The sequence below is a fragment of the Mycoplana azooxidifex genome, from assembly GCF_014196765.1.
In the GTDB taxonomy this organism is placed as follows: domain Bacteria; phylum Pseudomonadota; class Alphaproteobacteria; order Rhizobiales; family Rhizobiaceae; genus Mycoplana; species Mycoplana azooxidifex.
This window is the reverse complement of sequence record NZ_JACIEE010000004.1, coordinates 46,435-157,957: the sequence shown is the minus strand read 5'-3', so window position 1 is coordinate 157,957 and position 111,523 is coordinate 46,435. Positions and strand designations below refer to the sequence as shown.

Annotated in this window: 107 protein-coding genes, 2 tRNA genes and 1 pseudogene (1 of these 110 cut by a window edge); 51 read left to right on the top strand and 59 right to left on the bottom strand. The window is 65.4% G+C overall.

All coding sequences use genetic code 11. From position 1 onward, the window contains the following. From GGQ64_RS10050 to GGQ64_RS10015, 8 genes are all read left to right on the top strand, one after another. Window positions 1-1,062, top strand: the 3' portion of a protein-coding gene (locus GGQ64_RS10050; RefSeq protein ID WP_183803056.1) for a primosomal protein N'. The gene continues 1,143 nt to the left of window position 1, outside the view; the window shows 1,062 of its 2,205 coding nt (coding positions 1,144-2,205); its start codon lies beyond the left edge, outside the window; its stop codon occupies window positions 1,060-1,062. 228 nt (window positions 1,063-1,290) lie between these two features. Further along, entirely contained in the window at window positions 1,291-1,674 is a 384-nt protein-coding gene (locus tag GGQ64_RS10045; protein WP_183803053.1) for an AGROH133_08824 family phage infection protein, read from the top strand. A 261-nt stretch (window positions 1,675-1,935) separates the two neighbouring features. Further along, on the top strand, window positions 1,936-2,502 hold the full coding sequence (locus tag GGQ64_RS10040) for a F0F1 ATP synthase subunit delta (protein ID WP_183803050.1): 567 nt from the start codon (window positions 1,936-1,938) through the stop codon (window positions 2,500-2,502). Then, complete coding sequence (gene atpA, locus GGQ64_RS10035) at window positions 2,502-4,031, top strand: F0F1 ATP synthase subunit alpha (protein WP_183803047.1); 1,530 nt, start codon at window positions 2,502-2,504, stop codon at window positions 4,029-4,031. Before GGQ64_RS10040 ends, atpA begins: the two co-directional genes overlap by 1 nt. Before the next feature lie 28 nt (window positions 4,032-4,059). Continuing rightward, entirely contained in the window at window positions 4,060-4,932 is an 873-nt protein-coding gene (locus GGQ64_RS10030; RefSeq protein ID WP_183803044.1) for a F0F1 ATP synthase subunit gamma, read from the top strand. Window positions 4,933-4,958: 26 nt separating this feature from the next. Beyond that, complete coding sequence (gene atpD / locus GGQ64_RS10025) at window positions 4,959-6,572, top strand: F0F1 ATP synthase subunit beta (protein WP_183803040.1); 1,614 nt, start codon at window positions 4,959-4,961, stop codon at window positions 6,570-6,572. Between the two features lie 73 nt (window positions 6,573-6,645). Beyond that, entirely contained in the window at window positions 6,646-7,053 is a 408-nt protein-coding gene (locus GGQ64_RS10020) for a F0F1 ATP synthase subunit epsilon (RefSeq protein ID WP_183803037.1), read from the top strand. 204 nt (window positions 7,054-7,257) lie between these two features. Beyond that, the gene (locus tag GGQ64_RS10015; protein WP_183803034.1) at window positions 7,258-8,685 is read left to right on the top strand and encodes a mannose-1-phosphate guanylyltransferase/mannose-6-phosphate isomerase; all 1,428 of its coding nucleotides are present in this window, start codon (window positions 7,258-7,260) and stop codon (window positions 8,683-8,685) included. 19 nt (window positions 8,686-8,704) lie between these two features. Here GGQ64_RS10015 and GGQ64_RS10010 read toward each other — a convergent pair whose 3' ends face one another. From GGQ64_RS10010 to GGQ64_RS10000, 3 genes are all read right to left on the bottom strand, one after another. Beyond that, window positions 8,705-9,463, bottom strand: coding sequence for a metallophosphoesterase family protein (locus GGQ64_RS10010; protein WP_183803031.1), 759 nt, complete (start codon window positions 9,461-9,463; stop codon window positions 8,705-8,707). Window positions 9,464-9,526: 63 nt separating this feature from the next. Beyond that, window positions 9,527-10,426: a DUF6030 family protein gene (locus GGQ64_RS10005; protein WP_210300215.1), complete on the bottom strand. Its 900-nt coding sequence runs from the start codon at window positions 10,424-10,426 to the stop codon at window positions 9,527-9,529. A 42-nt stretch (window positions 10,427-10,468) separates the two neighbouring features. Continuing rightward, window positions 10,469-11,383 (bottom strand): LysR substrate-binding domain-containing protein, encoded by a 915-nt coding sequence (locus GGQ64_RS10000; protein WP_183803026.1) that lies wholly within the window; start codon window positions 11,381-11,383, stop codon window positions 10,469-10,471. Window positions 11,384-11,494: 111 nt separating this feature from the next. On the opposite strand from GGQ64_RS10000, the gene GGQ64_RS09995 reads away from it, so the two are divergent. The 3 genes from GGQ64_RS09995 to GGQ64_RS09985 all read left to right on the top strand — a co-directional run bounded on the left by GGQ64_RS09995 (window position 11,495) and on the right by GGQ64_RS09985 (window position 15,469). Beyond that, window positions 11,495-12,637: an iron-containing alcohol dehydrogenase gene (locus GGQ64_RS09995; protein WP_183803023.1), complete on the top strand. Its 1,143-nt coding sequence runs from the start codon at window positions 11,495-11,497 to the stop codon at window positions 12,635-12,637. Between the two features lie 15 nt (window positions 12,638-12,652). Then, the gene (locus tag GGQ64_RS09990; protein WP_183803020.1) at window positions 12,653-14,152 is read left to right on the top strand and encodes an aldehyde dehydrogenase family protein; all 1,500 of its coding nucleotides are present in this window, start codon (window positions 12,653-12,655) and stop codon (window positions 14,150-14,152) included. Window positions 14,153-14,347: 195 nt separating this feature from the next. Further along, window positions 14,348-15,469, top strand: coding sequence for a mandelate racemase/muconate lactonizing enzyme family protein (locus GGQ64_RS09985; protein WP_183803017.1), 1,122 nt, complete (start codon window positions 14,348-14,350; stop codon window positions 15,467-15,469). 153 nt (window positions 15,470-15,622) lie between these two features. On the opposite strand, the gene GGQ64_RS09980 is transcribed toward GGQ64_RS09985, so the two are convergent. The 8 genes from GGQ64_RS09980 to GGQ64_RS09945 all read right to left on the bottom strand — a co-directional run bounded on the left by GGQ64_RS09980 (window position 15,623) and on the right by GGQ64_RS09945 (window position 24,203). Next, window positions 15,623-17,347 (bottom strand): ABC transporter substrate-binding protein, encoded by a 1,725-nt coding sequence (locus GGQ64_RS09980; RefSeq protein ID WP_183803014.1) that lies wholly within the window; start codon window positions 17,345-17,347, stop codon window positions 15,623-15,625. Between the two features lie 71 nt (window positions 17,348-17,418). Continuing rightward, window positions 17,419-17,838, bottom strand: coding sequence for a DUF2160 domain-containing protein (locus GGQ64_RS09975; protein ID WP_183803011.1), 420 nt, complete (start codon window positions 17,836-17,838; stop codon window positions 17,419-17,421). Beyond that, the gene (locus GGQ64_RS09970; protein ID WP_246422562.1) at window positions 17,838-18,734 is read right to left on the bottom strand and encodes a carbohydrate ABC transporter permease; all 897 of its coding nucleotides are present in this window, start codon (window positions 18,732-18,734) and stop codon (window positions 17,838-17,840) included. Before GGQ64_RS09970 ends, GGQ64_RS09975 begins: the two co-directional genes overlap by 1 nt. Window positions 18,735-18,744: 10 nt before the next feature. Beyond that, window positions 18,745-19,611 (bottom strand): carbohydrate ABC transporter permease, encoded by an 867-nt coding sequence (locus GGQ64_RS09965; protein WP_183803008.1) that lies wholly within the window; start codon window positions 19,609-19,611, stop codon window positions 18,745-18,747. A gap of 3 nt (window positions 19,612-19,614) precedes the next feature. Then, a complete protein-coding gene (locus GGQ64_RS09960) occupies window positions 19,615-20,685 on the bottom strand; it encodes an ABC transporter ATP-binding protein (protein WP_183803005.1) in 1,071 nt (356 codons plus the stop codon). A 10-nt stretch (window positions 20,686-20,695) separates the two neighbouring features. Further along, window positions 20,696-21,772 carry an ABC transporter ATP-binding protein gene (locus GGQ64_RS09955; protein WP_183803002.1) on the bottom strand — a complete coding sequence of 359 codons (1,077 nt, stop codon included), beginning with the start codon at window positions 21,770-21,772 and terminating at the stop codon, window positions 20,696-20,698. A 40-nt stretch (window positions 21,773-21,812) separates the two neighbouring features. Further along, window positions 21,813-23,330, bottom strand: coding sequence for a glycerol-3-phosphate dehydrogenase (glpD, locus tag GGQ64_RS09950; RefSeq protein WP_183802999.1), 1,518 nt, complete (start codon window positions 23,328-23,330; stop codon window positions 21,813-21,815). Between the two features lie 105 nt (window positions 23,331-23,435). After that, entirely contained in the window at window positions 23,436-24,203 is a 768-nt protein-coding gene (locus GGQ64_RS09945) for a DeoR/GlpR family DNA-binding transcription regulator (protein ID WP_183802996.1), read from the bottom strand. 140 nt (window positions 24,204-24,343) lie between these two features. On the opposite strand from GGQ64_RS09945, the gene GGQ64_RS09940 reads away from it, so the two are divergent. Together GGQ64_RS09940 and GGQ64_RS09935 are read left to right on the top strand one after the other, a co-directional pair. Continuing rightward, window positions 24,344-25,114, top strand: coding sequence for an SDR family NAD(P)-dependent oxidoreductase (locus GGQ64_RS09940; RefSeq protein ID WP_183802993.1), 771 nt, complete (start codon window positions 24,344-24,346; stop codon window positions 25,112-25,114). Window positions 25,115-25,260: 146 nt separating this feature from the next. After that, window positions 25,261-25,617, top strand: coding sequence for an ArsR/SmtB family transcription factor (locus GGQ64_RS09935; RefSeq protein ID WP_183802990.1), 357 nt, complete (start codon window positions 25,261-25,263; stop codon window positions 25,615-25,617). Window positions 25,618-25,656: 39 nt separating this feature from the next. Here GGQ64_RS09935 and acuI read toward each other — a convergent pair whose 3' ends face one another. After that, window positions 25,657-26,652, bottom strand: coding sequence for an acrylyl-CoA reductase (NADPH) (gene acuI, locus GGQ64_RS09930; protein WP_183802986.1), 996 nt, complete (start codon window positions 26,650-26,652; stop codon window positions 25,657-25,659). Between the two features lie 98 nt (window positions 26,653-26,750). Here acuI and GGQ64_RS09925 point away from each other — a divergent pair, with 98 nt between their 5' ends. The 7 genes from GGQ64_RS09925 (at window position 26,751) to GGQ64_RS09895 (ending at window position 34,141) form a co-directional block, all read left to right on the top strand. Next, window positions 26,751-27,644 carry a LysR family transcriptional regulator gene (locus GGQ64_RS09925; RefSeq protein WP_183802983.1) on the top strand — a complete coding sequence of 298 codons (894 nt, stop codon included), beginning with the start codon at window positions 26,751-26,753 and terminating at the stop codon, window positions 27,642-27,644. A gap of 173 nt (window positions 27,645-27,817) precedes the next feature. Continuing rightward, window positions 27,818-28,294: a formate dehydrogenase subunit gamma gene (locus GGQ64_RS09920; protein ID WP_183802980.1), complete on the top strand. Its 477-nt coding sequence runs from the start codon at window positions 27,818-27,820 to the stop codon at window positions 28,292-28,294. Further along, entirely contained in the window at window positions 28,291-29,847 is a 1,557-nt protein-coding gene (locus GGQ64_RS09915) for a formate dehydrogenase beta subunit (protein WP_183802977.1), read from the top strand. Before GGQ64_RS09920 ends, GGQ64_RS09915 begins: the two co-directional genes overlap by 4 nt. Further along, window positions 29,844-30,107: a hypothetical protein gene (locus GGQ64_RS09910; protein ID WP_183802974.1), complete on the top strand. Its 264-nt coding sequence runs from the start codon at window positions 29,844-29,846 to the stop codon at window positions 30,105-30,107. The genes GGQ64_RS09915 and GGQ64_RS09910 overlap by 4 nt, the downstream gene beginning before the upstream one ends. Further along, the gene (fdhF, locus tag GGQ64_RS09905; RefSeq protein ID WP_183802971.1) at window positions 30,091-32,973 is read left to right on the top strand and encodes a formate dehydrogenase subunit alpha; all 2,883 of its coding nucleotides are present in this window, start codon (window positions 30,091-30,093) and stop codon (window positions 32,971-32,973) included. The genes GGQ64_RS09910 and fdhF overlap by 17 nt, the downstream gene beginning before the upstream one ends. 59 nt (window positions 32,974-33,032) lie before the next feature. Beyond that, window positions 33,033-33,875: a formate dehydrogenase accessory sulfurtransferase FdhD gene (fdhD, locus tag GGQ64_RS09900; protein WP_183802967.1), complete on the top strand. Its 843-nt coding sequence runs from the start codon at window positions 33,033-33,035 to the stop codon at window positions 33,873-33,875. A gap of 11 nt (window positions 33,876-33,886) precedes the next feature. Beyond that, entirely contained in the window at window positions 33,887-34,141 is a 255-nt protein-coding gene (locus GGQ64_RS09895; protein ID WP_183802964.1) for a formate dehydrogenase subunit delta, read from the top strand. A gap of 48 nt (window positions 34,142-34,189) precedes the next feature. Here GGQ64_RS09895 and GGQ64_RS09890 read toward each other — a convergent pair whose 3' ends face one another. Continuing rightward, window positions 34,190-34,744, bottom strand: coding sequence for a methyltransferase family protein (locus tag GGQ64_RS09890; RefSeq protein ID WP_183802961.1), 555 nt, complete (start codon window positions 34,742-34,744; stop codon window positions 34,190-34,192). Between the two features lie 305 nt (window positions 34,745-35,049). Here GGQ64_RS09890 and GGQ64_RS09885 point away from each other — a divergent pair, with 305 nt between their 5' ends. Further along, window positions 35,050-35,925: an alpha/beta fold hydrolase gene (locus GGQ64_RS09885; RefSeq protein WP_183802958.1), complete on the top strand. Its 876-nt coding sequence runs from the start codon at window positions 35,050-35,052 to the stop codon at window positions 35,923-35,925. A 105-nt stretch (window positions 35,926-36,030) separates the two neighbouring features. Here GGQ64_RS09885 and GGQ64_RS09880 read toward each other — a convergent pair whose 3' ends face one another. The 3 genes from GGQ64_RS09880 to rocF form a co-directional block, all read right to left on the bottom strand. Beyond that, complete coding sequence (locus tag GGQ64_RS09880; RefSeq protein ID WP_183802955.1) at window positions 36,031-36,507, bottom strand: chemotaxis protein CheW; 477 nt, start codon at window positions 36,505-36,507, stop codon at window positions 36,031-36,033. 140 nt (window positions 36,508-36,647) lie between these two features. Beyond that, window positions 36,648-37,853, bottom strand: coding sequence for an ornithine--oxo-acid transaminase (gene rocD, locus GGQ64_RS09875; protein WP_183802952.1), 1,206 nt, complete (start codon window positions 37,851-37,853; stop codon window positions 36,648-36,650). Window positions 37,854-37,909: 56 nt separating this feature from the next. Further along, a complete protein-coding gene (gene rocF, locus GGQ64_RS09870) occupies window positions 37,910-38,845 on the bottom strand; it encodes an arginase (protein WP_183802949.1) in 936 nt (311 codons plus the stop codon). Window positions 38,846-38,989: 144 nt separating this feature from the next. Between rocF and GGQ64_RS09865 the strand changes: the two genes are divergently transcribed. Then, window positions 38,990-39,430, top strand: a complete 441-nt coding sequence (locus GGQ64_RS09865) for an Lrp/AsnC family transcriptional regulator (RefSeq protein WP_183802946.1) — start codon at window positions 38,990-38,992, stop codon at window positions 39,428-39,430. Window positions 39,431-39,472: 42 nt separating this feature from the next. On the opposite strand, the gene GGQ64_RS09860 is transcribed toward GGQ64_RS09865, so the two are convergent. The 3 genes from GGQ64_RS09860 to GGQ64_RS09850 all read right to left on the bottom strand — a co-directional run bounded on the left by GGQ64_RS09860 (window position 39,473) and on the right by GGQ64_RS09850 (window position 47,752). Then, window positions 39,473-45,223 carry a translocation/assembly module TamB domain-containing protein gene (locus GGQ64_RS09860; protein WP_183802943.1) on the bottom strand — a complete coding sequence of 1,917 codons (5,751 nt, stop codon included), beginning with the start codon at window positions 45,221-45,223 and terminating at the stop codon, window positions 39,473-39,475. 72 nt (window positions 45,224-45,295) lie between these two features. Beyond that, window positions 45,296-47,218 carry an autotransporter assembly complex protein TamA gene (locus GGQ64_RS09855; RefSeq protein WP_183802941.1) on the bottom strand — a complete coding sequence of 641 codons (1,923 nt, stop codon included), beginning with the start codon at window positions 47,216-47,218 and terminating at the stop codon, window positions 45,296-45,298. A 282-nt stretch (window positions 47,219-47,500) separates the two neighbouring features. Further along, the gene (locus GGQ64_RS09850; RefSeq protein ID WP_183802938.1) at window positions 47,501-47,752 is read right to left on the bottom strand and encodes a glycine zipper domain-containing protein; all 252 of its coding nucleotides are present in this window, start codon (window positions 47,750-47,752) and stop codon (window positions 47,501-47,503) included. Window positions 47,753-48,181: 429 nt separating this feature from the next. Between GGQ64_RS09850 and GGQ64_RS09845 the strand changes: the two genes are divergently transcribed. The 4 genes from GGQ64_RS09845 to hemA all read left to right on the top strand — a co-directional run bounded on the left by GGQ64_RS09845 (window position 48,182) and on the right by hemA (window position 53,413). After that, window positions 48,182-48,670 (top strand): (2Fe-2S)-binding protein, encoded by a 489-nt coding sequence (locus tag GGQ64_RS09845; protein ID WP_183802936.1) that lies wholly within the window; start codon window positions 48,182-48,184, stop codon window positions 48,668-48,670. A gap of 124 nt (window positions 48,671-48,794) precedes the next feature. Beyond that, a complete protein-coding gene (locus GGQ64_RS09840) occupies window positions 48,795-51,146 on the top strand; it encodes a xanthine dehydrogenase family protein molybdopterin-binding subunit (protein WP_183802933.1) in 2,352 nt (783 codons plus the stop codon). A 12-nt stretch (window positions 51,147-51,158) separates the two neighbouring features. Next, complete coding sequence (locus GGQ64_RS09835; RefSeq protein ID WP_183802930.1) at window positions 51,159-51,953, top strand: FAD binding domain-containing protein; 795 nt, start codon at window positions 51,159-51,161, stop codon at window positions 51,951-51,953. A gap of 245 nt (window positions 51,954-52,198) precedes the next feature. Further along, on the top strand, window positions 52,199-53,413 hold the full coding sequence (gene hemA / locus GGQ64_RS09830) for a 5-aminolevulinate synthase (protein ID WP_183802927.1): 1,215 nt from the start codon (window positions 52,199-52,201) through the stop codon (window positions 53,411-53,413). A 40-nt stretch (window positions 53,414-53,453) separates the two neighbouring features. On the opposite strand, the gene dxr is transcribed toward hemA, so the two are convergent. Further along, complete coding sequence (gene dxr / locus GGQ64_RS09825) at window positions 53,454-54,647, bottom strand: 1-deoxy-D-xylulose-5-phosphate reductoisomerase (RefSeq protein ID WP_183802925.1); 1,194 nt, start codon at window positions 54,645-54,647, stop codon at window positions 53,454-53,456. Window positions 54,648-54,830: 183 nt separating this feature from the next. Between dxr and GGQ64_RS09820 the strand changes: the two genes are divergently transcribed. The 3 genes from GGQ64_RS09820 to greA all read left to right on the top strand — a co-directional run bounded on the left by GGQ64_RS09820 (window position 54,831) and on the right by greA (window position 56,564). Beyond that, window positions 54,831-55,547 (top strand): META domain-containing protein, encoded by a 717-nt coding sequence (locus tag GGQ64_RS09820; RefSeq protein ID WP_183802922.1) that lies wholly within the window; start codon window positions 54,831-54,833, stop codon window positions 55,545-55,547. Window positions 55,548-55,600: 53 nt separating this feature from the next. Continuing rightward, entirely contained in the window at window positions 55,601-55,987 is a 387-nt protein-coding gene (locus tag GGQ64_RS09815) for a CAP-Gly domain protein (protein ID WP_183802919.1), read from the top strand. Window positions 55,988-56,078: 91 nt separating this feature from the next. Beyond that, a complete protein-coding gene (gene greA / locus GGQ64_RS09810; RefSeq protein ID WP_183802916.1) occupies window positions 56,079-56,564 on the top strand; it encodes a transcription elongation factor GreA in 486 nt (161 codons plus the stop codon). Between the two features lie 41 nt (window positions 56,565-56,605). Here greA and GGQ64_RS09805 read toward each other — a convergent pair. Further along, window positions 56,606-56,682: transfer RNA gene (locus GGQ64_RS09805), tRNA-Arg, on the bottom strand. Window positions 56,683-56,874: 192 nt separating this feature from the next. Next, window positions 56,875-58,035: a M20 aminoacylase family protein gene (locus GGQ64_RS09800; protein ID WP_183802913.1), complete on the bottom strand. Its 1,161-nt coding sequence runs from the start codon at window positions 58,033-58,035 to the stop codon at window positions 56,875-56,877. A gap of 166 nt (window positions 58,036-58,201) precedes the next feature. On the opposite strand from GGQ64_RS09800, the gene GGQ64_RS09795 reads away from it, so the two are divergent. Both GGQ64_RS09795 and GGQ64_RS09790 read left to right on the top strand, forming a co-directional pair. Further along, the gene (locus GGQ64_RS09795; RefSeq protein ID WP_183804228.1) at window positions 58,202-59,296 is read left to right on the top strand and encodes a D-alanyl-D-alanine carboxypeptidase family protein; all 1,095 of its coding nucleotides are present in this window, start codon (window positions 58,202-58,204) and stop codon (window positions 59,294-59,296) included. A 135-nt stretch (window positions 59,297-59,431) separates the two neighbouring features. Then, window positions 59,432-60,628: a CobW family GTP-binding protein gene (locus GGQ64_RS09790; protein ID WP_183802910.1), complete on the top strand. Its 1,197-nt coding sequence runs from the start codon at window positions 59,432-59,434 to the stop codon at window positions 60,626-60,628. A 41-nt stretch (window positions 60,629-60,669) separates the two neighbouring features. Here the strand turns inward: GGQ64_RS09790 and GGQ64_RS09785 are convergent, their stop codons facing one another. The 8 genes from GGQ64_RS09785 to GGQ64_RS09750 all read right to left on the bottom strand — a co-directional run bounded on the left by GGQ64_RS09785 (window position 60,670) and on the right by GGQ64_RS09750 (window position 67,923). Beyond that, complete coding sequence (locus tag GGQ64_RS09785) at window positions 60,670-61,734, bottom strand: histidine kinase dimerization/phosphoacceptor domain -containing protein (protein WP_183802907.1); 1,065 nt, start codon at window positions 61,732-61,734, stop codon at window positions 60,670-60,672. Further along, on the bottom strand, window positions 61,731-62,168 hold the full coding sequence (locus GGQ64_RS09780; protein ID WP_183802904.1) for a response regulator: 438 nt from the start codon (window positions 62,166-62,168) through the stop codon (window positions 61,731-61,733). The genes GGQ64_RS09785 and GGQ64_RS09780 overlap by 4 nt, the downstream gene beginning before the upstream one ends. Beyond that, on the bottom strand, window positions 62,165-63,661 hold the full coding sequence (locus GGQ64_RS09775; RefSeq protein WP_246422558.1) for a sensor histidine kinase: 1,497 nt from the start codon (window positions 63,659-63,661) through the stop codon (window positions 62,165-62,167). Before GGQ64_RS09775 ends, GGQ64_RS09780 begins: the two co-directional genes overlap by 4 nt. A gap of 108 nt (window positions 63,662-63,769) precedes the next feature. Then, window positions 63,770-64,006, bottom strand: a complete 237-nt coding sequence (locus tag GGQ64_RS09770; protein ID WP_183802901.1) for a sulfurtransferase TusA family protein — start codon at window positions 64,004-64,006, stop codon at window positions 63,770-63,772. Beyond that, a complete protein-coding gene (locus GGQ64_RS27780; protein ID WP_246422556.1) occupies window positions 64,003-65,592 on the bottom strand; it encodes a L,D-transpeptidase family protein in 1,590 nt (529 codons plus the stop codon). Before GGQ64_RS27780 ends, GGQ64_RS09770 begins: the two co-directional genes overlap by 4 nt. Window positions 65,593-65,801: 209 nt before the next feature. After that, the gene (locus GGQ64_RS09760; protein ID WP_183802898.1) at window positions 65,802-66,755 is read right to left on the bottom strand and encodes an acetyl-CoA carboxylase carboxyltransferase subunit alpha; all 954 of its coding nucleotides are present in this window, start codon (window positions 66,753-66,755) and stop codon (window positions 65,802-65,804) included. A 74-nt stretch (window positions 66,756-66,829) separates the two neighbouring features. Continuing rightward, window positions 66,830-67,777: a site-specific tyrosine recombinase XerD gene (gene xerD / locus GGQ64_RS09755; RefSeq protein ID WP_183802895.1), complete on the bottom strand. Its 948-nt coding sequence runs from the start codon at window positions 67,775-67,777 to the stop codon at window positions 66,830-66,832. Beyond that, window positions 67,774-67,923, bottom strand: coding sequence for a hypothetical protein (locus tag GGQ64_RS09750; protein ID WP_183802892.1), 150 nt, complete (start codon window positions 67,921-67,923; stop codon window positions 67,774-67,776). Before GGQ64_RS09750 ends, xerD begins: the two co-directional genes overlap by 4 nt. Window positions 67,924-68,046: 123 nt before the next feature. Here GGQ64_RS09750 and GGQ64_RS09745 point away from each other — a divergent pair, with 123 nt between their 5' ends. The 3 genes and pseudogenes from GGQ64_RS09745 to GGQ64_RS09735 form a co-directional block, all read left to right on the top strand. Continuing rightward, the gene (locus tag GGQ64_RS09745) at window positions 68,047-68,631 is read left to right on the top strand and encodes a shikimate kinase (protein WP_183802889.1); all 585 of its coding nucleotides are present in this window, start codon (window positions 68,047-68,049) and stop codon (window positions 68,629-68,631) included. A gap of 9 nt (window positions 68,632-68,640) precedes the next feature. Continuing rightward, complete coding sequence (gene aroB, locus GGQ64_RS09740) at window positions 68,641-69,771, top strand: 3-dehydroquinate synthase (RefSeq protein ID WP_183802886.1); 1,131 nt, start codon at window positions 68,641-68,643, stop codon at window positions 69,769-69,771. A gap of 167 nt (window positions 69,772-69,938) precedes the next feature. Then, window positions 69,939-70,628 (top strand): annotated as a pseudogene (locus GGQ64_RS09735) (transporter associated domain-containing protein); the annotation flags it as partial. Here GGQ64_RS09735 and GGQ64_RS09730 read toward each other — a convergent pair. Beyond that, the gene (locus tag GGQ64_RS09730) at window positions 70,629-70,910 is read right to left on the bottom strand and encodes a BolA family protein (RefSeq protein ID WP_183802875.1); all 282 of its coding nucleotides are present in this window, start codon (window positions 70,908-70,910) and stop codon (window positions 70,629-70,631) included. It abuts the pseudogene before it with no gap. 135 nt (window positions 70,911-71,045) lie between these two features. On the opposite strand from GGQ64_RS09730, the gene GGQ64_RS09725 reads away from it, so the two are divergent. The 4 genes from GGQ64_RS09725 to GGQ64_RS09710 are packed head-to-tail and all read left to right on the top strand — an operon-like array spanning window position 71,046 to window position 75,701. Beyond that, entirely contained in the window at window positions 71,046-71,669 is a 624-nt protein-coding gene (locus GGQ64_RS09725) for a J domain-containing protein (RefSeq protein ID WP_183802873.1), read from the top strand. Window positions 71,670-71,728: 59 nt separating this feature from the next. After that, window positions 71,729-72,727, top strand: coding sequence for a cobaltochelatase subunit CobS (cobS, locus tag GGQ64_RS09720; RefSeq protein WP_183802869.1), 999 nt, complete (start codon window positions 71,729-71,731; stop codon window positions 72,725-72,727). 18 nt (window positions 72,728-72,745) lie between these two features. Next, window positions 72,746-74,647: a cobaltochelatase subunit CobT gene (gene cobT, locus GGQ64_RS09715; RefSeq protein WP_183802866.1), complete on the top strand. Its 1,902-nt coding sequence runs from the start codon at window positions 72,746-72,748 to the stop codon at window positions 74,645-74,647. A 52-nt stretch (window positions 74,648-74,699) separates the two neighbouring features. After that, a complete protein-coding gene (locus tag GGQ64_RS09710) occupies window positions 74,700-75,701 on the top strand; it encodes an esterase-like activity of phytase family protein (RefSeq protein ID WP_183802863.1) in 1,002 nt (333 codons plus the stop codon). Between the two features lie 138 nt (window positions 75,702-75,839). Here the strand turns inward: GGQ64_RS09710 and GGQ64_RS09705 are convergent, their stop codons facing one another. Beyond that, window positions 75,840-76,481: a VUT family protein gene (locus GGQ64_RS09705; protein WP_183802858.1), complete on the bottom strand. Its 642-nt coding sequence runs from the start codon at window positions 76,479-76,481 to the stop codon at window positions 75,840-75,842. Between the two features lie 115 nt (window positions 76,482-76,596). After that, a complete protein-coding gene (gene rpmB, locus GGQ64_RS09700) occupies window positions 76,597-76,881 on the bottom strand; it encodes a 50S ribosomal protein L28 (RefSeq protein WP_183802855.1) in 285 nt (94 codons plus the stop codon). Between the two features lie 281 nt (window positions 76,882-77,162). Between rpmB and GGQ64_RS09695 the strand changes: the two genes are divergently transcribed. Beyond that, the gene (locus GGQ64_RS09695; RefSeq protein ID WP_183802852.1) at window positions 77,163-77,933 is read left to right on the top strand and encodes a DUF3108 domain-containing protein; all 771 of its coding nucleotides are present in this window, start codon (window positions 77,163-77,165) and stop codon (window positions 77,931-77,933) included. Between the two features lie 31 nt (window positions 77,934-77,964). After that, a complete protein-coding gene (yddG, locus tag GGQ64_RS09690; RefSeq protein WP_183804222.1) occupies window positions 77,965-78,861 on the top strand; it encodes an aromatic amino acid exporter YddG in 897 nt (298 codons plus the stop codon). On the opposite strand, the gene GGQ64_RS09685 is transcribed toward yddG, so the two are convergent. Both GGQ64_RS09685 and gloB read right to left on the bottom strand, forming a co-directional pair. Continuing rightward, window positions 78,858-79,280, bottom strand: a complete 423-nt coding sequence (locus GGQ64_RS09685; RefSeq protein WP_183802849.1) for a cupin domain-containing protein — start codon at window positions 79,278-79,280, stop codon at window positions 78,858-78,860. The genes yddG and GGQ64_RS09685 overlap by 4 nt on opposite strands. Beyond that, window positions 79,280-80,050, bottom strand: coding sequence for a hydroxyacylglutathione hydrolase (gloB, locus tag GGQ64_RS09680; RefSeq protein WP_183802846.1), 771 nt, complete (start codon window positions 80,048-80,050; stop codon window positions 79,280-79,282). Before gloB ends, GGQ64_RS09685 begins: the two co-directional genes overlap by 1 nt. A 94-nt stretch (window positions 80,051-80,144) precedes the next feature. On the opposite strand from gloB, the gene GGQ64_RS09675 reads away from it, so the two are divergent. Together GGQ64_RS09675 and GGQ64_RS09670 are read left to right on the top strand one after the other, a co-directional pair. Next, window positions 80,145-80,924: a class I SAM-dependent methyltransferase gene (locus GGQ64_RS09675; RefSeq protein ID WP_183802843.1), complete on the top strand. Its 780-nt coding sequence runs from the start codon at window positions 80,145-80,147 to the stop codon at window positions 80,922-80,924. Between the two features lie 65 nt (window positions 80,925-80,989). Beyond that, a complete protein-coding gene (locus tag GGQ64_RS09670; RefSeq protein WP_183802840.1) occupies window positions 80,990-81,925 on the top strand; it encodes a prephenate/arogenate dehydrogenase family protein in 936 nt (311 codons plus the stop codon). 6 nt (window positions 81,926-81,931) lie between these two features. On the opposite strand, the gene GGQ64_RS09665 is transcribed toward GGQ64_RS09670, so the two are convergent. After that, window positions 81,932-82,927 (bottom strand): DUF2125 domain-containing protein, encoded by a 996-nt coding sequence (locus GGQ64_RS09665; RefSeq protein WP_183802838.1) that lies wholly within the window; start codon window positions 82,925-82,927, stop codon window positions 81,932-81,934. 112 nt (window positions 82,928-83,039) lie between these two features. Here GGQ64_RS09665 and GGQ64_RS09660 point away from each other — a divergent pair, with 112 nt between their 5' ends. Beyond that, window positions 83,040-83,579 (top strand): gamma-glutamylcyclotransferase, encoded by a 540-nt coding sequence (locus tag GGQ64_RS09660; RefSeq protein WP_343059452.1) that lies wholly within the window; start codon window positions 83,040-83,042, stop codon window positions 83,577-83,579. 37 nt (window positions 83,580-83,616) lie between these two features. On the opposite strand, the gene GGQ64_RS09655 is transcribed toward GGQ64_RS09660, so the two are convergent. The 4 genes from GGQ64_RS09655 to ftsE all read right to left on the bottom strand — a co-directional run bounded on the left by GGQ64_RS09655 (window position 83,617) and on the right by ftsE (window position 87,017). After that, on the bottom strand, window positions 83,617-84,408 hold the full coding sequence (locus tag GGQ64_RS09655) for a lysophospholipid acyltransferase family protein (RefSeq protein ID WP_183802835.1): 792 nt from the start codon (window positions 84,406-84,408) through the stop codon (window positions 83,617-83,619). Window positions 84,409-84,488: 80 nt separating this feature from the next. Beyond that, a complete protein-coding gene (locus GGQ64_RS09650; protein ID WP_183804216.1) occupies window positions 84,489-85,202 on the bottom strand; it encodes a YdcF family protein in 714 nt (237 codons plus the stop codon). 80 nt (window positions 85,203-85,282) lie between these two features. Beyond that, complete coding sequence (locus GGQ64_RS09645; protein WP_183802832.1) at window positions 85,283-86,284, bottom strand: cell division protein FtsX; 1,002 nt, start codon at window positions 86,282-86,284, stop codon at window positions 85,283-85,285. Next, window positions 86,277-87,017, bottom strand: a complete 741-nt coding sequence (gene ftsE, locus GGQ64_RS09640) for a cell division ATP-binding protein FtsE (protein ID WP_425488502.1) — start codon at window positions 87,015-87,017, stop codon at window positions 86,277-86,279. The genes GGQ64_RS09645 and ftsE overlap by 8 nt, the downstream gene beginning before the upstream one ends. Before the next feature lie 117 nt (window positions 87,018-87,134). Between ftsE and GGQ64_RS09635 the strand changes: the two genes are divergently transcribed. The 3 genes from GGQ64_RS09635 (at window position 87,135) to GGQ64_RS09625 (ending at window position 88,951) form a co-directional block, all read left to right on the top strand. Further along, window positions 87,135-87,824, top strand: coding sequence for a hypothetical protein (locus GGQ64_RS09635; RefSeq protein WP_183802828.1), 690 nt, complete (start codon window positions 87,135-87,137; stop codon window positions 87,822-87,824). Window positions 87,825-87,888: 64 nt separating this feature from the next. Then, entirely contained in the window at window positions 87,889-88,434 is a 546-nt protein-coding gene (gene hpt / locus GGQ64_RS09630) for a hypoxanthine phosphoribosyltransferase (protein ID WP_183802825.1), read from the top strand. A gap of 157 nt (window positions 88,435-88,591) precedes the next feature. Then, window positions 88,592-88,951, top strand: a complete 360-nt coding sequence (locus GGQ64_RS09625; protein ID WP_183802823.1) for a response regulator — start codon at window positions 88,592-88,594, stop codon at window positions 88,949-88,951. Between the two features lie 127 nt (window positions 88,952-89,078). Here GGQ64_RS09625 and GGQ64_RS09620 read toward each other — a convergent pair whose 3' ends face one another. The 4 genes from GGQ64_RS09620 to argH all read right to left on the bottom strand — a co-directional run bounded on the left by GGQ64_RS09620 (window position 89,079) and on the right by argH (window position 94,882). Further along, window positions 89,079-91,739: a TIGR02302 family protein gene (locus GGQ64_RS09620; RefSeq protein ID WP_183802820.1), complete on the bottom strand. Its 2,661-nt coding sequence runs from the start codon at window positions 91,737-91,739 to the stop codon at window positions 89,079-89,081. A 144-nt stretch (window positions 91,740-91,883) separates the two neighbouring features. Further along, window positions 91,884-93,152 (bottom strand): diaminopimelate decarboxylase, encoded by a 1,269-nt coding sequence (gene lysA, locus GGQ64_RS09615; protein ID WP_183802817.1) that lies wholly within the window; start codon window positions 93,150-93,152, stop codon window positions 91,884-91,886. A gap of 12 nt (window positions 93,153-93,164) precedes the next feature. Then, window positions 93,165-93,347, bottom strand: a complete 183-nt coding sequence (gene lptM / locus GGQ64_RS09610) for an LPS translocon maturation chaperone LptM (RefSeq protein ID WP_183802814.1) — start codon at window positions 93,345-93,347, stop codon at window positions 93,165-93,167. Window positions 93,348-93,478: 131 nt separating this feature from the next. Then, window positions 93,479-94,882, bottom strand: coding sequence for an argininosuccinate lyase (gene argH, locus GGQ64_RS09605; RefSeq protein ID WP_183802811.1), 1,404 nt, complete (start codon window positions 94,880-94,882; stop codon window positions 93,479-93,481). Window positions 94,883-94,907: 25 nt separating this feature from the next. Here argH and tlpA point away from each other — a divergent pair, with 25 nt between their 5' ends. Further along, the gene (gene tlpA, locus GGQ64_RS09600; RefSeq protein ID WP_183802808.1) at window positions 94,908-95,585 is read left to right on the top strand and encodes a thiol:disulfide interchange protein TlpA; all 678 of its coding nucleotides are present in this window, start codon (window positions 94,908-94,910) and stop codon (window positions 95,583-95,585) included. A gap of 3 nt (window positions 95,586-95,588) precedes the next feature. Here tlpA and GGQ64_RS09595 read toward each other — a convergent pair whose 3' ends face one another. From GGQ64_RS09595 to GGQ64_RS09545, 11 genes are all read right to left on the bottom strand, one after another. Next, window positions 95,589-96,617: a sulfate/molybdate ABC transporter ATP-binding protein gene (locus GGQ64_RS09595; RefSeq protein WP_183802805.1), complete on the bottom strand. Its 1,029-nt coding sequence runs from the start codon at window positions 96,615-96,617 to the stop codon at window positions 95,589-95,591. Then, window positions 96,614-97,510: a sulfate ABC transporter permease subunit CysW gene (gene cysW / locus GGQ64_RS09590; RefSeq protein ID WP_183802802.1), complete on the bottom strand. Its 897-nt coding sequence runs from the start codon at window positions 97,508-97,510 to the stop codon at window positions 96,614-96,616. Before cysW ends, GGQ64_RS09595 begins: the two co-directional genes overlap by 4 nt. Before the next feature lie 4 nt (window positions 97,511-97,514). Next, window positions 97,515-98,336: a sulfate ABC transporter permease subunit CysT gene (gene cysT, locus GGQ64_RS09585; protein WP_183802799.1), complete on the bottom strand. Its 822-nt coding sequence runs from the start codon at window positions 98,334-98,336 to the stop codon at window positions 97,515-97,517. Between the two features lie 72 nt (window positions 98,337-98,408). After that, window positions 98,409-99,392: a thiosulfate ABC transporter substrate-binding protein CysP gene (gene cysP, locus GGQ64_RS09580; RefSeq protein ID WP_183802796.1), complete on the bottom strand. Its 984-nt coding sequence runs from the start codon at window positions 99,390-99,392 to the stop codon at window positions 98,409-98,411. Between the two features lie 165 nt (window positions 99,393-99,557). Continuing rightward, complete coding sequence (locus tag GGQ64_RS09575) at window positions 99,558-100,436, bottom strand: 3-hydroxybutyryl-CoA dehydrogenase (RefSeq protein ID WP_183802793.1); 879 nt, start codon at window positions 100,434-100,436, stop codon at window positions 99,558-99,560. A gap of 158 nt (window positions 100,437-100,594) precedes the next feature. Then, complete coding sequence (locus GGQ64_RS09570; protein ID WP_183802790.1) at window positions 100,595-101,524, bottom strand: electron transfer flavoprotein subunit alpha/FixB family protein; 930 nt, start codon at window positions 101,522-101,524, stop codon at window positions 100,595-100,597. A gap of 23 nt (window positions 101,525-101,547) precedes the next feature. Beyond that, on the bottom strand, window positions 101,548-102,297 hold the full coding sequence (locus GGQ64_RS09565; RefSeq protein WP_183802787.1) for an electron transfer flavoprotein subunit beta/FixA family protein: 750 nt from the start codon (window positions 102,295-102,297) through the stop codon (window positions 101,548-101,550). 188 nt (window positions 102,298-102,485) lie between these two features. Beyond that, a complete protein-coding gene (locus GGQ64_RS09560; protein WP_183802784.1) occupies window positions 102,486-103,271 on the bottom strand; it encodes a rhomboid family intramembrane serine protease in 786 nt (261 codons plus the stop codon). A gap of 31 nt (window positions 103,272-103,302) precedes the next feature. Then, entirely contained in the window at window positions 103,303-103,881 is a 579-nt protein-coding gene (locus GGQ64_RS09555) for a cob(I)yrinic acid a,c-diamide adenosyltransferase (RefSeq protein WP_183802781.1), read from the bottom strand. Between the two features lie 23 nt (window positions 103,882-103,904). Next, window positions 103,905-104,108: a twin transmembrane helix small protein gene (locus GGQ64_RS09550; protein WP_183802778.1), complete on the bottom strand. Its 204-nt coding sequence runs from the start codon at window positions 104,106-104,108 to the stop codon at window positions 103,905-103,907. 56 nt (window positions 104,109-104,164) lie between these two features. Further along, on the bottom strand, window positions 104,165-105,010 hold the full coding sequence (locus GGQ64_RS09545) for an SDR family oxidoreductase (protein WP_183802775.1): 846 nt from the start codon (window positions 105,008-105,010) through the stop codon (window positions 104,165-104,167). Between the two features lie 107 nt (window positions 105,011-105,117). Here GGQ64_RS09545 and GGQ64_RS09540 point away from each other — a divergent pair, with 107 nt between their 5' ends. Next, complete coding sequence (locus GGQ64_RS09540; RefSeq protein WP_183802772.1) at window positions 105,118-106,071, top strand: YihY/virulence factor BrkB family protein; 954 nt, start codon at window positions 105,118-105,120, stop codon at window positions 106,069-106,071. Here GGQ64_RS09540 and gluQRS read toward each other — a convergent pair. Next, window positions 106,003-106,941: a tRNA glutamyl-Q(34) synthetase GluQRS gene (gene gluQRS / locus GGQ64_RS09535; protein ID WP_183802769.1), complete on the bottom strand. Its 939-nt coding sequence runs from the start codon at window positions 106,939-106,941 to the stop codon at window positions 106,003-106,005. The genes GGQ64_RS09540 and gluQRS overlap by 69 nt on opposite strands. A gap of 86 nt (window positions 106,942-107,027) precedes the next feature. On the opposite strand from gluQRS, the gene GGQ64_RS09530 reads away from it, so the two are divergent. Both GGQ64_RS09530 and GGQ64_RS09525 read left to right on the top strand, forming a co-directional pair. Continuing rightward, the gene (locus tag GGQ64_RS09530) at window positions 107,028-107,672 is read left to right on the top strand and encodes a DNA-3-methyladenine glycosylase family protein (RefSeq protein ID WP_183802766.1); all 645 of its coding nucleotides are present in this window, start codon (window positions 107,028-107,030) and stop codon (window positions 107,670-107,672) included. 122 nt (window positions 107,673-107,794) lie between these two features. Further along, entirely contained in the window at window positions 107,795-108,352 is a 558-nt protein-coding gene (locus tag GGQ64_RS09525; RefSeq protein ID WP_183802763.1) for an HNH endonuclease, read from the top strand. Window positions 108,353-108,452: 100 nt separating this feature from the next. On the opposite strand, the gene GGQ64_RS09520 is transcribed toward GGQ64_RS09525, so the two are convergent. Further along, window positions 108,453-108,962 (bottom strand): disulfide bond formation protein B, encoded by a 510-nt coding sequence (locus GGQ64_RS09520; RefSeq protein WP_183802761.1) that lies wholly within the window; start codon window positions 108,960-108,962, stop codon window positions 108,453-108,455. Window positions 108,963-108,978: 16 nt separating this feature from the next. Further along, the gene (locus tag GGQ64_RS09515) at window positions 108,979-109,569 is read right to left on the bottom strand and encodes a YqaA family protein (RefSeq protein ID WP_183802759.1); all 591 of its coding nucleotides are present in this window, start codon (window positions 109,567-109,569) and stop codon (window positions 108,979-108,981) included. Between the two features lie 226 nt (window positions 109,570-109,795). Here GGQ64_RS09515 and GGQ64_RS09510 point away from each other — a divergent pair. After that, window positions 109,796-109,880, top strand: a tRNA-Leu gene (locus tag GGQ64_RS09510). Between the two features lie 151 nt (window positions 109,881-110,031). On the opposite strand, the gene GGQ64_RS09505 is transcribed toward GGQ64_RS09510, so the two are convergent. Then, on the bottom strand, window positions 110,032-111,523 hold a 1,492-nt coding region (locus GGQ64_RS09505), incomplete at its 5' end, for a cadherin-like domain-containing protein (RefSeq protein WP_183802756.1).

Genomic DNA, 111,523 nt, shown 5'->3' with positions numbered 1-111,523 from the left:
CTTCCGACGCGCTTCGGCGAGGCAGCGCTGCCCGACCTGCATCTCGTCGACCTGCGCCGGCATCCGCCCCAGCGCGGCGGCTTCCTGTCGCCGGTGATGATCCGGGCGATCGGCAAGACGGTGGAGCGCGGCGAGCAGGCGCTGCTCTTCCTCAATCGCCGGGGTTACGCACCGCTGACGCTCTGCCGCGTCTGCGGCCACCGGTTCCAGTGCCCGCAATGCGCAAGCTGGCTGGTCGAGCACCGGTTCCGCGGCCAGATCCAGTGCCATCACTGCGGCTATGCCGAGCGCACGCCGGAAGCCTGCCCCGAATGCGGCACCTTCGACCACCTGGCGGCCTGCGGTCCCGGCGTGGAGCGCATCGCCGAGGAAGTCGAGAAGCATTTCCCCGAGGCGCGCACCATCGTGCTTTCCTCCGACCTGATGGGCGTCAAGCGGCTGCGGCTGGAACTCGAGGCGATCGCAAAGGGCGAGGCCGACATCGTGATCGGCACCCAGCTCGTGGCCAAGGGGCACAATTTTCCGTTGATGACGTTGGTCGGGATTGTCGATGCCGACCTCGGCCTTTCCAACGGCGACCCGCGGGCGGCCGAGCGCACCTTCCAGCTCCTGTCGCAGGTAACCGGCCGTGCGGGGCGTACGGGGCTGAAAAGCCATGGCCTGATCCAGACCTACCAGCCGCTTCATCCCGTCATGCAGGCGATCGTTTCGGGCGACGCCCGCGACTTCTACGAGCGCGAGGTCGGCGAACGCGAAAAGGCCATGCTGCCACCCTTCGGCCGGCTTGCCTCGGTGATCGTCTCCGCCGACAGCCGGGCGGAGGCGGAGGGCCATGCCCGCGGCCTGCGGCAGTCCGCACCGGGCATCTCCGGCATCGCGATCCTCGGACCGGCGGAGGCGCCGCTGGCGCTGATTCGCGGGCGCCACCGGTTCCGGCTGCTGGTGCACGGCCAGCGTTCCAGCGACATGCAGGCCTATCTGAGGACCATGCTGGCGAACGGCCCTAAGGAGCGGGGCTCCATCCTCGTGCAGGTCGATATCGATCCGCAGAGCTTCCTCTAGCCCTGGCAAATCGGTCACCGGACGTTCGGCAAGGATCTTCCGGGTGCCTCGGTGTCACTTTGTCGCAGGTGTCGGCAAGGGGCGGCAGCGGCTTCTCGGTCGATCGCCTTCCCACCTCGTCCGTCGGGAGATGCGCCCGGCGCGTGTAAAAACCGCGGCCGACGGATTCCGTGCGGCGTGCGAGTGTGCCATAAGGCAGTCGGATCAGGCAGTGCCGGGGGAGCGTTCATGGAGTTCTACATTCCGACCGATACGGGCGAACTCCTGGCCTTCTGCGCGGCGCTCGCCGCCTGCCTGCTCGGGCTCGTCGGGCTGTTCGCACCGCGGTTTTCGTTGAAGGTGAACGGCCTCCAGTTGCGCGACAGCAGCAACGAAGGCTACGCCGCCGCCCGGTCGCTTGGCGGCTTCCATGCGGGGCTGGCGCTCTGTGCCGTGATGGTCGCGCAGGACTGGGCCTATCTCGCAATCGGATCCGCCTTCGCGCTCGCTTCCTTCGGCCGCATCCTCTCGATGATGTCGGACGCCTCGTTCACGCTCAGGAGCCTGGGGCTTCTCGTGATGCAGCTCGCCCTGTCGCTGCTGCCGCTTGCCTATGTTTTCGGTTTTGTCTGAGGCTTTTTCCGCTTCCGGGGGCAGCTTTCACCGGGACGGATTCATTTTTGCCAAAATTCGGGCCAAGGGTGCCCCACTTATCAAGGATTCCTGTGCCGCCGCGTGTTGCGAGTCCGAAGTTCCTATGCTAGACGAACCGCGAATTTCAGAAAAAGCGGGCGTCCAAGCTTGCGAGCGCTGAAGATAATCGCAACGAATTCAGGGTGTTAGGTTTACGGTCATTCCGCAAGCTGCTGCTCTGGATGAAAATAAGAGAAGCTTGTGCCCGTGGCAGACACATCCCAGCTTATTTCCGGTGTTGCAGAAAGATACGCGTCGTCGCTTTTCGAGCTGGCGCTCGAAGCCAAGAGCGTCGATGCCGTGGGTTCCGATCTCGCCCGCTTCCAGGCGATGATCGACGACAGTGCCGATCTCAAGCGCCTGATCCAGAGCCCCGTCTTCTCCGCCGAAGAGCAGGCGAAGGCCGTTGCCGCGATCGTCGCCAAGGCCGGCTTCTCCGGTCTCGTCACAAACTTCCTCAAGGTCGTGGCATCCAACCGCCGGCTCTTCGCCGTGCCGGGGATGATCAAGGCCTACCGCGTGATCGCCGCCCGCCAGCGTGGCGAGATCACGGCCGAAATAACCTCCGCGCACGCGTTGACCGCCGCGCAGGAGTCCGAATTGAAGGCGGCGCTCAAGGGCGTCACCGGCAAAGACGTGGCGATCGCCGTCACCGTCGACCCGTCCATTCTCGGTGGTCTGATCGTCAAGGTCGGGTCCCGCCAGATCGACACCTCCCTTCGCACCAAACTCTCTACCCTTAAGCTTGCACTGAAAGAGGTCGGCTGATGGATATCCGCGCCGCGGAAATCTCCGCAATTCTTAAAGATCAGATCAAAAACTTCGGCAAAGAGGCGGAAGTCTCGGAAGTCGGCCAGGTGCTTTCCGTCGGTGACGGTATCGCCCGTGTCTACGGCCTCGACAACGTCCAGGCCGGCGAAATGGTCGAGTTCCCGGGCGGAATTCGCGGCATGGCGCTGAACCTGGAAAGCGACAACGTCGGTGTCGTTATCTTCGGTTCGGACCGTGACATCAAGGAAGGCGACACCGTCAAGCGGACCGGCGCCATCGTGGACGTCCCGGTCGGTCCGGAACTGCTCGGCCGCGTCGTCGACGCGCTCGGCAACCCGATCGACGGCAAGGGCCCGATCAATGCCAAGCAGCGTTCGCGCGTCGACATCAAGGCTCCGGGCATCATTCCGCGCAAGTCGGTTCACGAGCCGATGTCGACCGGCCTCAAGGCCATCGATGCGCTGATCCCGGTCGGCCGCGGCCAGCGCGAGCTGGTCATCGGCGACCGCCAGACCGGCAAAACCGCGATCATTCTCGACACGATCCTGAACCAGAAGGCCATTCACGACAACGGTCCGGACAGCGAGAAGCTGTACTGCGTCTACGTCGCCATCGGCCAGAAGCGTTCGACGGTCGCCCAGTTCGTGAAGGTGCTCGAAGAGCGCGGCGCGCTGCAGTACTCGATCATCGTCGCTGCGACCGCTTCCGATCCGGCGCCGATGCAGTACCTCGCTCCGTTCGCCGGTTGCGCGATGGGCGAATACTTCCGCGACAACGGCAAGCATGCCCTGATCGGCTACGACGACCTTTCCAAGCAGGCTGTTGCCTACCGCCAGATGTCGCTGCTGCTGCGCCGCCCGCCGGGCCGCGAAGCCTATCCGGGCGACGTCTTCTACCTGCACTCCCGTCTACTCGAGCGCGCTGCAAAGCTGAACGACGAGATGGGCGCTGGTTCGCTGACGGCGCTGCCGGTCATCGAGACCCAGGGCAACGACGTTTCTGCGTTCATCCCGACCAACGTGATCTCGATCACCGACGGCCAGATCTTCCTTGAAACCGACCTGTTCTACCAGGGCATCCGCCCGGCCGTGAACGTCGGTCTGTCGGTTTCCCGCGTGGGTTCCTCTGCACAGATCAAGGCGATGAAGCAGGTTGCCGGCTCGATCAAGGGCGAACTCGCCCAGTATCGCGAAATGGCCGCCTTCGCCCAGTTCGGTTCGGACCTCGACGCTGCGACGCAGCGCCTGCTGAACCGTGGTGCACGCCTGACCGAACTCCTGAAGCAGCCGCAGTTCTCGCCGCTGAAGACGGAAGAGCAGGTCGCCGTGATTTTCGCCGGCGTCAACGGCTACCTCGACAAGCTGCCGGTCGCACAGGTCGGCAAGTTCGAACAGGGTCTGCTTTCCTACATGCGTACGGAAGGCAAGGGCATCCTCGACACGATCCGCACGGACAAGGCCATCAGCGACGACACCAAGGGCAAGCTCAAGGCTGCTCTTGACGCCTTCGCCAAATCCTTTGCCTGAGCGGGCTCCATTCTAGGACGGAAAACGGATGCCTTCACTTAAGGATCTGAAGAACCGGATCGCCTCCGTCAAGGCGACGCAGAAGATCACCAAGGCGATGAAGATGGTCGCCGCGGCGAAGCTTCGGCGTGCGCAGGAGGCGGCCGAGGCCGCCCGGCCCTACTCGCAGCGCATGGGCGCTGTCCTGGCCAATATCGCCCAGGCGGTTGGTCAGGACGACAGCGCGCCGCGCCTGATGACGGGCACCGGCAAGGATGACGTGCACCTGCTCGTCGTCTGCACGGCGGAACGCGGCCTTTGCGGCGGCTTCAACTCGCAGATCGCCCGCCTTGCTCGCGACCATTCGCGTAAGCTTCTCGCGAACGGCAAGACGGTCAAGATCATCTGCGTCGGCAAGAAGGGCTTCGACATCCTTCGCCGTGAGTTCGCATCGCTGATCATCGACCGTGTCGACCTGCGCGAAGTCAAGAAGCTCGGCTTCGGCAATGCCGACGAGATCGGCCGCAAGGTCATCGCGCTGTTCGACAAGGGCGAGTTCGACGTCTGCACGCTGTTCTATTCTGAGTTCAAGTCGGTCATCGCGCAGATCCCGACAGCCCAGCAGCTGATCCCGGCGTCTGCCGGCGAAGCTGCCGAGCAGTCCGATGCGATCTACGACTATGAGCCCGATGCGGCAGCGATCCTCGGCGATCTCATCCCGCGCAACATCTCCGTCCAGATCTTCCGGGCCCTGCTCGAGAACGTCGCCGGCGAGATGGGTGCCAAGATGAGCGCCATGGACAACGCGACCCGCAATGCCGGTGAAATGATCAACAAGCTGACGCTCAACTACAACCGTCAGCGCCAGGCTCAGATCACCAAGGAACTCATCGAAATCATCTCGGGCGCTGAAGCGCTCTAAGGACCAGGACAAAGAGGGTAAGAGATATGGCTAAGGCAGCTACCCCGAAGGATACCGCAGCGGCGAAAAAGCCGGCTGCGACCAAGACGGCAGCAGCGGCGGCTCCGGCCGCAGCAGCAGCCAAGGCTCCGGCCGCAACGAAGGCTCCGGCCGCTGCCAAGGCGCCGGCTGCGAAGACTGCTGTCGCCAAGGCCGCCACGAAGGCTGCCGCTCCGGCCGCTTTCGTCGCGACCGGTCGCGTGACGCAGGTCATCGGCGCCGTCGTCGACGTCGCCTTCGACGGTGACCTGCCGAAGATCCTGAACGCGCTCGAAACCGACAACAACGGCAACCGCCTTGTTCTCGAAGTCGCCCAGCACCTCGGCGAGAACACCGTTCGCACGATCGCCATGGACGCGACCGAAGGTCTCGTCCGCGGCCAGCCCGTTGCCGACACGGGGGCTCCGATCTCGGTTCCGGTCGGCGATCAGACGCTCGGCCGTATCATGAACGTCATCGGCGAGCCGGTCGACGAAGCCGGTCCGCTGGATCGCAGCACCCTGCGCGCCATCCACCAGGAAGCGCCGGCCTATGTCGAGCAGTCCACGGAAGGCCAGATCCTCGTCACCGGCATCAAGGTCGTCGACCTTCTCGCGCCTTACGCAAAGGGCGGAAAGATCGGCCTGTTCGGCGGCGCCGGCGTCGGCAAGACCGTTCTCATCATGGAACTGATCAACAACGTCGCCAAGGCGCACGGTGGTTACTCGGTGTTCGCAGGCGTGGGTGAACGTACCCGCGAAGGCAACGACCTCTATCACGAAATGATCGAATCGGGCGTCAACAAGCTCGGCGGCGGCGAAGGCTCCAAGGCAGCACTCGTCTACGGCCAGATGAACGAACCGCCGGGCGCCCGCGCCCGCGTCGCCCTGACCGGTCTGACCATCGCCGAGGACTTCCGCGACAAGGGCCAGGACGTTCTGTTCTTCGTCGACAACATCTTCCGCTTCACCCAGGCAGGTTCGGAAGTGTCGGCTCTGCTCGGCCGTATTCCTTCGGCCGTGGGCTATCAGCCGACGCTCGCCACCGACATGGGCCAGATGCAGGAACGCATCACGACCACGACCAAGGGTTCGATCACCTCGGTCCAGGCCATCTACGTTCCCGCCGACGACTTGACCGACCCGGCGCCGGCAACCTCGTTCGCCCACCTGGACGCAACGACGGTTCTGTCGCGCTCGATCGCCGAAAAGGGCATCTACCCGGCCGTCGACCCGCTTGACTCGACCTCGCGCATGCTCGACCCGATGATCGTCGGCGAAGAGCACTACGAGATCTCGCGCAAGGTGCAGACGACCCTGCAGCGCTACAAGTCGCTCCAGGACATCATCGCCATCCTCGGCATGGACGAACTGTCGGAAGACGACAAGCTGGCCGTCGCCCGCGCCCGCAAGATCGAACGCTTCCTGTCGCAGCCGTTCTTCGTGGCCGAAGTCTTCACCGGTTCGCCGGGCAAGCTGGTCGCCCTCGAAGACACGATCAAGGGCTTCAAGGGCCTGGTTAACGGCGAGTACGACCACCTGCCGGAAGCCGCCTTCTACATGGTCGGCTCCATCGAGGAAGCCGTCGAGAAGGCGAAGAAGCTGGCTGCCGAAGCCGCTTGATCCCGACAGTCCCGGACGCCTGCTTGGCGGGCGTCCGTTCCTGACCTGATGAAATCAGTAGAAGTGAATGGTCATGGCCGACAGTTTCAACTTTGAACTCGTTTCCCCCGAGCGGCTGCTGCTTTCCGGCAGCGTGACCGCGGTCGTCATTCCGGCCTCGGAAGGCGAGATGACCGTCATGGCCAACCACGCGCCGACGATGACGACGATCCAGCCCGGCGTCGTGACGGTGACGTTCGCCGACGGCAAGACGGATCGCTATGTGGTGTTCGGCGGTTTTGCCGACATTCTGCCGACCGGTTGCACGCTGCTGGCGGAATCGGCCGTCCATATCGACGAGATCAGCCGCGACGACATCGCCAAGCGGATCGAGGTTGCCCGCGGCGAACTCGAGGCGGCGCCGAACGACGAGCATCGCGCCGGCATCGAGCGCTACATCGCCCAACTCGGCACGGTCCAGGGCACTATCCTGCCCGCCTGAAAGGCTGAGTAGACCGATCAGAACCCCGCTCCGGCGGGGTTTTTTGTTGAAATGGTGGAACTGCCATGGCCGAACCTGCTTTAACTACATGGCTAAGTAGGTCCGCGCGGCGGGACTATTTGCTTTAAAGCGAGGCAGTTTACTGCTTCAATGGCGGCCGGTGCCGTTAATGCCGGCCCTTTATGCGTTATGGAATGAGGATCGATGTCTCAGAAAATCATCCCCGTCATCATGGCGGGCGGAAAGGGTACGCGTCTGTGGCCCCTCTCGCGTTCGACGGCTCCGAAGCAGTTCATGGACCTGATGGGCAAGAAGACGCTGTTCCAGCGCACGCTCGAGCGGGTCGGCAACGAGGAGCTGTATGAGGCTCCGATCATCCTGACCAATGCGGAATTCCGCTTCCTCGTCGCCGAGCAGGCTCGGCTTATCGACCGGCCGCTCGCCAAGATCCTGCTGGAGCCCGTGGCGCGCAACACCGCGCCGGCGCTTGCGGTGGCAGCGCTGATCGTGGCGCGGGACTTCGGCGAGGACGCGATCATGCAGGTGCTGGCCTCCGACCACGAGATCGTCGAGAACGAGGTCTACTTCGGCAGCGTGGCCCGCGCGCGCGACGCCGCGGCGAAGGGGCGGCTCGTGACCTTCGGGATCACGCCGACGGAGCCTGCAACCGGATACGGCTATATCGAGAAGGGCGAGGAACTCGGCGGCGGCGCCTTCACCGTCAAGCGTTTCATCGAAAAGCCGGACCAGGAGAAGGCCGAGCGGCTGATCGCCGAAGGCGGCTATCTCTGGAACTCCGGGATGTTCATGCTCCCGGTCGGGCTCTTCCTGCAGGAGTTGCGGCAGCTTGCGCCCGATGTCATGGACGCAGCGACGCAGGCGGTGTCGGCATCGAAGGACGACCTGGATTTCGTGAGGCTGGACGAGGATGCCTTCTCCAAGGCGCCGGATATTTCGATCGACTACGCGATTTTCGAGAAGACGCCGATGGCCGCCGTTGTACCCTCGCCGATCGAGTGGTCGGACCTCGGCAGCTGGGATTCGGTCTGGAAGCTCGGCGCGCAGGATGACGATGGCAATGTCGCCGACGGTCGCACGACGCTGCTCGACACCCGCAACTCGCTGGTGCTGTCGAAGGACATCCATGTGGCCGTTCAGGGGCTTTCCGACATCGCCGTGATTGCCAGCGAGGACGCGGTCTATGTCGGGCGGATGGAGGACAGCCAGAACGTCGGCAAGCTGGTCAAGTTCCTCGCCTCGAAGAAGGCGACCGCACCGCTGACCGAAACCCATCGCACCTCCTATCGCCCATGGGGCGGCTATACGTCCGTGCTGAACGGCGATCGCTTCCAGGTGAAGCGGCTGTTCGTCAAGCCGGGGCGCAGGCTGTCGCTGCAGAAGCACCACCATCGTTCGGAGCACTGGATCGTCGTGCGCGGCACGGCCGAGGTGACCGTAGGCGAGCGCGTGATCCCGCTGCGCGAGAACGAATCGGTCTATATCCCGCAGGGCGAACTGCATCGGCTGGCCAACCCCGGCAAGATCCTGCTCGAGCTGATCGAGGTGCAGACCGGATCCTACCTGGGCGAGGACGACATCATCCGCATCGAGGACGAATTCGGGCGGGAATAGCCCATCCGGACGGGGGCGTTCAGACGAACCGCGCCCCCGTCGCGTCGACCCGGAGCACGGTCAGGCGGCCGGTGGCGAAGCAGCCGGTGTCGATGCCGATGCGGCCGGGTGCGAGCTCCGGCTCCGCGCACGGCGTGTGCCCATGCACCACGATCAGCGGCAGCCCCGGCCCCTCGGTCAAAAACGGCTCCCGGATCCAGATGAGGTCTTCGTCCTCCTGGTCGTGAAGGGCCACGGCGGGCCTTATGCCGGCATGGACGAAGAGATAGTTCCCGACATGCAGGAAGACCGGAAGGGTGGCCAGGAACGACTGGTGCGCCTGCGGGACCGCGCGCATGAGCCCAGCGCCGTCGCGCCACAGGGCCTCCTCCGGATCGATGCCATAGGATTCAAGCGTCACCGCGCCGCCGAAGTTCGGTCCGAGCCAGTACATCCAGCCGGACGGATCGCGCAGGAAGTTCAGGAACGTATCGTCGTGATTGCCACAAAGGGCAATCCGGGCGAGGCCGTCGTCGTGGGGCTTTGTCAGGTGCTCCAGCACGGCGGCCGATTGCGGGCCGCGATCGACATAGTCGCCGAGATAAACGACCAGCGCCTGTCCGCCCGAGCGCCGGGCCGCGTCCTTGCGGATGCGCTCCTCCGCCTCGATCATCTGGTCGTAGCAGCCGTGGATGTCGCCTACGGCATAGAGGGCAGGCGGCGTTCCCTCAAGGTGCAGCCGGCGCCTGGCGCGATGGCGGACCGGGATTTCGACGATGCGGTATGACGAAGGTTGCATCCTCGCAGCTTAGAGCATGACGCTGCTTCGGAGAACGCGTTTTCGTTCCGGCGTTCGCCGTTCCTACCGTGCGGTCATCGGGTGCTCCGGCATCGGCAGCCACTGGTCACGATTGAAGTAGTCCGGCAGGTATGTGTTCTTCGGCCGGGTGCGGTCCGGTGTGACGGTGAAGTTGTAGCGCGGCGTCTCGCCGAATTCCTTCTTGAGCTGGAAGCGGTTGCCGAACACGACGATATTGAATTCCCTCAGCGCCCGGATGTCGGCGAAAACCTCCGGCACGTCGCTCCAGCGCAGTTTTTCGAGGAAAACGTCGATCGCGGCGATGACGGCGTCGGTCATGGCGGCGCGGCTCTGCTCGTTCTCGAGGTTCAGCTTGATGCGAAACGAGCTGAACCGTTCCTCGTCGTTGCCGCGGATGGAGAGGTAGGCGGAGGTCTTCGGGCCATCGCCGTCGCCGGCGGTTGGAAACTCGCGGAAAGAGGTGCATTCCCACCCGCCGCCGGCCAGTCCCTCCTGCCAGCCGGCACTGGTGAAACCGACGGTCTCGATCGCATCGCACAACTGCTGCGGATCGCGCCGCAGCGGGCGGGTGAACTTCGTCTCCATCGGAACGATGCGCGAGACTAGCCTTTCGGGGATCTCGACGTGCGGCCGAGGGATCCTGTTGCCGCGGATCTCGTAGGAGCGCGGCTCCCTTGCCGCCTGCTGCGACTGGATAGGGGGATAGCCGAAGCGGTGAAGAACCCTGTTCAGGTTGCGGTAGTCGTTGGCGAGCAGCACGGTGGCCGCGATGGCAGAGAGGATGCCCAGCGTCAGCAGCGCAAACAGGATCTTGCCGGATCTGCCCTTCTTCTGGTCCGCCATGCGGTCAATGACGTCGCCCGAGCGCTGCGAGGTCCACCGGACCGGTTCGGGCCGGTCGGCCGGTGGCGCCGGGACTGCCGGCGTCCGGTGATAGGGCACAATGCGGCGCCCGGCAAGCGGAGCGGCCGCACGAGGGTGTGATCAGGCAGCGGCTCCGTCGGGCGCTGCCAGCGCGGCATGCAGGTCGAGCACTTCCTGCGGGGAGGTCCGGAAGCGCGGCAGGCCGAGATAGTAGCCGTAGCCGGTCCTGAGGCTCCTGGTGCCGAGCGTGACCAGCCGGCCGTCGTCCAGCGCTTCCTGCAGGAGGCCGAGGCTGCCGAGCGCCACGCCGTCGCCGCGGATCGCGGCGTCGACCGCCATCAGGTAGGTCGAAAACGTGAAGCGCGGCTGCGCCGCTCTTGCCTCGCTGCGCACGCCGAGCCTGTCGAACCACTGGCGAAAGGAGACCCAGTTGGCATTGAAACGGTCATAGTCGATCAGGTCGAGGCGGGCGAGATCCGCGGGCGTCAACGCTGCGGGATCGTCGATCTGGCGGCTGCGCAGGTAATCGGGGGCAGCGACCGGTGCCAGTTCCTCGGCGAGAAGGGGGGTCAGCGACCAGCGGGGGTGCTCGCCCAGGCAATAGAGGATGACGAGGTCGTTATTTTCCGAGGCGAGGTCGGAGGGGCTGTCGGAGGTGAGCAGGCGGATAGACAGGCCGGCATTCGCCTTGCCGAAGTCGCGCAGCCGCCGGCCGAGCCAGAGATGGGAGACCGAGCCGCTGGCTGCGATCGAAATCGTCTGCCCGGCACCGGTGCGGAACGGCTCGAGGCTTTCCTCCAGATAGTCCAGCGTGGCGCGGACGCGCTGGAACAGCCGCTCTCCGGGCGGCGTTAACTCCAGGTTCTTGCCGCGACGGATGAAAAGGTCGGCGCCGAGGTGCCCTTCCAGCCCCTTGATGCGGCGGCTAACGGCGGCCTGCGTGATGTGCAACTCGCGGCCGGCGCGCGAGAAGTTCATGTGGCGGCAGGCGGCGTCGAAGACGCGGAAGGCTTCGAGGGGAATCTTGTCAAGCATGGGCCCATCATGATCTCAGGTTATCGAAATTCCTGAAATTTCGATGGATTTGAAAATATCAGATCGTGATGCAGGGTAAAGGCTCCGATTTCCGGGCCTCAGGAGCCGCTCGTGCCGTTCACCACCTCTTTCGTTCCGGAAATCCGCTTCGGGAACAATCTCCACGAGACGATCGGCAAGGCCGCCAAGGAGTTCGGCGCGGGGTGTGCGGCGATTGTGATAGACGGTTTCCTGGCGCAGGCGGGGCTCGCCGATGCGATTGCCGCGCAACTTTCCGGGGAGGGCATCGAGAGCCGGACCTTTTCGGGCTTCTCCGGAGAGCCGAAGCTGAAGCATGTCCGCGAGGCGACGGCGGTGGTCGCCGGATGCGACCTCGTGATCGGTGTTGGTGGCGGATCGGCGCTGGACATCGCCAAGATCGCGGCCTGCTGCGCAGCCTCCGGCGAGGACGCGATGCACTATGCGCTCGCCGCCAATCCGCTGCCGGAAAACCCGTTGAAGAAGATCCTGGTGCCGACCACTGCCGGGACCGGCTCGGAGACTTCGGCAACGAACATCTTCGCAAGTGCGGAGGGCAAGAAGCTGTGGATCTGGGGGCGAGAGACGAAGGCGGACCTGGTGCTGCTCGACCCGGTGCTGACGGCGACGCTTTCCGCGACGCTGACTGCCTGGTGCGGGCTCGACGCCTTCATCCATGCCTTCGAGGCGGCCACAAACCGGAACACGCATGCCGGCGGCCAGTTCTATGCGCATGAAGCGCTGCAACTCCTGTCCGGAGCGCTGGAGACCGCGGTCAGGGAGCCGCGCAATCTGGAGGCACGCGGCAAGGTGCTGATCGGGTCCTGCTATGCCGGCATCGCCATCGACAATTGCGGCACGGCGGTCGCGCACAACATCAGCCATGCGCTGGCAGGGCTTGCGACGGTCCATCACGGGCTTGCAACCGCGCTTGCCTTCGAGGCCACGCTCGGTTGGCTGGTCGAGGCGGACACGCCGGACCTGAAGGCCGCGGCCCGGGCCTGCAGGGTGGAATCGGCATCCGATCTGCCTGCCTTCGTCTCGGGCCTGATGGACCGCGCGGGGATCGAACGCGCGCTGCCTGAGGCCTTTTCCGGCTACGATGCCGCAGCACTGGCAGGCGAGATGCGCGCACCCGAGAACCAGCCCATGCGGCGCTCGACCGTCCGCGAGATTTCCGATGCCGATATCGATGCCTTCGCTCGGCGCATGATGGCGCTGCCGAAGACGCTCTGACTTTCGAGGTGAGACATGACCACGCAATTGAGCCGTGACCACTGGGAAAAGGTGCTGGCTGAAGTGAGGCTCGAGGGCCGCCACTTCATCGACGGCGCCTTCCGGCCCTCGCTTTCGGGCGAGACCTTCACCCGCATCCGCCCGATGGACGGCAAGCCGGGTGGCACGCTGGCGCGCGGCAATGCCGCCGATATCGATGCGGCCGTTTCGGCCGCGCGTGCAGCCTTCGATGCCGGGACTTGGCGCCACAAGGAACCGGGCGAGAAAAAGCGGATCATGCTGGCCTGGGCGGAACTGATCCGTGCCCATGGCGAGGAACTCGCCATGCTCGAGACGATCGATGTCGGCAAGCCGGTGATGGCCTCGCTCAATGTCGACGTGCGCCTCTGCGCCGACGGCATCCAGTACTATGGCGAGATGATCGACAAGATGTACGACGAGATCGCGCCGACCGGACCGAAGGCGCGCGCCCTCGTCCGTAAGGTGCCGCTCGGCGTCATCGGCGCGATCACGCCGTGGAACTATCCGTTGATCATCGACGCCTGGAAGCTGGGGCCGGCGATCGCGGCCGGGAACTCCGTGGTGCTGAAGCCTGCGGAGCAATCGTCGCTCTCGGCGCTGCGGCTTGCGGCACTTGCGGTCGAGGCCGGGCTTCCGGCCGGCGTGCTCAACGTCGTCACGGGTTATGGCCAGGACACCGGCAGGCCGCTGGCGCTGCACATGGACGTCGACATGATCGCGTTCACCGGCTCCACCGAGGTCGGCAAGCTGATCATGGGCTATGCTGCGCAATCGAACGTCAAGCGGGTGGCGCTGGAACTCGGCGGCAAGTCGCCGCTGGTCGTGTTCGACGATGCCGACCTCGACGCTGCGGCATCGGCTGTGGCCTGGGGATGCTTCTACAATTCCGGCGAGACCTGCCATGCCTCGACGCGGCTGCTCGTCCAGCGCTCGGTACAGGACAGGCTGATCGAGAAGATCAGGGACGTCGCCGACCGCGAGATCGCGCTGAAGCATCCGCTCGACCCCACAGCGCAGATCGGCGCGCTAATCGAGGAGGCGCATATGCACAAGGTGCTGTCCATGATCGCAGACGGAGAGCAGCAGGGTGCGCGCCGCGCCTTCGGGGCCGAACGGGTGCTTTCGGAGACCGGCGGCTACTATGTCTCGCCGGGGGTCTTCGTCGACGTATCCAACGACATGCGGATCGCGCGGCAGGAAATCTTCGGCCCGGTGCTGGCGGCCATTCCTTTCGATACGGAGGAAGAAGCGCTCGCCATCGCCAACGACACGATCTACGGCCTGGCCGGCGCCGTCTTCACGAAGGACATGGACCGCGCGCACCGCTTCTCCGAGGCGCTGCATGCCGGTACGGTGTGGATCAACACCTACGACATGTCGAGTTTCGCCACACCCTTCGGCGGTTTCAAGCAGTCTGGCTTCGGGCGCGACCGGTCGGTGCATGCGATCGACAAGTATTGCGACTACAAGACCATCTGGCAGCAGTTCGGTTGACGGCGATTGGGCTAAGCCGCCCCTCACCCTAGCCCTCTCCCCGTCCCGACGGGGAGAGGGGACGTGGCTCGCACAACGCCGGCGAGAAACGGAGAGGGCACGGCATATCCCTTCTCCCCGTCAGAACGGGGAGAAGGTGGCGGCAGCCGGATGAGGGGCGGGTGCCGCGCAAGAACACGAGAGGGAGCAGTACCCATGAGCAAGATCACATCCATCGAGATCTCCCACCACCGGCTGCCGCTCGATCCGCCATTCAAGGCGAGCTGGGACGGCAGGCCGCGGCATCACTTCGATGCGACGATCGTCCGGGTGCGCGACGACGAGGGCCGGGAGGGCATCGGTTCGGGCGACCTGATGAAGGGGTTCGAGGGGCACGAGGACCTGTTTATCGGCCAGGATCCGCGCCATCTGGAGCGGCACTACGAGGTGCTGTCGCACATCAATTTTCACTATGGCCGCTGCTGGCCGCTGGACCTGGCGCTGTGGGACCTGTCCGGCAAGATCATCGGCGAGCCGGTCTGGCGCATGCTTGGTGGACGCGCCGATCGGGTCCGGCTCTACGCTTCCTCCGGCGTTCTGCGGGAGCCGTCCGCCATGGCCGAGCAGGCCGAGCGCTATATCTCGGAGGGGTTTCCGGCGATGAAGGTGCGCTTCTCGTCGTCTGCCGGCGGTCGCAACGGATGGCGCGACGACGTCCGCGCGTTGGAGGCGATCCGCGCGCGGGTCGGCGATCGGCTGGAGCTGATGGTCGACTGCAACCAGGGTTGGCGGATGCCATGGGATACGACGCTGCCCTGGACCTTCAAGGATGCGCTGGCAGTTGCCAGGGAGCTTGAGCGGCTCGGGATATACTGGATGGAGGAGCCGCTGCATCGCTCCGACCGAAAGGGCATGAAGGCACTGAAGGAGGCGACCTCGGTGCGGATCGCCGGCGGCGAGATGACGCGCGAGCTCTACGAATTCCGCGATATCATCGAGGAACGGGCCTTCGACGTGATCCAGCCGGACGTGGCCCTGGTCGGCGGCATCACCGGCTGCCGCAGGCTTGCCTACCAGGCGCGCGAGGCGGGTGTGACCTTTACGCCGCACAGCTGGACCAACGGTATCGGCGTTCTGGCCAACGCTCACCTGACGGCCGGCTGTGGCGATGCGCCCTTCCTGGAATATCCCTACGACAACCCCGAGTGGAGCGAGGCCCGCCGCGACTATCCGCTAGTGATGCCGCTGCAACACAAGGGTGGTTGGCTGGAGCTCGGCGAGGCGCCCGGGCTTGGCATTGTACTGGATGAGAACCGGTTGAAGGCGACGCGGATCTGAACGGATCGGCCGAGGAAGTCTAGCGACTGCCAGCGCCCGCGCTGCATGGCGCAATGCGCCTGTTCCTTGCCGAAAACAGAACCGCCCGGAAGTCTCCCTCCGGGCGGCGCTTTGGTCAGGGTCCAGGTCCGCTTGGACCCTGTTTTCGTGCGATCACTTCGCCTGCCAGCTCTTGACGAGTTCGTCGTAGTTGACGGTGAGGGGCTTTTCTTTCTCGTCTGCAATCTTCAACTGCGGAGCCAGGTTGCCCTTGGAAACGGCGTCCTTGTTCCAGTAGTCGATGTCATGCTCTTCGGCGAGCTTCGGGCCCATGTCGCCCATGACGCCGGCGCGTTCCAGGCGGCTCAGGACCTGCTCCTGCTCGGCGCAAAGCGAGTCCATGGCTTCCTGGGCGGTCTTGGCGCCGGAAGACGCATCACCGATCGCCTGCCACCACAGCTGGGCGAGCTTCGGATAGTCTGGGATGTTCGTGCCGGTCGGCGACCACTGAACGCGGGCCGGCGAACGGTAGAACTCGATGAGACCACCGAGCTTCGGTGCACGTTCCGTGAAGGACTTGTGGGCGATCGAGGATTCGCGGATGAGCGTCAGGCCGACATGGCTCTTCTTCACGTCCACGGTCTTCGAGGTCACGAACTGCGCATAGAGCCAGGCCGCCTTGGCGCGGTCGTCAGGCGTGGACTTCAGCAGCGTCCAGGAACCCACGTCCTGGTAGCCGAGCTTCATGCCGTCCTTCCAGTAGACGCCGTGCGGCGACGGGGCGAAACGCCACTTCGGCGTGCCGTCCTCGTTGACGACCGGCAGGCCCGGCTTCACGAAGTCGGCGGTGAACGCCGTATAGGTGAACATCTGCTGGGCGACTTCGCCCTGCGAAGGAACCGGGCCGGATTCCGAGAAGGTCATGCCCTGCGCGGCCGCCGGCGCGTAGGCCTTCAGCCACTGCAAATACTTCTCGATCGAATAGACCGCAGCTGGGCCGTTGGTGTCGCCACCGCGGGCAACGCAAGACCCGACCGGCTGTGACTTCTCGTTGACCTTGATGCCCCACTCGTCGACAGGAAGGCCGTTCGGAATGCCCTTGTCGCCGTTGCCGGCCATCGACAGCCAGGCATCGGTGAAGCGCCAGCCGAGCGAGGGGTCCTTCTTGCCGTAGTCCATGTGGCCATAGACCTTCTTGCCGTCGATTTCGCGACCGGTGAAGAACTCGGCGATGTCCTCGTAAGCAGACCAGTTGACCGGAACGCCGAGGTCGTAGCCATACTTGGCCTTGAAGTCCGCCTTGTTCTTCTCGTCGTTGAACCAGTCGTAGCGGAACCAGTAGAGGTTCGCGAACTGCTGGTCCGGCAACTGGTAGAGCTTGCCATCAGGAGCTGTCGTGAACGAGGTGCCGATGAAGTCGGCGAGGTCGAGGCCCGGGTTGGTGACGTCCTTGCCCTCGTTGGCCATGAAGTCGGTCAGCGAGCGGGCCTGCTGGTAGCGCCAGTGCGTGCCGATCAGGTCCGAATCGTTGACATAGGCGTCGTAGATGTTTTCGCCCGACTGCATCTGCGTCTGGAGCTTCTCGATAACATCGCCTTCACCGATCAGGTCGTGGGTGATCTTGATTCCAGTGATGTCCGAGAATGCCTTTGCCAGAACCTTGGACTCATATTCATGCGTGGTGATCGTCTCCGACACGACCTTGATGTCCATGCCGGCAAAGGGCTTGGCGGCGTCGATGAACCATTGCATTTCCGCTTCCTGTGCGGCGCGGTCGAGGCTCGACATGTCGCCGATCTCGGCGTCGAGGAATTTCTTCGCGGCCTCCATGTCCGCGAATGCCGTGCCGGTAAAGGCCAGCAGCATGGCTGCAGTCGTTGTCATCAGATGCTTTCGCATAGTTTTCCTCCCTCAGGGTTTGCGAATGCGGGTTGAAGGACCGGAGCTCCGGTCCTTCGAGCTTGGATGCGTCAGACGTAGCGGAACACGCCGATGGCGTAGACCACGCTCAAGGCGAGTGCCCACCACAGGTTGGGGCCGATGAGCCCCAGCCATGCGAGATTGATGAATGCCGAGCCGAGCAGCGAGATGAACAGCCGGTCGCCGCGTGTCGTCTCGAAGCGCAGGATGCCGATGCGCGGATTTCCTCCCGGCCGCGCGTATTCCCAGACCGCCATCAGCGCCAGCAGCGTGAAGATGGTGAGGAAGAACATGGCCGTCGGAAACGACCATGCCATCCAGCCGCCGGGCACGAGCGGCGCGAACCAGTCGCGCCCGCCGTCCTTGACCGGCAGCGACATGACCAGCACCGCGGCTGCGAGCGCATAGATGACCAGCACGGCCAGGAGCGCCAGCGGCCAGCGGCTGTTGTTGTTCGTGGTTGCGGCCATCAGACCCTCCCGAGCGCGAAGCCCTTGGCGATGTAGTTGCGGACGAAATAGATGACGAGTGCGCCGGGGATGATGGTGAGCACGCCGGCTGCCGCCAGCACGCCCCAGTCCATGCCCGAGGCCGAGACCGTGCGGGTCATCGTGGCGGCGATCGGCTTGGCGTCCGTCGTCGTCAGCGTGCGGGCGATCAGGAGCTCGACCCAGGAGAACATGAAGCAGAAGAAGGCGGCGACGCCGATGCCGGATGCGATCAGCGGCACGAAGATCTTGCCGAAGAACTTCGGAAACGAGTAGCCGTCGATATAGGCGGTCTCGTCGATTTCCTTCGGCACGCCCGACATGAAGCCCTCCAGGATCCAGACGGCGAGCGGCACGTTGAACAGGCAATGGGCGAGTGCGACGGCGATGTGCGTGTCGATCAGGCCGAAGGCCGAATAGAGCTGGAAGAAGGGCAGGGCGAAGACCGCCGGCGGCGCCATGCGGTTCGTCAGCAGCCAGAAGAACAGGTGCTTGTCGCCGAGGAAACGGTAGCGCGAGAAGGCATAGGCCGCCGGCAGGGCGACTGCGACCGAGATCGCCGTGTTCATCACCACGTAGAGGATCGAGTTGATGTAGCCCGAATACCAGGCGGGATCGGTAAAGATCACTGCATAGTTCCTGAGCGTCGGATTCTGCGGCCAGAGCGAGAAGGTGCCGGTGATCTCGCTGTTCGTCTTGAAGCTCATGTTGACGAGCCAGTAGATCGGCAGCATCAGGAAGACGATATAGAGGGTCGGCACCAGCCAGCCAAAGCTGCGGCGCGGTGCCCCTTCGGCCGTCAGCGTTTGCGGGCGCGCCTGGGCTGTTGCGGTCGCAGCGGCCGATGCGGTGGTTTCTGTTTGAACGCGGGCGATCATCTCGTCCTCCTCAGGCCTGTTCGTCGCTGCTGGTCATGACCGTGTAGAAGATCCACGACAGAAGCAGGATGATGAGGAAGTAGATGAGCGACATGGCTGCGGCCGGCCCGAGGTCGAACTGGCCGATCGCCATCTTGACGAGGTCGATCGACAGGAAGGTGGTCGAGTTACCGGGGCCGCCGCCGGTGACGACGAAGGGTTCGGTATAGATCATGAAACTGTCCATGAAGCGCAGAAGGAAGGCGATCAGCAGCACGCGCTTCATCTTCGGCAGCTGGATGTAGCGGAAGACGGCCCAGCGCGAGGCGCCGTCGATCTTGGCGGCCTGGTAGTAGGCTTCGGGGATCGAGACGAGGCCGGCATAGCAGAGCAGCACGACGAGGCTCGTCCAGTGCCAGACGTCCATGACGATCAGCGTCAGCCAGGCGTCGAAGACGTCGTTGACGTAGTTGTAGTCGAAGCCGAGTGCCTTCAGCGTGAAGCCGAGCAGGCCAATGTCGACGCGACCGAAGACCTGCCAGATCGTGCCGACCACGTTCCAGGGGATGAGCAAGGGCAGCGCCATCAGCACGAGGCAGACCGGCACGCCGATGCCCTTCTTGGGCATGTTCAGCGCGATCAGGATGCCGAGCGGGATCTCGATCGAAAGAATGATCGCCGAGAACAGGAGATTGCGGCCGAGCGCCTGCCAGAAGCGGTCCGAATGTAGGATCTTCACGAACCAGTCGGTGCCGGCCCAGAAGAACTGGTTGTTGCCGAACGTGTCTTGCACTGAATAGTTCACCACTGTCATCAGCGGGATGACGGCCGAGAAGGCCACCAGCAGCAGCACCGGCAGGACCATGAACCAGGCCTTGTTGTTCCAGGTTCTATCCATGGCTCAGGCCTCCCTGCCGACGCGCCAGCTGTCGGCGTAGATGTTGATGGCGGACGGGTCGAAGGTGACACGCGGATCGGCGGGGATCTCGCCGTCCTCGGACAGGACGATCGCGATCGGCTTGCCGGCGAATTCGGCGCGGACGATCTTCTGCCGGCCGATGTCCTCGACCTTGTTGACGCGGACGTGCATGCCTTCGCGGCCGAGGCGAACGAACTCCGGACGGATGCCGAGTTCGGTCTTCGCGCCGGACGCGACCTTCGGGCTATAGTCCAGCGCGATGGTGTCGGTGCCGAGCGCCACCGTGTTGCCGTCGATCGTGGCCGGCAGCAGGTTCATGCCCGGCGAGCCGATGAAGTAGCCGACGAAGGTGTGGCTCGGGCGCTCGAACAGTTCCGCGGGCGTGCCGATCTGGACGATCTGGCCGTCATACATGACGACGACCTTGTCGGCGAATGTCAGCGCCTCGGTCTGGTCGTGGGTGACGTAGACCATGGTGAAGCCGAACTGCCGGTGCAGCTTCTTCAACTGCGAACGCAGGATCCACTTCATGTGCGGATCGATGACCGTCAGCGGTTCGTCGAACAGGATGGCGTTGACGTCGTTGCGCACGAGGCCGCGGCCGAGCGAGATCTTCTGCTTCTGGTCGGCCGTCAGGCCGCGCGCCGTCTTCCTGGCCCAGCCGCCGAGCCCGATCATGTCGATGATCTCGGTGACGCGCCGGTCGACGTCGGCTTCCGGCACGCGGCGGTTGCGCAAGGGGAAGGCGAGGTTGTCGTAGACCGTCATCGTGTCGTAGATGACCGGAAACTGGAACACCTGGGCGATGTTGCGCTGCTGGGTCGAAAGCTGGGTCACGTCCCTGCCGTCGAACAGGATGCGACCTTCCGAGGGCTGCAGCAGGCCGGAGATGATGTTGAGCAGGGTGGTCTTGCCGCAGCCGGAGGGGCCGAGCAGCGCATAGGCGCCACCGTCGTTCCACTCGTGATGCACTTCCTTCAGCGAATAGTCGGCTTCCGACTTCGGCCTCTCTCCGTAGGCGTGGCGGATATGTTCGAGATTGATGCGTGCCATGGGGTCCTCCTCAGGCCGCCGCCGGGCCGGCGATCGCCCTGCCGTCCGGCGCGAACGCCATCAGGTGGCGCGTGTCGACAAAGACGGTGATCGCGGTGTCCGGTTCGATGTCGTGGATGCCGGGCGCGAGCATGACCCAGCGCGTGTCGGCGAATTCGACGTGGACGAAGCTTTCCGAGCCGGCGATCTCCGAGATCGCGGTGCGGACCGTCACCGGGGCGGCGGACGCCGACTGGGGGCTGAGCGCCAGGTGATGCGGCTGGAACGCCACCGTGCAGGGGCCGTCGGGGATGCCGGCGAGATGGGCCGGCACGGACAGGACACGATCACCCTCCAGCACGAAATGCCCGTTGGCCTTGGTCAGGGCGAAGGTATTGAGCGGGGGGTCGGCGAAAGTCTCGGCGGTAATCAGGTCGATCGGCCGGCGGTAGACGTCGATGGTGGGCGCGAACTGGGTGATGCGGCCCTCCGCCATGGTGGCGGTGTGGCCGCCTAGCAGCAGTGCCTCGGATGGCTCGGTCGTCGCATAGACGAAGATCGCGCCGGAAGCGGCGAAGATCTTCGGCAGCTCCTCGCGCATTTCCTCGCGCAGCTTGTAGTCGAGGTTCGCCAGCGGCTCGTCGAGGAGGACGAGGCTCGCATTCTTGACGATGGCGCGCGCAAGCGCCGTGCGCTGCTGCTGACCGCCGGAAAGGTTCAGGGGCGTGCGGTCGAGATAAGGGGTGAGCCTGAGCAGGTCGGCGGCCTTGCGCACCTCGCGGTCGATTGTCGCCCGGTCGACGCCCTTGATGCGCATCGGCGAGGCGATGTTCTCATAGACCGTCATCGCCGGATAGTTGATGAACTGCTGGTAGACCATGGCGACGCTGCGGTCCTGCACGCGCACGCCGGTGACATCCTTACCGTCGAACCAGACCGAGCCGAAGGTCGGCTTGTCGAGACCCGCCATCAGCCGCATCAGCGAGGTCTTGCCAGACAGCGTCGGGCCCAGCAGCACGTTCAGCGAGCCGCGCTCGAGCACGAGGTTGGTCGGGTGGATATGCGTCTCCCCGCCCACGACCTTCGCAGTGTCTTTCAGTTCAAGCATTCATGTCTCCAATGTTCCTCCCAGCCATCGGAAGCCCCCGTCAGTTCGGGGGTTGCAACGCCGTCGTCATATAGTTCTCCAGAGCGTCCGCCTCGGCGGCCGTCAGGTGCAGGCCGCGCTTGGTGCGGCGCCACAGCACGTCCTCGGCGTGATGTGCCCATTCCTCCGTCATCAGCCAGCGAACCTCGACCTCGTAGAGGTCGCTGCCGAAATGGCGGCCCATATCCTCGACCGTCCTCGCCTCGCCCAGAAGCCGCGATGCGCGCGTGCCGTAGAGGCGGACGAGGCGGCGCGCATGGGCGGGCGCGAGAAAGGGATAGCGCTGCGCCAGGCGGGCGACCTCCGTCTCGAACGCCCCGACGCCGAAGTCGCCGCCCGGCAGGCGCGATCCCGCCGTCCATTGACGCCCCTTTTCGCCGATCGCATCGCCGATCTTCTCCAGCGCCGCTTCCGCCAGCCGGCGGTATGTGGTGAGCTTGCCGCCGAAGACGTTGAGCAGCGGCGCCTGATGGTTGTTGCCGTCCGTCTTCAGGACGTAGTCGCGTGTTGCTTCCTGTGCCTTGCTGGCGCCGTCGTCGAACAGCGGGCGGACGCCGGAATAGGTCCAGACGATGTCGTCGCGTGTCACGGGCTCGACGAAATATTCGCTCGCCGAACGGCACAGGTAGTCGATCTCCTCGTCGCTGATCCTAGCATCGCGCGGATCGCCCTCATAGTCGCGGTCCGTCGTGCCGATCAGGGTGAAATCGTCCTGATAGGGAATGGCGAAGATGATGCGGCCGTCGGGATTCTGGAAGAAATAGGCGCGCGGATCGGTGAACTTGCGGCGAACGACGATGTGGCTGCCCTGCACGAGGCGGACATTGTGCACGTCGTTCTGGCCTAAGGCGCCGGCGAGCACCTTGTCGACCCAGGGGCCGGTGGCATTGACGAGCATTCGCACCCTTGTGACATCGCGCTCGCCCGAGGCGACGTTCTCGGTCTCCACGTCCCAGTGGGCGTTTTCCCGGCGGGCGGAAACGACCCGGGTACCGACGCGGATGTCGGCGCCGCGGTCGGCCGCGTCACGGGCGTTCAGAACGACGAGGCGCGCATCGTCCACCCAGCCGTCGGAATATTCGAAGGCCTTGTGGAACAGCTTCTTCAGCGGCTTGCCGGACGGGTCGCTGCGCATGTCGAGGGTGCGCGTCGCCGGCAGCAGCTTGCGGCCGCCGATGTGATCGTAAAGAAAGAGGCCGAGCCGGATCAGCCAGGCGGGGCGGATGCCGCCCTTGTGGAACGGCAGGACGAAACGCATCGGCCAGATCACGTGCGGCGCCATGGCCCACAGGATCTCGCGCTCCATCAGCGCCTCGCGCACCAGCCGAAACTCGTAGTGCTCCAGGTAGCGCAGGCCGCCGTGTATGAGCTTGGTGGAGGCAGACGAGGTGCCGGAGGCGAAATCCTTCATCTCGGCCAGGACGACGGAATAGCCGCGGCCGGCCGCATCACGGGCGATGCCGCATCCGTTGATGCCGCCTCCGATGACGAAGATGTCCCTGACTGCGTCGTCCGCCACGTTTTCCCCTTCGTTTTCGCAGTGCACAATTTTACGCAATTGCGAAAGCATGGGAAGTTAAAACGAAAATTTTCCGAATGTCAAACGAATGTAAGAGGAAGGCGATCAGTCCCCGGACGTCTCCAACAGGCGCACGTCCTGGTCGAGGCAGATGGCGCGAATATTGTCGGACGGACAACGGTCGGTGATGAAGGTGTGGACCTGGGAAAGGTGGCCGATGCGGACGGGCGCCGTCCGCTCGAACTTGGTCGAATCGGATACCAGGATCACGTGGCGGGCGTTGGCGATGATCGCCTGGGCGACCTTCACTTCGCGGTAGTCGAAGTCGAGCAGCGCTCCGTCGTGGTCGATCGCCGAGACGCCGATCACGGCATAGTCGACCTTGAACTGGCGGATGAAATCGACGGCTGCCTCGCCGACGATGCCACCGTCAGCGCCGCGAACCACGCCGCCGGTGATCACCACCTCGATCGAGGGGAAGCCGCGCAACCTGTTGGCAACATTGATGTTGTTTGTAATGACCATCAGTTCCCTGTGGTCGAGCAGCGCCTCTCCCACCGCTTCGGTCGTCGTGCCGATATTGATGAAGAGCGAGGAGTTGTCGGGGATCATGGCGGCGGCGGCATGCCCGATCGCCTGCTTTTCCGCTGCCGCGATCGACCGGCGGGCCTCGTACTTGACGTTCTCGTTGCCGCTCGGGAAAAGCGCCCCGCCATGGATGCGGGTCAGCGCCTTGTTGTCGCACAGATCGTTGAGATCCTTGCGGATCGTCTGCGGCGTGACCGAGAACCGCGCCGCGAGATCCTCCACGAGCACGCGGCCCTCCGTCTTGGCGAGCTCCAGGATTTCCGCTTGCCGGCCTGTCAGAAACATCGATTCCTCCACGCGCTTTCGTTTTGGTTCATCATATGCAAAAACGAAAGCATCGCAATTCGCCTTGCGCAGACTGTTGGTGGGCACGGGCTTTTTTGTGATACTTCGTCTTGGGTGCGTACCGATTGGGGGAGATCGCCATGTTCCATCCGGCCTTGTTCAAGGGCGTCAATGTCGTCGTCACCGGCGCCGGCCGAGGGATCGGCCTGGAGGTCGCGCGGCAGTTTCTGGATTGCGGCGCGCATGTGCTCCTGCACGGTGGCCGAACGCCGCCGGATTCGATGCCGGATTTCCTGACCGAAGCGATCGAGGAGGCGCGGGCGCACGTCGTCTACGCCGACTTTCTCGCTCCGCAGGGCGTTGCGGAGGTCGTCCGCCGCGCCGACAACCTGTTCGAAGGGGTGCACGTGCTGGTCAACAACGCCGGCACCATGGTCGGCCGGTTCCCGGCCGGGGAACTGACGGATGAACAATACGAGACCGTCGTGCGCCTCAACCAGACCTCGGTGATGGAAGTGACGCGCGGCATGCTGCCGGCGCTGCGCCGGGCCGGCACAGCCGCCATCGTCAACACAGTCTCGATTTCGGCGCTGACGGGCGGCAGCCCGGGCTCGGCGATCTATTCGGCGACGAAGGCGTTCGTGTCGACCTACTCCAAGGCCCTGGCGCGCGAGCTTGCCCCAGACGGAATCCGCGTCAACTGCGTCTCGCCGGGGACAATCGCCACCGATTTCCACGAGCGCTATTCTACGCCGGAGAAACTGGAGGCGACGCGCAAGTCGATCCCCCTGCAGCGGCTCGGCACCGCGCAGGATTGCGCGCCGGCCTATCTCTTCCTCGCGTCGGACGCGCTGTCGGGATACGTGACGGGCCAGGTGTTGGAAGTAAACGGCGGCCAGCTCATATGCTGAACGCGCTGATGCGGATCGGCAACGCTGCGGCGGAAATGCGGCGATGCGTTTTCACCTCCACCGTTGTGCCTTGTTTTTGACGCACCAAATCTGTCCAGCGATTCGGTTTGTTCCGATCGGAGCTGCATCTGGTGTCGGGAGTTCAAATGAGGCAGTTCAATGAGCCGGGTGCTGATCCGGGCGCAAGTTTCGACCTTTTCGTCAATCAGGCCAGGAAGGCGAGCCGCTTTCTCAAGGCGCTCTCGCACGAGACGCGCCTTCTGATCCTGTGCCTCCTGACGGAAGGCGAGAAGGCAGTGGGCGAGATCGAGACCATCCTCGACCTGCCCCAGGCGGTCGTCTCGCAGCAGCTGGCGCGCCTGCGGCAGGACCAGCTTGTCGTCACCCGCCGCGACGGAAGGCAGGTCTACTACCGGCTCGCCAACGAGCAGGTCACCGCGGTCATGGGTACGCTCTACGACGTCTTCTGCAGGCCGCTGATGGCGCGCGAGCAGGGCGTCTGAGATCGACGGCAACGGCAGGCATGCCGCCTGCTATCGGGCCTATCGCCTGACGTCGATAACGGTGCGACCCCTGACCTTGCCCTCGAGGACGGCCGACGCCAGCGCCGGCAGTTCGGCCAGCCCGTACTCGCTGACCATGTCGTCCAGCTTGTCCAGCGGCAGGTCGGTGGCGATGCGGCTCCAGGCGTCGAGGCGCTCGTCGCGCGGGCGCATGACCGAATCGATGCCGAGCAGGCTCACCCCGCGCAGGATGAACGGGATCACGGTGAAGGAGGGAATGGCGGCGCTGCCGGCAAGCCCGATCGCGGCGGCGGCGCCGTCATATTTCACCTGCTTGAGAACGCGCATCAGCATGTCCCCGCCGACGGAATCGATCGCGCCGGCCCAGCGTTCGGATTCGAGCGGCTTGCCCGAGGCTTCGGCAAGCTCGGCGCGGTCGATGATCGTGTCGGCGCCGAGCGCGCGCAGATAGGCTTCCGCTTCCGGACGGCCGGTGACGGCCGCGACGCGGTAGCCGAGGCGGGAGAGGATGGCGACGGCAACGGATCCGACGCCACCTGCCGCGCCCGTCACCAGCACCTCGCCGCGGGGCGGCGAAAGGCCCGCCTTCTCCAGCGCCATGACTGCGAGCATCGCCGTCAGTCCGGCGGTGCCAATGGCCATGGCCTCACGGGTCGTGAGCGCTTTCGGCAGGGGCACGAGCCAGTCGCCCTTGACCCTGGCGCGGGTTGCGTAGCCGCCCCACCAGGTCTCGCCGACGCGCCAGCCGGTCAGCACCACCTGGTCGCCGGGCCGGAAGCGCGGATCGGTGGAGGCCTCGACCGTGCCGGCGAAATCGATGCCGGGCACATGCGGAAAGCTGCGCACCAGGCCGCCCTTGCCGGTGATGCAGAGCCCGTCCTTGTAGTTCAGCGTGGAATATTCGACGGCGACCGTCACATCGCCATCCGGCAGCCGGTCGTCGGCAAGCTCCTGCACCGAGGCCGAAACCGTGCCGTCTTCGCCTTTTTCCACCAGCAGCGCCCTGAATGTCATCGCCGTCGATCCTCTTCCCGCTTCCTCCCCATCTATAGAGCCTGCCCTGTTTGTCGCGCCACCGTTCTTTTGTATGAAGGGGCGGGGAGTTGCTGCTGATGATCGACAAGCTGGAATATTTCATCGCCCTTGCACGCGAGCGGCATTTCGCCAGGGCCGCAGACGAACTCGGCATCTCGCAACCGACGCTGTCGGCTGCGATCCGCCAATTGGAGGACCAGCTCGGCGTCGTGCTCGTCAATCGCGGCTCGCGGTTCCAGGGGCTGACGCCGGAAGGGCAGCGCGTGCTGGAGTGGGCAAGGCGGATCGTCGGCGATGCACGCACCATGCGCGAGGAGATGCGGGCCGCGCGAACGGGGCTTTCCGGCCATATCCGCTTGGCCGCGATTCCGACGGCGCTCGCCATGGTGCCGCGGATCACCGCCCCCTTCCAGCAGAAGCACCCGGACGTCACCTTCTCGGTGCTTTCGGCCAATTCGCTGCAGATCCTCAGCCTTCTGGAAAACCTGGAGATCGATGCCGGGCTTACCTACCTGGAGAACGAGCCGCTCGGCCGCGTCACCAGCGTTCCGCTCCATCTGGAGCACTACCACCTGATCACGGCGAAGCATGGTCCCCTTGCCGATCGTGAAAACGTGACCTGGCGGGAGGTGGCAGATATTAGCCTTTGTCTATTGACAGCGGATATGCAGAACCGCCGGATCATCAACAGCCACTTCGCCGAAGCGGGCGTCGGCGTGAATCCGACGCTTGAATCGAACTCGATGATCGTGCTGTTCTCCCATGTCCGGACTGGCCGCTGGTGCAGCATCATGCCGCGAAACGTGGCGCTTTCCTTCGGATTTCACGATGAGATCAACATCATTCCGATCGTCGATCCTGCGCCGCATCACATCGTCGGGCTGGTGGCGACCCATCGCGAGCCGTTCACGCCGCTGGTGTCGGCGCTGCTGCACGAGGCGCGCCTGCTGGCGGAGCAGGAGCTCATTTGATAGGATTTTTCTATCAATCGACGGTATGGCGTTATTGACCCCCCACGGCTTCCCTGAGAAGCTTGTGGTGCCGGGCATATAAGGCGGGAGGCCGCGCTTGCCGGGCATACAAGGCAACGGGCAGGCATTCGTCTCAAGACAAGATGTGCCGGCACCGTTCGGGAGGATTGCGCATGAACCTGCATGTTTCCGGTGACGTGGCGGCGAGGACCCTTGCGATCGTCACGGCGATGAAGGGAACCGAAGGGCCGCTGCTGCCGATCCTGCACGAGATCCAGGCCGAGTTCGGTTTTGTGCCGCAGGACTGCCTGCCGGTGATCGCGCGGGAGTTGAACCTGTCGCGCGCCGAGGTGCATGGCGTCGTCACCTTCTACCATGATTTCCGCGACCACCCGACCGGACGGCATGTGCTGAAGCTCTGTCGCGCCGAGGCCTGCCAGTCGATGGGCGCGGATGCTGTCGCCGCCCGCGTCAAGGCGCTGCTCGGCATCGATTTCCACCAGACGACGCTCGACGGCGCGGTGACGTTGGAGCCGGTCTACTGTCTTGGGCTCTGTTCGTGCGCACCGAGCGCGATGCTGGACGGCGAGGTCCATGGCCGTCTCGACGCTGCGGCGGCCGCCGAACTGGTCCGGGAGGCACGCCGATGACGGTGACGATCTACGTTCCGAAGGACGCGGCGGCCCTGGCGCTTGGCGCCGACCGGGTCGCGGCCGCGATCGAGCGGGAGGCGGCGGCACGGGGCCTGGCCGTTTCGATCGTGCGCAACGGTTCGCGCGGCATGCACTGGCTCGAGCCGCTGGTCGAGGTGGTGGTCGATCACGAGCGCATCGCCTATGGGCCGGTGAAGGCGGGCGACGTGGCCGCGCTGTTTGCGGCCGGCTTCCTGGAGGGCGGCGACCATCCGCTCTGTCACGGGGCGACGAAGGACATTCCGTTCCTGAAGCAGCAGACGCGGCTGACCTTTGCCCGCTGCGGCATCGTCGATCCGCTTTCGCTTGACGATTATCGGCGATTCCGCGGCCTGACAGGCCTTGAGAAAGCGATCGCGATGGCGCCGGCCGACATCGTCACTGAGGTCACCGACAGCGGCCTGCGCGGCCGCGGCGGCGCCGGTTTTCCGACCGGCATCAAGTGGAAGACCGTGCTCGACGCCACCGGCCCGCAGAAATACATCGTCTGCAATGCCGACGAGGGCGACAGCGGCACCTTTGCCGACCGGATGATCATGGAGGGCGATCCCTTCGTGCTGATCGAGGGCATGGCGATCGCGGGGCTTGCGACCGGCGCCACGAAGGGCTTCATCTACACCCGCTCCGAATATCCGCACGCGATCGCCGCCATGAGCGAGGCGATCGAGATCGCGCGGCGCGAAGGCGTGCTCGGTCCGTCGGTGCTGGGCTCGGGGCGCGCGTTCGACATGGAGGTGCGCGTCGGCGCCGGCGCCTATGTCTGCGGCGAGGAGACGGCGCTGCTCAACAGCCTCGAGGGCAAGCGCGGCATCGTCCGCGCCAAGCCGCCGCTGCCGGCGCACAAGGGCCTGTTCGACTGTCCCACTGTGATCAACAACGTCATCTCGCTCGCGTCCGTACCGATCATCCTCGACCGCGGCGCAGCCTTCTACCGCGACTTCGGCATGGGCCGCTCGCGCGGCACGATCCCGATCCAGATCGCCGGGAACGTCCGGCATGGCGGGCTCTACGAGACCGCCTTCGGCCTCTCGCTCGGCGAGATCGTCGATCACATTGCCGGCGGCACGGCAACGGGGCGACCGGTCAAGGCGGTGCAGGTCGGTGGCCCGCTCGGCGCCTACTTCCCACGCGCGCTGTTCGACACGCCGTTCGACTACGAGAGCTTCGCCGCGAAGGACGGGCTGATCGGCCACGCCGGCATCGTCGTCTTCGACGACACGGTCGACATGCTGCACCAGGCCCGCTTCGCCATGGAGTTCTGCGCCATCGAAAGCTGCGGCAAGTGCACGCCCTGCCGCATCGGCTCAATCCGCGGGGTCGAGGTGGCCGACAGGATCGCTGAGGGCATCGAGCCGGAGCAGAACCGCGCGCTGCTCGCCGACCTCTGCAACACGATGAAATTCGGCTCGCTCTGCGCACTCGGCGGCTTCACTCCCTATCCGGTGATGAGCGCGATGACGCATTTCCCGGAGGATTTTTCCCCGGCACCGAGGGTGGAGGCTGCGGAATGACCAGCCTGCTCAAGTTCACCCCCCTCTGGCCTGCCGGCCATCTCCCCCTCAAGGGGGGAGATCGGCTGGGCGTGCGTGCACCGCATATCGTCGAACGCATTAATCAGCGCGTCGCTGCCATTGATGCAGGCGCCCCTCCGCTTGTGATCTCCCCCCTTGAGGGGGAGATGGCCGGCAGGCCAGAGGGGGGTAGCTTGCTCGACGGCGGGCGATTCAATTCCATTGCCATACAGGAGGCACGCCATGTCCCTCATTCGTGAAATCGACTTCGGCACGCCGGCCTCGAAATCGGAAAAGATGGTGACGCTGACGATCGACGGCAACGAGGTCACCGTGCCGGAGGGCACGTCGATCATGCGCGCGTCCATGGAAGCCGGCATCGAGATCCCGAAGCTCTGCGCCACTGACATGGTGGATGCCTTCGGATCCTGCCGGCTCTGTCTCGTCGAGATTCAGGGGCGCGGCGGCATGCCGGCATCCTGCACCACGCCTGTGGCGCCCGGGCTCGTGGTCTCGACCCAGACGCCGCGGCTGAAGGACGTGCGCCGCGGGGTGATGGAACTCTACATCTCCGACCACCCGCTGGACTGCCTGACCTGTGCTGCCAATGGCGATTGCGAACTGCAGGACATGGCGGGAGCCGTGGGCCTGCGCGACGTGCGTTACGGCTATGAGGGCGAGAACCACGTGCGCGCCCGCAACGACGGCGCCATCAACATCAAGTGGCAGCCAAAGGACGAATCCAACCCCTATTTCACTTTCGATTCCTCCAAGTGCATCGTCTGCTCGCGCTGCGTTCGCGCCTGCGAGGAAGTGCAGGGGACCTTCGCGCTGACGATCGAGGGCCGCGGTTTCGACAGCCGAGTCTCTGCCGGCATGCAACATCAGGATTTCGTCTCGTCCGAATGCGTCTCCTGCGGCGCCTGCGTGCAGGCCTGCCCGACGGCGACGCTGACGGAGAAGTCGGTGATCGCGATCGGCCAGCCGGAACATTCGGTCGTCACCACCTGCGCCTATTGCGGCGTCGGCTGCTCGTTCAAGGCGGAGATGCGTGGCGAGGAACTCGTGCGCATGGTGCCGTGGAAGGACGGTCAGGCCAATCGCGGCCACTCCTGCGTCAAGGGCCGCTTCGCCTATGGCTATTCGACCCACCGCGACCGCATCCTCAATCCGATGATTCGTGAGAAGGTCTCCGATCCGTGGCGCGAGGTCAGCTGGGAGGAGGCGTTCGCGCACGTGGCGAGCGAGTTCCGCCGCATCCAGTACCAGTACGGCCGCGATTCGGTCGGCGGCATCACCTCGTCGCGCTGCACCAACGAGGAGACCTATCTCGTCCAGAAGCTGGTGCGCGCCGGCTTCGGCAACAACAACGTCGACACCTGCGCCCGCGTCTGTCATTCGCCGACCGGCTACGGTCTCGGCCAGACCTTCGGTACCTCGGCGGGAACGCAGAATTTCGATTCGGTCGAGGAGACCGACGTCGTCATCGTCATCGGCGCCAATCCGACCGATGGCCATCCGGTCTTCGCCTCGCGGCTGAAGAAACGGCTGCGGCAGGGTGCCAAGCTGATCGTCATCGACCCGCGCCGCATCGACCTCGTCAAGGGGCCGCATGTCGAGGCGAGCTATCACCTGCCGCTCAGGCCCGGCACGAACGTCGCCGTCGTCACGGCGCTTTCCCATGTGATTGTCACCGAGGGGCTCTTCGACGAGAAATTCATCCGCGAGCGCTGCGACTGGTCGGAATTCGAGGACTGGGCGGGTTTCGTTTCCGAGGACCGGCACAGCCCGGAAGCCGTCGAGGCGCTCACCGGTGTTCCGGCCGAGCTCGTCCGCGGTGCGGCGCGGCTGTTTGCCAAGGGCGGCAACGGATCGATCTACTACGGGCTCGGCGTCACCGAGCACAGCCAGGGCTCGACCACCGTCATGGCGATCGCCAACCTCGCCATGGCGACCGGCAATATCGGCCGCCCCGGCGTCGGCGTGAACCCGCTGCGCGGGCAGAACAACGTGCAGGGCTCCTGCGACATGGGCTCCTTCCCGCACGAACTTCCGGGCTACCGCCACATCTCCGACGACGCGACCCGCGAGATCTTCGAGAAGCTCTGGGGCGTGGAACTGAACAACGAGCCGGGCCTGCGCATCCCCAACATGCTGGATGCGGCCGTCGAGGGCTCGTTCAAGGCCCTCTACATCCAGGGCGAGGACATCCTGCAGTCCGACCCCGATACGAAGCACGTCTCGGCGGGCCTCGCCGCGATGGAATGCGTCGTCGTGCAGGACCTGTTCCTGAACGAGACGGCGAACTACGCGCATGTCTTCCTGCCGGGCTCCACCTTCCTGGAAAAGGACGGCACCTTCACCAATGCCGAGCGCCGGATCAACCGCGTGCGCCGGGTGATGACGCCGAAGAACGGCCTTGCCGACTGGGAGGTGACGCAGAAGCTGGCGCAGGCCATGGGGCTCGCCTGGAACTACCGCCATCCCTCCGAGATCATGGACGAGATCGCAGCGACCACGCCGAGCTTCGCGCTCGTCTCCTACGACTACCTTGACAAGCTGGGTTCGGTGCAGTGGCCCTGCAACGAGAAGCACCCGCAAGGCTCGCCGATCATGCATGTCGACGGCTTCGTGCGCGGCAAGGGCAAGTTCATCCGCACTGAGTATGTCGCGACCGACGAGAAGACCGGCCCGCGCTTCCCGCTTCTGCTCACGACCGGCCGCATCCTCAGCCAGTACAATGTCGGTGCGCAGACGCGGCGGACCGACAACGTCGTCTGGCACGAGGAGGACCGGCTGGAGATCCATCCGCACGACGCGGAGAACCGCGGCATCCACGACGGCGACTGGGTGCGGCTTGCCAGCCGCGCGGGCGAAACGACGCTGCACGCGCTGATCACCGATCGCGTATCGCCGGGCGTAGTCTATACGACCTTCCATCACCCGGATACGCAGGCGAACGTGATCACGACCGACTTTTCCGACTGGGCGACCAACTGCCCGGAGTACAAGGTCACGGCCGTCCAGGTTTCGCCCTCCAACGGGCCTTCGGACTGGCAGGTCGAATATGACGAACAGGCGCGCCGCTCGCGCCGGATCGCCGGCAAGCTGGAGGCGGCGGAGTAGGAGTTGGCGACGATGGCCGGTGTGGCAGAGGGGGGTGTCTTGTCGGACGCCAAGGCCCGATGAGCAGCTTCAACACGACGAAGACGGTCCCCGAACTTGCGCGCCGCGCCGGCAGGCTTGCGGCGGGCGAGCGGATCGTGCCCGAGGAAGTGCCGGTCGCCTTTACCTATCACGGCTCGACGCATGCCGTGATGATGGCGACGCCTGCCAACCTTCAGGATTTTGCCGTCGGCTTCAGCCTGACGGAGGGGATCGTCCGCGACGCCGCCGAGATCGAGTTGATCGACGTCGTGGAAGAGGAAAAGGGAATCGACCTGCAGATCCGCCTTGCCGACGCGCAGAGCGAGGCGTTGACGTCGCGCCGCCGCCACATGGCGGGGCCGGTCGGATGCGGGCTTTGCGGCATCGAATCGATCGAGCAGGCCGTGCGGGTCACGCCGTCAGTCGGCGGATCGGGCCTGACGCTGACGGAGGACCAGGTTTCCGAAGCGGTGCGGCTCCTGAATGGGCTGCAGCCGCTGCACATCGAGACGCGGGCCGTCCATGGTGCAGGGTTCTTCGTGCCCGGCAAGGGGCTGATCGCGGTGCGCGAGGACGTGGGGCGGCACAACGCGCTGGACAAGCTCGTGGGTGCTGCCGCAAGGGCAGGCTATCGCGGGGAGGCGGGGGCCGTGGTCGTCACGAGCCGGGTCTCGGTCGAGATGGTGCAGAAGACGGCGGTCACCGGCAGCCCCTTCATCATCGCTATTTCGGCGCCGACCGCGCTTGCCATCCGCACCGCTGAGGAGGCGGGCATGACGCTGATCGCGCTGGTGCGCGGCGACGAGTTCGAGATTTTCACGGGCGCCGGGCGCGTCCTGCCGGCGTCGGACGATGCCGTGCGATGCGCCAGAAACGGGTAGGAAACACGCTGATGTCGAACGATGCAAAGCTGGTCCGGATGGCCAACCAGATCGCCACCTTCTTTCATTCGCAGCCGCCGGCGGATGGGCCGATGGGGGTTGCTACTCACATCAACAAGTACTGGGAGCCGCGCATGCGCCGGCAATTCTTCGACATCGTCGACAATCGCGGCGGTGCGGGACTGGACCCGCTGGTGCTGGAGGCGGCCCCCTTGGTCAGGCGCCCGCCGGCCGAAGGTCTGGCAACGCAGCAACCGGGCGTCTAAAGCAGGTCGCGATCTTTTAGTTTCGCTCCGGCGGCTCTTTGCTGTGTCTCAGGCGGAGATGAGCTTCGGAACGAGGAAGCCGGTACGGCGGCGGTAGGCGTCATACTCCGCCGCGAGCGGCGTGGAGGCGAATTTCTTTTCTTCTCCCTTTGCCGCGACCACGTAGATCACGATGAAGGCGATCACGGGCAGGATCGACCAGGCCGTCCAGGTGGCGATCGCCCAGCCCGCCCAGAAGACGATGTAGGACGTGTAGAACGGGTGGCGCACGTAGCGATAGGGGCCTGTGGTGACGAGGCTATCGGGATTGTCGGGGTCGAAGGCGAAGCGCAGCCGCGCCCGGCGCGATGCGGCGATCGCCCACCAGAACATGGCGGCTGCGACGATTTCCAGGCCGAGACCAATGATCTGCGCACTCACGGGCTGCGTGACGCTCCAGACCAGGTAAAGGAAATAGAGCGTCGTCGCGGTGACGAAGGCGGAAATGACCTTGAAGCCGGATGGCACCTGCGGTGACGAGAAGTGCGCACGTAGCGACCAGCTGTAGAAACCGACGACGACAACGCTCACACAGGTGACGGCAATATCCAGTGCTGTTTCCATTCTCCTGCCGGCTTCGCGCCGGCTCCCCCAAAATGCAACTCCCCGAGACCGCACCGCGGTATCGGAAGACGCAAGCCCAACTCACCCCAAGCACGTTGCCGGCTCGCCGGATACGGTGCTCTAATACGGAGCCAAACCATAGCGAGAGCTATGAGATGTCGCAATGCAGCTTGGAACGTTTCCGCACCTTGTGATTGCGATCCGGCTGCCTGCCGCCCTTCAATGTTCGTTAACCATCTGGGCGTAGCCTGCCAAAGGCGATTGTTGCGAACATGCCGATCAATGCCCTGCGGAAATGGAAGACGATGTTCGACAGTCAAACGATCGCGACCCGTCACGGCGCCATCCGCTACAGCGATACAGGCGGCTCGGGCTTTCCCGTCCTGTTGATCCACGGCTCCAGCTTTTCGCGGCGCGTGTTCGAGCGCCAGTTCGACAGCGAACTGGCAAGGCGCTGGCGCCTGATCGCGCTCGACCTGCCGGGACACGGCGAATCGGATAATGCGCCGCAGCCGAACGTCACCTATACGGTATCGGGCTTCGCCGACTGCCTGGAAGAGTTTGCCGAGCGGCTCGACCTGAAGCGGCTCGCCGTCTACGGCTGGTCGCTGGGCGGTCATGCGGCGATAGAATGGATGAGCCGCAGCACGCGCATTCGCGGCCTCATGCTGAGCGGCGCGCCGCCGATTTCGCGCGGTTTCATCGGCATGCTGCGCGCATTCCATCCGTCGTTCGATCTGCTTCTGACGACGAAGCACACCTTCACGGCGCGCGATGCGGCGCGGTTCTCCTGCCTCAGCTTCGGTGCGCAGGAACCTGCGCCCTTCCAGGACCTTGTGCTGCGCACGGACGGCCTGGTACGCTCGAACTTCGGGCAGAGCCTGGCGCGGGGCGACGGCGCCGACCAGCGCAGGGCAGTCGAGGGGGCCACGATCCCGATCGCCCTCCTGAACGGCGCAGACGATCCCTTCGTGCGCCTCGGCTATCTCATGGGAATCCATATTCCGCACCAGTACGGCGACGAGCCGACCGTCGTCATCGGCGCCGGCCACGCGCCGTTCTGGGAGCGGCCCGAACTGTTCAACCCGGCGCTCGATCACTTCGTCGAGACGGTCGCTGCCGAAACCGCCTCGGCATGGCAGGCGCACGTGCGTCGCGTAACCGCGCGCGCCCGGGCCTGAGCACGCCCGCATCTTCGGACGGATATTCTGTCTGCTGAAAACGATGACGGCCGGTCTTTCGACCGGCCGAATGAATAGTCGTTCAAATTTCTGTCGAGGTCGGGATCAGGCCGCGATGTCCTCGATCTCGCGTTCCTTGAACATGCGCGAGAGGTTGAGGAAGCAGATCATGCCGTTCTCCTGGGCGATGATGCCTTCCGCATAGACCTTGTCGAAGGAGGTCGTGACTTCCGGAACCGGCTGGATCTGGTCGCCGCGGATGGTCAGGATATCGGAGACGCGGTCGACGACGAGGCCGACGACCATGCTGTGGACCTCGGCTACGACGATGGCGCTGCGCTCGTTGGCCTCGGTCGAGCGCATGCCGAGCTTGTGAGCCAGGTCGATGATCGGGATCACCGTTCCGCGCAGGTTCATCACGCCGATCACCTCGGCCGGCGAATGCGGGATCGGCGTGGACGGCGCCCAGCCGCGAATTTCGCGGATCGTCGTCGTCTTCACGCAGAATTCCTGCTCGTGCAGCCGAAAGGCAATGATCTCCAGTGTTTCGCCGTCAAAGCCGGCCGTCTTGAAAGTCGTCATCTGTTGTCGCCCCAGTTCTTCGTCGCGGTCCAATACCTGGAGGCGAGGATAGCCGGGGCGAGGTTAAGGATTGCTCAATCCGCCGTAGCCAGCGCATGACGAAAGGGCGGCCGACACGAACGGCAACCGGGACCGTGATCCTAGTCGCGTAGCACGGCCTCGAATTGCTCGAGGGCCCAGTCGACCTGATCGGCGGTGATCACGAGCGGCGGAGCGATGCGGATCGTGTCGCCATGGGTATCCTTGGCAAGGATGCCGCGCTCCTTCAGGGCCTCGCAATACTTGCGCGCGCCACCGGCCGCCGGATCGAGCTCGACCGCCAGCATCAGGCCGCGCCCACGAACTTCCTTGACGATGTTGGAGCGGATTTCGCTCAGCCCCTTCTGGAAGCGCTCGCCCATGTGGGCCGAATTGCCGATCATGTCCTCTTCGGTCAGCACGCGCAGTGCTGCGCGGGCGATCGCGCAGGCCAGCGGATTGCCGCCGAAGGTCGAGCCGTGCTGGCCGGGCTTCAGCACGCCGAGAACCTCGGTGTTGGAGAGCACTGCGGAGACCGGGTAGAAGCCGCCCGACAGAGCCTTGCCGACCAGCGTGACGTCCGCCTCGATCCCCTCGTGCTCTTCCGCCAAGATCCTGCCGGTGCGGCCGAGGCCGGTCTGGATCTCGTCGAGGATGAGCGTGATGCCGTGGCTCGTGCAGAGTTCGCGAACGCCAGCGAAATAGCCGACCGGCGGAATGAGGACGCCGGCCTCGCCCTGGATCGGCTCGATCAGGAAGGCCACGGTGTTTTCGGTGATCGCGGCACGGAAGGCGTCGATATCGCCGAAGGGCACGTGCCGGAAGCCCGGGGCGAACGGTCCGAAGCCCTCGCGGGCGTCGGGATCGGTCGAAAAGCCGACGATGCCCATGGTGCGGCCGTGGAAGTTGTTGTCGCAGACGATGATCTCGGCCTTGTCGCGCTCGACGCCCTTGACCTCGTAACCCCATTTGCGCACGGCCTTGATGGCCGTCTCCACGGCCTCGGCGCCGGAGTTCATCGGCAGCACCTTGTGCGAGCCGGTCAGTGCCGCGATCTCCTCGTAGAAATGCGCCAACTGGTCGTTGCGGAAGGCGCGCGAGGTCAGCGTCAGCTTCTGCGCCTGCTCCACCATGGCCGCAAGGATCTTCGGATGGCAGTGGCCCTGGTTGACGGCGGAGTAGGCCGAGAGGCAGTCGAGGTAGCGATTGCCGTCCACATCCCAGACATGGACGCCTTCGCCGCGGGAGAGCACGACGTCGAGCGGCTTGTAATTATGGGCGCCGAGGCGGTATTCGGTCTCGATCAGGCGTGCGGTGGTCGAGGTCATGGTCTTCTCCAGAGGTCGGGCGCCGCGTATCAGGCACCAAGTACGGGCACCAGGTATCAGGCGCTGCGGGTCGGGCGGTCCAGGATGCGGCGGCCGAACAGGCTTGCGGTCAGTTCGACGAGGATGCGCGCGCTCTTGCCGCGATCGTCGAGGAACGGGTTCAGTTCCACGAGGTCGAGCGAGGCGACGAGGCCGCTGTCGCAGAGCATTTCCATGATCAGGTGCGCCTCGCGGAACGTTCCGCCGCCGGGGACCGTCGTGCCGACGCCCGGTGCGATGTCAGGGTCGAGGAAGTCCACGTCGAAACTGACATGCAGCAGGCCGTCGGCGTGGCGCACCGTGTCGATGATCTCGTGCATGATGCGCGCCATGCCGGTCTCGTCGACGGCGCGCATGTCATAGACGTTGACGCCGTGCTCGGCGATCTCCACGCGCTCGCGCTCGTCGACCGAGCGGATGCCGACCTGGAAGACGTTCTTCGGATCGACCATCGGCCGGTCCGCCGGCAGGATCGGCGCGAATTCGGCCTCGCCGCAGAAGAAGGCGACCGGCATGCCGTGCATGTTGCCGGAGGGTGACGTCTCGGGCGAGTTGAAATCCGCGTGCGCGTCCAGCCAGAGGACGAACAGTGGCTTGCCGATCTCGGCTGCGTAGCGGGCCATGCCGGAGACGCTGCCCATGGACAGCGCATGGTCGCCGCCGAGAATGAGCGGCAGCCGACCGGCGCGGGCGGCCTCGTGGACGGATGCGTCGAGGGCGCGGGCGAAGGCTGCGACCATCTGGAGATTGTTGGCGCGGGGGTGGTTGGCAAGATCACGGGCCGGCAGGGGCCTCAGATCGCCCTCGTCGACCACCGTGTGGCCGAGCTCGGCGAGCGTCGTGTCGATGCCGGCGATCCGCAGTGCCGCCGGGCCCATGGCGGCGCCGCGGCGCCCCGAGCCTTCCTCGATCGGTGCACCGATCAGCGCGATGGTTTTCTTTGCTTTCGCCATCAGTCTTCCCCGCAGAGCGTGTTTGCTTGCATTCCGGTACGCCGGATTTTGCGCGATTATTGTCTCTTAGCGTGTTGGCAAAAAGATGAAAAACTGACAGATAGAAGGGCAATATGAGCATTTTGAGAAGATGAGTTTCGCAAAATGATAACGCTGGACGATCTCGACCACAGCCTCATCAGCGCGCTTCGTCACAATGCGCGCACGCCGGTTTCCTCGCTCGCGGCCCAGACCGGGGCATCGCGGGCGACAGTGTCCGCCCGCATCGACCGGCTGGTCAAGTCCGGAACGATCGCCGCCTTCACCATTCGCACCGGCAGCGAGCTCAGCGGCAGCGGCGTGCGCGCCATCGTTCTGATCGAGGTGCTGGGGAAGATGGCCGATCGGGTGGCGGCGCAGTTGCGCGGTCTGCCGCAGGTCCGCGCGCTGCACTCGACCAACGGGCGGTGGGATCTCATCGCCGAGCTGGAAGACAAGGATCTCGGCACTTTCGACGAGACCCTGCACAAGATCCGCCTGATCGACGGGATCAACTCGACGGAAACGAATATCCTGCTGAAGACGACGAAGAGCGCATTGAGCTAAGGGCAGCGCGCGGCCAGCCTCTGCGGGCTCCGGCCTCCCGGCTCAGTATTCCTTCTCGTAGAAGATACCTGCTGCGCCGGCGCCGTTGCTGCCGGCCTCGCCGCGCAGCTTGACGCCCCGGCCGATGTCGAGATTGATCGCCGCCTTGCCGCCGCCGCTTTCCGGATCCTGCTTCAGTTCCAGATATGTCCGGTCGTTGAGGTACTTGCCGGCCGAGACCTGCGCGCGGCCTTTTGAATCGGTGGTGATGTCGAGGTCGTCGATCCCGAGCTTGCTGCGCAGGCTGTTGAGGAGCGATCCACCGCTGCCGCCGGCGAGATCGGCCACGGCCGCCGCAAGCTGGGCGATCTGGAAGGCGGACAGGTTGTTCATGGATCGGCCGAAGATCAGGCGCGCCAAGATCTCGTCCTGCGGCAGGGCGGGCGAGGAGGTGAAGGTCACGGCGGGATTGTTGGCCGGCCCGACGATGTTGATGTTGATCGTCGTCGAGTTGGCGCTCGAGGTGGCGACGAAATTGATGGTGGGGATGAGCCCGCCGGTGAAGCCGATGTGGCCGCTGGTGAAATCGATCCGCTTGGCGAGGATCTCGATGCGCCCGCGCCTGAGGTCGAAGCCGCCGGAGACGGCCGGCGCAAGCGACGTGCCGCGGAGCGTCAGGCTGCCGCCGAGTTCGGCATTGATGCCGCGGCCGCGCACGAAGATGCGGCTCGGCGCATGGATCGCAAGGTCGAGGCCGATGCCGCGGGCATTGGCGCCGTCGCCGCCGCCGCCCTGGTCGGCGCGCAATGCCGCCGCCATGGCCTTGACGTCGGCGGGTGCGTTGCGGTGCTCGATGTCGATCTCGGCGAGCGAGGCCGGCAGCTTCTGCGGGATGGTGATGTTGGCGTTGCTGATGTCGATCCGGCCGCCGATGACGGGTCCCGCGAGGAGTGGGCCCCTGATCGTGACGTTACCGTTTAAGTTCGCGGTGACCAGCCGGCCGTCGACATAGGTCACGTCGTCGAGACGAATGGCGATGTCGGCGGGAAAGTTCGAGCCGGGGACGATGCCAATCGAGCCCGTCGCCGTGATGCGGCCGCCCGTCGCCACATTGCCGCTAAGCTGCTGGATGACGGCCTGGCGACCGTCCAGCGCGATGCGCGCGGTCAGGTTCTCGACGGACACGTTGCGGCGGACATCGACGAGCCGGCTGCCGGACGTGGCGATCGTGCCGGTGATCGCGGGGCTTCTGGCCGCGCCGGTCACCTTGAGGTCGACATTGGCGTTGCCGGTGAGGGTGAAGCCCTGCTGTGCGAGCTGGCTTTGCACGAGGGCAAAGGGAAGCGTGCCGTTGAAGCTGAGGTCCAGCTGCATGTTGCCGGCGACGCCGGCGGTGCCACCGCCGCGGAAGGCGAGGCCGCTCGGGCCGGAGAGGCGCGTCTGCACCCGCACGGTGTTGTCGGCGAACTGGCCGTCGGCTGCGATCGTCAGCGCGCCGACGCCGGCTGCGCGGGTGTGGCTGGTGGCCGCGTTGTTCCAGGTGAGGTTGTAGGCCACCTGCGGTGCCGCCGCCGTGCCGCGGACGTTGACGGTGCCGCTGATCGCGCCCTCCGCGCCGAGGCCCGCGGAGAAGACGTTGGCAAGGCTCGCCGGCACCGCGTTGACGCGGATGGCGAGGCCGAGGTTCTCTCCCGCCGTGCCGCTGACGGCGATGTTGCCGTTTCCGGTCTGGATGGTGAAGTCGTTCATGGTGACGGTGCCGTCGCGCAGCGTCAGCCGTGCGGGGTGGGAGAGGCGGAGCGCTACGCCGCGCGGTGTGCCCTGCAACGTGTCGAGCGCGATCGCCATGCCGCCCTGCTGCTGTTCCACCGAACCCTTGACGGCAAGCGGCGCGCCGTCGAAGCGGGCGCCGAGGTCGAAGAGCGTCCGCGTTCCCTGCTGGTTGAAGTTCAGCGCCAGCGCATCGATGCGGTTGGCGCCCGAGGCGAAGGCGTCCGCCCGGACGCTTCCGGTGATCGCGAGCGAGCGCAGGTCGGCGGTCCTCAGGTCGATGTTCGGCCGGACGATCCGCAACTGGTCGCGGGTGATGCCGGAACCGGTGGCCTGCAGGCTGATCGCGGTCTTGCCGTTCTCAGTGTCGATGGTCGCCGAGCCCTTGAGGTCGCCGTTTGCCTGCTGGCCCGCCATGGCCGCGAGCAGGCCGATATCGGGCAGGGTAAATTCGACGTTGCCGTCGGGAAGGAAGCCGTCGTCCAGCGTCAGCGCGCCGGTCAGCACATTTTCGCCGATACGGGCGTCGATGGCGGGAATCGAGATTCGTCCATCCTGTGAGGCGACGCTGGTCTTGACGTTGATCGCCTGCCCGCCGATGGCGCCCGTCGCCGTCAGGTTGCCGGAGGGTGCCGTGCGATCGGCGGTGCCGTCGACGGTGACGACGAGATCGCTGAGCGTCCGGCCGGTGAGCTCGGCGCCGCTCGACTGGAGCTCGGCCTTGACGCCGAGCGCATTGACGGGACCGGTGGCGGACGCGGTGAAGGTTGCCCGCCCACGGGCATCGGCCAGGAGCTTTCCGAGGTCGGGCAGCGTGCCGGAAAGGCTGGCCTCGAGGGTTTCGCCGGAGAGGCGGGCGGTGCCCTCCGCGTTGACCGTTCCCGAGGCTACATCGAAGGACTGGACGTTGAGGACGCCATCGCCGCCGCGGACGACGTCGGCCGTCAGGTGGAGGGGGGTGTCGAAGCGACCGGCCGCGGCGGCGGGAAGCGTGGCCGGTGCCACCGTCGCCTCGACCTTCATTGCGGCGGACGCGTCCGCGGTGACGAAATGCCCGTCGGCGCGGGCGTCCAGGCCGGTTCCGGTGAGCGTGACATCGCTGAAGCTGATGCGCTCGGGCGTGACGGCGAGATCTGCGGCGACGTTCAGCGGCGCCTGCAGCAGGCGGTTGACGTCGGCGTTTCCAAGATCCATGGCGGCGGCCGAAATTCCGGCCTTGAGGTTGCCGCGGCGGCCGATGAGATCGAAGGCCGCGCTGTTGACGGTGATGTCGGCATTCGTCACCGATCCCTGCGGCGTCTCGAGGGAGGCGACGGTTGTCGTCAGCGCGAGTGCGGCAGCGCTCAGTTCGCCGGAGAGCGTCAGTTGCGCTGCCTGGATGCGGGCGGTGGCCGTGCCGCCGTCCTTGAGCGGAATGCGATATTCCGCCGGGCCGTTCGTCGTCGCCAGCGTGAGGGCGAGGCTGCTGCGGCCGGCCGGATTGGCGGCGCCGGAAATCGTGATCACGCCATCGCCGGCGCCGATCGACAGGTTGTTGAAGGCAATGTTTCCGTCGAGGATGGAGATCGAGGTCGCTTCCTGCAGCCGCAGCGGGAAGCCGGCGACCACGGCGTCCAGCGCCTTGAGCGCGACCACGGTCGTCGCATTGTGCCGGGCAATGTCGCCCTCCACGACAAGCGGCGCGTTCTCGTAGCGGCCGGAGACGTCGAAGCCGGTAAGGCTGCCGGAATGGTTGAAATTGACGACCGGCGCCTCGAGGTCGTTCTCGCCGACCCGGGCGACGTTGGCGCGCAGCGTGCCAGTGACGGCGATGGCCGAGAGGTCCTCGATCGTCGCTTCCAGCGCAGGACCGAGGATGGCCGTGGCGTCGCGGCGGATCTCGCTGCCCTGGGCTGCGACGAGCAGCGAGCCCTTGCCGTCGGTGTTGGTGAAGGTCAGCGTGCCGGCGAGGTCGCCGGTGGCGCTCTGGCCGGCCAGTGCGGCAAGTGTGGCGAGTTCGGGGAACTCGAAGCGGATCGTGCCGTCCGGCATGAAGTTCTCGCCGAGCGTGAGCGCGCCCTGCAGCTTGTTGTTGCCGACGGTCCCCTCGATCGTCGGCACCGAGATTGCGCCACCCGAGGAGGTGACGTTGGAGCGCAGCTCGATCGGCTGGCCGTTCATCGAGGCGGCAAGCGCAAACTCGCCCGCAGGGGCGGTGGCGGAGGCGCGGCCGGTCAGATCGATCGAAAGATCGTCGAGCGTGCGCCCCGATAGGGCGAGCTGTGGCGAGGTGACCTTTGCCTGGACATTGGCCGCGTCGAGCGGGCCGCTGGCGGTCGCGTCGAAGGCGATCTCGCCGCTGCCGCCGGCGATGAAGGCGCCGGCATTGATCAGGCGGCCCGCAAGCTTTGCCTGCACTTCGCCGTCCGACAGATCGACGTTGCCTGACGCCTCGGTGATATTCGAGCGCAGCTGGAGCTGCGACAGCGAAACGGCGCCGCCGGGGCCGATCGCAGCCTGGCCGTCGAGCCCGATGGTGCCCTCCACCTTTGCCGCCATCGCCTCGGGCAGCACCGAAGGCAGTGCGAACAGCTTGAACGCGGCGTTGCCGGCGCCGGCGGCAAACCGGTAGCTGCCGGTGATCTCGCCGCCGATGCTGGTGCTCTCGATGGTGGCGGGCTCGAAGGTCAACTGGTCGGGAGCAACGGCCAGCGCCGCCGTGACCTTCATCGGCGTGCCGACGAGACGGTCGATGTTCGGGTCCGTCATCTTCGAGCGCTCGGCGGTCAGCGTCACGGTCGCGTGCCCGGCGCGCGTCGAGACGTTGAAATCGGCACTGCTTGCCGTCAGCAGAACATTTTCGAACCGCCCCTGCGGCAGGCCGACGGCGGCGGCGTTGACGTTGACGTTGAGCCGCGTTCCTTCGGCGGGGCCGGAAGCGACAACCTGCAGGCCGTGCAGATCGAGTGCGAGCTCGCCTGACGCCAGCGGCCACCTGATCGGGATCGGCGGATTGCCGTCCGTTGCTTCGAGCAGGATCGAGAGGTCGTTCTCGCCGGTCGTCTGCAGGGCGCCGGACGCCGTCATCGTCATCGTGCCGGTCGAGACCTGCCCGCGCTCGATCCTGAGAAGGCTGGAGCCGTTGGTCGCCGCCGTCACGTCGATTGCCGTGGTGCCGGAAAAGAGCGGACGCAGATGCTGCGGCAGCAGGTCCTCGAAGGTGCCGCCGCCTTTCAGCGCGACGGTGTGCAACCCTTGGGTCGAAAGGTCATGGCGGGCGTCGAGCGCCAGAACCTGGTTGCCGTCGAGGGCTGCGGTCAGCCGGCCTGCCCATTGCGACAGCGGCCCGTCGCCGGTGAGGTTCAGCGCGACGGCCGGCTCTCCGGGAATGCCGAGCGCGCGGGCGAGCATGCCGCCCGGCGGCTCGGTGATGTCGGCCTTCAGCCGCAGTTCGTTCGCGGTCGGGTTGAAGACGAGGTCGGCCACCGCAGAGGCGCCGCGCCGGTCCTTTTCGGTCACCGCTACGTTCAATGCCACGCCCTGCCGATCGAAGCCGCCGCTGCCGGCAAGGCGCAGCCGTTGCTCCTGGCCGGCGACCGCTTCGGCGAGGTGGATGTCGGGAATGTCGAGCTTTTCGACCCAGACCGTGACCGGCAGCGAGAAGGAGCCTTCGGAGGCGGGCTGCTCTCCGGAACCCGGAACCGGGCGGCGCAAGACGGTGACCGCCTCGGCTGCGACGCGATCGGCGTTGAACTGCAGGGCGAAGAGATCGAGCGGCGACCAATCGACGGCGAGGTTGCGGATCTCCGCATAGACGCCCTCGCGGTCGCTCAGCGTCACGGCGCCGGCGCGCAGGCTGCCGGTGAGGAGGCCGGAGGGATCGGAAATCGAAACGCGGGTGTCCGACTGTGCGGTCGCGTCCTCGACGAAGGCGGCTGCGAGCCGCGCGCCCGGATCGGTGAAGCCGACGAAGCCGATCGCTGCGAGGATGACGACGAGGAGCAGGGCGACGACGTAGCCCAGATAACGAAGCCCCTGCAGCAGGATTTTGACGAACCGGCTCATGATTCACGTCCTAAAGCAAAACGATAGCCAGGGGAATCCGTCGCGTTCCAATGCGCGCCGGAACCTGGCTGCTCAGAAGGCCTGGCCGATGCCGGCATAGATGCCGAACGAATCGCCACCCTCGTAGGGGTTCAACGGCACGGCAACATCCAGGCGGATCGGCCCGAACGGCGTGCCATAGCGCAGGCCGATGCCGGCGCCGGCGCGGATGTCACTGAAATCCGGCAGTTCGTCGCGCGAGACCGTACCGACGTCGATGAAGGGGACGACGCCGATCGTCTCCGTCACGTTGACGCGGACCTCGGCCGAGGCGACGACATAGGAGCGGCCGCCGAGCAGTTCGTTGTCGTCGTTGCGCGGGGAGATGTCCTGGTAGCCGTAGCCGCGGACCGTGCCACCGCCGCCGAGATAGAAGCGGCGTGGCGCCGGGATATCGGAGAGCGTCGGTGCGCCTATGATCGTGCCTGCGCCGAGCCTGCCGGCGAGAATCACGCGATCCTCCGCTCCGAGCGACCGGTAGATCGAGCCGGATGTCTCGAAGCTCGAGAAGAAGGTGCTGCGCTCGAATTCGTAGGTCGGCTTGGCATTGATCATCGCCCGGTAGCCGGTGGTCGGGTTGAGCTTGTTGTCGCGCGTGTCGCGGACATATTCGAGCGGAATGGCCGTCGTCAGGTAGAAGTTGTCGCCGAAGGGATCGTCCACCTGCATGGCGGCAACCTCGGCACTGCCCGACACCGTGTCGTAGTCGCTGAGTTCGAACGTCGCCCCGACGGCGAGCGTCCCGGTCGTGGCGTAGTAGGCGTCGGTATCGTCGATCGCCGCCTTGATGCTGGCCGTGAAGGTGGACGCGGGGCCGAAGGCGCCTGGCTTGGCGAAGAGCAGGCCGAGCGAATAGCCGATGTCGTCGATGCCGTTGCCTTCGCCGATCCCGTTGATGGAACCCTCGATGCGCAGCGATTCGGCCCTGCCGAACAGATTGCGATGGCCCCAGTAGCCCTGGAGGCCGAAGCCGTCGAGCGTGGAGAACTGCGCGCCCGCGCCGAAATAACGCATCTTGCCTTCGGAGACCTCGATCGTCATCGGCAGCGACCCGTCGGGCGCCAGCTTTTCGGCCTCCTTGATCGTCACGCTGGAGAAGACGCCGAGCTGCCGCAGCCGGTCGGCCGCCTTGGACAGGCGCTCGGGCGAGTAGGGCTGGCCGGCGTTGATCCGCGAATAGTATTTGACGAAGCCGGCATCCACGTCCTTCGTCCCGGTGACGCCGACCGCGCCGACATCGGCGACCGGCCCGCCTTCGGCGGCAATGATGACGTCGACCGTATTCGTCTTGTGGTCGGCGATCGCCTGCCGGTCCGTCAGCCTGGCCAGGGGACGGCTCTCGGCCTTCAGGTTCGCCACCACCCGCTCGCCGGCGGCGATGATGACGGTCGAATCGGCGCGGGCGCCGCGGACGAGGCCATAGTCGGCCGGCGTGCGGCCGGCGGCGTCGCCTTTCATAGTCACGGAATCGAATGTGAAGGCGGGGCCGGGATGTACGGTCACGTTGACGGGCACCGCACCGGACGGGAACGCGGGGTCGGGCGGAAGAGAATCGATCGGCGTTCCGCCGATGCGGATGTCCACCACGCCGCCGTAGCGGGCCTTCTCATAGAGCGCGGCGAGAATGCGGTCGCGGTCGTCGCGCGCCTTGATCAGGAGGCCGAGGTCGCCGGAGACGGGTTCGCCTTCGTCCTGCTTGAGCAGGGCTGCCGCCTCGATCACGTCCTTCAGTTCGTCATCGTCCGTGCCGGCGTCGAAGGTGAGGGTATAGTTGATCGGGTCGATGACTTCCGGCTCTTCCTCGTCGCTCTCGAAGAAGCGCATGCCGAAGAGCTTGAAGGCGAATGCCGGCTCGACGGCGAGCGGCAGGATTGCAAGCGTTGACGCAAGCGCAAGACTTGTTCCAGCCCGCAAGAACGCAATACCCAATCTCGGCCGGTCGATACGCTGCCGCATCCGCTGTTGCTGCCTCTTCCCTTTCCGGAGCCTGTCCGCCTCACGGCGTCCTTTCCCCGGATTGTGCGGCACTTGCAGTCCGATCGACGGTCTGACAGGCCACCCAGGCTCGAATTGACTCTAGCCCGTTAGCATTTCCCTAAGATTAACGACGGTTCTAGCCCGGGAGCGGGAAAAATTGAAGCGTCTTGCGGATTTCGGTCGCGACCGTTGCATCCATGCAAAAGACCCCGGACGAGGCCGGGGTCTTGCTCAAGGTGCGTTGCCGTGTTCCGTTTCGGATCAGCAAGCGTCGATGTAGCGGCGGCCGTAGCGATCGCGGTAGTAGCACTGGCCCGGCTGATCGGCGACGTGGCCGATCAGGGCACCGCTGACGCCGCCGATGGCTGCGCCGACGGCCGCGCCGCGGACGTTGCCGGTAACCGCGCCGCCGATGATCGCACCGGTCGCCGCGCCGATGCCGGCACCTTTCTCCGTCTGCGTGCAACTGGCGACCGCAAGGCCGACCAGCACGAGCGCAATGGCTTTCTTCATCAATATCTCTCCAGGGTTGAGCGGGACACGCATGCCGCCGCTGTCGCACGTCTTTTGAAACCAGCCCCGCCGGTTTGTCCCGTAGGCAATGTCACAATTGCGAACAATAAGGCGGAAAATGGGGAAGTCTATGGGTTTAAAGTATTTTTTTGGCTCGTGAATAAAGCTCGCCGGTGTTCCGTCGTGATTCAATTTTGCGACAGATTTCGCTGAAGGGGAAAAGAAGCGGTTGATCACAAATTGAAAACGTCGAATGATGCGTTCGCTGCCTGGCTGTGATGCCGAGGGTCGTCGCATGTCAAGGCCGTTCGGAGGTTCGGCTCGCAGCAGGAGGAAATCTGCAGGTGTTTCGGGTACTCGAACTCGCCGCAAAAGCCGCTTTCGGATCCGGAGTGCCTCACGCGTGCCATGTCACGAGGGAGGAAGCGCATGACGAAGGTTACGATGACGGTCAACGGCCGTCAGGTGAGCGGTGATGTCGAGGAACGCACGCTGCTCGTCCATTTCATTCGCGACAGGCTCGGCCTGACGGGCACGCATGTGGGCTGCGACACGTCCCAATGCGGCGCCTGTGTCGTGCACATGGACGGCAAGTCGATCAAGAGCTGTTCCACCCTGGCGGTCCAGGCCGCCGGATCCTCCATCACGACGATCGAAGGCCTTGCCCAGGGCGGCGAACTGCATCCGGTGCAGGCGGCCTTCAAGGCCAACCACGGCCTGCAGTGCGGCTTCTGCACGCCCGGCATGGTGATGACCGCGGTCGACATGATCAACCGCTACGGCGGCAGTCTCGACGAGAAGACGGTCCGGGAAAATCTCGAAGGCAATATCTGTCGCTGCACGGGCTACCACAACATCGTCAAGGCCATCCTCGCCGCCGCTTCGGACATGAGCGCGGGGCGGCAGGCCGCGGAATGATTCAGGGGGCGAATTGCGAATTGCGAGCAGCGAATGGTTGGAAATGCGCATTCTGCGCACCGTACTGCCTGCTTGATCCTGTTCGCTATTGGCCGTTCGCTATTCTCTCGGGAGGAGATGACTGATGGGCGTTGAAGGCATTGGCGCACGCGTGGAGCGCAAGGAAGACAAGCGGTTTCTGACCGGCAAGGGCCGGTATACCGACGACATGGTCGTTCCGGGCATGAAGTATGCGGCGTTCGTGCGCTCGCCGCATGCGCATGCGAAGATCAAGAGCGTCGACGGTTCGACGGCGGAGGGAATGCCGGGCGTCATCGGCGTGCTGAACGGCCAGCAGATGCTCGACGACGGGATCGGCAACCTGATCTGCGGCTGGATGATCCATTCCAAGGACGGCAGCCCGATGAAGATGGGCGCCTGGCGGCCGCTCGCGCACGAGACCGTGCGCTATGTCGGCGATGCCGTGGCAGTCGTGGTTGCCGACAGTATCGATGAGGCACGCGACGCGGCCGAGGCCGTCGTGGTCGACTACGAGGAACTGCCGGCGGTGACCGAGGCGGCGACGGCGCTCACGGGCGGCCAGCCGCAGATCCATCCCGAGGCCGGCGGCAATCTTATCTACGACTGGGCCATCGGAACCGACGTGGCCGAGACCGACGCGGCGATCGCTGCGGCCGCCCACGTCACCGAGATGACGATTGTCAACAACCGGCTGTCGCCAAACCCGATGGAGCCGCGTGCGGCCCTCGGCATCTATGACGGCGCGGAGGACCACTACACCTGCTACACCACCAGCCAGAACCCGCACGTGGCGCGGCTGGTGATGAGCGCGTTCTACAATGTCGCGCCGGAGAACAAGCTTCGTGTGATTGCCCCGGACGTCGGCGGCGGCTTCGGCTCCAAGATCTTCATCTATCCGGAAGAGATCGTCTGTCTGTGGGCCTCCAAACGCACCGGCGTGCCGGTGAAGTGGACGTCTGACCGCACCGAGGCTTTCCTGACCGACGCGCACGGCCGCGACCACTTGTCGACCGTGAAGATGGCGTTCGACAGCGACAACCGCATCACGGCGCTGAAGGTCGACACCATCGCCAATTTCGGCGCCTACATGTCGCTGTTCTCGTCGTCCGTGCCAACCTATCTCTATGCGACGCTGCTCTCCGGCCAGTACGACATCCCGGCGATCCATGCCAATGTCCGGGCGGTGTACACGAATACCGCACCGGTGGACGCCTATCGCGGTGCGGGGCGGCCGGAGGCGACCTACCTATTGGAGCGCACGATCGAAACGGCGGCGCGGGAGCTCGGCGTCTCACCGGCGGAGTTGCGGCGCAAGAACTTCATCCGCTCCTTCCCCCACCAGACGCCGGTAATCATGAACTACGACGCCGGCGACTACGAGGCCTCGCTGGAGGCGGCGATGAAGGAAGCCGACTGGGCGGGTTTTGACGCGCGCAAGGCCGAGGCCGAAGGGCGCGGCAAGAAGCGCGGCATCGGCATGAGCTGCTACATCGAGGCCTGCGGCATCGCGCCGTCGGCTGCGGTCGGTTCGCTCGGCGCGGGCGTCGGCCTGTGGGAATCGGCGGAGGTCCGGGTGAACGCCGTCGGCACGATCGAGGTGCTGACCGGCTCGCACAGCCACGGCCAGGGCCACGAGACCACCTTCGCCCAGCTTGTCGCCGACCGCTTCGGCGTGCCGATCGATAGTGTCTCGATCGTCCACGGCGATACCGACAAGGTGCAGATGGGCATGGGCACCTACGGCTCGCGCTCGGGCGCCGTCGGCATGTCGGCGATCGTCAAGGCGCTCGACAAGGTCGAGGTCAAGGCGAAGAAGATCGCGGCCCACCTGATGGAGGCCGACGAAAGCGACATCGTCATCGAGAACGGCGAGGCGAAGGTCGCCGGCACTGACAAGACGGTGCCGTGGTTCCAGGTGGCGCTGGCCGCCTATACCGCCCACAACCTTCCGGCCGGCATGGAGCCGGGTCTGAAGGAGGGGGCGTTCTACGATCCGTCGAACTTCACCTTCCCGGCCGGGTGCTACATCTGCGAGGTCGAGATCGATCCGGAAACCGGCAAGACCGAGATTGTCCAGTTCGTCGCCGCCGACGACTTCGGCAACATCATCAATCCGATGATCGTCGAGGGGCAGGTCCATGGCGGCATCGCCCAGGGTATCGGCCAGGCGCTGCTGGAGGCCGTGCACTACGATCCGCAGACGGGCCAGCTCCTGACCGCCAGCTACATGGATTATGCGATGCCGCGTGCCGACGACCTGCCGTCGTTCAAGGTTTCGCACCAGAACACGCCCTGTCCCGGCAATCCGCTCGGGATCAAGGGCTGCGGCGAGGCGGGCGCCATCGGTTCGCCGCCGGCGCTGATGAACGCGATCACGGATGCGATCGGCAACAACGACCTGACCATGCCGGCCACGCCCCAGAAGGTGTGGGCGGCGGTGCATGCGGCGCAGTGAGGGAGAACGGACATGTATGCAACCAACTACCATCGCGCATCCTCGGTCGCAGACGCCGTCCATCTCAAGGGGGCATCGGACGAGAGCAAGTACGTCTCGGGCGGGATGACGCTGATCCCGACGATGAAGCAGAGGCTGGCGGCGCCCTCGGACCTCGTCGATCTCCGGCACATCGCGGAGATGAAGGGGATCACTGTCTCGGGCGGTAGCGTGCGCATCGGCGCAGCGACGACCCATGCCGAGGTCGCGCAGTCTTCCGACATCAAGGCGGCCTGCCCGGCGCTCGCCCATCTCGCCTCGCTGATCGGCGATCCGCACGTGCGCCACATGGGCACGATCGGGGGCTCCATCGCCAACAACGATCCGGCCGCCGACTATCCCTCGGCCATGCTGGCGCTCGCAGCCACGATCGTGACCGACAGGCGCGAGATCGCCGCGGACGATTTCTTCACCGGCCTGTTCGAAACAGCACTCGCGGACGACGAGATCGTGGTCGCCGTGACCTTCAGGCCACCGGAGAGGGCCGGTTACTGCAAGTTCCCGAACCCGGCGTCGCGCTATGCCATGACGGGGGTCTTCGTGGCCAAGGGGACGGATGGCGTGCGGGTCGGCGTGACCGGCGCAGGCGCCGACGGCGTATTCCGCCACGCCGCCATGGAGGCCGCGCTCGCGAGCGACTTTTCACCGCAGGCGATTGCCAGCGTAACCACCGATCCGTCCGACCTTCTGTCGGACATCCATGGAAGCGCGGAGTATCGGGCCAACCTCGTCACCGTGATGGCCCGGCGGGCGGTTGCGGCCGCCTGAGGGCCATCGGTTCCGGCCGACGACAAATCGAGGACGGCCCGGGCCGTCCTCTCCTTGCTTATACTTGACATGCATCAAGCAAGAATGGTTTCTGCCATTGTAACCTATCTTGGAATGTTTCAAAGGTAGGCGCGGTTTTGCCGCAGTGCCTTTGCGTTGCGGGCAGTGGCCTTCGGGGTGTACGTCGAAGGTGAAGCGGGCGGTATCTCGCCTGGACATGCCGGGGAACCGGTCTGGAGACAGTGATGGACTTTGAGGCTTTCTTCAAAAACGAGTTGGACGGGCTGCACCAGGAAGGCCGCTATCGCGTCTTTGCAGAACTGGAGCGGCATAGCGGCGGGTTTCCCAAGGCGACGCGCTACACCGATTCGGGCACGCAGGAAGTCACGGTCTGGTGCTCCAACGACTACCTCGGCATGGGACAGCATCCGAAGGTCACCGAGGCGATGAAGCTCGCGATCGACCAGTGTGGCGGGGGTGCTGGCGGCACCCGCAACATCTCGGGCACGAACCACTATCACGTTCTCCTCGAGCGCGAGCTCGCCGACCTGCACGGCAAGGAGGCAGCACTCCTGTTCACCTCCGGCTACGTCTCCAACTGGGCGGCGCTCGGTACGCTCTGTTCCAGGATCCCCGGCATCGTCATGTTCTCCGATGCCGGCAACCACGCCTCCATGATCGAAGGCATCCGGCATTCGAAGTGCGAGCGGGCGATCTGGAAGCACAACGACCTGAAGGACCTGGAAGCGAAGCTTGCCGCAGCCGACCCCAAGGCGCCGAAGATCATCGCCTTCGAATCGGTCTACTCGATGGATGGCGACATCGCGCCGATCAAGGAAATCTGCGATCTCGCCGACAAATACGGCGCCATGACCTATCTCGATGAAGTGCACGCGGTCGGCATGTACGGCCCGCGTGGCGGCGGCATCGCCGAGCGCGAAGGGCTGATGCACCGCCTGACGGTAATCGAAGGCACGCTCGGCAAGGCCTTCGGCGTCATGGGCGGCTATATCACCGCCTCTACGGCGCTCTGCGACTTCATCCGCTCCTTTGCCTCTGGCTTCATCTTCACGACGGCGCTGCCGCCGACGCTTGCCGCCGGTGCGCTCGCCTCGATCCGTCACCTGAAGGAAAGCCAGCAGGAGCGCCTCGCCCATCAGGAGCGCGTGCGCCGGCTGCGCTCGCTGCTCGACCGAAACGGCATTCCGCATATGCCGAACCCGAGCCATATCGTGCCGGTGGTGGTCGGCGATGCCGCCAAGTGCAAGTGGATCTCGGACCTGCTGCTCGACAATTTCGGCATCTACGTGCAGCCGATCAATTATCCGACGGTGCCGAAGAAGACCGAGCGCCTGCGCATCACGCCGACGCCGCTGCATTCGGATGCCGACATAGACCACCTGGTCGGCGCGCTGCATTCGCTGTGGTCGCGCTGCGCATTGGCGCGGGCGGTGGCGTAAGGCCAGCCCAGATCATCCGGAAGATTGCGATGGCCGCGGCTTACGCGGCCATTTCCTTTTTCGCGACGATCTCGGCGGCGCGGCGGCGGGCTTCCGCGTCCGCGGCAAAGACCTCGTCCATGGTCAGGGCGGGCCCGAAACCCGTCATGTCGTCCATCACCTGTTCGGCGATGTCGGCCATGTTGAGGAAGCCGATGCGGCCGTCGCAGAAGGCGTGGAAGGCCGTCTCCTCGGCCGCGTTCATCACGGCGCTCTGGATGCCGCCACGCTCGAGCGCGGTGCGGGCCAGCCGCAGCGCCGGGAAGCGAACCTCGTCCGGTGCCTCGAAGTCGAGCCGGGCGAGCTTTGCGAAATCGAGCCGTTCGACGTTCAATTCCGGCCGGTCTGGATAGGTCAGCGCATAGCCGATCGCGGTGCGCATGTCCGGGCAGCCGAGTTGCGCCAGCACCGAGCCATCCCGGTAGCCGACCATCGAATGGACGATCGACTGGGGGTGGACGATCACCTCGATCTGGTCGGGCCGGACGTCGAAGAGATGTTTGGCCTCGATCATCTCCAGCGCCTTGTTGAACATCGAGGCGCTGCCGATCGACACCTTCAGGCCCATCGACCAGTTGGGATGAGCCCGGGCGACGGCGGCGGTGACGCCGGCCATCTGCTCGCGCGACCAGGTGCGGAACGGGCCGCCGGAGGCCGTCAGCACGATCCGTTCGACGGCGTGGCGCTGGTCGTCCTCGAGTGCCTGGAAGATGGCGCTGTGCTCGCTGTCGACCGGGATCAGGCGGCCGCCGCCGGCGGCCACCGCCTGGACGAAGAGATCGCCGGCGGTGACGAGGCATTCCTTGTTGGCAAGCGCGATATCGGCGCCGCGCCGTGCAGCGGCCAAAGTGGGGCCGAGGCCGGCGGTTCCGACGATCGCCGCCATCACCCAATCTGAAGGTACAGCTGCGGCCTCCATCAGCGCGCTGCGGCCGGCGCCGACGGCGATGCCGGTGCCTGCCAGGGCCTGCTTCAATTCCTCGTAGCGGCCTTCATCGGCGGTCACCGCGAGGCCGGCGCCGAACTTTCTCGCCTGTTCGGCCAGGAGCGCGATATTGCCGCTGCCGGTCAGGGCCGCCACCTCGAAGGCGTCGCGGCCGCCGAGCTGTTCGATCACGTCGAGCGTACTGGTACCGATCGAACCGGTGGAGCCAAGGATCGTGACGCGGCGTCTGTTCGCCTCGCTGGGTGCCATGATTTGTTCCGCGATCTTTTTATTGTCTTGATGAGGCTCTACAGCCGATTGACGCGCGCAACAAGGTGTTGATGCGTGCGCGGGCGGTTGCGCTTTGCGCGCGGCGCTTGACGTTTTCATCGGAGCGGCCATAACGTCGCCGTTGGCGATCCGTTCGCCTTAGACACTTTTTGGAGGATGCCCGTGCGGTTATCTTTGAATGCGCTGGCGGCTTTGCTGCTGTCCCTCGGTTCCGCCTCGGCCGGTCTTGCCGCCGATGCGCTGCCGCAGGGCCTGAGCGCGACCTGGGTCGTGGAAGACCTCAACGGCAAGGGCGTCATCGATAACCTGCAGACCACGCTGGAGATCCGCACCGACGGCTCCTACGGCGGCAACGGCGGCTGCAACACCTATCGCGGGAACCTGAAGTTCGAGGCGGACGGCACGGTGAGCTTCGCGCCGGCGGCGGCAACCCGCAAGATGTGCGCGCCGGCCGTCATGGACCAGGAGCAGAAGTTCTTCGACGCGCTCGGCACGGTGCGCTCGTGGCGGTTGGAGAACGGCCTCCTGCATCTTGCCGACAAGGACGGCGGGCACGCGATGCGGCTGGTTCAACTGAAGAACACCACCGACATCGTCCTGCAGGTGCCGAACACGATCTCGGTCGACCGACAGACCGTTTCCTACAATTGCGACGGCGACCTGAAGCTGAAGGCGGACTACGTCAACGCCGAATCCGTCTCACTCGCCATCCTCACCTTCGGTGAAAACTTCGTGATCGCCAGCAGCGTCCTGTCGGGCTCCGGCGCGCGCTATGCCGGCGGCCAGTTCGAATGGTGGACGAAGGGTGACGAGGGGACGCTGAGGGACCTGACCAAGGGCGAGGACGCGACCGGCATCACCTGCCGCAAGGCGCCCTGACGACGGCATCGGGCCTGCCGCCTCCGACGCGGCCAACTTATGCGGAGAGAGCCATGGTTACATTCCACGTCGGCCAGAAGGTCGTCTGCATCGACGACCGTTTCAAGAACATCTCGATCGACCAGGGCATCCGCAAGGGCCAGATCTACACGGTGCGCTGGGCCGGCCACTACCGCCACTATGTCGACGGCGACTTCTACGGCATCAAGCTGATGGAACTCAACCGCGGCAACGACGACGGCCCGGAAGGCTATGGCGCCGCCGACATGCCTTTCCGCGCCACCCGCTTCCGCCCGCTCGTCTCCGACCGCATCAAGTCCATGCTCGGCATCAAGGCGCCCGCGCCGAAGAAGGAGGCAAGGCCCTCGATGGTGCCGTCGGTGAAGCCGAAGCCGAAGGTGACGACGCCGGAGAAGGAGCGCGAGGAGGAGAAGGTCTGATGGGGAGCGCCGCATCAAAGGCAGCAAGCCTTCGCGCCACCGCTTGCCCGATGGGCTTTGCGGGCGCACCGCGTTTTCGCGGGGTCTCGCCATGAGCGTCGCCTTCGTCAAGGAAGAAAGCGCCGAAACTGCTTCGGAAACCTTGCTTCCCGACCGCCCGGTCTCGCCGCACCCGAACCTTGCGACGGAAGCGGGACTGAAGGCCCTCGAGTTGCAATTGCAGGAGGCGCGCGCCGCCTATGATGCGGCCGGCGCCATCGAAGACGTCAACGAGCGGCGCCGGCAGGCGGCCGGCCCCTTGCGCGACCTGCGCTATCTCCGGGAACGGGTGCGCACGGCCCAGCTCGTCCCTCCTCCGGCCTCGAGCGAAACCGTCGCCTTCGGCAGCACGGTCACCTTCGTGCGCGACAATGGGCGGGGGCAGACCTACCGGATCGTCGGCGAGGACGAAGCCGATCCCAAGGCCGGATCGATTTCCTACGTCTCCCCCGTCGCCAGGGGCCTCGCCGGCAGGAGTGTCGGAGACGTCGTCAGCATCGGCGAGCACGAGCTCGAAATCGTCGCCATCTCCTTCTGAGAGGGATTGTCGGGGTCCAATGAAGCGACGCGGGTTTTGAATGGTGATCCCGCCGCGATTCGAACGCGGGACCCCCAGATTAGGAATCTGGTGCTCTATCCTGCTGAGCTACGGGACCACTGACAGAACCCATACAAAAGCCCGGGCTTGAAGCCAAGTGATTTTGGTGCGTGGCAAGACGCTATTTCGACGAGGGCGCAAGCTGGCCTGGCGATGCCGTCATGTCCTGGCGGGGCGCATGCGGGCATGGGGAGAGGGCGGCGGCCGGGGCCCGTCGCGTGACCTGCCCGGCGCCGCCCGGTTCTTCGCGTCAGGCCGGAAGCCGGGTCTCGGCCAGCTTCACCCAGTAGCTGACGCCGTGGGGGATGGCGTCGTCGTTGAAGTCGTAGGCCGGGTGGTGGAGGCCGGCGGTGTCGCCGTTGCCCATGAAGACGAAGGCGCCGGGGCGGGCTTCGAGCATGTAGGCGAAGTCCTCGCCGCCCATCATCGGGTCGATCGCCGCATCGACCTTGCCCTTGCCGGCGATCTCCTCGGCGACGGCCACCGCATGGCCGGTCTCGGCCGCATGGTTGACGACGACGGGGTAGTTGCGCTGGTAGCGCACGGTGATCTCGGCGCCGTGGGCGGCGGCGAGGCCGGCGCAAAGCTGGCGGATGCGGGCCTCGGCCTCTTCTCGCACGGCCGGGCTGAGCGTGCGCACGGTGCCCGACAAGGTCGCCGTCTCCGGGATGACGTTATAGGCAAAGCCGGCGTTGAACTTCGTCACCGAGACGACGAGCGAGGCGATCGGGTCGGTGTTGCGCGCCACGATCGTCTGCAGGGCGCCGACGATCTGCGAGCCGAGCACGATGGTGTCGGTGGTGCGGTGCGGCTGGGCGGCGTGGCCGCCACGGCCCTTGATATGGATGTCGAACTCGTCGGTCGCCGCCATGATCGCGCCGATGCGCGTGCCGAACTGGCCGACCGGCATGCCCGGCATGTTGTGCATGCCGTAGACTTCCGTGATGCCGAAGCGGTCCATCATGCCGTCCCGGACCATCTCGCGTCCGCCGCCGCCGCCCTCCTCGGCCGGCTGGAAGATGACGGCGACGCTGCCTGCGAAGTTGCGCGTCTCGGCCAGGTACTTCGCCGCCCCGAGCAGCATGGCGGTGTGGCCGTCGTGGCCGCAGGCGTGCATCTTGCCGGCCACGGTGGAGGCCCAGGGCTTGCCGGATTCCTCGTTGATCGGCAGCGCGTCCATGTCGGCGCGCAGGCCGATCGTATGGCCGGGGCCTTTGCCCTTGATCAGCCCGACCACGCCGGTGCGGCCGAGGCCGGTCACGATTTCGTCGACGCCGAACGCCTTGAGCTTGTCGGCGACGAAGGCCGCGGTCTTTTCCACGGCGAACATCGTCTCGGGATGCTGGTGGATCTGCCGGCGCCAACCGGCGATCTCGTCCTGAAGTTCTGCGGCGCGGTTCAAAACGGGCATGCGACGTTCCTGTCTCTGTCTGGGCGAGAGGGCGAGGGCGAAAAATCGACCCTCGATTCGCCGTGGGGCTTTGCCATCAGCATGCCATATAGGCTAAATAGGCGGAGCGAACGAGACAACTCCCGAATTTCCGAGGAACAGGCCCTTGCAGAAGACTGGACGGTTCATGCGCCGCGCGACGGCACGCATTGGAGCAGCCACCGTGCTCGCGGCCACCTTGCTGGCGAATGCGGCGCTCGCCGACAGCGGTCCGCGCCTGCTCGTCGACGTCAACACGCTGAAGGTGATCGAGCACAGGGACGCCTTCCGCAAGTGGTATCCCGCCTCGCTGACCAAGCTGATGACGGCCTATACCGTGTTTCGGGCGATCAAGGCCGGTGAGGTGACGCTCGACACGCCGGTGGTGATGACCAAGAACGCCGCCGCCGAGCCGCCGAGCAAGATGTACTACAAGCCGGGCCAGGCGATGACGCTCGACAGCGCGCTGAAGATCATGCTGGTCAAGTCGGCAAACGACGTGGCGGTGGCCGTCGGCGAAGCCGTCGGGGGGTCCGAACAGGCCTTCATCGGGCGGATGAACGCAGAAGCCGCGCGCATCGGCATGAACTCGTCGCATTTCATCAATCCGCACGGGCTGCCCGGCAAGGGACAGTATACGACGGCGCGTGACCTCGCCGTGCTGGCAGTGATGCTCAAGCGCGAATTTCCGCAGTACGCCTCCTATTTCTCGCTGGAAGGCTTCACCACCGGCAAGAAGCAATATCCGAACTACAACATGCTGATCGGCCGTTTCGACGGCGCCGACGGCATGAAGACAGGCTTCATCTGCGCCTCCGGTTTCAACCAGGTTTCTTCGGCCACCCGCGGCGGCCGCACCGTGGTCTCCGTCGTTCTCGGCGAGCAGAGCCTCGGCGCGCGCGCGGACGAATCGGCGACGATGCTGCAGAAGGGGCTGACGGAACGCGGCGGCGGACCGACGCTCGGCAGCCTAGCGCCCTATGGAGACACCACCACGGTCGCCGACATCTCCAAGGAGATCTGCAGCCAGCATGCCGCCAAGGTGCGCAGCGAGGGCCGCGACGAGGCGGGCCGCCAGAAGCTGCTTTCCCCCCATATCCACGAGATGAACCGGCCGCCGCGCTATGTCTTCGCCGGCCTGATCGCGGGCGGGGCTGCAAAAGCCGGTGCCACCGAGACGGCGACGGTGGACATCGGCGACGGCGGAAACATTCCGATCCCGGTTCCGCGCCCGACCTTCTAAAGCACGTCACGATCTTTCAGATTCGCTCCCGCGCTTTAGACCTTTGATTTTGCGCATGTCGTCGTCACAAAACCGCTGCACACTTTTGTGCGACATGCTTTAGTAAATCCGACCTTCCAGGAACAGGAATTGTCCATGTCCGCAGCCGATCGCACCGTGCCGGTCTCGATCCTGACCGGCTTTCTCGGCGCGGGAAAGACGACGCTGCTGAACCGGCTGCTGAAGCATCCGGACCTGACGGACACGGCCGTGATCATCAACGAGTTTGGCGAGGTGGGGATCGATCACCTCCTCGTCGAGCGCTCGGGCGACGGTGTCATCGAGCTTGCCGACGGCTGCCTCTGCTGCACCGTCCGCGGCGAACTCGTCGATACGCTGGCCGACCTGATGGACCGCATGCAGACCGGCAAGATCAGGCCGCTGAAGCGGGTGGTGATCGAGACGACGGGTCTGGCCGACCCCGCGCCGGTGATCCAGGCGGTGATCGGCAACCCGGTGCTTTCGCATTCCTTCCGTCTCGACGGGGTCATCACGCTGGTGGATGCGGTGAACGGGCTTTCGACGCTTGCCGGCCATCCTGAATCCGTCAAGCAGGCCGCCGTTGCCGACCGTCTGGTGCTGACCAAGGCGGCGATGGCGGACGAAGCAGCGCTGGCGGCCCTGAAGAAGGCGTTGCTGGATCTCAACCCGCGCGCGGCGGTGATCGAGGCGGACGATCCGCAGAAGACCGAACCCTCGCTTCTCGCCTGCGGCCTCTACGACCCGCAGACGAAGGTCGCCGATGTCGGCCGCTGGCTGAACGACGAGGCGCGACACGATGCGCACGCGCATCACGATCACCATAACCACCACGATCACGAGCATGATGGTCACGGGCATGACGCTCATGGGCATGAGGGGCACGGCGGAGCAGAGCATTTCCACCAGCACGCCCATGACGTGAACCGTCACAGCGCTTCCATCCGCTCCTATTCGATCGTCCATGACAGGCCGATCGATCCGATGGCGCTCGACATGTTCGTCGATCTGTTGCGCTCGGCCCATGGCGAGAAGCTCTTGCGGATGAAGGCGATCGTGGCGCTGTCGGACAATCCCGACCGGCCGGTCATCCTGCACGGCGTGCAGGCCATATTTCATCCGCCCGAGCGCCTTGCCGCCTGGCCGGATCCCGATGACCGGCGCACGCGCATGGTGCTGATCACCGACGGGTTGCCGGAAGCCTTCGTGCGCGACCTGTTCGATGCCTTCGTCGGCAGGCCTCAGATCGATCGGCCCGACCGCGCGGCGCTGGAGGACAATCCGCTGGCGGTTCCGGGCCTGCGGATGCGCTGATCCGTGAAATCCGCTCAGGCAGGGGGTGGGATCGAGGAACGCTACGCCTTCCAGACAACCGCGACGTAGGTGCCGGCGGTCTTGCCTTCGCGCTCGTTGACGACGGCGGCGCCGAGGTTCAGCGCCATGGCGTTGATCAGCCGCTTCCCGAGGCCGGTGCCCTTGGGCCCCTGCGCGCGATCATGGCCGATGCCATCGTCCTCGACGGAGAGCATCAGTTCGCCCTGTCCGTTTGCCTGCAGCCGGATGAGAACCTCGCCGCCCCCGTCGGGGTAGGCATATTTGGCGGCATTGGTCAGAAGCTCGATCAGGATGACGCCGAGCGATACCGCCTTGTCGGGGGAGGTCGGCACGTTGGCAAGCTCGGCGCGGATGATCACGCCGGAGGAGAAGCCGCCGGAACTCTGGAACTCGGCGATGATGGTGCTCAGATATTCGTTGAGGGCGATCGCGCCGACATTGTCGGAGGTATAGAGGCTGCGGTGGACACCGGCGATCGCCGAGATGCGGCTCTGTGTCTCCGCCAGCGCCGTCTTCGTCTCCTCGCTGCTGGAAATCTGCATCTGCATGCGGATCATGGCGGACACGAGCGAGAGGCTGTTGGCGATGCGGTGGTTCATCTCCGACAACAGCAGTTCGGCTCGCTCCTTGGCGATGACGAGCTGCCGGTCGGCCTCCGCCTTCTGCTGGCGCAGGCGCGCGTTCTCGAGGGCCTGTTCGAGGGCGCTGACCAGGAGGGGAAAGAAGTCGTCGGTGGCGGACTTCATCACATAGTCCGCAGCGCCGCCCTTCAGCGCGCTGATCGCGACTTCCGCGTCGTTGGAGCCGGTCACGTAGAGGATCGGCGTCTTCGTCGTCCGCTCCGCCACCGCTTCCAGGAAGGCCAGGCCCGTCTGGTTCTCAAAATGATGGTCGAGGACGACGGCTGCGAATTCCTCGCTGCCGAACAACTGGAGCCCTGCGGGGATGGACGGTGCGTGGACGACTTCGAAGTCGCTGCGCGCCAGCACCTTGCTTGCGAGCCTGGCGAGGACCGGATCGTCATCGATGTAAAGGACGCGGGTCTTCGGGCTGGCCGTCGTGGAAGCCGTCGTGGAAGCCGTCATGGAACCTGTATCACCGAGAAGAAGAGGCCCAGGTTGCGGATCGCGGTGGCGAAGCCCTCGTAATCCACGGGCTTGGTGATGTAGACGTTGGCGCCGAGATCGTAGCACTTCTGGATCTCGCGCTCGTCATCGGTGGTGGTCAGCACCACTACCGGAATGGCGTGCGAGTGCTCGTTGCCCTTGATCTGCTGGAGAATGTCGATGCCTGACATGTCGGGCAGGTTCAGGTCGAGCAGCACCAGCAGGTAGCGATCCCGGTTGGCCAGTCCGTCGCGGCTTTCGCCGAGGACGTAGTCCAGCGCCTTGCCGCCGAGGGTGAAGGGGACGATCTCATTGTGGACGCCGGCCCGCCGAATGTTCTTTTCGATAAGGCGCGCATGCCCCTCGTCGTCCTCGATCATGACGATGATGACTTCCTGTCCACTCGCCTTCATTGGTCCGTACTCCTGAAAACTCTGGTGAGATCCGTCGGCAGGGACAGGACGAATGTACTGCCCTTGCCGAGCTCGGACTCGACAGTAACATCGCCACCCAAATTCCTTATTAACGAGCGCACATGGGCGAGCCCTATGCCTTCGCCCTGCTGGTCCTGTTCGCCGGCGCGGCGAAACAATTCGAACACCCGCTCGAGATCCTGCTGGCCGATGCCGCGGCCGTTGTCCCTGACGTCGATCCTGATCCGGCGCGGGCCGTCGGGGCGGATATCGACGTTCAACTTCAGCGGCCGGCCCGGCATCTGGTACTTTACCGCATTGTCGAAGAGGTTACCGAAAATCTGTTCCAGCGAGAAGCGATCGGAGACGATGCTGGTGATGTAACCGGCTGCGATCTTCGCCTCGCCGCCCTGCTCGGCCAGTTGGTGATGCACCGTGGCCGCGTTGGCCTCGATCAGGGATTTCAGGTCGATCCGTTCCGGCTGCAGCTTGCGCCGGCCGTCGCGGGAAATCTTCAGGATCGCGTTGATCAGCGCATCCATCTTCTTCGTCGAGGAGCGGATGAAACCCATGGCCTCCGGCAAGTCCTCTGAAACCGCCAGTCGCGCCTCGCGGATCTCGTCTTCGGTCGGTGTCCGTTCATCCGACATCACGTAGGTCGACACCGCCTTGATGGACGTGTCCAGTTCGCTGAGAAAGCCCATGATGTTGACCAGCGGCGCGCGCAGGTCGTGGGTGACGATATAGGCGAAGCGCTGGATCTCCTGGTTGGCGCGGATCAGGTCCTCGGTCCGCTCGTTGACGCGCTCCTCCAGTCCGGCATTCAGCGCGATGACCTCTTCGCGGGTACGGGAGAGATCGCGGACATGCTGGAATATCACCAGGATGGCGCCGCCGACGACCACCAGGATCGCGATGGCACCGCCTATGGTGACCCATTGCAGGCTGTCGGCCGCCGACAGTTGCTTGTCCACGATCTCGCTAAGCCGGTCGTCGGTGCGCTCGAGGTTTCCGCCGAGGATCTCGCGGATACGGTCCATGAGCCGGAGACCAGCATCGGTGGAAAGCAGGGTGAGGGCCTCGTCGTACCTGCCCTGCCGGGTGAGGTCGACGCCTCTGGACAGTTCCGTCATCTTGCCGTCGATGGCAAGCTTGAGTTCGTCGAGCGTGACAGCGTAGTCAGGGCGAGGGCCGAGAGTGTCCTGAAGCGCCTTCCAGCGGGCCGGCAGTTGGGCGACCGCCTTGTCATACGGCTCGAGATAGGAAGCGTCCTTGGAAAGCAGATAGCCGCGCTGGCCGGTCTCGGCGTCCTGCGACGTCGCCAGCAGGCCGACGATGGCGCTTCTGACACCGCGAAGGGATGCCGTTTCGTCCGAGTATTCACGGTTCACCTGGACGAGCCAGAGCGAATAGCTGACGATCCCGATCAACAGGAGGATGCCCAGTCCGAGCATCAGGAGGCTTGAACGCAGGAAGGCGGCTGTTGAAGTCATGCTCTTTCCGGGGTGTTTCTTTCGTGCCGATATGTACACACGCGTGGTCGGTTCCGAAAGAGGCAGAATCGCGGCTTAACACGCCCCCGAACAAGGCGGGCGGCGCGGTCAGCCCTTGCGGATCAGGAAGCGGTGGCCATCGTCGGTGCGCTCGCTGAATTCGAGCGCATGGCCCTTCTCGCTGCAGAAATGCGGAATGTCGATGACCGCGAGGGGGTCTGTCGTCTCGATCCAGAGCGTGGTGCCGGAAGGCAACTGTTCCAGGCGCTTGCGCGTCTTCAATACCGGCAGCGGACACTTCAGGCCGCGCAGGTCGTAGACCTCGCCCGGATCGACTGTGGTCATTGCTTCTTCCAGAATTTCCAGAAAGGCTGCTTCTGCGACGTGCTCGCATCGGCGGTCGCTGCCGGGACGGGCGCGGCCTGGGCGGGCGCGGCCTGGGGCGCCTGGTCGCCGGCATCCGCCTCAGCGGCGGCACCAGCCTCAGCGGCAGCATTGGCATCCGCCTGTGCGGGAACGGTCTGTTTCTGCTCCTGCTGTGCGCCGATGGAGGCGGTATTGCCTTCGTCGGTGTCGCTCTCGGCAGCGGCGGCGGCGGGAGCAGGTTGGGCCGGCGGGGTGGCCGCGGCCGTCGTCGAGGCGGCGCCGGCCGACCCCGAGGCTGCGGTGCCCCTGCTGGACCAGAGTTTCCAGAAGGGCTTCTTTTCGGCGTCCTGCTCCGCCTGCACCGATGCGATGCCCGGATTGGCGGCGGGCACGGCGACGCCGGCGGCGGCGGCCTGCTGCTGCGCGGCCTTCTGTGCGGCGACGTCGTCTGCGAGTTTCTGCAATTCCGCGGTCTTGCGGTCTTCCTCGTCCTGCCTGGCCTTTTCGGCCATCTCGATCTTGCGCTTTGCTGCGTCTTCCGCCCGCTTCTTCTCGGCTTCGATCTCGCGCAGCGACATGAGCTTGCCGGCGTCGATCGAGTTGCCGGTCGGGGCATAGGCGAGCTCGCGCCCCTTGCGCTTGTCGGCCACGATCGCCTTGCGCTGGGCTTCGGAGGGCTCCAGCCAGACGGTGCCTTCGTATTTCTTCATCGCCTTGGCGTACTCGGCGGCATAGGTCTTCTCGTAGCCGTTCATCGCCACCTGCAACTGCGACGGCGTGGAAATCGCCGGGCACTGGGCGGCGATGCCCGAGAACGCCTTTCCATCCGGTGTCTGCCGGTTGAAGACGTATTTCTGGTCGCAGACGCCCACTTCCGGCGGGCGCTTGGTGACCTGGAAGTTGTCGTAGCCGGCCTTCAGCATCTTCCAGAATTCGATGTTCGGGTTGTCGCGATGGCGCGCCATGTTCTCCGCCGTCATGCGGAAGGGATAGGCCTGGAGCTGGATCGTCTTCTGTCCGCCCTTGAAGGCGTCGCGGGCAAAGGCGAAGATCTCGACCATCTGCTCGTCGGACATCGAGTAGCAGCCCGACGAGGAGCAGGCGCCGTGGATCATCAGGTTGCTGCCGGAGCGGGCGTTTGCCCGGTCATAGGTGTTGGGAAAGCCGGTGTTGATCGCCAGGTAGTACTGGGAATTCGGGTTCATGTGCTGGGGGCCGAGCGGGTAGAAGCCTTCCGGCGCCTGCCGGTCGCCTTCCTTCACCTTCGGCCCGAGCTTTCCCGACCACGCGCAGATCTGGTAGCTCTTCATCATCTGGAAACGGTTCGACCGGTCGGCCTTCCAGATCTCCAGGATGCCTTCTTCCTTGAAGATGCGCAGGGTGACCGGCGAGTGGCGGTCGATGTTCAGCGAGGCCATCTTGGAGACGACCTGGCCGGAAAGCTGGTACTGCGTCTTGTTGGAAACCTTCCTGACATCGACACCGACATTGTCGAGCGTCTCGTTCGTGCAACCGGCGACGGCCACGGCAAGCAATGAAACAGCGGCGAGTACCTTAAGGCGCATGCGTCAGGTCCAATATAACTGGTAGGCAGTCCATCCACGTCGACACGGCGGACGCGGAATCATGCTTGTTTATACTTAACCAACCGTAAACGGAAAATCGTCGTGTAACACTCGATCTGTGGATACGCTCAAAACCATCAGAATATGTCCAAGGTTTGGCCGCATTCGCCGACCCCGTGCAAAAGGCCGGCGGTTTGCACCGTTTGCGTTCAGAGCTGCCGGCCGATGTCGAGGTAGCGCTGGCGGCGATCGCGACGCAACTGCTCGCCCGGCTTTGCGGAAAGCTCGAGCAGGGCGTCTGCCACCACATTGCCTGCAGCTTCGATCACGGCATCCGGGTCGCGATGGGCGCCGCCGAGCGGCTCGGGGATGATGCCGTCGATCACGCCGAGCCCCTTCAGGTCTTCGGCGGTGATCTTCATGTTGCTGGCCGCTTCCTTGGCCCGCGTCGAATCGCGCCAAAGGATGGAGGCTGCCCCTTCCGGCGAGATCACGCTGTAGATCGCATGCTGCAGCATGTAGACGCGGTCGCCGGTCGCAATCGCAATCGCGCCCCCCGAACCGCCTTCACCCAGGATGACTGAGATGATCGGGACGCGCACGTTGAGACACATCTCGGTGGAGCGCGCGATCGCCTCCGCCTGGCCGCGCTCCTCGGCGCCGATGCCGGGGTAGGCGCCGGCGGTGTCCACAAGCGTGATGATCGGCAGGCCGAAGCGATCCGCCAGTTCCATCACCCGGATCGCCTTGCGATAGCCTTCCGGGCGTGCGCTGCCGAAATTGTGCTTCAGCCGCGATTTCGTGTCGTTGCCCTTTTCCTGGCCGATGATCGCGACGGACTGGCCGCGAAAGCGGCCGAGGCCGGCCTGGATCGCCTCGTCTTCGGCAAACTTGCGGTCGCCGGACAGCGGCGTGAATTCCTCGAACAGCTTCGCCGCGTAGTCGATGAAGTGCGGTCGCTGCGGATGGCGCGCAACCTGCGTCTTCTGCCAGGGCGTCAGCTTGGAGTAGATATCGATCATCGCCTCGCGCGAGCGCGCCTCGAGCCGCCCAACCTCGTCCGACGTGTCGATGCTCTCGTCTTCCTCGGCGAGTTTGCGCAATTCGTGGATCTTGCCTTCGAGGTCCGAGATAGGCTTTTCGAAGTCGAGGTAATTGTGCATGAGATGCGTTTCCGATCGTTTGCTCCAACTTTCCGCCGCGCAACCTAGAAGGCGACGGCGGCGGAATGGCGGCTCTAATCCGGTTTTTTTGCCTGTTTGGCAAGGGGGTGATGGTCCTGCACCAGGCGATAAAGGCGCTCTTCTAGCACATGGGTATAAATCTGCGTGGTCGAAATGTCGGAGTGGCCGAGCAGCTCCTGCACCGCACGCAGGTCCGCTCCGTTCTGCAGGAGGTGGCTGGCGAAGGCATGGCGGATGACGTGCGGCGAGAGCGTCGAGGCGCGGATGCCCGCCCGTGAGGCCAGCGCCTTGAGGTCGCGGGCGAAGACCTGCCGCGGCAGGTATCCCTCCTTGCCGGTGGACGGAAACAGGAACGGGCTCTCCTTTGCGTCCTCCTGCCGTTCACGCTCCTCGGCGAGCCTCGTCCCATAGGCCTGCAGGGCGGCGATCGCGGAGCGGGAGAGGGGCACCAGCCGCTCCTTGTTGCCCTTGCCCTTGACGACAAGGAAGCGTCCGCCCTGCGCAAGGACCGTGGCGGGCAGCGACACCAGCTCGCTGACGCGCATGCCGGTCGCGTAGAGCAGCTCGACGAGAGCGTGCATGCGCAGCCGCTGGAGGTCCGCACCGGCCGCCGATTCCCGCGCTGCCAGGTCGACCAGGCGCGTGACGTCATCGGTCGAGAGCGTCTTCGGCAGCGACCGCTCCTTGCGGGGTGCGTCGAGGATGCCGGTCGGATCGGTGTCGCGCACGCCCTCGGCATAGAGGAACTTGTAGAACTGCCGGAGCGCGGAGAGCTTGCGGGACTGGGACGATGCCTTGAAGCCCTGCCTGGCGAGATGGCCGAGATAGGCGCGCAGGTCGTCTGCTTCCGCCTCGACCATGCGCACCTGCCGCTGCAGCAGGAAGGAACGCGCATCCTCGAGGTCGCGCTCGTAGGAGGCGAGCGTGTTGGCTGCCGCTCCGCGCTCGGCGCTCATCATCTCCAGAAAGGCTTCGATCTGGATCGCCGCGCTGTCCATCATGGCTGGGTGTTCACCCGTTCGGAGGGGATGCGGATCGTCACGTCCCGCGGGCGCGGCTCGACGAAGGTCACCAGTGCGATCATGATCCCGTAGACGATGCCGGCGACGACCGCGCAGAAGAACAGGAAACGGAAAAGACTAGGCATTGCGCGCTCCGTGGAACCGACCTCCTATATCGCCCTGCGCAAGAGCGAGCGCAAGGCGCGCAAGCACTTGACGCTTCCGGCGCTTTTGCAGATACGGAAGGAAGCAGCAATCGGAATTGCCTGATGATCGGCCTTGTGGAAACCGCCCCTGCGGAGCTTGTGCAGAATGCGCGTGCGGCGCTCGGCAAGCGCAATCTCGTTCTGGTCGGACTGATGGGCGCAGGGAAATCGGCCATCGGCCGGCTGGTGGCGCAGCAGTTGTCGGTGCCGTTCATCGATTCCGACCACGAAATCGAGCGGGTCTCGCGCATGTCGATCTCCGATCTCTTCGCAGCCTACGGCGAGGAAGAGTTCCGGGCGCTGGAGAGCCGGGTGATGAAGCGGCTCCTCAAGAGCGGCCCGCGCGTGGTTTCGACCGGCGGCGGCGCCTTCATCAACGAGCGCACCCGCCGGCACATCAAGCGTGGCGGCCTCACCATCTGGCTGAAGGCCGATCTCGACGTTCTGTGGGAGCGGGTCAGCAAGCGCGATACGCGTCCGCTGCTGAAGACGGAAAATCCGAGACAGACGCTGGAAAACCTGATGAACGCCCGCTATCCGATCTATGCGGAGGCGGACCTGACCGTCCAGTCACGCGACGTGCGCAAGGAACTCGTGGCCGATGAAGTGCTGGCCGCCATCGCCGCGACCGCCGGCAACCAGATATGAAGTGATGCCATGACAGACGCCTCCTCATCGACCCGTCGCACCGTTCGCGTGGAACTCGGGGATCGTTCCTACGATATCCTGATCGGCCCCGGCCTCATCGCCGCGGCCGGTTCGGAAATCGCTGCCCGGCTGAAGGGGCGCCGCATCGCCGTCGTCACCGACGAACATGTCGGCCCGATCTATCTCGATCCCTTCATGCGCTCGCTCTCTACGAGCGGGATCGAGGCGGTTTCCCTGGTCCTGCCGGCCGGCGAGAAGACGAAAGGCTTCGAGCACCTGATGGCTGTGTGCGACAGCGTCCTCGGCGCCCGAATCGAACGCAACGACGCGGTGGTAGCGCTGGGCGGCGGCGTCATCGGCGACCTGACCGGCTTCGCCGCCGGGGTCGTGCGGCGCGGATCGCGCTTCATCCAGGTGCCGACCTCGCTGCTGGCCCAGGTCGATTCGTCGGTCGGCGGCAAGACCGGCATCAATTCGCGCCACGGCAAGAACCTGATCGGAGTGTTCCACCAGCCCGACCTGGTGCTCGCCGACACCGACGTGCTCGACACGCTGTCGCAGCGCGAATTCCGCGCCGGTTATGCCGAGGTGGCAAAGTACGGCCTGATCGACAAGCCGGACTTCTTCTCCTGGCTGGAGACGAACTGGCGCGAGATCTTCGCCGGCGGTCCCGCCCGCATCGAGGCGATCGCCACAAGTTGCCAGGCCAAGGCCGACGTGGTCGCGGCCGACGAGCGCGAAAACGGCCCGCGCGCGCTGCTCAACCTCGGCCACACCTTCGGCCATGCGCTCGAGGCTGCGACCGGCTACGACAGCAGCCGCCTCGTCCACGGCGAGGGTGTCTCGATCGGCATGGTGCTGGCGCACCAGTTCTCGGCGCGGATGAACCTTGCGAGCCCGGACGCCGCGCGTCGCGTCGAGGCGCATCTGACCGAGGTGGGCCTGCCGGTGTCGATGACGCAGATCCCCGGCGACCTGCCGCCGGCGGAGCGGCTGATGGACGCGATCGCCCAGGACAAGAAGGTGAAGTCGGGCAAGCTGACCTTCATCCTGACGCGCGGGATCGGCCAGTCCTTCGTTGCCGACGACGTGCCGGCATCGGAAGTTCTTTCCTTCCTGAAGGACAAGTATCCGCGATGACACGACGGTACGGCATCCTGCGGCGGCTATTCGGGTGTCTCGGCCTGGCGGCCTCCGGGGAAGCCGTGCCTTCGCCCGGCGCAGGGGAGGTCCGCGCCATTTCGCCGCCGGCCGGTCGCGAAGCTGTATCTCGGGGGATCGACCGCGAGCGCAGCGCTGCCCTGTCCGATCTCGACGAACTCGAAGTCTCCGACGTCATGGTACACCGCACCGCCATGCGCGGCATCAATGCCGACGAGGCGTCGGAGGCGATCGTGCGCGCGGTGCTCGACAGTCCCTATTCGCGCATGCCGCTCTGGCGCGGCTCTACGGACAACATCGTCGGCGTCATCCATCAGGCGGCGATGCTGCGCGCGCTTGTCGAGGCCGGCTCGGAGGCGGGCGCGATCGATATCGCCAAGGTGGCGGGCAAACCCTGGTTCGTTCCCGACACCACCGGGCTGAAGGAGCAACTGAGCGCCTTTTTGCGGCGGGGACGGCACTTTGCCATCGTCGTCGACGAGTATGGCGAGGTGCAGGGGCTCGTGACCATCAGTGACATTCTCGAGGAGATCGCCGGCGACGCCTCCAACGAGCGGGAGTTCGGATTGCAGGGCGTGCGGCAGGAGCCGGATGGCTCGATCGTCGTCGACGGCAGCGTGGCGATCCGCGACCTCAACCGCGCGCTCGACTGGTCGCTGCCGGACGAGGAGGCGACGACCATCGCCGGCCTCGTCATCCACGAATCCAAGCTGATCCCCGAGGAGCGGCAGGCCTTCACCTTCCACGGCAAGCGCTTCATCGTCATGAAGCGGGTCAAGAACCGGATCACCCGGCTTCGCATCCGCCCGGTCGAGGGGACGGCGGGCAGGGGCTGACTACCAGCGGACAGGCTCGCCCGGGGCGGCGGCCTCGATCGCCAGCGCGTGCAGGCCTGCGTCGAACTCCTCCCGGACGAGATCGTTGACCATCCGGTGACGGGCGATGAGGGTCTTGCCGACAAATTGCGCCGAGATGACGCGGATGCGCATGTGGGTCTCGCCGGCGCCGTCGAATCCGGGCTGGTGGCCGGCGTGGAGATGGCTTTCGTTGACCACTTCGAGCCGCTCTGGCGAAAGCGCCTCGGTCAACCTATATTCTATCCGGGATGTTATCGTCATCTGCCCGCCTTGGGACGCCGCCTCGGGACGTTGCGAAACCACGCGGTCTCGCGCGGAAAATGGTCCCACAAAGCCAGCAACAAACCGCTTTGTCAATTCTTGTCGTGCTCCGCCGCGAGCCCCATAATTGGACCCATGAAACTCGATTCAAAATACTTCGACCGGATACGGACGCGCCGGCGCGTGGAGCGTCCGGAACCCGTCGCGCCGACCTGCCAATGGGACGGCTGCGAGCAGGCGGGCGTGCATCGCGCGCCGGTCGGGCGCAATGCCGAAGGCCAGTTCTTCCTATTCTGCTTCGAGCACGTGAAGGAGTACAACAAGGGCTACAACTATTTCTCCGGCCTGTCGGACAGCGAGATCGCGCGCTACCAGAAGGAAGCGATCACCGGGCATCGCCCGACCTGGACGATGGGCGTGAACAAGAGCGGCAAGAGCGGGCCGGTGCATGGCAACGTGCGCTCGGGCACGGCCGGCGCCCAGCATCGCATCCGCGACCCGTTCGGCTTCGTCGCCGAGGGGCGGGCGGGCGGTTCGCGCATGCAGCCGCGGGCGCGCAAGCTGAAGACGCTGGAGGCCAAGGCCTTCGATACGCTGGGGCTGCAGGCGAGCGCCACCGGGGACGATATCAAGGCGGCCTACAAGGCCCTTGTCAAGAAACACCATCCCGACGCAAATGGCGGAGACAGGGGATCGGAAGAGCGTTTTCGGGCGGTCATCCAAGCATATCAATTGTTAAAGCAGGCCGGCTTCTGCTAGAGCAGGTCGGCTGAAACAGGACATAGGGCGGATGCGAGGGCGTCTGCTGCGGAGACAGTATGAGCAAGATGGATCTCGACATTTCCAACCTCCCGGATACCACGGTCTCGGTACGGGAAGTCTTCGGCATCGACACGGATATCCGCGTCCCGGCCTATTCCAAGCCCGACGCCTATGTGCCGGACCTCGATCCGGACTACCTGTTCGATCGCCAGACGACGCTCGCCATCCTCGCCGGCTTCGCTCACAACCGCCGCGTGATGGTTTCCGGCTATCACGGCACCGGCAAGTCCACCCATATCGAGCAGGTCGCAGCCCGGCTCAACTGGCCGTGCGTGCGCGTCAACCTCGACAGCCACGTCAGCCGCATCGATCTCGTTGGCAAGGACGCGATCGTGGTCAAGGACGGCATGCAGGTCACCGAGTTCAAGGACGGCATCCTGCCCTGGGCCTACCAGCACAACGTCGCCCTCGTCTTCGACGAATACGACGCCGGCCGCCCGGACGTGATGTTCGTTATCCAGCGCGTGCTGGAATCGTCCGGCCGCCTGACGCTGCTCGACCAGAGCCGCGTCATTCGCCCGCACCCGGCCTTCCGCCTGTTCGCCACCGCCAACACCGTCGGCCTCGGTGACACGACCGGCCTCTACCACGGCACGCAGCAGATCAACCAGGCGCAGATGGACCGCTGGTCCATCGTGACCACGTTGAACTACCTGCCGCACGACAACGAGGTCGATATCGTCGCTGCGAAGGTGAAGACGCTGGCCGCCAGGAAGGACGGGCGCGAGACGATCTCGCGCATGGTCCGCGTCGCCGACCTGACGCGCGCCGCCTTCGTCAACGGCGACCTTTCGACCGTGATGAGCCCGCGTACGGTCATCACCTGGGGCGAGAACGCGGAGATCTTCGGCGACCTCGCATTCGCCTTCCGCGTCACCTTCCTCAACAAGTGCGACGAGCTGGAGCGGGCGCTGGTGGCCGAACACTACCAGCGCGCCTTCGGGGTCGAACTGAAGGAGAGCGCGGCCAACATCGTGCTGGAGGCCACGGCCTGAAGGCCGGGCAGGTGAAAGATGGCTGCTCGCGGTGACAATTCCAGGCCGAGACCCGGCGCCCCGGTCGATGTCGAACCGTTCCGGCGGGCACTGACCGGCTGCATCCGCTCTGTCGCCGGCGATGCCGAGATCGAGGTGGTGTTCGCCAACGAACGCCCCGGCCTGACGGGCGAGCGCATGCGCCTGCCGGAACTCTCCAAGCGTCCGACGCAGGCGGAGCTTGCCGTCACCCGCGGGCTCGGCGATTCCATGGCGTTGCGTAAGGCCTGCCACGATGCCCGCATCCACGCGACCATGTCGCCGCAGGGCGCCGACGCCCGCGCCGTCTTCGACGCTGTCGAGCAGGCGCGCGTCGAAGCGATCGGTTCCAACCGCATGAGCGGCATGGCCGACAACATCAACTCGATGCTTTCGGAGAAGTATGCCCGCGCCAATTTCGGCGCGATCACGCGCCAGGCGGACGCACCGCTGGAAGAAGCAGTGGCGCTGCTCGTGCGCGAGAAGCTGACCGGGCAGAAGCCGCCGGAGACAGCCGGCAAGGTGCTCGACCTCTGGCGCGGTTTCATCGAGGACAAGGCCAGCGGCGACTTTCCCGATCTCGCCGGCGCCATCAACGACCAGCAGGCCTTCGCCAAGATCGTCCGCCACATGCTCGCTTCCATGAATGTCGCCGAGGACATCGGCGAGGAGGAGAGCGAGCCGGACGACCAGGAAAGCGAGACCGACGAGGACCAGCCGCGCAGCAACGAGGAAGACGAGAGCGAGAGCCAGGAAGAGGCCGGCGACGAGGCCGCACCCGCCGACGAGAACGAGACGGCGCAGGAGCAGATGGAAGACGGCGAGATGGACGGCGCGGAGATTTCCGACGACGAACTCGCCGACGAGGACAACGAGGACAGCGAGACGCCCGGCGAGGTCCGCCGGCCCAGCATCTTCGGGGACTTCAACGAGAAGGTGGACTATTCGGTCTTCACCGAGGAGTTCGACGAGACGATCGCCGCCGAGGAACTTTGCGACGAAGCCGAGCTGGATCGCCTTCGCGCCTTCCTGGACAAGCAGCTCTCGCACCTGCAAGGCGCCGTCGGCCGCCTCGCCAACCGCCTGCAGCGCCGGCTCATGGCCCAGCAGAACCGCTCCTGGGAATTCGACCTGGAGGAGGGCTATCTCGATTCCGCCCGCCTGCAGCGCATCATCATCGATCCGATGCAGCCGCTTTCCTTCAAGCGGGAGAAGGACACGAATTTCCGCGACACGGTCGTCACCCTGCTCATCGACAATTCAGGCTCGATGCGCGGGCGGCCGATCACCGTGGCTGCGACCTGCGCCGACATCCTGGCGCGCACGCTCGAGCGCTGCGGCGTCAAGGTCGAGATCCTGGGCTTTACCACCAAGGCCTGGAAGGGCGGGCAGGCGCGCGAGAAGTGGCTCGCCGGCGGCAAGCCGCAGTCGCCCGGTCGCCTCAACGACCTGCGCCACATCATCTACAAATCGGCCGATGCGCCCTGGCGCCGGGCCCGGCGCAACCTCGGACTGATGATGCGCGAGGGGTTGCTGAAGGAAAACATCGACGGCGAGGCGCTGATCTGGGCGCATAACCGGCTGCTCGGCCGGCCCGAGCAACGCCGTATCCTGATGATGATCTCCGACGGCGCGCCGGTCGACGATTCCACGCTGTCGGTCAATCCCGGCAACTACCTGGAGCGGCACCTGCGCGCGGTCATCGAACAGATCGAGACGCGCTCGCCCGTCGAACTGCTGGCGATCGGCATCGGCCACGACGTCACCCGCTATTATCGCCGCGCGGTGACGATCGTCGATGCCGACGAACTCGCGGGCGCCATGACCGAGCAACTCGCTTCGCTGTTTGCGGACGAGACCACGGGCCGCAAACGGCCGGGCACCCTTCGCCGCGCCGGCTGAGGCATAACCGAAACAGGCCGCGCCGCGGGCGATCGCCGGGCATGGAGAGCTGATGACGCGACTGTCCGTCCTGTTTGCCGCAGCGCTTGCCGCGACCGTCGTTGCGGCACCCGGTTCGGCGACCAGCGTGGCGCTCGAGATCGACAGCCGGACGATCTCGCATTTCGGCGTCGGCTCCACCGCGCGTGCCTTCGGCAAGCTCGAGTTTGTCGGCGGGATCCTGTATTCCTCGCCGAACGCGCTCGTCGGCGCCATGTCATCGATCCGGTTCCGTCCCGACCACAAGCACTTCGTCGCCGTCCTCGACACCGGCCACTGGATGACGGGGGCCATAGAGCGCGACGGGGAGGGAGCGCTTTCCGGGCTTGCGAACGTGAAGATCAGTTCGATGCTGAACGCCAGCGGCGAGAACGAAAACATCAAGTATCTCATGGACGCCGAGGGGCTGGCGCTTTCCCCGGGGGCGGCGATCGTCGCTTACGAGCAGAACCATCGCGTCGACGTCTATCCTGATCCCGGCTTTACGACCTCCGGCCCCAAGGGGAGCTACGCCATTCCCTATCCGCGCCGGGAGATCCGCATCAATCGTGGCTTCGAGACGATCGCGGTGGCGCCGAAGGACGGGCCGCTTGCGGGCGCGCCGGTCATCGTTGCCGAGCGCAGCCTCGATGCGCAGGGCAACATGATGGCGGCGATCCTCGACGGGCCGCTGAAGGGCACGTTCTCCGTCGTCCGCAACGATCCGTACGACGCGACCGACGGCGGCTTCCTGCCGAACGGCGACCTGCTGCTGCTCGAGCGGCGTTTCCGGTTGTCGGACGGGGTCGGCATGCGTATCCGGCGCATCAAGGCCGAAGACATCCGTCCGGGTGCGGTCGTCGACGGCGAGGTCCTGATGGATGCCGACATGAGCCACCAGATCGACAACATGGAAGGCCTGGACATCTTGCAACTGCCGGACGGGGACATCCGCATCATCATCGTCTCCGACGACAACCACTCGATCCTGCAGCGCAACCTGATGCTGGAATTCCGCCTGACCGGGGGCCTCTGACAGAGAAAGGCCGCCTGCGGTTCCCCACAAGCGGCCAGTCGATCCCCGCGTCAGCTATTGTTCTTCGCCGCCGAAGCGGCCTTCCCGGATACCGTCACAGGGACGGCCCGGCGGGGGAAACGCATAAGACGTTCCGATTCAGGCGGTGGCCTTCTCGACGCCCGGCATGGGCTTGAGCGTGCTCATCAGCGCGCCATAGGGAAGCAGCATCACCAGTCCCATCAGCATCTTCACGCCGAAATCGGTGATGGCCCAGGAAATCCAGCGCTGGGCCTCGGCGGCAAGGAGACCGAGGATGGGGGCGCTCTCGATGGCGAATGCGTCGTTCGGACCGAAGACCGAGAAGACGGGCGAAAACGCGATCGAGAAGAAGATGACCGTATCCAGCGCCGAGCCGATCAGCGAGCCGAGCAGCGGCGCCTGCCACCAGCTCTGGCGGCGCAGCCTGTTGAAGACCGAGATGTCGAGTAACTGGCCGAGCAGGAAGGCGGAGCCGGAGGCGATCGCAATCCGCGGCGAGGCGACGGCGAAGGAGAAGAGGACGGCAACGGCGAAGCCGGCGATCACCACCTTGCGCGCGACCTTCGGCCCGAACTGGCGGTTGGTCAGGTCGGTGACGAGGAAGGCGACGGGATAGCTGAAGGCGCCGAAGGTCAGGATGTCGCCGAGACTGACGCCGAACAGCGTTCCGGGCAGCGGATACTGTACCAGGATATTGGAGGCGACGACGACGAGCGTCATCAGGAGGACATAGGTGAGGGTAATGCGGTTCGCCTGCATTTTTTTATCCTGGGTGATGCCACCAGTTGGAGTTACAGCGATGTCTGCAATGCAGAGAGGCCTGCCCGAATGATCGGTCAGGCCAATGCGTGTCTCGAAAAGACGCGCCCGATGATCAGGCGGCGGCCTTCTTGGCGATCTGGCGACGCAGCAGGCGAGCGCGCATGGACAGCTCGTTCTCGTCGGCCTTCAGCAGGAAGGCGTCGAGGCCGCCGCGATGCTCGACCGAGCGGAGCGCTGCTGCGGAAACGCGCAGGCGGAAGCGCTGGCCGAGGCTATCGGAGATCAGCGTGACGTTGCACAGGTTCGGCAGGAACTTGCGCTTGGTCTTGTTGTTGGCGTGGCTGACATTGTTGCCAGACTGGACGCCCTTGCCGGTCAATTCGCAACTACGGGACATGGATGCACCTATTCTTCTTTGGTTTCGGACAATACGATTCCGGCGCCGTGTCCGGCCGCAGTCCGTCTGGCCTTATTGGAAAAGTTGCGGTTCTATAGTCATCCGCGGTGGTGGCGTCAAGCCAAACCTTGGCCCATTGCCGGAAAACAGTTGCAAACCGCAGTGGTTTGAGACCAATAGCCGGGCCGGATCCTCTCGTTCCCGAGGCACCGCGAAGGGGCGGCGGCGCAGAATTGCCGCAATGGGATCTATAGTCGATCGGACGAAGGAGCGTTTGGAAGATGGGCTGGAGGACATGGGTCGCAGCGGTGGTGTTGCCGGTGCTGGCCGCGGGCGCGGCATCCGCGCAGGAAGTCAGTCACGTCACTGACTACAGCATAAGGCTCGCCGGCTTTCCCGTCGCGACCGCAAGCTTCCGCTCGGCGTTCGACGGCCGCCGCTACAGCATTTCCGGACGGATGGACTCCGCCGGTCTCGCCGATATCCTGGCCAATACGCACGGCACGACATCGGTCACCGGGGTCCTCTCGGATGGCAGGCTGCGGGCCTCGAAGTACTCCATGTCCTATCGCAGCGGCAAGCGTGCCCGGGCGATCGACGTGACGTTTCGCAACGGCAATGTCTCCAGCGCCTCGATCCGCCCCGAGCGGCGGCGCTCGCCGGAGAACTGGGTGCCCGTCCGGGAGAGGGACATGCGCGCGGTGATCGATCCGATCTCGGGCCTGATCATCCCCGACGGCGGCAATGTCTGCTCCAAGACGCTGCCGATCTTCGACGGCGAGTCACGCATGGACATCAAGCTCGTCGACAAGGGTTCGCGGCCGTTCTCCACCCGCGGCTTCGAGGGCGAGGTGAAGGTCTGCGGCGTGCGCTTCGTGCCGCGTTCGGGCTATCGCAAGGGCCGCCGCGACGTCGAATACCTGCGCCAGCTGACGACGATGGAAATCTGGTTTGCCAAGGCCGACGCGGTCGCGGTATATGCCCCCGTCTATGCCCGGATCCCGACCAAACTCGGCCCGGTCACGGTATCGGCCACCCGTTTCGGCGGCTGAGCCGCAACGGCGCGATGCGGGGGCAGTGACTGTGAAGTTGAAGGCGACATTCATCGGCTTTTCGGCGATCCTGATGTGGTCGCTGCTGGCGCTGTTCACCACGGCCTCGGGCCAGATGCCGCCGTTCCAGCTTTCGGCGATCTGCTTTCTGATCGGCAGCCTTCCGGGAATTTGCGTGCTGATCGCCCGGCCGGAGCGGCTGAAGCTCCTGCGCCAGCCTGCCAAGGTCTGGATCGTCGGCATCGCCGGCCTGTTCGGCTACCACTTCCTCTATTTCACGGCGCTGCGCAACGCGCCGGCGGTCGAGGCCGGCCTGATCGCCTATCTCTGGCCGCTGCTGATCGTCGTCGGCTCGGCGATGCTGCCGGGCGAGCGGCTGCGCTGGTACCACATTGCAGGCGCGCTGGCGGGCCTGGCCGGGACGGCGCTGATCGTCGCGCGAAATGGCCTGTCGTTCGACGGCGCCCATACGCTCGGCTACGGCGCTGCCTTTCTCTGCGCGTTCGCCTGGGCGGGCTACTCGCTGCTGACGCGCCGGTTCGACGCCGTCTCCACCGATGTCGTGACCGGCTTCTGCCTTGCGACCGCGCTCCTGTCGCTCGTGTGCCATCTGGCCCTGGAGACGACCGTCTGGCCCGCGACCGGCTTCGAGTGGTTCGCCGTTCTCGGCCTCGGCCTGCTTCCCGTCGGCGCCGCCTTCTATGCCTGGGACTTCGGCGTCAAGAACGGCGACATCCAGATCCTCGGTGCGGCGAGCTATGCCGCGCCGCTGCTTTCCACGCTCAACCTGGTGCTGACGGGATTTGCGGAACCGTCCTGGCGCATCGCGCTCGCCTGCGTCCTCGTCACCGGTGGCGCGGTGCTGGCGGCCAAGGACATGATCCTGCGACGCAAGCCGAAGCGGTCGGCGGAAGGGGCTGCGGCCTAGAGCCCCGGCCGCCAGTCCGGCGGCGCCATCTCGAAGGCCTCGAAGGAAAAGCCGGGTGCCACGGTGCAGCCGACCAGGGACCAGTCGCCGACCGGTTCGGCGCATTGCCACCAGCCGGCGGGAACCAGCACCTGCGGCCGCTCGCCGTTTTCAAGGTCGGTTCCAAGGACTTGGGTGGTGATCACCTGTCCGTCGCCGGAAATCTGGAGCTTCAGGGGATCGCCGGCATAATGGTGCCAGATCTCGACGGCGTCGCTGACCCTATGCCAGTGCGAGCGTTCGCCCTTCTCCAGAAGATAGTAGATCGCCGTCGAATGGCCGCGGGCACCGCCCTCGGTGTCGCGGAAAGTCTCGACATACCAACCGCCCTCGGGATGGCGCTGCATGCCGAGGGCGGCGATGATTTTCTTCGGCGTCATCAGAAGCGATCCTTGCGGCCGCGGATCTCGGCGAAGACCTCCGTATCGGTCGCATCCGCCATGCCGAGCACCCTGCGAATGCCGGGGTCGGCGGGGCGCAGGAACGGGTTCGTCTGCTTTTCGAGGCCGATCGTGGTCGGTGCGGTGAAGCGTCCGGCCGCGCGCATGCGCTCGATCTCGCCGGCGCGCGCCTTCAGCGCCGCATTGTCGGGATCGACCGTGAGCGCGAAGCGGGCATTGGAGAGGGTGTACTCGTGGCCGAAATAGACGGTGGTTTCCTTGGGCAATGCCGCAAGCTTCGACAGGGACTGCCACATCTGCGCCGGCGTTCCCTCGAAGAGGCGGCCGCAGCCGAGTGCAAACAGCGTGTCTGCGGCAAAGAGCAACCCGTCGTCGGGCAGGTAGTAGCAGACATGGCCGGCGGTGTGGCCCGGCGTCCAGATGACCTCGATGGGGTGGCCGGCGAGATCGAAGCGGTCGCCGTCGTCCACCGCGCGGTCGATGCCGGGGATCCTGTCGCGTTCGCGCGCCGGCCCGACGATCTCGACGCCGAACCTGGCCTTGAGGGCCTGATTCGCCTCCACGTGATCGGTGTGGTGGTGCGTGGTGAGGATATGCGTCAGCGCCCACCCGCGGCGGGCAAGGGCGTCGAGGATGGGCTTTTCCTCCGGCGCATCGATGCTGACGGTCGCGCCGGTTGCCGGATCGTGGAGCAGCACCCCGAAATTGTCGCTCCGGCATCCGAAGAGTTCGATGTCGAATGATGTCATGGCACGATCCTTCCGGCGCGGAGAACGGGTATGTGCGATCGAATCTAGCGGCTCGGGCCTTGAAGTCCATCGCCCGGTCGCTAACATCTCGCCGATGCACGCAGATATTGTCGATCTTCGCGAATTTTACCACTCACCTCTCGGCCATCTCGCAGAGCACTCGATCACGATGGCGTTGGCGTCGATCTGGGCCCGCCTTCCCGAGGAGCGCCTCGTCGGGCTCGGCTATGCCGTGCCCTATCTCGACCGGTTCCGGGAGGATACGGAGCGCACCTTCGCCTTCATGCCGGCGGGACAGGGTGCTGTGAACTGGCCGCTCGGAGAGGCGTCGGCGACGGCGCTCGTCTTCGACGAGGAACTGCCGCTGCCCGATTCGTCGATAGACCGGGTCCTGATGGTGCATTCGCTGGAGTTCGCTGAGAACCCGCGCGAGACGATGAAGGAGCTCTGGCGCGTGCTCGCGCCCGGCGGCCGCCTGATCATCGTCGTGCCGAACCGGCGCGGCGTCTGGGCGCGCATGGAGCACACGCCCTTCGGTTCAGGCAGGCCCTATTCGCGCAGCCAGTTGACCCATCTGTTGCGCGAGACCAATTTCACCCCCGGCGCGAGCGCGGAGGCGCTGCTGTTCCCGCCGTCGAAGCATCGCGCCGTCCACAAGCTGCGCAGCGCCTTCGAACGGCTCGGCCGAAGGCTCTGGCCGATGTTTTCCGGCGTGCTCGTGGTCGAGGCGCAGAAGCGGCTCTATCAGGGCCTGCCGGTGGCCGCCCGCGCATCGCGGCGCGTCTTCGTTCCCGTCCTGGCGCCTTCGGGCGTCCCCTCGACCCGGACGACGCTGAAGCTCCGGCCCCTCGACAATCCGACGCAGCGCCGGTAATGGCTGGCGCGACCATCCCCGTCCATCGCGGGAGGGCATCTGATCTGACACAAAGGGCGGCAGGCATGTCGGTTCAACAGTTTGACAGGATCGCGCTGATCGGCATCGGCCTCATCGGCTCCTCCATTGCTCGCGCGGTGAAGGAGCAGGGGCTGGCTGGCTCGGTCGTCATCTCCAGCCGCAGCGGGGACACACTGCGCCGGGCAAGAGAGCTGGAACTGGGGACCGACTACCATCTCGACGCGGCCGAGGCGGTGCGCGACGCCGATCTCGTCATCGTCTCCGTTCCGGTCGGCGCTTCCGGCAGCGTTGCCCAGCAGATCGCGCCCAACCTCAAGCCCGGTGCGATCCTCACCGATGTCGGCTCCACCAAGGCGTCCGTCGTGGCGCAGATGCTGCCGCATGTGCCCAAGGGCGTCCACTTCATCCCCGGCCATCCGCTCGCAGGCACCGAACATTCCGGACCCGACGCAGGCTTCGCCGACCTTTTCCGCGGGCGCTGGTGCATCCTCACGCCCGTGCACGGCACCGACAAGGCCGCGAAGAAGAAGCTCTCGACGTTCTGGGAAACGCTGGGCTCGAAAGTGGACGAGATGGACACCGAGCACCACGACAAGGTGCTGGCGATCGTCTCGCACCTGCCGCACATCATCGCCTACAACATCGTCGGCACGGCAGACGACCTCGAGACGGTGACGGAATCGGAAGTCATCAAGTTTTCGGCGTCCGGCTTTCGCGACTTCACCCGTCTTGCCGCCTCCGACCCGACCATGTGGCGTGACGTCTGCCTGCACAACAAGGACGCCATTCTCGAAATGCTGTCGCGTTTCTCCGAGGATCTCGCCTATCTGCAGCGGGCGATCCGCTGGGGCGACGGGGAGAAGCTGTTCGACCTCTTCACCCGCACCAGGGCGATCCGGCGCTCGATCATCGACGCCGGCCAGGACACGGAGGCTGCGAACTTCGGCCGGCCCGTGGCGCCGCCGGACAAGCCGTCCTGACCAGCGTCAGAGGGGCGGGATGGCTGCGATCGGTATGAAGCCGAGATAGACGACGCCGTCGTCGACCTTGAGTCTCACGCTCGCATCGTCGCTACCGCCCGACAGGGCGCGGATCGTCTCCGTGACGCTGTCGGCGGTATCGGCAACCTCGGGGTACGCCCTCTTGACGAGGTCGCGCGCGGTATCAATGCCGTTCACCTTCAGCTCGAAGCGGCCGGAGAGCAGGCCCTGGTCGTCGATCTCGTAGCGTCCGGAAAGCGTTGCGGTATTGCCGCCGCCGAAATCGAGGCCGAAACGGCGCAGTTCCCCCTTCGTGCCCCGGGGGGCATCCTCCGGCGGTCCGCTCGCAAGCCAGCCGGCGGCGCCTTCGATCGACAGGTCCAGCGTCGCGTCGAGGCTCGGAACCGCGGTGTCGGCCACCTTCAGGTCGAGCCCGTGCAGAGACAGGGCGGCGTCCAGCGCATCGCCGTTCTCGCGCGTATGGACCTCGCCGTGACGCACCGTGAAGGTCAGGCCCGTGCGGCCCATTCCCGGCGTGAAGGTGCCCCTGAGTGCGTCATAGGCGACCGAGACGCGCTCCAGACCCACCGTCCCAGCCACCACGCTCGCATGAAGCAGGTCCCAGTCGGCAACCAGCGACATCTCGGGTGCAACGCGGATCTGCGCGGGGCCGTCGAGTTCCAGGATCGCGTGGCCGGGTCGGTAGACCTGGGCAGCCGAGCGCAGGGCGCCGAAGCTTGCGGACGTGCCCGTGCGGCTGTCGTCGAGGCCGAGGGAATCGCAGAACACACCGATGCGGAAGGGATAGCCCCTCACGTCCAGTCCGGTGCAGGCCACGGCGACGGAGGCGTCGGAGAGCTGCCCGCGGACGATGGCCTTCAGCCTGTCGGCGCCGTAGAACCAGGCGGCGGTGTAGAGGGCGACGACGACCGCTACACCGATGCCGAGAAGCCAAAATCTGCGGGCGCTGCCGGATGTCGCCGCGCCGTTCGTCGAAGTCATGCGGTTCTCCATTCTCCGTTCTGGCGGAAGGACCAGGAGTTGTCTAGATTGTGCCCTCGCTGGCAAGAAGCCGGCAATTGCGGCGGCATTCAGGTAGTTACGGGCAGGCGCGGTGGACAGCAACGAATTCTGGGTCTTCGGTTACGGCTCCCTGATGTGGAATCCGGGGTTCGAGGTGGAGGAGAGCCGGCCCGCCCGCCTGCACGGCTTCCGCCGCTCGCTGTGCGTGCGCTCCTGGGTTCATCGCGGCACGCCCGACCATCCGGGCCTCGTGCTCGGACTGGACCGGGGCGGCTCATGCCGGGGCATGGCCTTCCGCGTGTCGCCGGAGCGATGGGGAGCGGTGGTCGACTATCTGCGCGAGCGCGAGCTGGTCACCCACGTCTACAAGGAACGCACCCTGCCTGTCACCCTCGGCGACGGGCTGCGCAAGCCGGCTCTCGCCTATGTGATCGACCGCGCCCATCATCAGTATGCCGGCGCATTGTCCGTCGAGGAGGCGGCGATCGCCGTCAGCACGGCGGAGGGAAAATCCGGGCCGAACACCGAATATGTGACCAATACGCTGGCTCACCTGCGGGAGATGGGCATTCGCGACCATTGGCTGGAAGACGTCGGGCGTTCCGTCGAACGGCTCGTCAACGGCGGCTGACGTCAGAACACCGCTGTGCACTCTTGTGCGACCGGCTTCAGACGCCGCGCGTGCGCAATTCGGCTACGCGCTGCGCTGCGGTGGGGGGAAGCGGCAGGTGCGGATTGGCATCGACCGTTTCCAGGAGGAGCCTGTCGCTTGCCGTCTCCATCACGTCGATCAGGTGAGCGAGGAAGGCGTCGGGGTCCATGCCGGCGGGGATCGGCGGCAGGATGCGGACCTTGAAATGGCCGGGATAGCGCAGGAACTTGCGCCGCGGCCAGAACAGGCCGGGATGCATGACGACCGGAAGCACCGGCACCTGCAGGTCGCGGTAGAGCCTTGCGATCCCGTACTTGTACTCGGGCGGCGCGCCGGGGGGGCGGCGCGTGCCTTCCGGATAGATGATCAACTGGCGGCCGCTCTTCATTTCGGCCTTGGCCCGTTCCATCACCGCCGCCATGACTCGGCCACGCGCGCCCCGATCGACGGGGACCATGCGCTGCTTGAGGATGTACCAGCCGAACAAGGGGATCCAGGTGAGCTCGCGCTTGAGGATGTAGAATGGATCGTCCTGCCAGGGCAGCAGCGCGTAGGCGTCCCAGAAGGACTGGTGCTTCGGCGCGAAGATGTAGCCCTGCCCCTTGGGGATGTTCTCCAGCCCTTCGATCTCGAAGGTCGCGCCGACGATCTTGTCGAACAGCCAGTGGTTGCTGCGGGCCCAGTTCTTGGCAACGCCGTAGGCCTTCTTGCGCGGCAGCAGGAAATAGACCGGCGTCATGACGACCATCTGAAGGATCAGATTGATGTAGAAGGCCAGGTTGAACAGGATGGAACGCACGACGATCATCAGGCGGAAGCTCTCCTCGGAAGGTAAGCCTGCCTACACGATAATTCCGGCGCCGGAAACCGGGTCGGAGAGGGAAGCGCTCAGTTCTCCGGAAGCAAGGCTGCGTGGGACGGTTCGTCGCGCCGCAAGCCGGTCGCCGTCCGCGCACCGACAAAGTCGCGAACGAACGCGACGGAGTATTTGACGTATTCCGACAGCATCGCCTTCATCACCTGAGGCTCGCCGAGCCAGCTGCCGTTCCTGAGGTCGGAATTGATGACGGGGTAGGACAGGAACTCGGTTTGCCTGTCGCTGCGCCTCAGTTCCAGCAGGCTGCGCGGCATGTGGTAATTGTTGGTCACCACCAGGACCCGGCGGTAGCCGTGGTCGCTGATCCAACGCGCCGCCTCGTTGGCATTGCCGATCGTATCCATCGCGTCGTAGCCGATGTCGACGCAGCATTCGAACAGCGAGGACGAGGACTGGGTGAACTTGCGGATCTGGCTGCCGGAAGTGGTCGGGTTGGCGCCGGAGATCAGCAGGCGCTTGCCCGCGCCTTCCTGCAGGAGGCCGATCGCCTGGTCGATGCGCTGGAACCCGCCGGTCAGCACGACGATCGCGTCGGCACGGGGATGGCGCGGCGCCTCGAGCGAGGCGACGGTATCGGCGAAATAGAGGAAGCCGCCGACCATCACGCCGGAAACGATCAGGAGCAGGAAGAGAAACAGCCGTACGAAGCGACGAATCGGACGGATCCGCCAGCGTCTCGCTGGAGGGGTGCCATCCTTCGTGATCAGGTTCCTCGACTCGTCCATTGCGACCATGATTCTTCTTCATATCGTGCGATTGCGGCAAGGACGAGTCCGCTGCGGCACAATGGCGCGCCGGCAGCGGCTCATGTCTCCGGCAATCCATCCGTTCTTGCCGGATCGGAGCGGATCCGGTCGATCTCGAAGATCGTGCGCATGACCGTGAATCGGGCCGTCAGGGTCGTCAGCAGCGCAATCACGATCATGGTCGCGGCAATGCCGAGATAGCCGCCGGCGCCGACCGAGAAGGTGCCGAACAGCGCGGTCGCCTGATCGCTCTGCGGCGTTGCGAGCGAGCGCCCCTGCCAGTAACCGGCAATCGCGAAGACAAGGGCGGCCAGGGTGCCGCCGGCAAACGAGCCCTTCAGGCTGATCTTGAGGAAATGCTTCTGGAATTCGGTGGCGACGAAGCCTGCCTCGGCGCCGACGAAGTGCAGCACCTCGATGATGTGGCGATTGCCGGAGAGCGCGCCGCGCGTAGCGAAGACGACGGTCAGAACCATGGCGGAGAAAACCAGGATCAGGACGCCGGTGCCGATCAAGGCCGTGGTCTCTGCCATGGCAACGAGCCGGTTCACCCAGGTGCGATGGTCGTCGAGGAAGGCCTGCGGGATCTTCTCGGCGAGCGCCTGCCGCATGGCTGCGAAGTCCGGCGGATTGCGCTCGTCGATCGTGACCACCACCAGGCGCGGCACCGGCAGTTCGTCGAGGTCAAGGCCCTCGCCGAGCCAGGGCTCCAGCAGCCGCGCGGTCGCCTCCCGGTCGATGATCTGCCCATCGCGCGTCCCGGCGAAAGTCAGCGCCAGGTCGCGGGCATCGTTCAGGGCCGCTTCCATGTCCAAGTTGTCGTCGGGTTTGATCTGGATCGTGAGTTCGCGCGAAATCTCGCTCTGCCAGCTCGCCGCCGTGGCCCGCACCATGCTGACGGCACCGAAGGTCAGGCAGGCGAGAAAGGCCATGATGGCGATGACGCACATCAGCGCATTGCCGGAGACGTTGGAGGGCGGGACGATCGGGGCGGTCGGCCGGACACGCATCTCCGGGCGTTTCTGCTGGCCGCGCTCCTGCGGTTCTGCGTGCTCATTCATAGATGTCGAGCCGCCCTTGCGAGAGAATCATGCGGCGCGCGTCGACCTGGTCCATCAGGGAAAGGTCGTGCGTGGCAATGACGACGGCCGTGCCGAGGCGGTTCAGTTCGAGGAACAGGCTCAAAAGCCGCCGCGCCATCGGCGGATCGACGTTGCCGGTGGGCTCGTCGGCCAGAAGGAGCTCGGGACGGTCAATCAGCGCGCGTGCGATGGCCGCGCGCTGCTTTTCCCCGCCGGAAAGCACGGGCGGCAGGACGTTGATGCGTTCGCCGAGGCCCACCCATTTCAGCAGATCGATCACGTCGGCGCGATAGGAAAGCTCGTCCTTGCCGCGCACCCGCAGCGGCAGCGCCACGTTCTCATAGGTCGTCAGGTGCTCCAGAAGGCGGAAGTCCTGGAAGACGATGCCGATCCGGCGGCGCAGCATCGGCAGTTCTTCGCGGGGGATGGTGGCGATGTTGCGGTCGAAGGTGCGGATGAGCCCCCTGGTCGGCTGCAGCGAGAGGAAGAGCAGCCGCAGCAGCGTCGACTTGCCGGCGCCGGACGGGCCGGTGAGGAACTGGAAGGAACGGCGCGGAATGTCGAAGGTCAGGTCGCGGAGCACTTCCGGACCCATCCCGTACCGCAGGCCGACATTCTCGAAGTGTATCAAAGGGGCAATCCGGTTCTCGTCTATGCGCGTGCCGCGTACCTTCTCTGGCAGGCTCGCCGATGGCACGAAATCAAGGCCCATCCAAGGCCGGTTTCCGAAGCATTAACCAGTATGGTTTACGTTTCGTAAGGATTCGGATCAATGCCCGACTTTTCACGGGTGGTTCGTCGCTGGACGAAAACGGCAAGGAGCACCGCCATGAGCGCATTCGGCGCACGGCGCGACAAAGGCGCCCCGATCGACCTGCTGCCGCCGGAACCCGGCAAACGCAAGCGCGAGGCCGCCCGGCGGCCTTCACCGGCTATCGTCGATGCGGACTTCGTGGTGCTGCCCGGCGGGCCGGCCGAAATGCGGCGGGCTGCGAGAAACGACAACCAGGCCCGCGCCGCCGGCGACCATACCGCCATCGCATTGGCGGCTGGCCGGCTCGTCCTAGCCGGTTTCATGGCATCGGTGCGGCTGATCGAGCGCGGCCTGCAGGTGCTGCCGGCGCGCGCCTTCGGCACGATCGTCGCCGGCGGTGTCGCCGGCGCCTTCTTCTTCACAGGCGGGCTTTCGGCGCTCGCGACCGTTTTTTCTGGTGGTGGCGCGGAGGCGGGGCTGAAGGTTGCCGGCGTGGCGTCCTCGCTGGACGATCGCAACGGCATGAAGGTGCTCTCGGTCTACGGCGCGGTCGAGAACCGGTCGCTCCAGGCCCATCCGCTGCCGGCCATCATCATCGACGTCATCGTGGGCGGCAGGACCGTGGCGCGCCACCGCATCGAAACGTCCTCAGCACGCATGGCGCCGGGGACGACGCGCCCGTTTTCGCTGAAGATTCCGCACAAGGGCACCAGCCTGCCGAAAGTCGCGGTTTCGCTTGTGCCCGAGGATGCGCTCCGGCAATGATTGTGCTATGCGGCGGGCAGAAGCGGCAGTTGCCGCCAGTTACAACGGCCGGAGCCAGGTCCAGATGCAAGTCGTGCGTGGAAAGAAGATCGAAACCCTCTACACCCCGGAGCAGATCGCCCAGCGCAATGCGGAGATGGCCGAGCAGATCAAGGTGGGGCCGACCAAGGACCTTCTGGTCATCTCCATCCTCAAGGGCTCCTTCATCTTCGCGGCCGACCTGATCCGCGCCATGCATGCGACCGGACTCGCGCCCGAGGTGGAGTTCATCACGCTTTCGAGCTACGGCAAGGGCACGACCTCGCAGGGCGTGAAGATCGTCAAGGACATCGACAGCGACGTGCACGGACGCGACATCCTCCTGATCGACGACATCCTCGAATCCGGCCGTACGCTGAAATTCGCCAAGGAACTGCTTCTGGAGCGCGGCGCCGATCGCGTCACCATCGCCGTGCTGCTCGACAAGCGCGTCAAGCGCGAGACCGATCTCGAAGCCGACTATGTGGGCTTCGAATGCCCCGATCACTTCGTCGTGGGCTACGGCATGGACGTCGCCTATGCGTTCCGGGAACTGCCCTTCGTCGGCGTGGTCACTGGCGACGCCGAGTAACATCAACCCAGGACGGCACAGCGCCCCCACGCTTTCTCCGCTCGCCGTTTACCGATCGCAAACGAAACTCTGGTCTTTTCTGGGCCGGGTGGCGGCATCGGCCGCGCGCCTTGCGCATTTTCGGACAGGGTCGGATGGACGGCCCGAAGGGGACACCATGGCGAGAATTCTGATCACCGAAGACGAGGATTCGCTGCGCATCTTCGTGGCGCGGGCGCTGCGGCTCGACGGCCACGAGACGGTGGAGGCCGCCGATGGCGCCCAGGGGCTCGACACCCTTTCCGAGGGCGGTTTCGACCTCCTCCTGTCCGACATCCGCATGCCGGTGATGGACGGCATCGAACTCGCCCACAAGGCCGCGCAGGCCCATCCACAGCTCAAGATCCTGCTGATGACGGGCTATGCGGAGCAGCGCGAGCGAGCGGAAGACCTCGCCGGCAAGATCGTCGACGTCGTGGCAAAGCCCTTCAGCCTGCCGGATATCCGCACGGCGGTGGCACGCGCGCTGGCAGCCTGAAGCATATCGCGATCTTTCTGATTCGCTCCTCGCAAAACCGCTGCGCCATTTGCGCGACATGCCGTAGCGAGCGCATGCGCCTTTCGAATGGCCGGAAAAATTGCAGCCCCGGATGGGTATCCGGTGCTCACTCGATCCCCAGCAGCCGCTCCAGATAGTTGCGCTCGATCGACTGCGTGTTGCCGATGCCGAGACGGCGGCGGATTTCGTCCAGGATCTCGCGGGCGCGCTGGATGTCGATCTCCTCGGGAACGCGCGTGCGGCCATCGTAGTCCGGCCCCTCGGCATTGTTCGGACGCTCGCGGCCGAGCGGATCGCGGCCGTTGCGGCCCATCTGCGGCTGGCCCTGGCCCTCGCCGCCCTGCTGGCCCATCGCCTGCATCTGGCTCATCATGTCCTGGGCGCCCTGGCGCAATGCCTCCAGCGCCCGGCCCTGGCTGCCGACGGCGGCCTCGCCTTCGCCCTCGCCCAGTGCATCGGATGCGCCCTCCATCTCGCGGCCGGCTTCACCGAAGCCCTTGCCGGGCTCGATGCCCATCTCCTGCAGGCTCTTCTGCAACTGTCCGAGCTGTTCGCCGAGGGCTTCCTGCTGCGCCTTGAGGTCCTTCAGCGCCTGGCGCAGCTGCTCCTCGGTCATCTGGTCGTTGGGCGACTGGCCCTGCTGCCGCTGTTGTTCGCCCTGGCCCTGATCGCCGGGCTGCTGTTCGAACATTTCGTCGCCCGGCATCGGATCGCCACGCTGCATGCGGTCGCGCAACGCCTGGTCGAAGTTGAAGGTCTGGTCCATCAACTTCTGCTGCTCCTGCATCAGCCTGCCGAGCTTGTCCATCTGCTGGCGCATGGCATCGGATTGCTGGCCCTGCTGCTGTTGCTGCGGCCTGCCTGCCTGGAGGTTGTTCATCATCCGCTGCAGTTCCGACAGCATCTGCTGGGCCTGGTCCCTGGCGCCGGAGCGGGCCAGATTCTCGATCTGGTCCATCATCCGCTCGAGGTCCTGCTGGCGCAGCATCTGGCCCTGTTGCGCGTTCTGCTGCATCTGGCCGTTCTTCTGGGCCTGGCGCGCCAGTTCCTGCATGTAGGCCTGCATGGCCTCCCGCAGTTCCTGCATCAGCTTGGCGATCTCTTCGTCGGGGGCATTGCGTTCCAGCGCTTCGGACAGCGCCTGCTGGGCCTCGCGCAGGCGCCGGTCGGCCAGCGACAGGTTGCCGTCCTCGATGCCCAGTGCGATCTCCCAGAGATAGTCGGCCGTCTCGCGCAACTGGTCCTCGTCACGGGCGAGCTTCATGCGCTCCTGCGCCGAATTGATCAGAAGGAAGTGCGTCGGGTTGGGGATCGTCTCCTCCGGCCGCAGCATCAGGGCCTCGTTGAGCGTCACAGCGCGCGACAGCTGGTTGACATCCAGCGCGAACGTCTGGCGCTCTTCGGCGACCGCGCCGGCAAGGGGCTCGAAGAAGACCTTTGCCGGCAGCACCATTTCCTGCGGCTGGCTGCGGCCCTCCTGGCCGGCGGCGTCGCGGGCGACCAAGGTGATGCGCACGCGCTTTCCGGCCATCGGGTGTTCGCTGAGGTTGCGGCTGGTGGTGCCCTTGGCTTCGCGGGCGTTACGGCGCGGCAGGTCGAGCTTGTACTCCGGTGCCGGATAGAGCGGGCGGGCGTCCGGCGCGGGCTCTTCGACGGGGACGATTTCCGCATGGGCCTGCTGAATGCCGTAGTCGTCCTGGGCGATGAAGCTGATCTCGAGCGCGGAAGCCACCGTCTTGCGGGGCAGCCCGTCGAAGGCGATCTCGGGCACGTGATCGGGGATGATGTCGAAAGCCCATTCCTGGCCGGCGAGCGAGAGCGTGCCGTTCTTGACGATCTGATAGCGCATCGTCTGCGGGCCGCCTGCCGGTGTCGGCGCGGGCGGTTCAGGGGGCGCGTCGGCCTTCGGCAGGGCGTCGGCGGCGGATTGCTGATCCGGCTCTTCCGTCTTCGGCTTCTCCGGGCGGATCGCCGCCGCCGCTTCGCCGGTCGGCGTGTAGGTGACGCCGTCGGTCACCTCGCCGCCGGTGACGCGCACCGTCAGTTCGCTGAACTGTGGCACGCGCAGCGGCCCCTGCAAGGGCTCGGTGGTTCCGGTCAAAAACATCGGTGCGCGGCCCGTATGCGGGGGCGGGGTGACCCACGCGTCTATGCGCACGTCGGGCCGGTCCTCTGCCGGCTGCTGGAAGGTGACGACGTCGGAGAGCAGGCCGGCGCGGTTCGAATAGGAGAAGGCAAAGGCAACGGCAACGAGCAGCACGGGGATGGCGCGCAGGCCGTTGCGGTCGTGGCGGGCGATGTCGGGGCGGGGAACGCCGGCCTGCAGCGCGCCGATGGTGCGGGCCATTCGCGCGCGGTGTTCGCGCCACAGCGCCTCGGCTACCGGCCCGCCGCCGGCCGGCCTGTCGGCCTGGACCTGGATCGCCTGGTGGACGAGGCCGTTGCGCTCCTCCAGCATCCGGTCGGCCTGGTCGACCTTCGGCCAGATGGCATGCCGCAGCCGGAAGGCGAGCGTCACGAAGCCTGCGGCAAAGGCTGCCAGCGTTGCGACGTGCAGCCAGGCGGACACGTGGCGGAAATAGCCGAACCAGGTGAGGGCGAGGAAGCCTGCCACGAGCAGCGCCAGCGGCAGGAGCTTCGGCAGCAGGCTCTCGGCGTACAGGACGATACGCGCCACCGCGCGCTTGCGGCTCAAGCGGGCGGCAAGGCGGTCGCCTGGGGGATTGCCCGGGGAATTGCCGGAGGCCTGGGGCGCGTCTTCGTGCATCGTCCTCGCTTCGCGTCGTGCTATCTCGCCTCGGCCGCTGCGGCCGTCGATCTCAGGCGGAGGATAACATCCTTTGTGGCGAAGACGAGGGTGAACGCGAAATCGTGATCGGCCGCGAGTGGCTGTCCACGTCTTCCGGCGATGTCAGGAAAGCCAGGCGGGGACGGAATCGAGCCCGATCAGGTCTTCGTAGCTCGTGCGCGGGCGGATGACGTGGAATTCCCCGCCCTTCACCAGAACTTCGGGCACGAGCAGGCGCGAATTGTAGGTGCCGGCCTGGACCGCGCCATAGGCGCCGCCGGAACCCACAGCGATGAGGTCGCCCGGCTTCGGCATCGCCATTTCCCGATCCAGCGCCAGATAGTCGCCCGTCTCGCAGACCGGACCGACGACGTCGGCGCGGATGCGGGGCGCGCTGGCTGCGGAGAGGACGACGGGCTGGATCTCGTGCCAGGCCTCGTAGAGCGTCGGCCGGATCAGGTCGTTCATGGCGCCATCGACGATGACGAAGGTCTTCTCGCCGCCATCCTTCACGTAGATCACCTCGGTGACGAGGATGCCGGCATTGCCGACGATCAGCCGGCCGGGCTCGGTGACGATCCTGCAGCCGAGCTCCTTGAGCTCGTTCTTGACGATCTCGGCATAGGCATCCGGCAGCGGCGGCGGGGAATTGTCGCTCTTGTAGGGGATGCCGAGGCCGCCGCCGACGTCGACGTGGTCGATCACATGCCCATCGGCACGCAGGGTCTGCACCAGTTCCCGAAGCAGCTTGAAGGCGTCCTCGAACGGCTGCAGCTCGGTAATCTGGCTGCCGATGTGCATGTCGATGCCGGTCACCTTGATGCCGGGAAGCTCGGCGGCGCGGGCATAGACCGCACGCGCACTTTCCCAGGAGATGCCGAACTTGTTCTCCTTCTTGCCGGTCGAGATCTTGGCATGGGTGCGCGCATCGACGTCGGGGTTGATGCGGAAGGAGACATGCGCCTGCTTGCCGGCCTTGACGGCGCGGGCGTTCAGCACCTCGAGTTCCGGCTCGGACTCGACGTTGAAGCAGTAGATGCCGGCCTGGATGCCGAGGTCCATCTCGCGCGCGGTCTTGCCGACGCCGGAGAACATGATGCGGTTTGCCGGCACGCCGGCCGCGAGCGCGCGGCGCAGCTCACCCTCCGAGACGACGTCCATGCCGGCGCCGAGGCGCGCCAGCGTCTTCAGGACAGCCTGGTTGGAATTGGCCTTCATCGCATAGCAGACAAGCGCATCGACACCGTCGAAGGCCTTGGAGAACACCTTGAAATGGCGCTCCAACGTGGCCGTCGAATAGCAGTAGAAGGGCGTGCCCACTGCCTTGGCGATTTCCGGAACGGGGACGTCCTCGGCATGGAGGACGCCGTCGCGATATTCGAAATGGTTCACGTGCCTGTTCCGTCAGAGGAGCGGGTCGAGCAGGAAGGGCCTGTCCTCGACCGGCTGTTTCTTGCCATCCGTGCCAGCAGCGTTGCTGGACGTCACTCCCGGCCGGTCAAGGTCGCCCTTGCGGCCGCAGGCCGACATCACCGTCGCCGAGAGAACGAGGACAAGGGCCAGCCTGGCAATGGAATTCAGTGTCATGCGGTTTCGCGGCTCCGGATGGGTCTCGATCAGATGCAATCCTCTTAGCAGACTCCGCAGGCGGTTGTGCACCCTGATTCTGCTGATGATTCATGCAAGGGGATTGATCGGCGGGATCGACCGGCCGACCCTCAGTTGCGCCCGCGCCACCAGGCGATCTGCTGGCGGACATTGGCGGGCGCGGTGCCGCCGAAGGAGGTCCGGCTGGCAACCGATGCCTCGACCGTCAGCACGCCATAGACCTTGTCGGTGATGGCCGGGTTGATCGCCTGCAGGTCTTCCAGCGGAAGCTCGGCCAGATCGCAGCCCTTCTGCTCGGCGAGCGCCACCGCGCGGCCGGTTACGTGATGGGCGTCGCGGAAGGGAAGACCCGCCTCGCGCACCAGCCAGTCGGCAAGATCGGTGGCGGTGGAGTAGCCCGAGCCGGCCGCGGCCTTCATCCGGTCTGCGCGCACGGTCATGTCGCGCACCATGCCGGTCATGGCGGCAAGGGCGAGCTCGAGGCTTTCGGCGGAGTCGAAGACCTGCTCCTTGTCTTCCTGCATGTCCTTGGAATAGGCGAGCGGCAGGCCCTTCATCACCGTCAGCAGTGCGACCAGCGAGCCGTTGATGCGGCCGGTCTTGGCGCGCACCAGTTCGGCCGCGTCCGGGTTCTTCTTCTGCGGCATAATCGAGGAGCCGGTGGAGAATGCGTCCGAGAGTCGGATGAAGCCGAACTGCGGCGTCGACCAGATGACGATCTCTTCCGCCAGCCGCGACAGGTGCGTGGCGGCGATCGCTGCGATCGAGAGGAACTCCAGCGCGAAGTCGCGGTCGGAGACGGTGTCGATCGAATTGCGGGTGGGTTCGCGGAAGCCGAGCGCGTTGGCCGTCATGTGGCGGTCGATCGGAAAGCCGGTGCCGGCGAGCGCTGCCGCACCGATCGGGCTTTCGTCCAGGTGCTCGATGGCGTGCCGCACGCGCTGGCGGTCACGGCCGAACATCTCCACATACGCCATGCAATGATGGCCGAAGGTCACCGGCTGGGCGGTCTGCAGGTGGGTGAAGCCGGGCATGACGGTATCGGCATGCTCCTCGGCGCGGTCGAGGAAGGCTGCGATCAGCGCCGAAAGCATCCTCTCGGTCTTCTGCAGTTCCTCCTTGACCCAGAGGCGGAAGTCGAGCGCCACCTGGTCGTTGCGCGAGCGGGCGGTGTGCAGGCGGCCGGCTGCGGGGCCCACGAGTGCGGCGAGCCGCGCCTCCACGTTCATGTGGATGTCTTCCAGCTTGCGGGAGAACGCGAAGGTGCCGTCCTCGATCTCCTTCAGGATCGCCTGAAGGCCGCCGACGATCTTGTCGCGATCCTCGGTCGAAATGATGCCTTGATGGGCCAGCATGGTCGCATGCGCCATCGAGCCGCGGATGTCTTGTGCATAGAGCTTCTTGTCGAAGCCGATCGAGGCATTTATCTCCTCCATGATCGCATCCGGGCCGGATGCGAAGCGGCCACCCCACATCTGGTTCGAAGACTGGGTCTCAGATTTTGCGTCAGCCATGGGATTGCCTATCCTGGAGAATGAAATGACAGTCGAGAAGAAGCCGGGTCGCCCGGCCGTCAAGCTGATCGCGCTGGCCGCGCTTGCCGGCATCCTTGCCGGTGCGGCAGCGGTATACGTGATGGAGAGCCGGTCTGGCAATGGCGGCGCGACGGTGGCCGCCGACGGACAATGCACCATGGCCAAGGACAGGGCGGCGACGCTGGCGCCGTTCTTCACCGGGCAGGTGGCGGCGATGATGGCGGTCGACGATCCCCGGCCGCTGCCGCAGCTATCCTTCAACGGTCCGGACGGGCAGCCGCGCACGATCTCCGATTTCGCCGGCAAGACGCTGCTCGTCAACCTGTGGGCGACCTGGTGCGTGCCCTGCCGCGAGGAGATGCCGGCGCTGAACGCTCTGCAGAAGGACCTCGGCAGCGACCGCTTCGAGGTCGTGGCGATCAACATCGACACGGGCACGGACGAAAAGCCGAAGGCCTTCCTCGACGAGACCGGGGTGCATGATCTCGGCTACTACCGCGACAGTTCCATGGGCGTGTTCAACGCGTTGAAGAAGGAAGGGCTCGCCTTCGGCCTGCCGGTGACGCTGCTGATGGACGACAAGGGTTGTCTCGTCTCTGCGATGAACGGCCCGGCCGCCTGGGACAGCGAAGATGCCAAGGCGCTGATCCGGGCAGCCGTGCCGGCGACGCCCGGCTCCTGACGATCAGGTCCGGCCGCTCGGGTAGACGCGGGGCCTGCGAATGTCGATGAAACCGGCCTCGCCCTTGCGATGGGGGAACTCCGGCGCGGTATCAAACTCGATCGACTGGCCGCCGGTGGTCTTGGCCAGCACGCGGCGCGAATCCGGCCTGTCGAGCACACGCACGATCTGGGCGGGAACGCCCTGCCCATCCTCCCGCCAGGCGACGTCGGCGGGGCGGAACAGCACTTCGGCTGTGCCGTCCGAAAGGCCGGCGGCGTCGAACTCCACGTCCTGCACATAGGCCTTGCCGTCGCGCACGGTCGCCGGCAGCGCATTGGCATCGCCGAGGAAGCGCATGACGAAGGCATCGTGCGGGCTGCGGCAGACCTCCTCGGGCGTGCCCTGCTGCACGATCCGACCCTTGTCGAGGATGACGACGCGGTCGGCCAGGTCGAGCGCCTCTTCCTGGTCGTGGGTGACGAACAGCGTGGTGATGCCGAGATCGTCGTGGATCTTGCGCAGCCAGCGGCGCAGGTCGCGGCGGACATTGGCGTCGAGCGCGCCGAAGGGCTCGTCGAGAAGAAGCACGCGCGGATCGACTGCGAGCGCGCGGGCGAGCGCCACGCGCTGGCGCTGGCCGCCGGAGATCTGGCCGGGGAAACGCTGGCCGAGACCGGTTAGCTGCACCAGGTCTAGCAGTTCCTGGACGCGCTCGCGGATGGCGTCGCCTGACCGTTTGACCTTCGACACCTTCATGCCGAAGGCGATGTTCTCGGCCACGGTCATGTGGGGAAAGAGCGCATAGTGCTGGAAGACGAAGCCGACGCCGCGGTCGCGCACGGGGATGTCGGTGGCGTCCTCCTCGCCGAAGTAGATGTGGCCGTCATCGGCAAATTCGAGGCCGGCGACCATGCGCAGGATCGTCGTCTTGCCCGATCCGGAAGGGCCGAGCAGGGCTACGAGTTCGCCGCTTTCGATCTCCAGCGAGACGCCGTGCACGGCACGAAACGTGTCGAAGGTCTTGACGACGTTGTCGAGACTGATTTTCAAGGCTTGACCTCCGAAAGGCTATCGTTGCCGGCAAGCGAGGCCGGGCGGTTGCGCCGGCCCGCGCCCTGCCGCTCCAGCACCACCTTCACGATCAGGGTGACGATCGCGAGCGTGGCCAGGATGGAAGCGGCGGCGAAGGAGCCGACGGCATCGTAGTCGTGATAGAGAAGTTCGATGTGAAGCGGCAGCGTGTTGGTCTGGCCGCGGATGTTGCCCGAGACGACCGAAACGGCCCCGAACTCGCCCATCACGCGCGAATTGCAGAGCACCACGCCGTAGAGCAGCGCCCATTTGATGTTGGGCAGCGTCACCGTCAGGAAGGTGCGCCAGCCGCTGGCGCCGAGCGAAGTCGCCGCCTCCTCGAGGTCGCGTCCCTGCGCCTGCATCAGCGGGATCAGTTCGCGCGCGACGAAGGGGGCGGTGACGAACATGCTGGCCAGCACGATGCCCGGAAGGGCGAACATGATCTTCAGGTCGGCCGCCTCCAGCGCCGGGCCGAACAGGCCCTGCAAGCCGTAGACGAAGAGATAGGACACGCCGGCGACGATCGGGGACACGGAGAAGGGGATCTCGATGAGGATCAGGAGCAGCCGGCGACCGGGGAAATCGTGCTTGGTGATCGCCCAGGCGGCGGCGATGCCGAAGGCGGTGTTGATCGGCACGGCGATCAGCGCCGTCAGCACGGTCAACATGATTGCATGGCGGGTGTCGGGCTCTGCGATCGCCGCGGCAAAGTAGGGTAGGCCCTTGGAGAAGGCGTGGACGCCGATCACTGTCAGCGGGGCTACGATGATGACGGCGACGAAGAACAGCACGAGGGCCAGCAGCGTCCGGCGGAAGATCGGAGCGTCGCCGATACGCGGCAGGCGGCGGTGGGAATGCGGCTTCGTCATCGGTTCAGTTTCTCACCGTGTAGCGGAGCGCACGGGCTTGCATGATATTGGTGACCGCAAGCATGACGAAGGCGGCGATCAGCATGACCGAGGCGATCGCGGCGGACGCCGGGTAGTCGTATTCCTCGAGCCGGATGAAGGCCAGGAGTGCGGTGATCTCCGTCTCGAACGGCTGGTTGCCGGCAATGAAGATGATGGCGCCGAATTCGCCGAGGCTGCGGGCGAAGGACAGCGACACGCCGGCGAGAAGGGCGGGGGTGAGCAGCGGCAAGACGACGCGGGTGAAGATCGAAAGGTCGCTGCCGCCCAGCGTCTGGGCGGCCTCTTCCAGCGCCGGGTCCAGTTCCTCCAGCACGGGTTGCACGGTGCGGACGACGAAGGGCAGGCTGGTGAAGGCCATCGCGATCATGATGCCGAGCGGGGTGTAGGCGACCTTGATGCCGAGCGTGGAGAGCGGGCCGCCGAACCAGCCGTTGACGGCAAACAGCGTCGTCAGCGAGATGCCGGCAACGGCGGTCGGCAGCGCGAAGGGCAGATCGACCAGGGCATCGACGATGCGCCGCCCGGGGAAGCGGTAGCGCACCAGCACCCAGGCCAGCGCCATTCCGAAGACGAGGTTGAACAGGGTCGCCGCCAGCGCGCAGGAGACGGTGACGACGTAGCTCGCCACGGCGCGGTCGGAAGAGACGATGCGCCAGTAGTCGGCGGGGCCGAGGCTTGCCGCCTTGAAGACGAGGGCAATCAACGGCAGCACGATGATGATCGCCGCATAGACCAACGTGATCCCGAGGGAGAGTGGCAGGCCGGGCAGAACGCGCCGCTTCACTAAGTCGTCCTTTCGCAAACGAAGGACCGGCGGGGTTTCGCCCGCCGGTCCCAAACGGTTCTTGCCGGTGTCTTAGCGGTTGCCGTAGATCGTGTCGAGAACTCCGCCTTCGGCGAAGTGTTCCTTGGAGACCTGCGGCCAGCCGCCGAAGACGTCCTCGACCTTCACCAGGCGAATCTCGGGGAACTGGTCCTTGAACTTTCCGGCAACTTTTTCGTCCAGCACGCGATGGCCGAATTCGGCGGCGACCGTCTGGCCCTCCGGCGAATAGAGGAAATCGAGGTAGGACTTGGCCAGTTCCTGGGTGCCGTGCTTCTCGGCGACCTTGTCGACGACGGCAACGGGGAACTCGGCGAGCAGGCTCACCGAGGGAACGACCTGCTGGAACTTGTCGGTGCCGTACTGCTTGGCGATCGCCTTGGTCTCGGCCTCGAAGGTGATGATGACGTCGCCGATCTCGCGCTCGACGAAGGTGGTGGTGGCCGCGCGGCCGCCGGTGTCGAAGACCGGCACGTTGTCAAAGATCTTGGTGACGAATTCCGTCACCTTGGCCTCATCGCCGCCGAACTTCTCCTTCGCATAGGCCGTGGCAGCCAGGTAGGTGTAGCGGGCGTTGCCGGAAGTCTTGGGGTTCGGGAAGATCACCTTGACGTCGTCACGGGCGAGGTCGTCCCAATCCTTCACGTTCTTCGGGTTGCCGGCGCGGACGAGGAAGGAGGGGAAGGAATAGAAGGGGGAGGCGTTGTTGGGGAACTTCGTCTGCCAGTCCTGCGCGACGAAGCCGTTCTTGACGAGGAAATCGATGTCGGTGACCTGGTTGAAGGTGACGACGTCGGCCTCGAGGCCCTCGACGATCGCGCGGGCCTGCTTGGAGGTGCCGCCATGCGACTGGTCGATGGTGACGCCGGGATGCTGAGCGATGAAGGCCTCGTTCTCTGCGGCGAAGACCTCGCGGGCGACGTCATAGGAGGCGTTGAGGAGCTTGTCGGCGGCGCTTGCCGAGAGCGGAGCGGCAAGCGCAGCAAGCGCTGCGCCGATCAGAAGGAGGCGTTTCATGGAAGGATCTCCGGGGTGCATGTGCGTTATCTCCCCGGCAAACTAGCCGGGACACGCAACGCTTCCGAGAAATCAGCCACCAATGACGCGGGGCAGCGGCGAAAATCTTTGCGCCGGGAGGCGTCCGGCGAGAATGGCGCCTGCCTCCTCCTGTTGCCCGGGGGATCAGCGCGTGGGGACGGGCACCTCGCCGCGGTAGTCGTAGAAGCCGCGGCCGGACTTGCGGCCGAGCCAGCCGGCCTCGACATATTTCACCAGCAGCGGGCAGGGGCGATACTTCGAATCCGCCAGTCCTTCGTAGAGCACCTGCATGATCGACAGGCAGGTGTCGAGGCCGATGAAATCGGCCAGCTGCAGCGGCCCCATCGGATGATTGGCGCCGAGCTTCATCGCGGTATCGATCGCGTCCACCGTGCCGACGCCCTCGTAGAGCGTGTAGATCGCCTCGTTGATCATCGGCAGCAGGATGCGATTGACGATGAAGGCGGGGAAATCTTCGGCAACGGTCACCGTCTTGTCGAGGGTGGCGACGAATTCCTTCGCGGTGGTGAAGGTGCCTTCCTCGGTGGCAATGCCGCGCACGAGTTCCACCAGCTTCATCACCGGCACCGGGTTCATGAAGTGGATGCCCATGAAGCGTTCGGCGCGATCGGTGGCCGAGGCGAGCCTTGTGATGGAAAGGGAGGAGGTATTGGTCGCGAGGATCGCGTCGGGCTTCAGGGCGGGACAGACCTGCCCGTAGATCTTGCGCTTGACCGTCTCGTCTTCCGTCGCCGCCTCGATGACGAGGTCGGCCTGCGAGAGGTCGTTGACGTCGTTGGAACCGTTGATGAGGGCGAGCGCGCCCTTGCGCTCCTCCTCGGTCATCTTGCCGGAGGAGACCTGCCGGGCGAGGTTGCCGTGGATCGTGGCGAGCCCCGCCTCGATGCGCTCCATCGACAGGTCGTAGAGCTGGACCTTGTATCCGGCGAGGGCGCACACATGGGCGATGCCGCAGCCCATCTGGCCCGCACCGACGATACCGACATTCCTGATCGTGCTCATCTTTCCGCCCACCGCTTCAGTCCGAAGACCGGCCCCAGAATTAGGCCCCAGAATAGAGAAAACCGGGCCGGCAAGTGCCGGTCCGGTGAAGTGATAAAGGGGTGCGACGATTTTTTCCAGCGATTATTCGTCGCGTCGGGCACCCCGTGATCGCGTTATCAGAGTGCCTTCTGCAGCTCCGGGAGTGCCTCGAACAGATCGGCGACGAGACCGTAGTCGGCGACCTGGAAGATCGGGGCCTCCTCGTCCTTGTTGATGGCGACGATGACCTTCGAGTCCTTCATGCCGGCGAGGTGCTGGATGGCGCCGGAGATGCCGCAGGCGATGTAGAGCTGCGGGGCGACGACCTTGCCGGTCTGGCCGACCTGCCAGTCGTTCGGCGCGTAGCCGGCATCGACGGCGGCGCGCGATGCACCGACGGCGGCACCGAGCTTGTCGGCGACGGGCAGGATCACTTCCTTGAACTTTTCCGCCGAGCCGAGCGCGCGTCCGCCCGAGATGATGATCTTGGCCGAGGTCAGCTCGGGGCGGTCCGAAGACGACAGCGCATCGCCGACATGGGTCGAAAGGCCCGGATCGGCGGCGGCTGCGACCGTCTCGATGGCCGCGGAGCCGCCTTCGGCCGCAGCGGCGAAGCTCGCCGTGCGCACCGTGATCACCTTCTTGGCATCGGTCGACTGCACCGTCTGGATCGCGTTGCCGGCATAGATCGGCCGCTTGAACGTGTCGGGCGCGACCACCTCGATGATCTCGGAGACCTGGGCGACGTCGAGAAGCGCTGCCACGCGCGGCAGCACGTTCTTGCCGACCGAAGTCGCAGCCGAGACGATCGTGTCATAATTTCCGGAGATCTGGACGATCAGTGCGGCGAGCGGTTCGGCGAGGTTGTTTTCCAGCGAGGCGTCCTCGGCGACGAGCACCTTGGAAACGCCGGAGAGTTTGGACGCCTGCTCGGCCGCAGCCTTGGCGCCGGCACCGGCGACGAGCACGTGCACGTCGGAACCGATCTTGTTTGCCGCCGTCAGCGCCTTGGCGGTCTGGTCGGAAAGGTGGGCGTTGTCGTGGTCAGCCAGAAGAAGAATGGCCATGGTTGTTTCTCCCTTCCTTGTTCTCAGAGCACGCCGGCTTCGGACTTGAGCTTCTCGACCAGCTCGGCGACGCTCTTGACTTTGACGCCGGCCTTGCGGCCGGACGGCTCTTCCGTCTTCAGCACCTTCAGCCGGGCGGTCGTGTCGACGCCGAGATCGGCCGGTGTCTTCTTGTCGAGCGGCTTCTTCTTCGCCTTCATGATGTTCGGCAGCGAGGCATAGCGCGGCTCGTTCAGGCGCAGGTCGGTGGTGACCACCGCCGGCAGCTTGATCTCGATCGTCTGCAGGCCGCCGTCGACCTCGCGCGTGACCTTCGCCTTGCCATCGCCGAGCTCGATCTTGGAGGCGAACGTCCCTTGCGCCCAGCCGAGCAGAGCCGACAGCATCTGGCCGGTCTGGTTCGAATCGTCGTCGATCGCCTGCTTGCCGACGATGATCAGGCCGGGGCTTTCCGCCTCGGCGACGCCCTTGAGGATCTTGGCGACCGCGAGCGGCTCGACGGCATCGTCGGTCTCCACCAGGATCGCCCGGTCGGCGCCCATGGCGAGTGCGGTGCGCAGCGTCTCCTCGGCCTTTGCCGGGCCGATGGAGACGACGACCACTTCCTCGGCCTTGCCGGCCTCCTTCAGGCGCAGCGCCTCCTCGACGGAGATCTCGTCAAACGGGTTCATCGACATCTTCACATTCGCAAGCTCGACGCCCGTGCCATCCGCCTTCACGCGGATCTTCACGTTGTAGTCGACGACCCGCTTCACGGGGACCAGGATCTTCATGGCTTCTCCTTCCAATGCCCGGGTGGGAAATTGCGCCATTCGGGTGCGGTCCGATGGTCGGTTGGCGACATCGATACGCGTTTTTTTCCCAAGTTCAATTGTTTCGGCAGGCTGCTGCGCCGAATCCATCTGCATATTTTTGACTTTGACGTCAACGTAAATTTATCTGACGCCAGCGACCGAGGAAATCACCGGCCCCAGCGAAGAGGCGGAGCGTTCGGCGCAGTCTCGACGGCGCCTTGGCCGACGGGCGTTGCTTCCTTATGTCGCACCGCCTGCGGTGTCACGACGGTGCGGTCGAACAGCGGCACGCCGCGCCGGCGGAAGAACACCACGAGGATGGCGCCGGCGATGATGCCTCCGACGTGGGCGCCCCAGGAAATGCCGCCCTGCGGATCGAGGAAGAGCATGTAGAACTGCTGGCCGATCCACAGCACGAGCGGGACGACGGCGGGCAGCGGCAGCGGGATGCGGAAGAAGACGAGGACCCAGACGCGGACCTTCGGATGCAGCAGCAGGTAGGCGGCGACCACGCCCGAAACCGCGCCGGACGCGCCGATCAGCGGCGCCTCGGATGCCGGCTGGAAGACACCGTGGACGAGCGCACCGGCGGCCGCGCAGGCGAGATAGAAGACGAGGAAGCGGAAATGCCCCAGCGCATCCTCGACATTGTCGCCGAACACCCAGAGGAACAGCATGTTCGTCGCCAGATGCAGGAAGTCGGTGTGGATGAAGGCATAGGTGATGTAGGTCGCATCCTCCGGAACCAGCACCAGGCCCGGCTCGAGGTCGGCATAGCCGAAGACGACGGCGGGGATGTAGCCGAGGCCGACGACGGTTTCGTCCGAAAAGACCTGGCTGGCGGCGAGCCCGGCGACGATCCAGACGGCGACGTTCACCAGGATCAGGCCGAACGTGACATACTGCACCTTGATGTATTTCAGGGAATTCGCATCGTGCAGCGGTATGAACATGAACGTCCTTTCGTTCGGGATACGCCGTCCGTTACCTATTCTGTCCCGGAACCCACAGCACGTCCAGAGAACCCTTGTCGTTCGCCCAGCGGGCGGCGACGAAGAGGAAATCCGACAGGCGGTTGATATAGGCGATCGCTTCCTTCGAGACGGCTTCTCCCTCTCGTTCGGCCAATTCGACGATCCGTCGCTCGGCGCGCCGCGCCACGGTCCGGGCGACGTGGAGGACGGCTGCGAGCGGGGAGCCGCCGGGCAGCACGAAGGAGCGCAGCGGTGAAAGGTCCGCATTGAGCCTGTCGATCTCGGCCTCGAGCCTGTCGACCTGGCTCTGGACGATGCGCAGCGGCTCGTATGCGGGCTTCTCGCCGGTCGCGGGCGTGGCGAGGTCGGCACCCAGGTCGAACAGGTCGTTCTGGATGCGCATCAGCATCCTGTCGAGATCGGGGAAGGTCGCCGCATGCTGGCGCGCTATCCCGATCTGCGCATTCGTCTCGTCGACGTCCCCGTAGGCACCGACGCGGGCGTCATGCTTCTTTCGGCGCGCGCCCGAAACCAGGCCGGTCGTGCCATCGTCGCCGGTGCGGGTGTAGATCTTGTTCAGCTTGACCATGGCGGCACTCCCTATGACGGCCCCTATGACGGCCTGCCGCCGCCGGTCACCCACAGCGTCAGCATGATGAGGATGAGGGCGACCGCCTGCAGCAGGATGCGCATCTGCATCAGCTTGTTGGACTTGTTGCCGCTTCCTCCCTTGAGCATGTTTGCCAGGCCGCGGATCAGAACGATCGCGACAAGGCCCATGACGATGAGGGTGAGGTAGGTCAGGAAAGTAGACATTCATCAAGATTCCGCTGTTCGAAGGGTAATGTCCAGAGACTGTTTCGGCGGGCGCTTCATCCCAGCCGGCCGATGATGCGGTAGAAGAGCGAGGCGGGCAGCAGCTTCTTCAACAGCGCGCCCTTCCTGGCGGGCGAGGTGACGATGTAGTGCGGGCGCGGCGCGCGCGCATTCAGCGCGTGCCTGAGGACGTCATAGACGGCGTCCGGGCCGAGCTTGCCGCGGGCCGGCCCGCTCTCGCCGCTCAGCCGCCGCATCTGCCGTCGGTATTCCTCCGCATGGACCGAGCCCTCGAGGTCTATGTGCTTCTCGATGTGGGCGATCGCATTGGCGGTGAAGCGCGATTCGATCGGTCCGGGCTCGATCAGGCTGACATGGATGCCCGAGCCGGCAAGCTCCATGCGCAGCGTCAGCGACAGGCCCTCGAGGGCGAACTTCGAGGCATTGTAGGCGCCGCGCCAGCGATAGGGCACGAGGCCGAGGATGGACGAGCACTGCACGATCCGACCGTGGCCCTGCCTGCGCATGGCGGGGACGAGGCGGCGGGTGAGGTCGTGCCAGCCGAAGACGTTGGTCTCGAACTGCTGGCGCAACGCCTCGACCGGCAGGTCCTCCACAGCGCCGGCCTGGCCATAGGCGCCGTTGTTGAACAGGGCGTCGAGCCGCCCGCCGGTGCGTTCGAGCACGGTGTCGGCGAGTGCGGCGATCGAGGCCGGATCGGTGTAGTCCATGATCAGCGCCTCGATGCCGTCTGCCTCCAGCGGGGGACGATCGGCCTCCTTGCGCACCGTGGCGAACACCCGCCAGCCATCGGCCTTCAGCGCCCGGGCGCAATAGGCGCCGATCCCGGAGGAACACCCGGTGACGATGATCGTTCTTGTTCTGCAGACGGGATCGGCCATGCGATTTCCTGTACAAATTCCGTTTCGTTTCCCATATTCACCGAGCGCTGGCAATCGCGCCAACAGGGCCCGCCTCGATGGAGAGGTGGCCAACGAAGGGGAGGGACATGCCGACCGCTCTACGCCTCCTCTACAAGGTCGTGTTCGACGCGATCTGGCATTTCACCGAGGACGACGGCTGGGCCATGGCGAGCCACGTCGCTCTTTCGACGTTGCTGGCCGTCTTTCCCTTCCTGATTTTCGGCACAGCGCTCGGCTCCTTTCTCGGGGCCGACCAGTTCGCCGATACCGCTGTCCATCTGATCTTCGATACCTGGCCGACGTCGATCGCGGACCCGATTTCCCGCGAGGTCGTGGCGGTGCTGACGATCCCGCGCGGGGGGCTCGCAACAGTGTCAGTGCTGGCGGCGGCCTACTTCGCCTCCAACGGGGTCGAGGCGCTGCGGGCGTCGCTGAACCGCGCCTACCGCGTGGCGGAGACGCGATGGTGGTATGTCACGCGCCTCGCCAGCCTGGGTTTCGTCGTCCTCGGCGTGGTGGCGCTGGCGGCGATCAGCATCGTGCTGGTTGCCGCGCCGCTCGCTGTGCGGGCCACCGACCAGTGGATCCCCTGGCTTGGATACGTGTATTCGCTGGTCCTGGAGTGGGGCATCTTCGGAACGCTGGTGGTGCTGTTCGTCGGGCTCCTGATCGCCCATCTCTGGCTGCCTGCCGGCCACCGCCGCATCGCGGACGTACTGCCCGGAATCATCCTGACGCTCGTCGCATGGACCATCGGCGCCTATCTGTTCGCCTCCTACCTCGCGGCATTCTCCACCTATGTGAAGACCTATGCGGGCCTGGCGTCGATCATGATCGCGCTGGTCTTCCTCTACATCATAGGCGTGATTTTCATTCTCGGAGCGGAGATCAATGCGGCGCTCCTGAAGTACCGGGTCAAGCGCGTGATCCTGGACCGCCTGCGCGGCAGGAAGCCGGTGCTGCGGGAGAGCTCAGTCGAGGAGGAGCCCATCGAGGACGAGGCCATCGCGCGCGAACAGCAGGCGCAGGTCCGACGGTGAAAGCCCTTTGTCCCGGTAGGCCGCGATCCCCGTATCCCTGTTGCTCTTGGATAGCTTCCTGCCGTCTTCGCCCATCACCAGCCCGTGGTGGTGGTATGCGGGCTCCGGCAGATCGAGCAGGACCTGCAGCAGGCGGTGGACGGCGGTGGCGTGGAAGAGATCCTGACCGCGCACGACATGGGTCACGCCCTGCAGGGCATCGTCCAGCGTTACAGAAAGGTGGTAGCTCGACGGCGCGTCGGACCGCGACAGGATGACGTCGCCCCAGCGCTCGGGTCGTGCGGGGACCGTTCCCGTCTGCCCTTGCGGGCCGTATCCGGTATCGTTCCAGGCGAGCGGACGACCGGCCAGCCGGTCGCCGGTCGCCGCTGTCGCGGCCACTATATCGAGGCGCCAGGCATGCTGGCGGCCCTCGGCGATCCAGCGCCTCGTTGTCGCGCGGTCGAGTTTGCGCTCCTCCGTCGGATAGCAGGGCGCCCCGTCAGGATCGCGCGGCCAGGCCTTGCCCGAGGCCTCGCATGCCGCCACGCGTTGGCGCACTTCGCCGCGGCTCAGGAATGCCGGATAGGCAAGGCCGCGATCGATCAGATCCCCGAGCGCCCGCTGGTAGAACGAAAAATGCTCCGATTGGCGGCGTACCGGATGCTCCCAGTCCAGTCCCAGCCAGTGGAGGTCGCGGTAGATCGCCTCTTCATATTCTGGCCGGCAACGCGCGATATCGATGTCCTCGATCCGCAGCAGGAACCGTCCGCCGTTCGTCGTGGCCAGGCCGTGGTTGAGAAGGGCCGAATAGGCATGGCCGAGATGCAGGAGCCCGTTGGGGCTCGGGGCGAAGCGCAGTACGGCTTGCTTTGGCGACGGCTTGTCCATCAGATGCTCATGCACGAAATGGTCGCTGTGGCCAATGGGCAGTCTGTCCGGACGGGCGAAAGATCAACACTGGGAACGGCATGCAGTTGCACATGATCAGATCGGAGGCGGACGTCTCCGCCGGCCTCGTGGACCTGGCGCTTCTCGATGCGCGCCTGTTCACCGTGATCGACAAGGCCGGCCCGGTGCCGTTGCGCCTGCACGATCCCGGCTATCGGGGCCTTGCCGGCATCATCGTCTCGCAGATGGTCTCGCGTGCGAGCGCCGACGCGATCTGGCGCAAGCTGGAGACGATCGCCGGCGAGATCACGCCGCATCACATTCTCGGGCTCAGCGAGGCGGACAACCGTGCCGCGGGGCTCTCGCGCGCCAAGGCCGAGACGCTCAAGCGCGTCGCCGCGGCGGTCGACCGCGGCGACGTCGACCTCGATGCTGTCTGTCACCTGGACGCGGTCGCGGCGATCCGGGCGCTGACGGCGATCAAGGGGGTCGGTCGATGGACCGCGGAGGTCTACCTCCTCTTCTGCGCCGGCCATCCCGACATCTTCCCTTCCGGCGACGTGGCACTGCAGAATGCGGTCGGCCATGCGCTCGGCCTCCCCGTCCGTCCTTCGGCCGCCGAACTCGAGCAGATCGCGCAGATGTGGTCGCCCTGGCGCGGCGTCTCGGCGCGGCTTTTCTGGGCCTATTATGCCCGCCAGATGCGCCGCGACGGCACGCCGCTTGCGTGAGGCTTTCGCGAGAGGGTTGCAAAGGGTTAAATCCGCGCTGCGCATTTTCTTTCCGGCTTCACAATGCTGTAACAACGGGCCTAATATAGAGGTGCAGATGCCGAATCGGTCAGGAGAATCACTTGACGATTTCTGTTTCACCACAGGCCCTGCCGGCGCTCGTCCTGAACGCTGACTACAGGCCACTGAGTTATTATCCCTTGTCGCTCTGGTCCTGGCAGGACGCGATCAAGGCAGTCTTCCTCGACCGTGTGAACATCATCGCGGAATACGAACACTCGGTTTCTTCACCGAGCTTCACCATGCGGCTGCCGAGCGTCGTCAGCCTGAAGACCTATGTGCAGCCTTCGCGTCATCCCGCCTTCACGCGGTTCAACGTGTTCCTGCGCGACCGGTTCGAATGCCAGTATTGCGGCTCGCCGGACGACCTGACCTTCGACCATGTCGTTCCGCGCGCGCATGGCGGCGAGACGACCTGGTGCAACGTGGTCGCGGCCTGCTCGCCCTGCAACCTGCGCAAGGGCAGCAAGCTGCCGAAGCAGGCGGGCATGGTCCCGCACCAGCGGCCGTACCAGCCGACGGTGCAGGACCTGCACAACAACGGCCGTCTTTTCCCGCCGAACTACCTGCATGAAAGCTGGATGGACTACCTCTACTGGGACGTCGAACTGCAGCCCTGACACGGCGCGCATCCCGGCAGGCGGAATTCGGACTCGGCGCCGGCCGGGTAGACTGGCCGGACAAGACCGGTGCATCGCTGCGCCGGTTGGCCCCTTGGATCTATTTCTTCGCACGCACGCCGCCGAAAGCAATCGCCGCAAGGATGAGGCTTGCGATTACGTTCCAGCCGGCGAAGGAAAGGCCGAGGTAGCGGAACGAGGCTTCGGTGCAGGACGGCGGCGTCTTGGCGTCGAGATCGCCGAGCAGGTCGCCGGCATTCTGCGAGATGCCCTGGGCCGTCGTCGCGCAGGTCGACGGGCCTTCCCAGAAGCCCCACTCGGCGCCGGCGTGGTAGACGCCCAGGCCCGCGCCGACCAGCATCATCACACAGCCGACGAGGAGCAGTCCCCGCGTCAGCCATGACGGGCCGCCGAAGGCTGCCGAAAGGGCTGCCAGCACCGCGACCGGAATGCCGTAGTAATAGGGCAGCCGCTGCAGCAGGCAGAGCGCGCAGGGGATATAGCCGCCGATATGCTCGAAGCCGAGCGCGCCGCCGACGGTGGCGGCCATGCCGAGGGCGAGGAGGACGGCGAAAGGCAGGGGGGGCTGGTTTCTGAGGGCGGCGGGCATGACGGGCATTCCTGGTTCAGGCGGCAACGTAACGATAGGCGACATAGAGCGCGATCAGCAAGCCGGCGCCGACGCCTGCGATCAGCCCCAGCTGCTTGTCGATGAAATCGCGAATCGGCTCGCCATAGCGGCGAAGCAGCCAGGCGAGGAAGAAGAAGCGCGCACCGCGGGCGACGATCGCCGAAACGATGAAGAGCCCGAGATTGATGTTGGCCGCGCCCGACAGGATGGTCACGACCTTGATCGGCGGCAGGTGCGCCAGGCCGGAGGTGATCAGCAGCAGAACCAGTGTCTCATAGCCGACGGAGGTGCGAAGCTCTTCGAAGGCGTCGAGCTTACCATAGAATTCCAGCACCGGCTTGGCGATGGCCTCGAAGGCGTAGTGGCCGAGATACCAGCCGGCAACGCCGCCAAGCACGGAGGCGACAGTCGCCACCAGCGCATAGCGCCAGAGCCGTTCGGGGCGGGCAAGCCCCATCGGCAGGAACAGCACGTCGGCGGGGATCAGAAAGACGGAGCTTTCAACAAAGGCGATGACTGCAAGCCAGACTTCGGCCGACTTGCGTGCGGCGAGCGACATGGTCCAGTCGTAGAGGCGTCGGAGCATGAATGGGTTCCGGTTCAAGGGTTTGCATCTTTAACAGCTCCGCCCCTGTTGTAAATGTCACTGCGGCCGCACTATGGCCGGCGCGGCCGTGTGCCGCAGAGACCGTCGGGCCAATCGTCGTGCGTTGCGTTTTATGGCCGGCCCTGGAGACTTGCGCTGCGGGGGGCTTGCGACTTGCGCGCCGGCTCGCCGCCGTGGTAGACGCCTCTCCGTCACCTGCTGCGATGCCCCATTGGCGGAACTGGTAGACGCGCTCGACTCAAAATCGAGTTCCGAAAGGAGTGCTGGTTCGATTCCGGCATGGGGCACCAGCAGTGGATTTTCCCGTTGATTTCGCTAGAGTTTTACTGCCTGTGGCAGCTGGGCCATCCGGCCGTGCTCGAGGTTCACGTCCGGATGGCAACAGTTCCGCTTGGGGCGACCGATAGCGATCCGTGGCCGGATCGCTTCCCTCCGTTGGCCTCAGAGAATGAAATCCCCCTTGGTCAGGCCGATGATGCCGGTGAGTTCGATCTGGAAATCGGCGCGGTGGTCGCGGTCGGTGTCGCCGTAGACGATGGTGCGGTCGTTGGTGGTGCCCTTTTCGTCGAAGGTGCGGAAGATCAGTTCGCCGGCCTTGCCGGTGAACTCGCCCTTGCCGCGCCAGACGAAGTCCTGGTCGCCGGAGCGCGTGCCGTCGGCGTCGATCTTTGACACGTCGAGCTTGTCTTCCGAATGGACGAAGTCGGTGATGGTGTCGCGCTTGTCGTTGCCGAGGCCCGTATCCTTTGTCGAGGCGAAGACGAAGGTGTCGCGGCCGGAACCGCCGGTCAGGGTATCCACACCGGTGCCGCCAGTCAGTCGGTCGTTGCCGGTGCCGCCGATCAGCCGATCATCGCCGGCGCCGCCCGAGAGGATGTCGTTGCCGCCCTTGCCGTCGAGCACGTCGTTGCCGTCCTTGCCGTAAAGGGCGTCCTTGCCCAAGGCGCCGGCCAGCCTGTCGTTGCCTGAAGTGCCGTGCCTCGTTTCCATCACATCGGTGACGGCCACCTTGAAGGATTTCTCTGCCTCGTGCTTCGTGCCGATCGAGGGATCGTCGAGGCGCACGGTGACGTCCAGTGACCGGTTGGTCTCGTAGTCGAGGCTAATGCCCTTCTTCAGCCAAAGTGCGCCATTCTTGATCTCGAACAGCTTGGCATCGCTGCCGGCGAGCGACAGCTTGTTGTTGCCGCCGTCGGGATCGGAGATCGACAGCGTCGCTACCTTGCGCGCCGATGCGGTCGAGGCGTCCTCTGCGATCTGCAGCAAGGTCTGCGTGGCGACCAGCTTCGGCGCGTCGTTGACCGGGGTGATGCCGAAGTTGAAGGTCTTGCCGACCGGCGTCGAGCGGTCCTCGTTGCCGTCTTCGACGGCGACCTTGAAGGAAGCCTTGGTGGACTCGGCGCCCGAGTGGACGAAACTGACCTTGCCGCCGGCGAGTTCCGTGCCGGTGAAGCTCGTCGCAGCCTTGCCGTTGACATAGACCTTGCCGTTCGAGGCGTCGGAGACGGTGAAGCGGACGCCCGCGGCACTGTCGTCGGGGTCGGAGAAGTTCAGGTCGGCGGTGGTCAGCTTGTAGCTGCCGCCTTCCTTCACCGTGGCCTTGAGGTCGCCCGTCAGCTTCGGCGCGTCGTTGACCGGGGTGACGCCGAGGTTGAAGGTCTTGCCGACCGGCGTCGAGCGGTCCTCGTTGCCGTCCTCGACCGAGACCTTGAACGAGGCCTTGGTGGTCTCCAAACCGTTGTGGACGAAGGTGACCTTGCCGGCGGCAAGCTCGGTGCCGGTGAAGCTGGTTGCGGCCTTGCCGTTGACATGGACCTTGCCGTTCGACGGCGCGGAAACGGTGAAGCGGACGCCCGCGGCACTGTCGTCGGGGTCGGAGAAGTTCAGGTCGGCGGTGGTCAGCTTGTAGCTGCCGCCTTCCTTCACCGTGGCC

Coding starts and splice junctions, on each gene's coding strand:
- GGQ64_RS09980 (WP_183803014.1), bottom strand. CDS start 17,347: ATGCGAAAGCATCTGATGACAACGACTGCAGCCATGCTGCTGGCCTTT.
- tlpA (WP_183802808.1), top strand. CDS start 94,908: ATGACAGTCGAGAAGAAGCCGGGTCGCCCGGCCGTCAAGCTGATCGCG.
- GGQ64_RS09990 (WP_183803020.1), top strand. CDS start 12,653: ATGACCACGCAATTGAGCCGTGACCACTGGGAAAAGGTGCTGGCTGAA.
- GGQ64_RS09635 (WP_183802828.1), top strand. CDS start 87,135: ATGAGCGCATTCGGCGCACGGCGCGACAAAGGCGCCCCGATCGACCTG.
- GGQ64_RS09555 (WP_183802781.1), bottom strand. CDS start 103,881: ATGGTCAAGCTGAACAAGATCTACACCCGCACCGGCGACGATGGCACG.
- ftsE (WP_425488502.1), bottom strand. CDS start 87,017: ATGGGCCTTGATTTCGTGCCATCGGCGAGCCTGCCAGAGAAGGTACGC.
- dxr (WP_183802925.1), bottom strand. CDS start 54,647: ATGGCACCCAGCGAGGCGAACAGACGCCGCGTCACGATCCTTGGCTCC.
- GGQ64_RS09745 (WP_183802889.1), top strand. CDS start 68,047: ATGATCGGCCTTGTGGAAACCGCCCCTGCGGAGCTTGTGCAGAATGCG.
- GGQ64_RS09730 (WP_183802875.1), bottom strand. CDS start 70,910: ATGACGATAACATCCCGGATAGAATATAGGTTGACCGAGGCGCTTTCG.
- GGQ64_RS09570 (WP_183802790.1), bottom strand. CDS start 101,524: ATGGCCATTCTTCTTCTGGCTGACCACGACAACGCCCACCTTTCCGAC.
- rpmB (WP_183802855.1), bottom strand. CDS start 76,881: ATGTCCCGTAGTTGCGAATTGACCGGCAAGGGCGTCCAGTCTGGCAAC.
- GGQ64_RS09770 (WP_183802901.1), bottom strand. CDS start 64,006: ATGACCACAGTCGATCCGGGCGAGGTCTACGACCTGCGCGGCCTGAAG.
- cobT (WP_183802866.1), top strand. CDS start 72,746: ATGGCTGCTCGCGGTGACAATTCCAGGCCGAGACCCGGCGCCCCGGTC.
- GGQ64_RS09760 (WP_183802898.1), bottom strand. CDS start 66,755: ATGCACAATTACCTCGACTTCGAAAAGCCTATCTCGGACCTCGAAGGC.
- GGQ64_RS09865 (WP_183802946.1), top strand. CDS start 38,990: ATGATAACGCTGGACGATCTCGACCACAGCCTCATCAGCGCGCTTCGT.
- GGQ64_RS10020 (WP_183803037.1), top strand. CDS start 6,646: ATGGCCGACAGTTTCAACTTTGAACTCGTTTCCCCCGAGCGGCTGCTG.
- GGQ64_RS09940 (WP_183802993.1), top strand. CDS start 24,344: ATGTTCCATCCGGCCTTGTTCAAGGGCGTCAATGTCGTCGTCACCGGC.
- GGQ64_RS09515 (WP_183802759.1), bottom strand. CDS start 109,569: ATGCTCCGACGCCTCTACGACTGGACCATGTCGCTCGCCGCACGCAAG.
- GGQ64_RS09965 (WP_183803008.1), bottom strand. CDS start 19,611: ATGGATAGAACCTGGAACAACAAGGCCTGGTTCATGGTCCTGCCGGTG.
- GGQ64_RS09855 (WP_183802941.1), bottom strand. CDS start 47,218: ATGCGGCAGCGTATCGACCGGCCGAGATTGGGTATTGCGTTCTTGCGG.
- hpt (WP_183802825.1), top strand. CDS start 87,889: ATGCAAGTCGTGCGTGGAAAGAAGATCGAAACCCTCTACACCCCGGAG.
- GGQ64_RS09750 (WP_183802892.1), bottom strand. CDS start 67,923: ATGCCTAGTCTTTTCCGTTTCCTGTTCTTCTGCGCGGTCGTCGCCGGC.
- gluQRS (WP_183802769.1), bottom strand. CDS start 106,941: ATGGACAAGCCGTCGCCAAAGCAAGCCGTACTGCGCTTCGCCCCGAGC.
- GGQ64_RS10045 (WP_183803053.1), top strand. CDS start 1,291: ATGGAGTTCTACATTCCGACCGATACGGGCGAACTCCTGGCCTTCTGC.
- greA (WP_183802916.1), top strand. CDS start 56,079: ATGAGCGTCGCCTTCGTCAAGGAAGAAAGCGCCGAAACTGCTTCGGAA.
- cysW (WP_183802802.1), bottom strand. CDS start 97,510: ATGACGAAGCCGCATTCCCACCGCCGCCTGCCGCGTATCGGCGACGCT.
- GGQ64_RS09550 (WP_183802778.1), bottom strand. CDS start 104,108: ATGTCTACTTTCCTGACCTACCTCACCCTCATCGTCATGGGCCTTGTC.
- GGQ64_RS09845 (WP_183802936.1), top strand. CDS start 48,182: ATGACGAAGGTTACGATGACGGTCAACGGCCGTCAGGTGAGCGGTGAT.
- GGQ64_RS09970 (WP_246422562.1), bottom strand. CDS start 18,734: ATGATCGCCCGCGTTCAAACAGAAACCACCGCATCGGCCGCTGCGACC.
- GGQ64_RS09565 (WP_183802787.1), bottom strand. CDS start 102,297: ATGAAGATCCTGGTCCCCGTGAAGCGGGTCGTCGACTACAACGTGAAG.
- GGQ64_RS09955 (WP_183803002.1), bottom strand. CDS start 21,772: ATGCTTGAACTGAAAGACACTGCGAAGGTCGTGGGCGGGGAGACGCAT.
- GGQ64_RS09705 (WP_183802858.1), bottom strand. CDS start 76,481: ATGCAGGCGAACCGCATTACCCTCACCTATGTCCTCCTGATGACGCTC.
- GGQ64_RS09775 (WP_246422558.1), bottom strand. CDS start 63,661: ATGACTTCAACAGCCGCCTTCCTGCGTTCAAGCCTCCTGATGCTCGGA.
- GGQ64_RS10000 (WP_183803026.1), bottom strand. CDS start 11,383: ATGCTTGACAAGATTCCCCTCGAAGCCTTCCGCGTCTTCGACGCCGCC.
- rocD (WP_183802952.1), bottom strand. CDS start 37,853: ATGACCTCGACCACCGCACGCCTGATCGAGACCGAATACCGCCTCGGC.
- fdhF (WP_183802971.1), top strand. CDS start 30,091: ATGTCCCTCATTCGTGAAATCGACTTCGGCACGCCGGCCTCGAAATCG.
- GGQ64_RS09860 (WP_183802943.1), bottom strand. CDS start 45,223: ATGAGCCGGTTCGTCAAAATCCTGCTGCAGGGGCTTCGTTATCTGGGC.
- lptM (WP_183802814.1), bottom strand. CDS start 93,347: ATGACACTGAATTCCATTGCCAGGCTGGCCCTTGTCCTCGTTCTCTCG.
- GGQ64_RS09850 (WP_183802938.1), bottom strand. CDS start 47,752: ATGAAGAAAGCCATTGCGCTCGTGCTGGTCGGCCTTGCGGTCGCCAGT.
- GGQ64_RS09575 (WP_183802793.1), bottom strand. CDS start 100,436: ATGAGCACGATCAGGAATGTCGGTATCGTCGGTGCGGGCCAGATGGGC.
- rocF (WP_183802949.1), bottom strand. CDS start 38,845: ATGGCGAAAGCAAAGAAAACCATCGCGCTGATCGGTGCACCGATCGAG.
- GGQ64_RS10015 (WP_183803034.1), top strand. CDS start 7,258: ATGTCTCAGAAAATCATCCCCGTCATCATGGCGGGCGGAAAGGGTACG.
- GGQ64_RS09710 (WP_183802863.1), top strand. CDS start 74,700: ATGACGCGACTGTCCGTCCTGTTTGCCGCAGCGCTTGCCGCGACCGTC.
- GGQ64_RS09895 (WP_183802964.1), top strand. CDS start 33,887: ATGTCGAACGATGCAAAGCTGGTCCGGATGGCCAACCAGATCGCCACC.
- GGQ64_RS09960 (WP_183803005.1), bottom strand. CDS start 20,685: ATGGCACGCATCAATCTCGAACATATCCGCCACGCCTACGGAGAGAGG.
- aroB (WP_183802886.1), top strand. CDS start 68,641: ATGACAGACGCCTCCTCATCGACCCGTCGCACCGTTCGCGTGGAACTC.
- gloB (WP_183802846.1), bottom strand. CDS start 80,050: ATGACATCATTCGACATCGAACTCTTCGGATGCCGGAGCGACAATTTC.
- GGQ64_RS09935 (WP_183802990.1), top strand. CDS start 25,261: ATGAGGCAGTTCAATGAGCCGGGTGCTGATCCGGGCGCAAGTTTCGAC.
- GGQ64_RS09560 (WP_183802784.1), bottom strand. CDS start 103,271: ATGTTCATACCGCTGCACGATGCGAATTCCCTGAAATACATCAAGGTG.
- GGQ64_RS09920 (WP_183802980.1), top strand. CDS start 27,818: ATGAACCTGCATGTTTCCGGTGACGTGGCGGCGAGGACCCTTGCGATC.
- acuI (WP_183802986.1), bottom strand. CDS start 26,652: ATGACATTCAGGGCGCTGCTGGTGGAAAAAGGCGAAGACGGCACGGTT.
- GGQ64_RS09670 (WP_183802840.1), top strand. CDS start 80,990: ATGTCGGTTCAACAGTTTGACAGGATCGCGCTGATCGGCATCGGCCTC.
- GGQ64_RS10030 (WP_183803044.1), top strand. CDS start 4,060: ATGCCTTCACTTAAGGATCTGAAGAACCGGATCGCCTCCGTCAAGGCG.
- GGQ64_RS09885 (WP_183802958.1), top strand. CDS start 35,050: ATGTTCGACAGTCAAACGATCGCGACCCGTCACGGCGCCATCCGCTAC.
- atpA (WP_183803047.1), top strand. CDS start 2,502: ATGGATATCCGCGCCGCGGAAATCTCCGCAATTCTTAAAGATCAGATC.
- GGQ64_RS09665 (WP_183802838.1), bottom strand. CDS start 82,927: ATGACTTCGACGAACGGCGCGGCGACATCCGGCAGCGCCCGCAGATTT.
- GGQ64_RS09625 (WP_183802823.1), top strand. CDS start 88,592: ATGGCGAGAATTCTGATCACCGAAGACGAGGATTCGCTGCGCATCTTC.
- GGQ64_RS09915 (WP_183802977.1), top strand. CDS start 28,291: ATGACGGTGACGATCTACGTTCCGAAGGACGCGGCGGCCCTGGCGCTT.
- GGQ64_RS09840 (WP_183802933.1), top strand. CDS start 48,795: ATGGGCGTTGAAGGCATTGGCGCACGCGTGGAGCGCAAGGAAGACAAG.
- GGQ64_RS09790 (WP_183802910.1), top strand. CDS start 59,432: ATGTCCGCAGCCGATCGCACCGTGCCGGTCTCGATCCTGACCGGCTTT.
- cysP (WP_183802796.1), bottom strand. CDS start 99,392: ATGAAACGCCTCCTTCTGATCGGCGCAGCGCTTGCTGCGCTTGCCGCT.
- GGQ64_RS09685 (WP_183802849.1), bottom strand. CDS start 79,280: ATGACGCCGAAGAAAATCATCGCCGCCCTCGGCATGCAGCGCCATCCC.
- GGQ64_RS09540 (WP_183802772.1), top strand. CDS start 105,118: ATGCCGACCGCTCTACGCCTCCTCTACAAGGTCGTGTTCGACGCGATC.
- GGQ64_RS09910 (WP_183802974.1), top strand. CDS start 29,844: ATGACCAGCCTGCTCAAGTTCACCCCCCTCTGGCCTGCCGGCCATCTC.
- GGQ64_RS09695 (WP_183802852.1), top strand. CDS start 77,163: ATGGGCTGGAGGACATGGGTCGCAGCGGTGGTGTTGCCGGTGCTGGCC.
- GGQ64_RS09620 (WP_183802820.1), bottom strand. CDS start 91,739: ATGCACGAAGACGCGCCCCAGGCCTCCGGCAATTCCCCGGGCAATCCC.
- fdhD (WP_183802967.1), top strand. CDS start 33,033: ATGAGCAGCTTCAACACGACGAAGACGGTCCCCGAACTTGCGCGCCGC.
- GGQ64_RS09815 (WP_183802919.1), top strand. CDS start 55,601: ATGGTTACATTCCACGTCGGCCAGAAGGTCGTCTGCATCGACGACCGT.
- GGQ64_RS09890 (WP_183802961.1), bottom strand. CDS start 34,744: ATGGAAACAGCACTGGATATTGCCGTCACCTGTGTGAGCGTTGTCGTC.
- GGQ64_RS09780 (WP_183802904.1), bottom strand. CDS start 62,168: ATGAAGGCGAGTGGACAGGAAGTCATCATCGTCATGATCGAGGACGAC.
- atpD (WP_183803040.1), top strand. CDS start 4,959: ATGGCTAAGGCAGCTACCCCGAAGGATACCGCAGCGGCGAAAAAGCCG.
- GGQ64_RS09785 (WP_183802907.1), bottom strand. CDS start 61,734: ATGACGGCTTCCACGACGGCTTCCACGACGGCCAGCCCGAAGACCCGC.
- GGQ64_RS09655 (WP_183802835.1), bottom strand. CDS start 84,408: ATGATCGTCGTGCGTTCCATCCTGTTCAACCTGGCCTTCTACATCAAT.
- argH (WP_183802811.1), bottom strand. CDS start 94,882: ATGGCTGACGCAAAATCTGAGACCCAGTCTTCGAACCAGATGTGGGGT.
- GGQ64_RS09925 (WP_183802983.1), top strand. CDS start 26,751: ATGATCGACAAGCTGGAATATTTCATCGCCCTTGCACGCGAGCGGCAT.
- cobS (WP_183802869.1), top strand. CDS start 71,729: ATGAGCAAGATGGATCTCGACATTTCCAACCTCCCGGATACCACGGTC.
- GGQ64_RS09795 (WP_183804228.1), top strand. CDS start 58,202: ATGCGCCGCGCGACGGCACGCATTGGAGCAGCCACCGTGCTCGCGGCC.
- xerD (WP_183802895.1), bottom strand. CDS start 67,777: ATGATGGACAGCGCGGCGATCCAGATCGAAGCCTTTCTGGAGATGATG.
- GGQ64_RS09545 (WP_183802775.1), bottom strand. CDS start 105,010: ATGGCCGATCCCGTCTGCAGAACAAGAACGATCATCGTCACCGGGTGT.
- GGQ64_RS09880 (WP_183802955.1), bottom strand. CDS start 36,507: ATGACGACTTTCAAGACGGCCGGCTTTGACGGCGAAACACTGGAGATC.
- GGQ64_RS09675 (WP_183802843.1), top strand. CDS start 80,145: ATGCACGCAGATATTGTCGATCTTCGCGAATTTTACCACTCACCTCTC.
- GGQ64_RS09945 (WP_183802996.1), bottom strand. CDS start 24,203: ATGTTTCTGACAGGCCGGCAAGCGGAAATCCTGGAGCTCGCCAAGACG.
- GGQ64_RS10010 (WP_183803031.1), bottom strand. CDS start 9,463: ATGCAACCTTCGTCATACCGCATCGTCGAAATCCCGGTCCGCCATCGC.
- GGQ64_RS09645 (WP_183802832.1), bottom strand. CDS start 86,284: ATGAATGAGCACGCAGAACCGCAGGAGCGCGGCCAGCAGAAACGCCCG.
- GGQ64_RS09800 (WP_183802913.1), bottom strand. CDS start 58,035: ATGCCCGTTTTGAACCGCGCCGCAGAACTTCAGGACGAGATCGCCGGT.
- GGQ64_RS09835 (WP_183802930.1), top strand. CDS start 51,159: ATGTATGCAACCAACTACCATCGCGCATCCTCGGTCGCAGACGCCGTC.
- GGQ64_RS09650 (WP_183804216.1), bottom strand. CDS start 85,202: ATGGACGAGTCGAGGAACCTGATCACGAAGGATGGCACCCCTCCAGCG.
- GGQ64_RS27780 (WP_246422556.1), bottom strand. CDS start 65,592: ATGCGCCTTAAGGTACTCGCCGCTGTTTCATTGCTTGCCGTGGCCGTC.
- hemA (WP_183802927.1), top strand. CDS start 52,199: ATGGACTTTGAGGCTTTCTTCAAAAACGAGTTGGACGGGCTGCACCAG.
- GGQ64_RS09985 (WP_183803017.1), top strand. CDS start 14,348: ATGAGCAAGATCACATCCATCGAGATCTCCCACCACCGGCTGCCGCTC.
- GGQ64_RS09975 (WP_183803011.1), bottom strand. CDS start 17,838: ATGGCCGCAACCACGAACAACAACAGCCGCTGGCCGCTGGCGCTCCTG.
- GGQ64_RS09520 (WP_183802761.1), bottom strand. CDS start 108,962: ATGCCCGCCGCCCTCAGAAACCAGCCCCCCCTGCCTTTCGCCGTCCTC.
- GGQ64_RS09725 (WP_183802873.1), top strand. CDS start 71,046: ATGAAACTCGATTCAAAATACTTCGACCGGATACGGACGCGCCGGCGC.